Source organism: Pseudomonas weihenstephanensis (assembly GCF_001043055.1).
GTDB lineage: Bacteria > Pseudomonadota > Gammaproteobacteria > Pseudomonadales > Pseudomonadaceae > Aquipseudomonas > Aquipseudomonas weihenstephanensis.
Window position 1 is genome coordinate 287,980 of sequence record NZ_JYLF01000004.1, and the last position, 115,343, is coordinate 403,322.

Genomic DNA, 115,343 nt, shown 5'->3' on the forward strand with positions numbered 1-115,343 from the left:
TTTGTGATATCCAGCGGAAAAAAGCCCATATGCTGCCAAATACCAGGTACGGCAAGGATTTAAGGCCATTGAAGCCACTGACGGCGCCTACCTGGATAAGAAAGCAATTCCACAGGGTCGGTTCGGTGCAGGTATACAAATGCAACGGTGGAAACGGTAAAGCGGCGGGCGATTCTTCCATGTAACGACGGATCATTTCCCAGTGCTGCAAGATTTCAGCTCGGTATGAACTTTCCCCGCCGACGGAGAATGTGTGCCGAATGAGGCCGTCATTGTCCAGAATATGGCAGCGCAGGTCGTAGCTTGAGTGCCATCCATCACGTATTTTTCCAACAATCCAGTAAGACTTTTTCCCAGTCAATATCTATGACTCCACCAGGGCCGTTATGTTGAAAGATATAAACCTTGCGCGTTTTTCGATTGAAACGGATTGGATAATGGGTATAGCAAAAGAAATCTTTTCTTCCAAGGCAAAAAAAAACCCCGGAACACATTAAGCCGAAAATCATAGTGAAAATCCAGCTTGCCACCACAAATTTAAGTGGCGCCACCGACTCATTAATAGGTGGAGTATATATACTAAGCGCAAGCCGTGAAGTCATATATAAAAAAACCCCACCCAAAACAACTCCACCTGCTGCTGCCCAGCCACGCCAAACAAAGTAACGATCAACATATTCTATGAAAACGCCATTCAACTTAACTGCACCCTTGTCCGCTGGAGGCAGCTTGATAGCATCAAGCACTTTTAGACGATTGGAAAGCTCATATTTATTTAATGGGCGATTGACTTTGTAACGTGTCAGCCATCCATCAAATATGCGGGAGTACTCGCTCATTGGATTCCCCCGACTTTTTTACCTAACAGCTTTTCCCACGCTTCATTCTGGGCGGAAAGCGATATGAACCGCTCGGACTGCTCTGTGCCAAAGGCAGTTTTCCCCAACCAAACTTCTATCTTATTATCGCGCACTCGATTAATGATCCATTCGCCTAGTAACGACAACCCGCCAAGCACTAGAAAAACGACAAACCCAATACCTGCGGTCATAAAACCCAACAACATAGCCAATGCGGCCAGCCCGCCTAAAACAGCCACAGATGCGCGCACAATAAACACAGGGAAATCACCTTCATCTTTCGCTTCTAACGCACTTATAAAATCGACCACCGCAGTCAACATCCCACCAAGAGCACCTAACAACTTGCCTATAAATGCAAGTTTTCCCAATGTCACACCACGCTTTTCAAGCATCCGCCTAATCCCCCGCCCCAACCGCATCTGCTCCACCGGATATTTACTCCACACCCGATGCACAATATCCGCCCCCGCCCCCGCTAAACTCGACACCGCCGCAACCATGTTCACCCCGGACTTGGCTGTCCAGCCCTGTTCATCCACTTGCCGAGCCGCCATGACGGCGTTCCAGCCATCCAGAATGCTACCCACAACGCCCACACCCACATCCAGTTGCGCCGCCCGCGGCCATTGCGTGGCTTGATCGGAGATCACCCGGCGCAGTTTGTCGTGGCTGACCAGCAGGCTGGCGTCGCCTTTGATCCGACCGTGTTCATCCAGACCCAGGTGGTTGATGGCGCTCTGGTCGAGCATCAGGCTCCAGGTGAAGACTTTTTTGCGCCGTGCATTTTTTTCCCCACTGGAGGCGCGCACGCCCGGCTCTTTGGCCAGCCGTTCCAGCTCTTGGGTGATGCGTTTGCGCAGCCTGCCCCGGTCGACATCCGGCTGTAGCAAGGCGACCTTTTCGCTGATGATGTGGGCCATCTGCGCTTCGGAGGCTTGAGTGCTCAGGCTAAGGATTTGCTTGCCGGACAAGGCGCCCAGCAAGCCCATCATCCGGTACCGGATGCTCAAGTCCAGAACCTTGGCACTTGCGCTTTTCAGAGGGTTGCCCAGGCTGCTCACAATCGCTCCGGAGAGCTGGTGCGCCAACCCTGCGGCCCGGGTCCGTCCGTTTTTGAATGGACCTTCGCCGTATTTCTCCAGCACGTGATCGAAGGCGTTGAGTACGTTGCGCCAGGCAAACGGGTTACCCAGTGCCAACTCGGCAGTGGCCGATTCTTCCAGATGACGGGCGGCTTGCTCGTCATTGAGCACCAGCGCACGCAGGGTGATGTTGTTGAGGTCGTTGTAGTGTCCGCGCAGGTCTTGCAGCAGCAGGTCGATGATTAACTGATGGCCCGTCAAACCGCTCAAGCAGGCGCCCACGATGGCGGTGTAGCACTGGCCGCTGTCCCACTCTTTGGGGTCGTGGTTGCACACCATCGCCTGGCGGAACCGATCACTCCAGTACCAACCGATAAAACTTTTGACCAGTGGCGTTACGACAACCTGCATAAAGCGGGCAAGGTCGGCTTCCAGCTGTTGCTCAAACGCGAGACGCTCGGATTCGCTGTAGTTGTCGACATAACGTGCCCAGGCGTCGGCGCGCGCTTTTTGTTCCTGTGCCACGGGCAACGATGAAAACATCAACTCGTTGCGCTCGCGCATCTCCTCGTTCCACTCGGGGTACAACGGTATGCCGTCCAGGGTGGCGTAGCGCTCGTTCTGGTGCGCAAACAAGGCCTGGGCAACGGCGTCTTCTTCCATCATCTGGCGCAGACCGGCTATCGCCATAGAGGTGGTTTTTTTCCAGTCCCGGTCTTCATCCGACTCGAATTTCTCGACCTCGCCAAGGATCAGGCTGTTGATTTCCAGCGTGATCCCGACCGGGTCTTGCAAGGCAACCATGGCGGGGGCCAGTCCTTTGCCGGACTTTTTCGCGCTGTGCAAAAAGGCGTCGAACGCCCCATGGGCCGGGGTGAATGCTTGCGGCGAGTGTTGATACGCGAGGTGGGCGTTTGCTGCGTTGGCAGCGTCCACCGGCGAGTATTCAGCGACATGCTCTGGCGCCTTGCTCATCGCCTGTAAATGCGGTTGCGTTGCCTGGCCATGACCTTTAGCCCAAGCGCCCATGTCGATACAGCGCATGTGCTGATCGCGATAAGCCTGCTGGCGATTGCGTTCAAGCACATTGGCCGTCCAGGCGACATCGCTGAAACCCAGCCAGATCCGACCGGCGCGGTCGGCATCAGGGATCATCACGCAACGTGACGAGGCGGACTGCGCCATGCGACTACAAGGCTTGGCGCCTTCAAGGTTGGGCGGCGTCTTGTTATGGATGTCGTATTCAAGCAAATAGGCATCCGCCGTCACGACATACGCTTTCCAGTCCCCACGCACTTCATTGAATACATACAGATAACCGCCGCGCAGTTGGCGCAAGGTATAGAGCCCGGTGCTTTCAGGCAGCGGCACCTGCTCAAGGCCATCGCCAAACGGCGCCTGGATGGCGGGGGCGCCAAGGATGGCTGGCTGGGCGACGGCATAACGCAACGGTAAAAGCGCCAAGCCGTTCTGATCGCAGACCGAACAGATTTTTGAGGGGTCACATTGGCTCATCGGGTTTCCTTGAAAGCGGAGAACATCTGTGCGTACCCAGGCTTGCAGCTCATCGCTATTCACATTCAGGCAGGCACTGATGCAAGTGCCGTGACACGCGCGTACATCGTTCAGGCACGACAGCAACGGCGGATGTTGATGGATGTCGGGGTGGATGCTAATGGCCAGACGTGCGAACAACTGAACGTGCGCTATTCGCTCAAGCCCTCTTGGTGGTAGGCACTCTCCAGCAACGCATCCAGATGACGCAAAAAATAAATGTTGCAAATAATGTTCGGGTTGACTCGTCGCAGCGGGTTGAGTGTGCGATTGAAGACACCGATACGCCCCAGTGTTTCCACTTGCTTACCTGACGCCATCATTGGCGCCTTTTCCAACGGTCGCTCACCACCACGCCTTTTAAACGCAGCAGCACCGGATGGTTTGAAACCAGCGCCTGCAAGCAGACTCCGGGAGGCCATCGCAATTAAAAGCCCCAGTACGGCCATGCCTCCCGATATCAACGTGCTGTAAAAGAAACTGATAATTAAGTAGGCAGGAAACTAGATGACACTGAAGATCAGCAATAACTTACCTGATTGAACCAAGTACTAATCTATCTTGGTTAAGGCGGCTTGACCCGCCGTACCCACTTCAACAATTGACTGACAACAGGTACAACCCATTGCATCACCGCCCGTCAACGTTGATACCTCTTCGACCGTTAGAGATAGAGAAGTATTGCAGTGGCCACATTGAAATTCTGCGTACGTATACACCGATGCCATATAACTTACGTCATTCATTATTCCCCCTGCGCGACGATTCATCCGTGACAACAGCCAGCCCCCTGTTACTGGGCGACAGGGACTCTCGGATTATTTAACGTCAAAAATAGTGAGCAAAAAACAACCTGCTCAAAGCCATCAGCCAACAACCGATGACGGCGTCCCCCTCTAAAAGCCAGCAGAATAGAGCGTTGAATTTGACGCCAATATCAGATCAACCCAAAACTTCACGCGAGAGAACTCTTTCAATTCAAGAGATAAATCTTTTCTCTCCCGATAAATGCCCTGCAACTGACAGCTCACCCCCTTCACAGAGCAGTGGCAGTTTGAGCATTCATCTGCTGAACTTGCACGCCACTGACCTGTGGCCACTGACGAGCAGCGACCACAAAAACTGACAAAGCCTATTTTTACGGAGTGCCCCATGACCGAACCGCTACTGATCCCCTGCCCTCACTGCAATGGCCTGAACCGCATCCCCGCAGCACGTGTGGGCGAGCACCCTAAATGCGGTCGCTGCAAAAACGAAGTGTTGCTGGGCAAGCCATTCGATTTGAAACAAATTGACTACACCAACCAGATCAAGGGCGATCTGCCGCTGTTGCTGGATGTGTGGGCGCAGTGGTGCGGGCCGTGCAAGTCATTCGCGCCGGTGTTTGAGCAGGCGGCGAGCGAACTGGTTGGTAAGTGCCGTTTGGCCAAGCTCGACAGTGAAGCCAATCAGCAATTGGCCGGGCAACTGGGCATTCGTTCGATCCCCAGCCTGATCCTGTTCAAAAATGGACGGGAAGTAGCTCGCCAAAGCGGCGCCTTCCCGTTGCCACAGCTCAAGGCATGGCTGCGCAGCCACGGCATTAGCGCTTAAGCGTTCTGATCCAAGTAGTCGTGCAGTTCAATGAATTGCCGGGTGAGTTTGTGCTTGGGGTCGTAATGCACTAACGGTTGGCTGGCCTGGTGCGATTCGCGCATGCGCACCGAGCTGCTGAGGTACACCGGCAGCACCGGTAAGCCTTCGGCAATCAGCTCGTCGAGCATTTGCTGCGGCAAACTGGCTCGGGCCTGAAACTGGTTAACCACGATGCCTTCGACTTGCAGCGCGTCGTTGTGGTCTTCTTTGAGCTCTTCGATTTCGGCCAGCAGGCCGTACAACGCCTGACGCGAGAAGCTGTCGCAATCGAAGGGGATCAATACACGATCGCTGGCAATCAGCGCCGACACGGCATAAAAGTTCAGCGCTGGCGGGGTGTCGATGTAAATGCGGTCGTAATCTTCAGCCAACTCATCGAGCAACTTACGCAGCTTGTTGATCTTGTGCTTGGACTCAAGCTTGGGCTGGAGGTCTGCCAACTCCGCAGTGGCGGTGATGACGTGTAAATTCTCGAAGGGCGTTTCGTAAATATCAACCCGATTTTTCTTGCCCCCCACTCCGGCTGACAGGCTCTGTTTAAAGAACTCGGCAATCCCCATCGGGATATCGTCACCGGTCAACCCGGTGAGGTATTGAGTGGAGTTGGCCTGAGCGTCGAGATCGACCAACAAGGTTCTGTAACCCTCGCTGGCGCTGACCGCAGCCAGGTTGCACGCGATGCTGGACTTGCCCACACCGCCTTTTTGATTGAACACCACGCGACGCATTTCATGACCTCCGTGTATCAATGAATGCCCGAGTGTAGATGCCCTTGGCGCGGCTTCGCTACCTCGCGGCGAAATCAACTACAGCTCTGCGCCGCTTATCTTAGAGGGCCGACGAATATCTCTTATTCCTTCAACGAATCTGACCTACCCATAGACCAATACTGGCAAAAAGACAGCGGCTTTTTTATAGATCGTGAAAAAACCATACTAAATCTGTAAGCAATATTTGCTACCAGCCAACTGCACCGGGATAATGCCGCCACTCTGTTACAGGTGTGGCGTCGGTCGATGCCCACTTTCGCATCAAGGAAGCCTGCAAAGGCGGGATGATTCTCCAGTGATCAATTTCAATATCGCCGCGTGGCGAGCCTGGGCACCGGGCCTCGACAGCGTGGCCGATTGGCAGGCCTGGAGCCAGCAACCCGGCGTATTTGCCGCCAGCGGTGCAGCCCCCGACGTCTCGTTTTTACCCGCCATGCAACGGCGTCGCCTCAGCCGCCTGGCACGTATGGCGTTCAGCGTGGGCTGGCCATTGGCTGAAGGCCATCAGGCGCTGCCGCTGGTGTTTGCCTCGCGCCACGGCGAAACCCCACGCACCTTCGACATCCTCAGCGACCTGGCTGCCGAACAACCGCTGTCGCCCACTCAATTCAGCCTGTCGGTGCATAACGCGGTGATTGGCCTGTGGTCGATCCTGCGCGGCGAAACCTGCGAAATGACAGCACTGGCCGCCGCCGGTGACGGGTTGGAACACGGCCTGATTGAAGCCTGCGCGCTGCTCAATGAAGGCGCGCCAGCCGTATTGCTGGTTATTACCGAAGAACAGCCCCCTGAAGCTTACGCGTGCTGGATCGACGACGTGCCCTTCCCCTATGCCGTGGGCCTTTTGCTGACACCGGGTTCACAGTGGCAGGTCACGCTGACCAACGGCCCGGCCGACGCCGAAAAAGCGCCGTGGCCGCACGCCCTGAACCTGCTGCGCCAACTGCTCGATGGGCAGGTTTCATTCCAACACGCCTGGAAAACCCGTGTATGGAACTGGCAACGCAACCTGTGAGTACGCGACAGCACGCGTGGTACTGGCGCCTGATCGCGACGGCGATCAGTTTCGGCCTGTTCGGGCTGGGCTGCCTGGGCCTGCGTTTAATCATCTTTCCGGTGTTGAGCTGCCTGCCGGGCAATACCGTTCGTCGTCGCGAACGCGCCCGCGCAACGGTCAGCCGGTTGTTCTGGCTCTTTATCCGCACGATGGCCCGTATGGGCGTGCTCACCTATGACGTGCAAGGCGCCGAGCGGCTTGGCCGACCAGGGCAAATGATCATCGCTAACCACCCGTCGCTGATCGACGTGGTTTTTTTGATTGGCCTGGTGAGAAACGCCAATTGCGTGGTCAAACAAAGCCTTTGGCAAAATCCGTTTACTCGAAGCCCCGTGCGCGCCACCCAGTACATCAGCAATGATGGCAGCGTCGACATGCTCGACAACGCCGCCCGGGCACTGCAAGAAGGCCAGACGCTGATTATTTTCCCGGAGGGTACACGCACGCAGCCGGGGCAATCGCCCGCCTTTCATCGTGGCGCAGCCTCCATTGCGTTGCGAGGTGCCAAGCTCCTTACCCCGGTGATTATCAAAGTCAGCCCCACCACGCTGACCAAAGCCGAACCCTGGTACCGCATACCCGATCGGCGCGTGCACTTCAGTTTTCGCGTGGGGGCCGATATAGACCCACACACCTTTACTGCGCTGGGCCCGCCACCTAAAGCCTCGCGCCTGCTCAATGACTTCGTGCATGACTACTTTATTAAGGAGCTCGCCACAGATGAGCGATCTGAACACCCACATTAAACAACTGATCATCGACGCCCTGGGCCTCGAAGACATCAGCACCGACGACATCGGCGACGAGCAAACCCTGTTTGGCGAAGGCCTGGGACTGGATTCGGTCGACGCACTCGAACTGGGCCTGGCGATTCAAAAAACCTACGGCATCAAAATCGACGCCGACGCCAAAGACACCCGCAATCACTTTTCCAACGTGGCCAGCCTTGCGGCTTTTGTCACGGCCAAACAGGCAGCCTGAGACCGAACCATGCAAACCCGTGACGACATTTTCAACACCCTGCGCGACGCGTTGGTCGAACTCTTTGAGCTTGAACCCGAGCGCGTGACCCTGGACGCCAACCTGTACCAGGACCTTGAAATCGACAGCATCGACGCCGTCGACCTGATTGACCACATCAAGCGTAAAACCGGCAAAAAAATCGCGGCCGAGGAGTTTAAATCGGTACGCACCGTCAATGACGTGGTCGAGGCGGTTTACCGTCTGGTTCACGCTGACGCATGAGTCGCCTGATTGGCCTTGGCCTGTTGCTGGCCGGTCTGCTGTACCCCTTCGCGGTGTATTTCGGCATGGCCCATTTCGCCCCGTGGCAGTTTGCACTGCTGCTCGGCGGCCTGTGGCTGGCCCGCGCGCTGACCGGCCAGCGGCGCCCTGGCAGCCTGTGGATGGCCGTTGTGGCACTGGCGTTTTGCGCACTGCTGGCGCTGTTCAACAGCCCCGCGCTACTGCGCTGGTACCCGGTGCTGATCAGCGGTTTCATGCTCAGCCTGTTCGGTTTGAGCCTGAAGTTCGGGCCACCGATGATCGAGCGTCTGGCGCGCCTGCGCGAGCCGGTACTGCCCGACATTGCGATTCATTACACGCGACAGGTGACCAAGGTCTGGTGCCTGTTTTTTCTGCTCAACGGGTTAGTCGCAGCCGGTTTGACGCTGTGGGCGCCGTTAAGCTGGTGGACGTTGTACAACGGCCTGATCGCCTACGGGCTGATGGGGCTGCTGTTTGCCATTGAGTGGCTGATACGACAACAGGTAAGAGGCCGGGCATGAATTGGATAAAGCTTGAGCAGTTGTTGCTCAAGGGGCACGCCGGGCGAGCGGTCACGGTTGACCCGACGCTGGACCACGCCACCCTGTGTGAGCACGCATTGCGTCTGGCTGGCGGCTTGCAACAGCGCAACGTGCAGCGCATTGCCGTACACCTTGAAGACGCCGCCGAGTTGGCCGTCGCTTTGCTTGGCGCCTGGCGCGCCGGGGTCAGCGTGTTGTTGCCTGCCGACCTGCAAGCACAAACCCGTCAGCGTTGGGATTCGCAGGTTGACCTGTGGATAACTCAAGGCAGCGAGCTTGAGGCGTTATACGCCGAGCCGCTGGCGGCCGCGCAACTGGATCTGGACGCCTGCCAGCTCAGCCTGTGCACCTCCGGCTCCAGCGGCGAGCCCAAACGCATCGACAAAAGCCTGCGCCAGATCGCCAACGAAGTTCAGGCTCTGGAGCACTTGTGGGGCGCCGAGCTGGGCGAGGCGTGCATCATCGCCAGCGTGGCGGCGCAGCACATTTATGGGTTGCTGTTCCGCGTGTTGTGGCCGTTGTGTGCAGGCCGGCGCTTTGTGCGCAAGCAACTGGCGTTCCCTGAAGACATGCAGCGCGCCAGCCGCGAGCACGCATCGTTCGCATGGGTTGCCAGCCCGGCACTGCTCAAGCGCACCAGTGACAACCTCGACTGGCTCGCGTTGAGCCAGGTGCGCCGAGTGTTTTCCTCGGGCGGCGCTTTGCCTGACGAGGCCGCGCAGAGCCTGCATGAACGCTTGGGGCAGTGGCCCACCGAAATCCTCGGCAGCTCCGAAACCGGTGGCATCGCCTGGCGCCAAGGCCCCGGCCTGTGGCAGCCATTTGCCGATGTGCAACTGAGCCAGAATGAAGAAGGCGCCCTGCTCATCGCCTCGGCGTACTTGCCCCACGGCCACCTCGAACACACTGCCGACGCCGCACGCATCGAAGCTGACGGACGATTTGAGTTGCTGGGGCGGCTGGATCGTATCGTCAAACTCGAAGAAAAACGTATCTCCCTGCCGATGCTGGAGCAGGCGCTGGTCAACCACGACTGGGTGGCCGAAGCCCGCTTGGGCGTGATCCATGAAAACCGCGCCTCGCTGGGCGCCCTGCTGGTGCTCAGCGACAGCGGTCTGTATGCCCTGCGCGAACACGGCCGCCGTGCCCTGACCCACAGTCTGCGCCAGCACCTGAGCCAACACTGCGAAGCACTGGCCTTGCCACGCCGCTGGCGGTTGCTGCGCCAATTGCCGCTCACCAGCCAGGGCAAATTGCCTCAGGCACAGGTGGAGGCACTCCTGTTGGCGCCACGCCCGAAACTGCCGCAAGTGCTGAGCCAAACCGAGACCGACGGGCAATGGACGCTTAACCTGTCGATCCCGCCAGACCTGGCGTTTTTCAGCGGTCACTTTCCCAAAACCCCGGTACTGCCGGGCGTGGTGCAAGTGGATTGGGCGTTGGCCTTGGGCCAGCAACTCCTCGACCTGCCGCCGCGCTTTGCCGGGATGGAAGTGCTCAAGTTTCAGCAATTGGTGCGCCCCGGCGACGCCATTGAATTAACCCTGCGTTTTGACCGTGAGCGCGGCAAATTGCACTTCGCCTACCGCAACGCCACAGCGCCGTGCGCCAGCGGTCGCATTCTGCTGGAGGCGGCCTGTGGATAAGTTATGTGACGTAACGCTCTCTGTCGCCGCTGCCGCAGCCGGCGTGCGGGGGCCAAGCGCAACCTTGTGCCTGGAGGTGACTGACCATGCATAACCCTTGCGCCGTGATCCCGGTTTACAACCATGAAACCGCCGTACCTGCGGTGGTCGACGCCCTGCTCGCAGCCCGGTTGCCTTGCGTGCTGGTCGATGACGCCAGCAGCCCGGCCTGCCGCGATGTGCTCCAACAGCTGTCGCTGCGTGAACACGTCTTCCTGATCCGCCTGGCGGTCAATGAGGGCAAGGGCGGCGCGGTGATGGCCGGTTTGCGTGAGGCGGCGCGGCTGGGGTTCACCCATGCCCTGCAAGTGGACGCCGACGGCCAGCACGACCTGCGCGACGTCGCCACCTTCCTGCAAGTTTCGCAACACAACCCCGACGCGCTGATCTGCGGTTACCCACAGTACGACGCCAGCGTGCCCAAAGGCCGTTTGTATGCGCGCTACCTGACCCACGTCTGGGTGTGGATCAACAGCCTGTCGTTGCAGATTCCCGATTCGATGTGCGGTTTTCGGGTGTACCCGCTGGTGCCGACGCTGGCCCTGATCAACTCGGTCAAGCTGGGTAAACGCATGGACTTCGACCCCGAAATCCTCGTGCGTCTGTCCTGGCGCAACCAACCCATGCGCTGGCTGCCAACCCAGGTGCATTACCCGCAAGACGGCCTGTCGCACTTTCGCCTGTTCCACGACAACGCGCTGATTTCCAGCATGCACACCAAGCTCTTTTTCGGCATGTTGCTGCGCTTGCCGAGCATTCTCTGGAGACGCTGTAAAGCATGAGCGACCCTCAACAGCATTGGGCTGACCACAAGGAGCGCGGCAGTTTCCGGCTGATGAAGCTCACCGCCTTTGGCGTCAAACTCCTCGGCCGCCGCGTCCTCGCACCGGTGCTGTACGCCATCGTGTTGTACTTCTTTTTGTTCGGCACCCGCGCGCGGCGCAGCATTTGGCAGTACCAGCAACGCTTGGCCGACTGGAGCGGACAAAGCGCGCTGCGCCCCACACGCCGCCGTGTGTTCCGACAGTTCATGGCCTTTGCCGACGCCCTGCTCGACAAGCTCGACGTGTGGAACGGGCGCTTGAAGATTGAAGACATCGAAATCGTCGACCCCGCTCGCCTGCGCGACCAATTGCGTGGCGAGCGCGGGCAACTGCTGGTGGGCGCACATTTGGGCAACCTTGAAGTGTGCCGCGCCCTCGCCGAGCTGGGTGAGCAAGTCACCATGAACGTGCTGGTGCACACCAAGCACGCCGAACAGTTCAATCGCCTGCTGGGCGAGGCGGGCGCCAGCAACCTGCGCCTGATTCAGGTCAGCGAACTCAACCCTGCGGTGATGCTGCAATTGAGCCAGCGTCTGGAAAACGGCGAATGGCTGGCGATTGCCGGTGACCGCGTGCCGCTGCATGGCGGGCGTAATGTGCAGGTGGATTTCCTCGGCCACACGGCGGCCTTCCCTCAAGGCCCGTGGTTGCTGGCCGGATTGCTCAAATGCCCGGTCAATCTGATGTTTTGCCTCAAACACCAAGGCCGCTATCAGGTGATCCTCGAACCGTTCGCCGAGGCCGTGCAGTGGCGGCGCAGCGACCGCGAACAGGTGATTGCCGACTGGACCACCCGCTACGCAGAGCGCCTGGGGCATTACTGCCTTCAGGCGCCGCACCAATGGTTTAACTTTTACCCATTCTGGAAGACCGATGACGACGCATCCGCATGAGCCAGTAACCTTCGGCCAAACCCCTTTGCGCATTGAAGACGTGCTGGCCCTGGCCAATCGTCAGGTGCCGACCCAACTGCAAGCCGACGCCCAATACCGTGAACGCATCGCCAAAGGCGCACGTTTTCTGGATTCGTTGCTCGACAAAGAAGGCGTGATCTACGGCGTCACCACCGGTTACGGCGATTCGTGCGTGGTGGCGGTGCCATTGGAGCATGTCGAAGCGTTGCCGCGCCACCTCTACACCTTCCACGGCTGCGGGCTGGGCAAACTGCTCGACGCTCAAGCCACCCGCGCCGTGCTGGCCGCGCGCTTGCAGTCGTTGTGCCACGGCGTGTCCGGGGTGCGCATCGAGCTGCTGGAGCGTCTGCACGCCTTCATCGCCCACGACATCCTGCCGCTAATCCCCGAAGAAGGCTCGGTGGGCGCCAGCGGCGACCTGACGCCGCTGTCGTACGTGGCCGCGACCTTGTCCGGCGAGCGCGAAGTGCTGTTCAACGGCGAGCGCCGCTTCTCGGCTGACGTACACCGCGAGCTGGGCTGGACCCCGCTGGTGCTGCGCCCCAAAGAAGCGTTGGCGCTGATGAACGGCACCGCGGTCATGACCGGCCTTGCCTGCCTGGCTTACGCACGCGCCGATTACCTGCTCAAACTCGCCACGCGCATCACCGCGCTCAACGTGGTGGCGCTGCAAGGCAACCCGGAACACTTCGACGAACGCCTGTTCGCCGCCAAGCCGCATCCTGGGCAAATGCAAGTGGCCGCATGGCTGCGCCAAGACCTGGCCATCGACGCCCCGACCGCGCCGCTGCATCGCCTGCAAGACCGTTACTCACTGCGTTGCGCCCCGCATGTGCTCGGCGTGCTGGCCGACAGCCTGGGCTGGCTGCGCGGGTTCATCGAAACCGAACTCAACAGTGCCAACGACAACCCCATCATCGACGCCGAAGAAGAACGCGTGCTGCACGGTGGGCACTTCTACGGCGGGCACATCGCCTTTGCCATGGACAGCCTCAAAACCTTGGTGGCCAACGTCGCCGACCTGCTGGACCGTCAACTCGCGCTGCTGGTGGACGTGCGTTACAACCACGGTTTGCCGAGCAACCTGTCGGGCGCAACGGCCGAGCGCGCCATGCTCAACCACGGTTTCAAAGCGGTGCAAATCGGCACCAGCGCCTGGACCGCCGAAGCGCTGAAAAATACCATGCCGGCCAGCGTGTTCTCGCGCTCTACCGAATGCCATAACCAGGACAAAGTCAGCATGGGCACCATCGCCGCCCGCGATGCGATCCGCGTACTGGAACTGACCGAACAAGTGGCCGCCGCGGCCTTGCTCGCGGCCAATCAGGGCGTGTGGCTGCGCAGCCGCGCCGAAGACGCCCGTGCACTGCCGCCCGCTCTGGCGGTGATGCACGCCGAGCTGGCCAAAGACTTTGCACCGGTGATTGAAGACCGCGCCCTCGAAGCTGAACTGCGCCTGTGCCTGAGCCGTATTGCCCAACAACACTGGAGGCTGCATGCGTAGCAAAGGCGTGTTGCACGTTGATACCGAAGTGTTGGTGCCGTTTTTCGACATCGACACCATGCACGTGGTGTGGCACGGGCATTACGTCAAATACCTCGAAGTGGCGCGGTGTGCGCTGCTCGACCATGTGGGCCACAACTACACGCAGATGCTCCAAGCGGGCTATGCGTGGCCGGTGATCGACCTGCAACTGCGTTACGTGCGCGGCGCCACGTTTGGTCAGCGCATCAACGTGCGGGCCAACCTGGTGGAATGGGAGAACCGTTTGAAGATCAGCTACCTGATCACCGATCTGGCCAGCGGCGAGCGTTTGACCCGGGCTTGTAGCGTGCAAGTGGCGGTTGAGATTGCCAGCCGTGAAATGCAACTGGCGTCGCCCCAGTGCTTTATCGATGCAGTTGAGCGGGTGTTGTCATGAGTGTCTGTTTAACGGCAAAAGCCCCGCATCCCACCCCTCTCCCGCAGGCTTGGGATGAGGGCAAAAAACGCTCCCGAATCTGCAGGGTGTTCGCCGCTTTATTGGCCTTTTCACCGCTGGCCCACGCCTTCGACCTGCAACAACTGAGCGAGCAACTGGCCAAACCCCACGTGATCCACGGCGACTTCATTCAAGAAAAACACCTGCGCGCCCTGCCCAAGCCCCTGACCAGCACCGGCACGTTTGTACTGGCCAAAGATCACGGCCTGCTCTGGCAGTTGAAAACCCCGCTGCAACAGGATTACCGCATCACAGCCCTTGGCATCGCACGGCGTAACGCCAGCGCGTGGCAAATGCTCCCAGGCAAAAGCGCAGGCGCTGAACAAAACCGTTTGTTCCTCGCCGTGCTGCAAGGTGACAGCAGCGGTTTGCAACGCGATTTCGACCTGCAACTGCAAGGCGAATCCGCGCACTGGACGCTGACCCTGACCCCGCGCTCGCTGCTGCTCAAGCAAGTGTTCAAGCAGATCAACATCGACGGCGGCGAACTGGTGCAGCGCATCGAGCTGCAAGAAACCCAAGGCGACAGCACGCTGCTAAAGATGCAAAACAACGTCAGCAACCAGCCGTTGAGCGACGCGGAGCAACTCGACTTTGCGCAGTGAATATTGGCTGCCCCGAGGGTTTGTGATCTTGCTGCTGGTCGTGCTCGCGCTCGCCGGGTGGCAGTGGCGTCACGGCGCACCGCTGTCGGCCAACTTGATGGAGCTGGTGCCCGGCGACGCGCCCGACGCGCTGCAACTGCGCGCCGAACAGCGCATGCAAGAACCACTGAACCGCGAAATGCTGGTACTGGTGGGCAGCACGGATCGGCAACAGGCCGTCGCCGCCGCGCAGCAATTGGGCGAGCAATGGCAGGCCAGCGGTCTGTTTGAAAGCGTGCAATGGAACCTGCAAGCCGACCTTCCCGCGCTGCGCGAGCAACTGCTGCGCGGGCGTTTGGCGATGTTGTCCAGTGCCGACCGCGAACAACTGATCGACCACCCGCAGGCGTTTATCGAGCAACGGGTGCAAGCGCTGTTCGACCCGTTCACCGGGTTCAGCCTGGTGCCCAGCCAGGACGATTGGTTGGGCCTCACCGGGCGCATTCAGAACAGCCAGCCGCAACGGGGCGCGGTGCAACTGGACATTGGCAGCGGCGCCCTGATCGCCGATGCCGATGGCAAAAGCTGGGTGCTACTGCGCGCCCGCACCCAAGGCAACGCGTTTGACATGACCCTGCCACTGCACGTCGCCGCGCTGCTGGAGCGCAGCCGTGAGCACGTGGCCAGCCAACACGTCGAGCTGCTGGCGGCCAGTGGCTTGCTCTACGCCGCCAGCGGTCAGCAGCAAGCCACCCGCGAAATCACCTGGGTCGGCGGTGGCGCGACCGTTGGCATCCTCTTGTTGCTGCTGCTGGCGTTCCGCCGCTGGCGGGTGCTGTTGGCGTTCGTGCCGGTGTTGGTGGGCATGCTGTTCGGCGCCGTCGCGTGCGTTGCCTTTTTCGGCAGCATGCACGTCATGACGCTGGTGCTGGGGTCCAGCCTAATCGGCGTGGCGGTGGATTACCCGCTGCATTACCTGTCCAAAAGCTGGAGCCTGAAACCCTGGCGCAGTTGGCCCGCCTTGCGCCTGACCCTGCCCGGCCTGAGCCTGAGCCTGGCCACCAGTTGCATCGGCTATCTGGCATTGGCCTTTACCCCGTTTCCGGCGTTGACCCAAATCGCCATCTTCTCTGCCGCCGGCTTGATCGGCGCCTATCTGAGTGCGGTGTGTTTGCTGCCGGCGTTACTCAACACAGTGGAACTGCGCCCCGCGCAATGGCCACTCACGGTCGCGCAAGGCTTGCTCAACGTGCGCGACGCGTTGCTGAGTAAAGTCCCGACGCCCGCGCTGCTGGCCTTGCTGGTGGCGTTTTGTGCCGCCGGCTTGTGGCAACTGACCAGTAAAAACGACATCCGCCAGTGGGTCGGTGCGCCGCCGCAGTTGATGGCTGAAGCGCAAGCGATTGCACGCATCACCGGGTATCAGCCCACCAGCCAGTTTTTTCTGGTGCGGGCCGAGAATGAACAACAACTGCTGGAGCGCCAAACCGCCCTCAGCGAGCGACTGGATCAGTTGATCAACATGGGCAAATTGCAGGGTTATCTGGCGCTGAACCAGTTGGTCAGCCTGCCCCGCGAGCAACAGCAATTGCGCGCTGCGCTCAACGCCCTGCCCCAGCACTGGCAGCCGCTCCTGGCGCTGGGCGTGCCGCAAGCGGCGCTGCAACACGAGTTGAGCCAACTGCAAACCTTGCCCGAGCAAGGTATCGACGACGCACTCAACGGCCCGCTGGCTGAACCGTGGCGCCTGCTGTGGCTGGGCAAACAAACCGAAGGCGTGGCCGCGATGGTCAGCTTGCAAGGGCTGAACAACGCCAGCCTGCTGCGGGTGCAAGCGCACGATTTACCCGGCGTCGAGTTGGTGGATCGTTTGGGCGACTTGAACAACGTGTTTGCCGCCACACAAATCAGTGCCGCCGAATTGAAGCTGTTGTCCTGCGCCCTGATCGTGCTGTTGCTGATCGCCCCATTCGGCTTTGGCGGTGCGCTGCGCATCGTCGCCCTGCCGCTGCTGGCCGCGCTGTGCAGCCTGGCCAGCCTCGGTTGGCTGGGTCAGCCACTGACACTGTTCAGCCTGTTCGGCTTGCTGCTGGTGACGGCGATCAGCGTCGACTACGCGATTTTGATGCGTGAACAAATAGGCGGCGCCGCCGTCAGCCTGCTAGGCACACTGCTGGCGGCGCTGACGACGTGGTTGTCGTTCGGCTTGCTGGCCGTCTCCAGCACGCCTGCGGTGAGCAACTTCGGCCTGTCGGTGAGCCTGGGCCTGGCGTTCAGCTTTATCCTCGCGCCGTGGGCCGGCAAGCAGGAGCATCGCGCGTGATGACGCTTGTGTTCTGGCTGCTGGCCTTGGCCTTGTTTGCGCTGGCGACCCGTGCGGGCCGCCATTTTGGGCTGATCCCGATTGTCAGCCAGTTACTGCTGGCGTCCATCGGTTTGCCGCTGTTGATGCTGCTGTGGATCGAACCGCACTGGCAACTGACTGGCGCGCAACTGGTCTCGCCGACGTGGCTTAAAAGCCTCTACAGCCTCAGCTTCGCGCTGTTGCTGGGGCATATTTTGAGTGACGTGATTGACCTGCGACTCGACCGCCAAAGCGTGAAAATCGCCCTGCCCAGTTTTCTTGTGCCCTTTGCCTGCGGGCTGGCTTGCGCCGTGTGGTTGCTACCGCCACAGCCGTGGCTGAGTTCGCTGGCGGTCGGGCTGGTGTTTGCCATCACCGCCATTCCGGTGTTGTACCTGTACCTGCGCCACATCGGTTACCCGCCCGCCGCCACCCGGCGGTTGGTGCAAAGCGCAATCCTCATCGACCTGACCTGCTGGAGCCTGTTCGGGCTGGCGCAGGGCAGCCTGGACCTCAACAGCCTGTTGCTGCCCATCGCCGCAGCCTTGCTGCCGTTGTTGCTGCGCGCCCTGCGCATCCGCCAGCCGCTGTGTTACAGCCTGAGCTTTTTTGCCTTGCTGGTGGTGGCCGAGCATTACCGCCTTAATGCGCTGATTTTTGGCGTGGGTTATTTGCTGTGTATGGCGTGGCTCAAGGTGGCGCTGGTGATGCCGTTAAAGGCTGTCTGGCTTGAGCGTTTGCAAACCTTTGTAGCGATTCCGCTGATCCTCACGTTCGGCATTGTGCAGATCAATGTGCACAGCGCCTTGAGCGCCATCAGCCCGCTGCAACTGTGCGCGCTGTTGATACTGCCGGTGCTGAGCAAAGTGTTGGGCAACTGGCTGGGCCTGAGCTGGGCCACGCCCTCGTTTGCCGGTGCCAGCCGCTGGCGTGAAAGCCTGTTACTGAATATTCGCGGGTTGAGTGAAATCGTGTTCCTCAACCTGCTGTTGCAACAACAGCTCATCAGCCCCGCGCTGTACTTCGCGCTGATGCTGATGGGCCTGGCCGCCACGCTGTTACCGGCGTTGGCGGGCATGAATAAAACCCCTTTGAAGTCTGCCGTAGTCCCCGGCAAGGAGCCCTTGTGTCAGTAGTAGAAATGGAACGTCGTCAGGTAGTAGTGATCGGTGCCGGGCCGTCTGGTGCGATTGCCTCGGCCTTGCTCAAGCGCAAAGGTCACGATGTGTTGATCATCGAGCGCCAGCACTTTCCGCGTTTCTCGATTGGCGAAAGCCTGCTGTCGCATTGCATCGATTTCCTCGAAGAAGCCGGCATGCTGGAGGCCGTGCAAGCCGCCGGTTTTCAGGTCAAAAACGGTGCTGCATTCGCCTGGGGCGAGCAGTACAGCGCGTTCGATTTTGGCGACACGTTCAGCAACGGCAAACCCACCACCTTTCAGGTACAGCGGGGCGACTTCGACAAGTTGCTGGCCGATCAGGCAGCGCTGCAAGGCGTTGAAATCCGTTACGGCCAAACCGTCATCGCCACCGACATTGAACGGGCCAAACCGCAGTTGCAGGTCGAACGCGAAGACGGCAGCCGCTACACGGTTGAAACCGACTTCATCCTCGACGCCAGTGGTTATGGGCGCGTGCTTCCACGCTTGCTCGACCTTGAAGCACCCTCCAACTTCCCGGTGCGCCAAGCGGTGTTCACCCACGTAGAAGACCGCATTGATTGCCCAGGTTTTGAGCGCAACAAAATCCTCGTCACCACTCACCCAAGCCACCGCGACATTTGGTTCTGGAGCATTCCGTTCAGCAATGGCCGCTGTTCGGTGGGCGTGGTCGCGGCGGCGGAACATTTTGCAGGGCGCAGCGAAAACCTCGATGAGCGCCTGCGCAGCTTCATTGACGAAACCCCGAGCCTGCAACGGGTGCTGGCCAACGCGGTATGGGACACCCCGGCACGCACCATTGGCGGCTACTCGGCCAATGTCAAAACCCTGCACGGCCGGGGTTTTGCCTTGCTGGGCAACGCGGCTGAGTTCCTCGACCCGGTGTTTTCTTCGGGCGTGACCATTGCCATGCGTTCGGCGAGCATGGCCGCAGGCGTGCTGCACCGTCAGTTGCAAGGCGAGGCCGTCGATTGGCAAACCGAGTTTGCCGACCCGCTCAAACGTGGGGTCGACACCTTCCGCTGCTACGTCGAAGGCTGGTACGCCGGGACCTTTCAAGACGTGATTTTCCACCCCGGCAGCTCGCCCCAGATTCGCCGCATGATCAGCTCGATTCTGGCGGGTTATGCCTGGGATGAACGCAACCCATTCGTCAGCGAACCCAAGCGCCGTTTACGCATGCTGTCAGATATCTGCGCCACGGAGCCTGCATGAAACCTCTGAGCGACACCTATGTTGAAGAAACCCGTTTCGGCTTTTGGTTTTTGCGCAGCCACACTTGGCAGCACCACGTATTGCGCGTGGCGATCAACGATCTGCACGGCCTGTTCAGTGACCCGCTGCCCTGCGCACCGGTGATCCTGGATGCTGGGTGCGGTCAGGGGAAATCGTTCCAGTACCTGCACAAAACCTTCGCCCCGCAGCGTTTGATCGGCCTCGATGCCGACCCGCTGAGCCTTGAGATGAGCCGTGCAGAAGCCGCGCGTCAGGGCATCGACATCGAATTGATCGGCAGCGACTGCGCTGAACTCGACCTGCCTGACGACAGCGTCGACATCCTGTTCTGCCACCAGACGTTTCATCATCTGGTGCAGCAGGATCGGGCGCTGGCCGAGTTTTACCGAGTGCTCAAACCGGGCGGTTACTTGCTGTTTGCCGAGTCCACCGAAGCCTACATCGACACCTGGGTGATTCGCTGGTTGTTCCGCCACCCGATGCACGTCCAGAAAAGCGCCGCGCAATACCTCGACATGATCCGCGATCAGGGCTTTGAGTTTGAGGCGCAGAACGTGTCCTACCCGTACCTGTGGTGGAGCCGTTCCAAAGACTTCGGCCTGTTGGAACGCTTTGGCCTGCACCGCCCCAAACCGGTGGGCCAGCGCGAGGAGACGCTGGTTAACGTCGTGGCCCGCAAACCCCTGCCAGGCACACCCACATGCTAAACACACGCCCCGCAGGCGGCCAAACGTTGCGGTGTAAAGGGCCTGCGGCGCTTATCGCCGCCGTTGCCAGCCGCTACAGGCTCTGCGCTGCGTTGTGTGTGGCGCTGCTCCTGAGCGCTTGCAGCACTCAGCCGTTGCCGCGTCAGACCCCGACTCTCGCGCTGCCGATGCAACTGCATGTACAGCGCCAGCAAGCCGATCAGCGCCAAGACTGGTTGCTGGTCATTCAGCAGGAAGACGGTGGCCTGCGCTGGTCACTGATGGACCCGCTGGGGATTCCGCTGGCGCGCCAGTTGCTCACGCACAACCGCTGGCACGCCGACGGCTTGTTGCCGCCCAACCCTGAGGCCCGTGAGTTGTTCGCCGCACTGCTGTTTGCGCTGACCCCGGCCCATGAGTTGAAGCGTAATTATCCACAGGCCAAGTCCGTGTCCAATGTGCGCGTGATCAGCCAGCGCTGGCAGATCCAGTACGACCAGCCGCAGGTGTTTCGCATCGATACCCAAGGCGATGTGTATTACGACATCAGCCCACTTAACGCCGAGGCGGCTCAATGACTGCGTACCTGAATGCGGTGGGCGTGATCTGTGCGCTGGGCCGTGGCCCCGACGAGGTCGCGCGCAACCTGTTTGCCGGTGATTGCACCGGCATGCAGCGCGAAAACGGCTGGGTGCCAGCGCGCTCGCTCACCGTGGGCGCAGTGCACGACGCGTTACCGGTCATCCCGCCCGAGCTGCGCCAGCAAAGCAGCCGTAACAACCAGCTGTTGCTTGACGCCGCGTTGCAGATTCACGGCCAAATCCAACAGGCGATCAGCACCTATGGCCCTGCGCGTGTAGCCATTGTATTGGGCACCAGCACCTCGGGCATTGATGAGGCCAGTCGCGGCATCGCCCACTACTTGCAGGCGCAGCTTTTCCCCGACGATTACGACTACCGGCAACAAGAGTTGAGCGCCCCGGCTACCTTCCTCGCCGACTGGCTGAAAATCACCGGCCCCGCCTATGTGATTTCCACGGCCTGCACCTCCAGCGCCCGTGCCCTGATGAGCGCCCAGCGCTTACTGGACATGAACCTGTGCGACGTGGTGCTGTGCGGTGGCGTCGACAGTTTGTGCAGGCTGACCCTCAACGGTTTTAGCGCGCTGGAAGCGGTGGCGGATGAGCGCTGCAACCCGTTCTCGGCCAACCGGCGCGGTATCAATATCGGCGAAGCGGCCGTGCTGTTTGTGATGAGCAAACAACCGGCCGCTACACATGCCATCGCACTGCTGGGCACCGGCGCCAGTTCAGATGCCCACCACATTTCAGCCCCGGAGCCGTCCGGGCGCGGCGCGGCGCAAGCCATGCGCAAAGCCTTGAGCCGTGCGGGCCTGCAACCCGGTGACATCGGCTACCTGAACCTGCACGGCACCGCGACCCATCACAACGATGCGATGGAAAGCCACGCCGTGGCGCAGGTGTTCCCGCACGGCGTGCCGTGCTCCTCGACCAAACCCATGACCGGCCACACCCTCGGCGCGGCCGGTGCCCTTGAAGCCGCGTTTTGCTGGCTGAGCCTGACCCACGCCAACGCCCTCGCGCCGCATGTGTGGGACGGCCAGCCCGACCCGACGCTGCCCGCGCTGGATTGGGTGACGTCAGGCCGCACGCTGGCTTCTAACGCACAGCGCTGCCTGATGAGCAATTCGTTTGCCTTCGGCGGCAACAACGTCAGCCTGATTATCGGAGACGCCCCATGATTGATTGGCCTCTCGCCCAATTGCTGCCCCACGCTGGCGACATGATCCTGATCGATCAGGTGCTGGCGTTCGATCAAGAGCAGATCCACACCCGCCTTACCGTGCGCGCAGGTGGCTTGTTCAACCGCGAAGACGGCAGCCTGCCCGCCTGGGTCGGCGTCGAGTTGATGGCACAAAGCGTGGCCGCCTACGCCGGTTGCCGCGCCCGCGTGCAAGGCGATCCGGTCGAGCTGGGCTTTTTGCTCGGCACGCGCAAATTTGAATGCAACGTCGACCACTTCCCGCTGGGCTGCGAGTTGCATATCCATGCGCTGCGCTCGCTGGAAGACGACAACGGCATGGGCGTGTTCGAGTGCCACCTCACCGGCCCCGATATCCATGCAACCGCCCGCCTGAACGTGTTCCGTCCGCCTCAGGCCGATAACTACCTTGCTCAAGCATCTCAGGAGACCCGTCATGACTGAGTCTATTTTGGTCACCGGCTCCAGCCGTGGCATCGGTCGCGCCATCGCCTTGCGCCTGGCGCAGGCCGGTTTTGACCTGGTGCTGCATTGCCGCAGCGGCCGCAGCGAGGCCGACGCCGTGATGGCCGAGGTGCACGCCTTGGGTCGTAGCGCACGCGTGCTGCAATTTGACGTGTCAGAGCGCGCCGAATGCAAAGCCATTCTGGAGGCCGACGTCGAAGCGCATGGCGCTTATTACGGCGTCGTCCTCAACGCTGGCCTGACCCGCGACGGCGCCTTCCCCGCGCTCAGCGAAGACGACTGGGACGTGGTGATGCGCACCAACCTCGACGGTTTTTACAACGTGCTGCACCCGGTGATGATGCCCATGATCCGCCGCCGCAAGGCCGGACGCATCGTGTGCATCACCTCGGTGTCGGGCCTGATCGGCAACCGTGGGCAAGTCAATTACAGCGCCTCCAAAGCCGGGCTGATCGGCGCCGCCAAGGCGCTGGCCATCGAGCTGGGCAAGCGCAAGATCACCGTCAACTGCGTAGCGCCGGGGTTGATCGACACCGCCATGCTCGATGAAAACGTCCCTGTAGAAGAACTGATGAAAATGATCCCGGCACAACGCATGGGCACCCCGGAAGAAGTCGCAGGCGCGGTTAACTTTTTGATGTCGGCCGAAGCCGGTTACATCACCCGCCAAGTGCTGGCCGTCAACGGGGGCCTGTGCTGATGAAACGCGTTGTCGTCACCGGCATGGCCGGCATCACCTCGCTGGGCAGTGACTGGGCCAGTATTGAAGCCCGCTTTGTGGCCGGGCGCAGTGGCATCCGGCGCATGGATGAATGGGACCGCTTCACCGAACTCAACACGCGCCTGGCCGGGCCGATTGATGACTTTGCGGCGCCCAAACACTGGACCCGCAAACAACTGCGCAGCATGGGCCGCGTGTCCCGGTTGGCGGTGGGTGCGGCCGAGCAGGCGCTGCAAGATGCGGGCTTGCTGGGCAACCCGATCATTCGTGACGGGCGCATGGGCGTGGCCTGCGGCTCGTCCACCGGCAGCACCGACGAAATCAAAGCCTTCGGCAACATGTTGCTCAACTCCGTGGCCGAAGGCCTGAACGCCAACAGCTACGTGCGCATGATGCCGCACACCACAGCGGCCAATATCAGCATCTTTTTTGGCCTCACCGGGCGTTTGATTCCCACCTCCAGTGCCTGCACCAGCGGCAGTCAGGGCATCGGCTACGCCTACGAAGCCATCAAGTTCGGGCGTTTACCGCTGATGCTCGCCGGTGGCGCCGAAGAGTTGTGCCCCACCGAAGCCATGGTATTTGACGCGCTGTACGCCACCAGCCTGAAAAACGACGCCCCTCACACCAGCCCACGGCCGTACGACAACGGCCGCGACGGTCTGGTGATCGGTGAGGGTGGCGGCATGCTGGTGCTCGAAGAACTGGAACACGCACTGGCCCGTGGCGCTCACATTCACGCTGAAATCGTCGGTTTTGGTAGCAATGCCGATGGCCAACACACCACGCGCCCGGAAGTCAGCACCATGCGCCGGGCGATGGAGCTGGCGCTGGAAGACGCAGGTATCGAGGCCAGCGCCATCGGTTACGTCAACGGTCACGGCACCGCCACCGAACAGGGCGACATCGCCGAAACCCTGGCCACCAGCGCACTGTTCGGCCCGAGCATGCCGATCAGTTCACAGAAGAGCTTTTTGGGCCACACCCTTGGCGCCTGTGGCGCGCTGGAATCCTGGTTCTGCATCGAAATGATGAACCGCAACCGCTACGTGCCGACCCTCAACCTGGACGTCATCGACCCGCGCTGCGGCGAGTTGGACTACCTGCGCGGCGAGTTGCGCACGATGCACAACGATTACGTGATGAACAACAACTTTGCCTTCGGCGGGGTCAACACGTCGTTGATCTTCCGTCGCTGGTCGTGACCTTCTGGAGTCAATGGAATGCCTTATCTGTTACGCGCAACCCTGATCGCCCTGGCGCTGCTGAGCACAGTGTCGTGCAGCAGCAAACGCCTGCTCACCCCCGACCGCAGCGTGCCGGTGTCGATCCAGACCGACCGGGCGAGTATGCAGCACGCCATCGTCAAAACCCTGGTCGCGCGCCAATGGACGGTACAGAAAATCACCCCGCAGTTGGTGCAGGCGCACATTACCGTACGCGGCCAATACCACGCCGAAATTGACATCCCGTACAGCGCCGACCACTACCGTATCCAGTACCGCGACAGCAGCGGCCTGGACTACAAGGACGGCAAGATTCACAAGAATTACATCCGTTGGGTGCGCCTGTTGGACAAGGGCATCCTGCGTGAGTTGAAAGACCACCAGAACGAACAGACCGCTCAACAGCTGTCGCAATCGGCTTTGGCAAAACCGCAATAACACACCTTTTTGACGTCAAGGAGACTTCAATGCAATTCAAAACTCTGGCCGCTGCCACCACCCTGCTGCTGTGCACCCTGCCAGCCGTGAGTCAGGCGCGTGATACCGCGCTGTACCTGCCATTTGACCAGGTGGTGACCGAAGCCATCAGCAGCGGCAAAATCGACGGCAGCGTCAAGTTCTACCTGGCAGGCAACACGCCACGCGGCAAAGTCACCGTGGTCAGCCCGGGCGCTGTGACCAACAAAAAGACCAACGCCTTCAACAAAAGCGACGAACAAGCCTGTTCTTGGGCCCTGCAATCGGCGCTGATCACAATGCACGAAGCGGCAAAAAAAGTCGGGGCCAACGCCGTGACCAACATCGCCAGCTTCTACAAACGCAACGAACGCAAAGACCCTAAAACCTACGAATGCCATGCGGGCGCGGTCATCGCGGGCGTGGCGTTGAAGGGTGATCTGGCGAAGGTGAACTAAGACCTCGTAGATACGTTGTACTCTCACGGCCTTGCCGTGCCTCCCGGAGGCGCTGGTGCAGGCTGCGATCTTTTGACCTTAAGAAAGATCGCAGCCTGCACCAGCGCCTACGGGATGTTGGGGACGGTTTTGCGTGTCAGCAGGTCGGCAAACGCATGGGCCATCGGTGAGTGCTGACCTTTGCGTTGCACCAGCCACACGGCGGTGTTGGCATCCGGGTCGAGCAGCGCTCGGTACACCACGCCTTTGATACGCATGTGCTGGAACGACGCAGGTAAAACCGACACGCCCAACCCCGCCGACACCAGCCCGATGATGGTCATGGCCTCGCCGGCTTCCTGTGAAAAATGCGGGCTGAACCCGGCTTGCCGGGCCAGGCTCAGCAACTGCGCGTACAAGCCGCTGCCATAACTGCGCGGGAAGAATACAAACGGCTCTTCGGCCAGCGCCGCCAGGTGCAAGCCGTCTTCACTGCCTTCGGCCAACGGGTGGTCAGCGCGAATCACGGCGACCAACGGCTCGCGGAACAGTTCCACAGCATGCAGCGAATCGGGCAATACCAGCGGGCGCATCATGCCCACTTCGATGGACTCATCCACCAGCCCTTCGGCGACTTCGCGGCTGCTCATTTCTTTGAGGTTCAAGTGCACGGCGGGGAATGCCTGACGAAAGGCAAAGATCGCCTGCGGGATGCTGGAGCTGAACGGGGCCGATGAGGTGAAGCCGATCTTTAATTCACCCAGTTCACCCAACTGCGCGCGCCGCGCCACATCGGCGGCTTTGTCGACCTGCGCCAACACCACACGCGCCTCTTCCAAAAACAATCGTCCCGCTTCGCTGAGTGCAACGCGCCGGTTGGTGCGCTCGAACAATCGCGCACCCAACTCCTGCTCCAGCGCCTGTATTTGCTGGCTCAGTGGCGGTTGGGAGATGCCCAGTAACTGAGCCGCACGGCCAAAGTGCAGCTCTTCGGCGACGGCGATGAAGTAGCGCAAATGACGCAGTTCCATACAGGCTCCATTGAGTCGTAAAACCTATCAAACAGGTCGAACAATATATTGGAAAGAATCGTTAGCCGCCTATATTCTTTTGCCATTGCCGCCCGGCTTTACGTTTTTTTGAGGTCCCCCGTGAAAACTGCTGTTGCCCCGCTCGCCCACGAAGTCCCGCCTTCTGCGCTGGATGATGTTGTCGCTGAACTCAATGACGTGTTTATCGAAAAAGGCACACCGATGTTTATGCGCACGGTGCTGGCGTTGTTCTCGGGCGGGTTTGCGACCTTTGCACTGCTGTATTGCGTGCAGCCGATGATGCCGGTGCTGTCCCATGAATACGGGATCAATGCGGCGCAAAGCAGCCTGATCCTGTCGGTCGCCACCGCGATGCTGGCCATTGGTCTGCTGGTGACCGGCCCTATTTCTGACGCCTTTGGGCGTAAACCGGTGATGGTGTTTGCGCTGTTTTCAGCCGCCGCTTTTACCGTACTCAGTGCCTTGATGCCGACGTGGGAAGGCGTACTGATCACCCGGGCGCTGGTGGGTTTATCGCTCAGTGGGCTGGCCGCAGTGGCGATGACCTATTTGAGTGAAGAAATTCACCCGCAGCACATCGGGCTGGCGATGGGGTTGTACATCGGCGGCAACGCGATTGGCGGCATGAGCGGGCGTTTGATCAGCGGCGTATTGATCGACTTTGTGAGCTGGCACACGGCGATGCTGGTGATCGGCGGGCTGGCACTGGCGGCGGCGCTGGTGTTCGTAAAAATCCTTCCCGAGTCGCGCAACTTCCGCCCACGGGCCATGAACCCACGCAGCCTGCTTGACGGCTTCACCATGCACTTTCGCGACGCCGGGTTGCCGTGGCTGTTTCTCGAAGCGTTCCTGCTGATGGGCAGCTTCGTGACGCTGTTCAACTACATCGGCTATCGCCTGCTGGCCGACCCGTACAACATGAACCAGGCCGTGGTGGGCTTGCTGTCCATCGTGTACCTGTCGGGCATCTACAGCTCGGCGCAAATTGGCGCGCTGGCGGACAAACTGGGGCGCCGCAAAGTGCTGTGGGCGGTCATCGTGCTGATGCTGGCCGGGATTGCCCTGACCCTGCTTGAACCGATCGCGTTCGTGGTCATCGGCATGCTGCTGTTCACGTTTGGTTTCTTTGGCGCGCACTCGGTGGCCAGCAGCTGGATTGGCCGGCGCGCCACCAAGGCCAAGGGCCAAGCGTCGTCGCTGTACCTGTTCAGCTACTACGCAGGCTCGAGCGTGGCCGGAACCTTGGGCGGGGTGTTTTGGCACCTCGCGGGGTGGAACGGCATTGGCCTGTTTATCGGCGGTTTGTTGGTGATTGCCCTGCTAGTGGCACTGCACCTGGCCAAACTGCCCGCGTTGCCGGGAAATATGAAGAACGCCTGAGCGTTCAATCCGCCATAAAAAAGGCCCGGGTCTCAAGCGAGAACCGGGCCTTTTGCGTACCGCTACTTACTGATGGTATTGCCCCGAGAACTCATGCACGGCGCTGATGAAGGCCCCTGCGTGTTCCGGTTTAACTTCCGGGGTGATGCCATGCCCCAAGTTGAACACGTGGCCCGAACCGTTGCCGTAGCTGGCCAGAATGCGTTTAACCTCGGTGCGGATGGCTTCGGGGTTGGCGTAGAGCACGGTGGGGTCCATGTTGCCTTGCAGCGCAACTTTGTTACCCACGCGACGGCGGGCTTCGCCCAGGTCGCAGGTCCAGTCCAGGCCCAGCGCGTCGGCGCCTGCATCGGCGATGCTTTCGAGCCACAAGCCACCGTTTTTGGTGAACAGGATGACCGGTACTTTGCGGCCTTCGTGCTCGCGGATCAGGCCGCTGACGATTTTGCGCATGTAAGCCAGGGAGAACTCCTGATACGCCGCCGACGACAGGTTACCGCCCCAGGTGTCGAAGATTTGCACCGCTTGCGCACCGGCCAGAATCTGCCCGTTGAGGTACGAAGTCACCGACTGCGCCAGCTTGTCGAGCAGCAAGTGCATGGCCTGCGGGGTGTCGTAGAGCATGGCTTTGGTTTTGCGGAAGTCTTTGGACGAGCCGCCTTCAACCATGTAAGTGGCCAGCGTCCACGGGCTGCCGGAGAAGCCGATCAGCGGCACGCGACCGTTGAGTTCTTTGCGGATGGTACTGACCGCGTTCATCACGTAGCCGAGGTCTTTTTGCGGATCAGGGATTGGCAGCGCTTCGATGTCGGCCAGGGTGCTGACCACTTTTTTGAAGCGCGGGCCTTCGCCGGTCTCGAAGTACAGGCCTTGGCCCATGGCGTCGGGGATGGTCAGGATGTCGGAAAACAGAATCGCGGCATCGAGCTGCGGGAAACGGTCCAGAGGCTGCATGGTGACTTCGCAGGCGAACTCGGCGTTCTTGCACAAGCTCATGAAATCACCGGCCTTGGCGCGGCTGGCGCGGTATTCCGGCAAGTAGCGACCGGCCTGACGCATCATCCAGACAGGCGTTACGTCTACGGGTTGCTTGAGCAAAGCGCGAAGGAAACGGTCATTCTTGAGATCAGTCATGTCAGCATCCGGAAAAAAAGTGGGGGCATTTTCTCAGAGACGGACGCAAAAGGCACGGCAAGAGCCGTGCCTTTTATCTATCGGGGCGATTTGCCGCGTTTAGGGTGACGCTTTGCCCTCACCCCAACCCTCTCCCGGAGGGAGAGGGAGCTGTTTTATAGCGTTACATAAATCTCTGGCACACACCCAATTGATCCCCTCTCCTGTTGAGAGAGGGGGCTTTTTTATGGTGGTACATAAATCTGCGGTACACACCCCATCAGTCCCCTCTCCCTTTGGGAGAGGGTTAGGGTGAGGGTTTTTAGACCCCCAAATAATCCATGATCCCTTCGGCCGCCGTACGGCCTTCGAAGATCGCGGTCACCACCAGGTCAGAGCCACGCACCATGTCGCCACCGGCAAAAATCTTCGGGTGGCTCGTCTGGTGCTTGAACTGCGACTGTTCAGGCGCAATCACGCGGCCCTGGCTGTCGGTCTGGATCTCAAACTGTTCAAACCACAGCGCAGGGCTTGGGCGAAAACCGAACGCGATGATCACCGCATCCGCCGGAATGATTTCTTCGGACCCCGGAATCGGCTCCGGGCTACGGCGGCCACGCGCATCCGGCTCGCCCAGACGGGTCTCAACCACCTTCACGCCTTCGACGCGACCTTCACCCACAATGGCAATCGGCTGACGGTTATAGAGGAACTTGACGCCTTCTTCCTTGGCGTTTTTCACCTCTTTGCGCGAGCCGGGCATGTTGGCTTCGTCACGACGATAGGCACAGGTCACGGACTTGGCGCCCTGGCGGATGGAGGTGCGGTTGCAGTCCATCGCCGTGTCGCCCCCCCCCAGTACCACAATCTTTTTGCCTTTCATGTCGACGAAATCGTCCGGCGACTTTTCGAAGCCCAGGTTGCGGTTGACGTTGGCGATCAGGAAATCCAGCGCATCATGCACGCCCGGCAGGTCTTCACCGGCAAACCCCCCTTTCATGTAGGTGTAGGTGCCCATGCCCATGAAGACCGCGTCGTACTCTTCCAGCAGCTGTTCCATGCTGATGTCTTTGCCGATTTCGGTGTTGAGGCGGAACTCGATCCCCATCCCGGTAAAGACTTCACGCCGATGGCTGAGCACGGTTTTTTCGAGCTTGAACTCGGGAATACCGAAGGTCAGCAGGCCACCGATTTCCGGGTTTTTGTCGAACACCACCGGGGTCACGCCACCGCGCACCAGCACGTCAGCGCAACCCAGGCCCGCAGGCCCGGCACCAATGATGGCCACTCGCTTGCCGGTCGGTACGACCTTGGACATGTCCGGGCGCCAGCCCATAGCGAAAGCGGTGTCGGTGATGTACTTCTCGACCGAGCCGATGGTCACGGCGCCAAAGCCGTCATTGAGGGTGCAGGCACCCTCGCACAGGCGGTCTTGCGGGCACACCCGGCCGCACACCTCGGGCAGGGTGTTGGTCTGGTGCGACAGCTCGGCGGCGGCGAGGATGTTGCCCTCGGCCACCAGCTTGAGCCAGTTGGGAATGAAGTTATGCACAGGGCATTTCCATTCGCAGTACGGGTTGCCGCAGCCCAGGCAGCGGTGGGCCTGCTCGGCCGACTGCTGGGGTTTGAACGGTTCGTAGATCTCCACGAACTCTTTTTTGCGTTGACGTAACAGTTTCTTCTTCGGATCTTTGCGCCCGACATCGATGAACTGGAAGTCGTTACTCAGACGTTCAGCCATGGTTAAAACCTCATCACACTATTCAGGCGCATATCACTGCGGGTTGGCACGGATGCTGGAAAGCAGCGATTTCAAGCTGGCAGCCTTGGGCTTGACCATCCAGAAACGACGCAGGTAATCATCGAGGTTTTCCGAGAGATTACGGCCCCACTCGCTGTGGGTTTCCTCGACGTATTCGTCCAGCACGTGTTGCAGATGGTTGCGGTACGCCTCCATCGCTTCGCCGCTGATGCGCTGAATTTCAACCAGTTCGTGGTTAACGCGGTCGACGAAGGTGTTGTCCTGATCCAGCACGTAGGCGAAACCGCCAGTCATGCCTGAGCCGAAGTTGTAACCGGTTTTGCCCAACACGCAGACAAAGCCGCCCGTCATGTATTCGCAGCAGTGATCGCCCGTGCCTTCAACCACGGTGTGAGCACCGGAGTTACGCACGGCGAAGCGCTCGCCCGCGGTGCCCGCCGCAAACAGTTTGCCGCCAGTGGCGCCGTACAGGCAGGTGTTGCCGATAATCGCACTGTCCTGGGTTTTGTACACGCTGCCGGTCGGCGGCACGATCACCAGCTTGCCGCCTGTCATGCCTTTGCCTACGTAGTCGTTGGCATCGCCTTGCAGGTAGAGGTTCAAACCACCGGCGTTCCACACACCAAAGCTCTGACCCGCAGTGCCTTTGAAGCGGAACGTGACCGGCGCCTTGGCCATGCCCTGGTTGCCGTGGGCACGGGCGATTTCACCCGAGATGCGGGCACCGATGGAACGGTCGCAGTTGCAGATGTCGAGGTCGAACTCGGCACCGCTCAGGTCGTTGATGGCCGAACGTGCCATGTCGAGCATTTGCTCGGCCAGCAGGCCTTTATCGAACGGCGGGTTGCGCTCCACTTGGCAGAACTGCGGTTTGTCCGCCGGGATATGGTCGCTGCCCAACAGCGGCGTCAGGTCCAGATGCTGCTGCTTGGCCGTTTCGCCCGGCAGGAGGTTCAGCAGGTCGGTGCGCCCGATCAGTTCTTCGAGGCTGCGCACGCCGAGCCTGGCCAGCCACTCGCGGGTTTCTTCGGCCACGTAGGTGAAGAAGTTGACCACCATGTCGACCGTACCGATGTAGTGGTTTTTGCGCAGTGATTCGTTCTGCGTGGCCACGCCGGTGGCGCAGTTGTTGAGGTGGCAGATACGCAGGTATTTGCAGCCCAGTGCGATCATCGGCGCCGTACCGAAGCCGAAGCTTTCGGCACCCAGAATCGCCGCTTTGATCACATCGAGGCCGGTTTTCAGGCCGCCGTCGGTCTGCACCCGCACTTTGCCGCGCAGGTCGTTGCCGCGCAGGGTCTGGTGGGTTTCAGCCAGACCCAGCTCCCACGGTGCGCCCGCGTACTTGATGGAGGTCAGCGGCGAAGCGCCGGTGCCACCGTCATAACCGGAGATGGTGATGAGATCGGCATAGGCCTTGGCCACGCCTGCGGCGATGGTGCCCACGCCCGCTTCTGCCACCAGCTTCACCGAGACCAGCGCTTTGGGGTTGACCTGTTTCAAGTCAAAAATCAGCTGCGACAAGTCTTCAATTGAGTAGATGTCGTGGTGCGGCGGTGGCGAAATCAGGGTCACGCCCGGTACGGCATAACGCAATTTGGCAATCAGGCCGTTGACCTTGCCGCCCGGCAGTTGCCCGCCCTCGCCCGGCTTGGCGCCTTGCGCAACTTTGATTTGCAACACTTCAGCGTTGACCAGGTATTCGGGGGTTACGCCGAAACGGCCGGTGGCCACTTGCTTGATTTTTGAGCTTTTGATGGTGCCGTAGCGCGCCGGGTCTTCGCCGCCTTCACCGGAGTTGGAGCGTGCGCCCAAGCGGTTCATGGCTTCGGCCAGGGCTTCATGGGCCTCGGGCGACAATGCTCCGAGCGAGATACCGGCCGAGTCGAAACGCTTGAGGATCGATTCCAGCGGCTCAATCTGGTCGATGGCCAGCGGCGTGTCGAGGGTTTTGACCTGCAACAGGTCGCGGATCATCGACACCGGGCGCTTGTCGACCAGAGCGGTGTATTCCTTGAACTTGCTGTAGTCGCTTTGTTGCACAGCCGCTTGCAGGGTGGCGACCACGTCCGGGTTGTAGGCGTGGTATTCGCCACCGTGCACGTATTTGAGCAGTCCGCCTTGCTGGATCGGCTTGCGCGCGCTCCAGGCTTCGGCCGCCAACAGTTTCTGCTCGGCTTCAAGGTCGACAAACCGGGCGCCCTTGAGACGACTTGGTACGCCGCGAAAGCTCATGTCGCAGATTTCTTCAGACAAACCAATGGCTTCAAACAACTGCGCGCCACGGTACGAGGCGATGGTCGAAATGCCCATCTTCGACAGAATTTTCAGCAGGCCCTTGGTGATGCCTTTGCGGTAGTTTTTGAACACCTCGTAGAGGTCGCCCAGCACTTCACCGGTGCGGATCAGGTCACCCAGCACTTCGTAGGCCAGGAACGGGTACACCGCCGAAGCGCCGAAACCGATCAGCACGGCAAAGTGGTGCGGGTCACGGGCGGTGGCGGTTTCGGCCAGGATGTTGCTGTCGCAACGCAGGCCTTTTTCAGTCAGGCGGTGATGCACCGCCCCCACAGCCAGCGACGCGTGAACCGGCAATTTGCCCGGCGCGATATGACGGTCGCTCAGCACGATCTGGGTACGGCCCGCGCGGGCCGCTGCTTCGGCCTGGTCCGCAATGTTGCGCACCGCGGCTTCTAGCCCAAGGCTCTCGTCGTAGTTGAGGTCGATGATCTGACGCTCGAAACCCGGCAGGTCGAGGTTCATCAGCGAGCGCCACTTGGCAGGCGAGATGACCGGCGAGCTGAGGATCACGCGCGAAGCGTGCTCAGGGGATTCCTGGAAAATGTTGCGCTCGGCACCGAGGCAGATTTCCAGCGACATGACGATGGCTTCGCGCAACGGGTCGATCGGCGGATTGGTGACCTGCGCGAACTGCTGGCGGAAGTAGTCATACGGGGTGCGCACACGCTGGGACAACACCGCCATTGGCGTGTCGTCGCCCATCGAGCCGACGGCTTCGTAGCCTTGCTCGCCGAGCGGGCGCAGCACTTGGTCGCGCTCCTCGAACGTGACCTGATACATCTTCATGTACTGCTTGAGCTGGTCGACGTCATAAAACGCCGAACCGTGGTCGTGGTCATCAATGGTGGCCTGAATGCGCAGGGCATTCTTGCGCAGCCATTGCTTGTACGGATGGCGCGACTTCAAGCGGTTGTCGATGGAATCGGTGTCGAGCACCTGACCGGTTTCGGTATCCACCGCCAGAATTTGGCCGGGGCCGACACGGCCTTTGGCGATCACGTCTTCTGGCTGGTAGTTCCACACGCCGATTTCCGAGGCGATGGTGATGTAGCCGTTGGTGGTGGTCACCCAACGCGCCGGGCGCAGGCCGTTACGGTCGAGCAGGCAAACGGCATAGCGACCGTCGGTCATGACCACGCCCGCCGGGCCGTCCCACGGCTCCATGTGCATGGAGTTGTACTCATAGAACGCCCGCAGGTCGGGGTCCATGGTTTCAACGTTTTGCCACGCAGGGGGTATCAGCATGCGCACGCCACGGAACAGGTCGATGCCGCCGGTGACCATCAACTCCAGCATGTTGTCCATGCTGGAGGAGTCAGAACCCACACGGTTGACCAGCGGGCCGAGTTCGTCCAAATCGCCGATCAGGTCGTTGGCGAACTTGGTGCGACGGGCCAGCGCCCAGTTGCGGTTGCCAGTGATGGTGTTGATTTCGCCGTTGTGGGCAAGAAAGCGAAAGGGCTGGGCCAGCGGCCATTTCGGCAAGGTGTTGGTGGAGAAGCGCTGGTGGAACACGCAGATCGCGGTTTGCAGGCGCTCATCGCTCAGGTCCGGATAGAAGGCGGTGAGGTCCGCCGGCATCATCAGGCCTTTATAAATGATGGTCTTGTGGGAAAAGCTGCAAATGTAGTGATCGGTGTCGGCAGCATTGGCCACGGACGAACGACGGCGAGCGCTGAACAGCTTGATCGCCATGTCCTGATCGCTCAAGCCATCGCCTGCGATGAACACTTGCTCGATCTGCGGCAAACGCTCCAGCGCCAGACGACCCAGCACGCGGGTGTCGATCGGTACTTTGCGCCAGCCCACCAGATGCAGGCCGGCCGCGAGAATTTCGCGGTTCATGTTGTCGCGGGCCGCTTGGGCCTTGATCGGGTCTTGGTTGAAAAACACCATGCCGACCGCGTATTGCTTGGGTAAATCGGCACCAAACTGTTCTTTGGCGACTGCACGCAAGAACAGATCAGGCTTTTGAATCAGCAGGCCACAACCGTCGCCGGTTTTGCCGTCTGCGTTGATCCCACCGCGGTGGGTCATGCAGGTCAGTGCCTCAATGGCTGTTTGTAAAAGGGTATGACTGGGTTCGCCCTGCATATGGGCAATCAGGCCGAAACCACAGTTATCCTTGAATTCGTCGGGGTGGTACAGACCTGCTTTCATAGACACTTTCTCACCAGGCTGCCCCAAAAAGGGGCAAATTTCTTTTTAATTCAACCACTTGCTTCCCGCGCTGAACGTACGCCAGCTTGGCAGGGGCAAAAGGGTGGTCATTCTACACACCGCCAGAAACACCCACAAATTAAGCGGCGATTAACCGTACATTCGTGTCGCATTTATGAAAGGTTTAAAGAGATTACTTGTGCTAGTCAAAACATTTTTGATGTTGACTGCCACAAGGCGCAGACACCACAAGGCACACGGCTTGAAAAGCCGCATGCGCAAGCAGGAATGTTAGGTGTGAAGCACGGCGACCTGGGTAAGGTCGCCGGGGCATCAACGAGCGGCTGCCAGTTCTTGTTGGACGCTGGCGACAGTGCGAGGCCAAGGTTTACCAGCCTGAATCTTCGCTGGCAAGCTCTTGATAGCGGCGGTGGCCGCGGCATGGCTTGAGAAATTGCCGTAAGTCACGACATACAACGGTTTGCCGTTAAGCATTTTTTTGAAGTAACGGGAGTCGCCGCCTACTTCTTTGACGACGTTTTGCGCAGACGCTTCGGAGCTGGTGCCCACGATCTGGACTACATAATTGCCCGCTGGCTGGCTGCTGTACCAGCTACCACCCGGTGCTGCTTTGGCCAGCGTCACCGGTTTTTCGGCTGGTTTGGCTACAGGCTTGGCCGCTGGCGCAGGTGCTGGCTTGGCTGCCGGAGCAGGTGCTGGCGTCGGCTTGGCGGCGACAACCGGCGCGGGGGCCGGACGTGGCGCAGGAGCAGGCGTTGGCACGGGCTCAGGGCCTGCTGGCACACCCACAGGCGGTGCAGTGGTGGTCACGGTCGGCGGCACATTGGCACCACCTTCGACCGCAGGCACGCCGCCGTCATCGCCTTCAGAAATTCCGCCTGCGGCTTCAGCCAAAGGACCACGCATCACTGGCTGCGACTGACCCACCAGCGGCAGCGGCATAGGCTGCGAAGAGCCGGCGAAGTCAACCGACGGGTTAGCGCCGTTAGGTGAGGCCTGGCCCAGTGGCAATTGGGCTTGCTCGGCATTGGGCGCCGTCGGTGTTTTGCCGCGACCCGGAATCAGAATGGCGGCGGCGACGGCCACTACCACTACGGCACCAATGGCCAATACGTGTTTTTTCGGCATGTTGAACCCCATACTTGGACGCTTGACCGCTGTGCGGCTGGCAATCATGGCTTCGATCATTGCATCGCGGGCGACCTGATTGATGTTGCCAGGCCAGCCATCGGAGCTTTCGTGTATCTCTGAGATCTGTTGCGCGCTTAAGAGTTCGATTCCGGCGCCCGCCCCTTCAAGGCGCTGCGCCAGATATTCGCGGGTTTCTTCTTCGGTGTAAGGCTGCAATTCGATGACGTGAAAGCGTTCTTCGTCCGCGCTCAGTTGCTCAAGCCCGGCAATCATCGACGGCTCGCCAAACAGGAACACATGCGGACGGCCTTCGGGCGTGCCGCCTGCCAGCGCCAGCAGGGCTTCCAGTGCAGAGTCATCGAGCTGCTCGGCATCGTCGATCAGCAAGTAGACTTCTTGGCCGGTGAGGGCCAATTGCACCACTTGCGCCAGAATCGAGCCGACATCGGCATGGGCTACGTTGAGGGTTTGGGCAATCTGGCGCAACACGCCTGCCGCATCCCCGGCGCCACGGGCCGACACCACCACACTTTGCACCGACTGTTTGTTGGTACTGGCGACCAACGCCTGACGCAGCAACGTTTTACCGCTGCCCTCAGGGCCGGTGACGACCAGCAGCAACTGGCTGTAGCGGGCAAGGTGATGCAGTTGACCCAACACCGGTTTGCGCTGGGCCGGGAAAAACTTGAACCCAGGCACCCGGGGGGCAAAAGGGTCGTGGTTGAGCTGGAAGTGACCGAGAAACGCCTCGTCGGCATGCAAACTAGTCATCGGGATCTTATTAACCTTTAAGCTGAGCCAGCGCGCGGTAATCCGCACCCAGCGTGGCCTGTAGAACCTCTTGTGGATAATCGTCGGTCACTGTGGCTTCGCCCATCCGGCGCAACAGCACCAGGCGCAAGCGGCCGTCGATCACTTTTTTATCAATTGCCATGTGTTCCATGAAATCGGCGGGGGTCATTTCGGCCGGTGGCACCACTGGCAAACCCGCACGTTCAAACAAGCGAATACCGCGGTCACGTTCGGCGTGGGTGATCCAGCCCAAACGTGCGGACATTTCCAGCGCCATCACGGTGCCTGCCGCCACGGCTTCACCGTGCAACCACACGCCGTAGCCCATATGGGTTTCGATGGCATGGCCAAAGGTGTGGCCCAGGTTGAGGGTGGCGCGCACGCCTGCCTCGCGTTCATCCGCACCTACCACTTCAGCCTTGGCCGCGCACGAGCGCTGAATGGCGGTCGTCAGGGCCACCTGATCGAGCGCGCGCAGCGCGTCGACGTGCTCTTCAAGCCAGGTCAAAAACGGTTCGTCGCAGATCAGGCCGTACTTGATGACCTCCGCCAGACCTGCGGACAATTCGCGGGCCGGGAGCGTGTTCAGGCTGGTGGTATCGATCAGCACCAGGTTGGGCTGATAGAACGCACCGACCATGTTTTTGCCCAGCGGATGGTTGATGCCGGTTTTGCCGCCTACCGATGAGTCCACCTGAGACAGCAACGTGGTGGGCACCTGAATGAAATCAACGCCGCGCTGATAGCACGCCGCTGCAAAGCCGGCCATGTCACCAATCACGCCGCCGCCCAAGGCGATCACCGTGGTGCGACGGTCATGGCGTGCGGTGAGCAGGCCATCGAAAATCAGTTGCAGGGTTTCCCAGTTTTTAAACGATTCGCCGTCGGGCAGGATAATCGGCAGTACCGAATAGGCCGCCAGGCTGCGGGTCAGACGCTCAAGATAGAGAGGCGCTACGGTTTCGTTGGTCACAATCGCCACTTGGCGACCGGCGATGTGTGGGGCCAGCAACTGCGGCTGATCCAACAGGCCTTCGCCAATATGAATCGGGTAGCTGCGCTCGCCTAGATCAACCTTCAGTGTCTGCATGAATCCCCGCATTGAAAAGGACGACGGGCGCCCTGTCTCGCAATTATCAAGTGTTGGCCGCGCCGGGTAATGACGCAGCCCAGTAGCCTTTGGCCATACCGCTGAACGGGCAAGGCCGGCGCCGAGGATAGCGCATTTTGTGACAAGCTTTAACGGGGAGGAAGCTGGGCCAGACGCTCCAGAATGTCCAAAACCACCATTCGCGGTGGCCGCTCATCGGTTTCGACCACTACATCGGCGATTTCGCGATAAAGCGGATCACGGATCGCCAGCAAATCGCGAAGGATTTTCTCGGGGTTGGCATTGCGCAGCAGCGGCCGATTACGGTCACGCGAGGTGCGCGCGACCTGTTGCTCAATCGAGGCATGCAAATACACCACACGGCCACCGGCATACAGCAACGCACGGTTCTCGGGGCGCATGACGGCGCCACCGCCAGTCGCAAGCACAATGCCATCTTCTTTGCACAGGCACTCAATCATGGCGGTTTCGCGATCACGAAAACCCGCCTCGCCTTCTTTATCGAAGATCCACGGGATATTGGTGCCGGTGCGCAGTTCGATTTCCTTGTCGGAATCTTTGAACGGCAGCCGCAGCTCCTTTGCCAGCAAACGTCCAATGGTGCTTTTACCGGCGCCCATTGGCCCAACAAGAATCAAATTTCGCACAGAATCAATGACTCGCAGCAATCGCCTGATTGTTCATGATACGCGGAGTCAAGAACACCAGCAGCTCGGATTTTTTTTCGAGGACCAGGTCCCGGCGGAAAAGTCGGCCAACATACGGTAGATCGCCTAAAAATGGCACTTTATCTACCACATTGCTTTGCGTATTTGAGAACACGCCTCCAATCACGATGGTTTCGCCATCTTTGACCAGCACCTTGGCCTGCACTTCGTTTTTCTTGATGGGGGGCACGTTGTTGACCATGTTCAGGTAGTCAGGCTCATCTTTGGTGACGACGACTTGCATGATGACGCTGTTATCAGCAGTGATCTGCGGGGTCACTTCCAGCGACAGGGACGCCTCTTTGAACGACACCGAGGTTGCACCACTGGACGTGGACTCCTGATAAGGGATTTCAGTGCCCTTCAAGATGCGGGCGGTTTCCTTGTCTGCCGTGACGACCTTAGGCTGAGAAATAATCTCGCCATTCCCGGTTTTTTCCATGGCGCTGAGTTCAAGGTCCAGCAACACATTGTTGGTGATGAATGCGATACCCAACCCCGAGGTATGGCCTGCAATGCCCATGTCCACAAACGGCGCACTCACCTCCCCTGCCCCCTGCACAACCGGTTTGGCGATGCCGCTCGCCGTCCACTGGCTTGCCTGGCGTAATGCCCCGCCCCAACGCACGCCCAGGCTTTTTTCGAAATCGACACCGGCCTCCACAATTCGCGCCTCGATCATGACCTGACGCACCGGCACATCCAGTTGAGCCACGATGCGCCGCAACTCGTCCAGCCGCTCGGGTGACTGAAACGCGATGATGTGGTTGGTGCGCTCATCCACCGTGATCGACCCGCGCCCTGGCTCGCCTGTTTGCCCACTGATCACCGACTGAAAGAGCGCGGCAATATCCGCCGCCCTGGCGTGATTGACCTGCACCAATTCACGGCGCAAAGGCGCCAGATCGGCCAGCGGGTTGCGCTCAGCCAGGTCCTGATGCGCGTAGCTCGCGATTTCGTCCTTGGGCGCAATCAATAACACATTGCCCTGCACGCGCTTATCCAACCCTTTGCTTTTGAGCACCACATCCAGTGCCTGATCCCACGGTACGTCTTGCAAGCTGAGCGTGACATTGCCTTGCACCGTATCGCTGACCACCAAGTTGAGCCGGGTGAAATCGGCCAGTACTTGCAGCACCGTGCGCACTTCGATGTCTTGAAAGTTGAGGGACAGCACGTCCCCTGAGTAAACCGGGGGCGTGTTCGGCACAGGCGATTCGAGCCAGGGTGAGGCGTGGTCAGGCAACATCGCGGGCACATTGGCCAGCACTGCCTGTGAATTCAGCGCACTCCATAGCGCCAGTCCACAGACCGGGAAAATCCTTTTCATGGTGTATTTCCGTTAAGACTGCTGTTTCAGAGAGATCGTCAGGGTTCGCTCAAGCCATCCGCCCCGACCATCGGAAATCACTTCAAACACTTCAACGTGTTGCGGGGTAATGGCGGCAATCTGGCCGTTGTTGCGGCCAAGGTAATCACCTGGCTGCACACGGTGAACGACGCCCTTGGCGCGCAGCAAGGCGTTGGCCTGCTGGTGATTGGACAACGTGCCCACCAGTTCGAACTGCGCCAGTTCGGTGCCTTCCAACAGGCCTCTGCTGCGCGCCTCATGCTGCGGGTAATCCAGCAGACTGGCTTGCCAATGGCTGCCTTGATCTTCGTGCAACCCGTGAAAAGGGCTTCGCAATAAGGTGGCCTCGTAGACAAACGGCTGGCGTTGCACCCGCGCAGGCAGGGGGTCAATCACACTGCCAACGTGCGCGTGGGCCGTGTGCAAGTCGCGCGCTAACTGCGCGATGCTTTGCGGGCTGTCACACCCCATCAAACTGACCAGCGCCGCCGCGACAAGGCAGTGGGCATGCACACTCATGGGATCGATCCTTGATCATTGGCGCGATAGGTTTTGGCCAGCAATGTCATGCGCAGCGGGCCGTTGGCGCCATCCGTGGCGGCCGTGAGGGTGAAGTCGTGGAGCGTGACGATACGCGGCAAAGTGGCGATGTCACCGAGGAAAAGCCCCAGGTCGTGGTAGCCACCCACCAGCAGCAGTTGCAAGGGGAGTTCGGTGTAAAAAGGTTGCAGGGTTTGGGGCAGCCATTGCATGTGCTCGATGACCAGGCCACGGCTGAGGCTGATCCGTGACACTTCTTCCAGCAGGCCAGGCACTTGAGCCTGGCTGGGGAGCTGGCTGTGCACGTCGTCGAAGGTGGTTTGCAGCGATTGAAGGTGTTGGCGATAGCGCTCAAGCGTCGCAACCTCCCGCACTCTGGCCTCCCATTGCGCTTTCAATTGCGGTTCAACACTGCGCTGCTGCTGAAGGTGTGCCAACCCGGGCTGCACTAAAAGCACGTACCCCAGCGCCAGGACTGCGGCCATCACTAGCACCGCCGTCGCTGCTTGACGCCCTGTTGTCCAGGCGCCTGCCTGCTTCAAACTTAACGTTTGCACGTCAAAAGTACGCAGGCTCTCCAGCCATTGCGTACCCATCAAAACTGACTGCCATCATGGGCGTTTTGCGACTGATGCACGGTCATCTGAAACAATCGGGTATGGCTACCATCTTTTTCGATGCCCGCCTTCACTTCTATCAGTGCTGGCGCTTCGAGCCAGTGCGAGGCATCCAGGTTACGCATTAGTTCTGCAACCAGCGCGTTGGACTGCGCTACGCCCGTTATCGCGATTGTGCGCTCGGCCATTTTCACGTCGGTGAAATACACCCCGCCGGGCAAACTGCGCGCCAACTGATCGAACACAATGCTGCTGCCGGACCGATTACCTTGCAGGGTCTCGATGGTTTGCATGCGCTCGAGCAATTGCTCGCGCCGCACTTTCAACTGATCAATTTGTTGCGCCCGACCATCGAGCTGCACCATCGCGCTGCGTATCAGATCATTGCGCGCCAGCTGGCGCTCTACCGCCCGGTCAACGAAATGATCCAGCGCATACAGCCCTGCGGCCGCAACGGCCAACAGTGCAACTAACACCATCACATAGCGTTTGCGACGCTTTTCGCGCAGCCACTCGCGCCAGGGCAGTAAATTGATTCCTGCCATTAATCGAACCCCCTCAAGGCCAGACCACAGGCTGTTAATAGCTGCGCAGCATCGCAGAACACAGCGTCGGGTGCGAGTCGGGGGTTACGCTTGATGCCCGCTAAAGGTTCGCTCACCTCATAGCCGGGCAAACGACTTAACCCTTCAAGCCCGCGGGCCAAGGCATGGCTTTGAACCTCAATGACACGCGGGTTCAAGCCTGCGCCCAGCAAGACAGCTTGATGCCAATCGAGGGTCTCTTGCCGGCACACGACCAGCAAAACATCCAGTTGTTGAGGGTCCACGTCTGATACCCCCAACACATCGAAATCCAGTGCCGCTTCGTCGAGGCTGTACGGGACGTATTGCTCGGCCTCCAGCCGCACATGCAGCTCAAGATCGCTGGTGCTCAGGCCCGCTTCCACACGAATGACTTTACTGATGACCTGTGTATCGGGCATCGACATCACGGCATCCCGCGCCTGCACCCCAGCGTCGCCGAGTGCCTTTAGTAACGCCTGCGCGACACTTTTTGCCGGGATGCCGGTCAGATCGTGCACAGGCATGGCTGGCAGGGGTTCTATGGCATAGGCTTCAAGCTGAATGCCACTGCGCGAGCGGCTCAGTTCGACCATATTGATCGACTGCGCACCGACTTCGATGCCCACATACCGCTGGGGCTTTGTCGTGAAAAATCCGGACACTGCTGTTTTCCCTAATGCAATCCGTGACTTACGGAGGGTTAAAAATGAGATCCGTTCATATCCCGTTCCGACATGAGGCCCATGACGCTCATGCACGAAAAATGCTTATAATGCCGGGCGTTTTTTCCGCATTGTCGACCCGGCGCTCCTGCGCACTGCCCTGACGTGCAACCCATTTCTTAATCTGGAAATTCAAAAGCCTTGATTCGTCTGCTGAAGTTTTTCGGGTGGTCATTCGTTGCTGTGATCTGCGGGCTCGTGCTCGGGTTGAGCGGTGCGTTTCTCTATCTTAGTCCTGGCTTGCCGTCTGTAGAGTCGTTGAGAAGCATCCAGTTGCAGATTCCTTTACGGGTCTACACCAGCGACGGCAAATTGATCGCAGAGTTTGGCGAAATGCGCCGCTCACCGATCAAGTTCGCCGACATTCCGCCCAACTTCATTAATGCGCTGCTGTCGGCAGAAGATGACAACTTCGCCAATCATTACGGGGTCGACCCCAGCAGCCTGATGCGTGCCGCCACCCAGTTGGTAAAAAGCGGACACATACAATCGGGCGGCAGCACGATCACCATGCAGGTGGCGAAGAACTATTTCCTCTCCAGTGAGCGGAGCTTTTCGCGCAAAACCAACGAAATTCTGCTGGCCCTGCAAATCGAGCGCGAACTGACCAAGGACGAAATCCTTGAGCTGTACGTGAACAAGATTTACCTGGGCAACCGCGCCTATGGCATCGAGTCAGCCGCACAGGTCTATTACGGCAAATCGATCCGGGACTTGAGCCTGGCGCAGATGGCAATGATCGCCGGTCTGCCAAAAGCCCCGTCGCGCTTCAACCCGCTGGCCAACCCGGTGCGCAGCAAAGAGCGCCGCGACTGGATTCTGGGCCGCATGTACAAGCTGGGCAAAATCGATCAGGCCAGCTACCAGGCCGCCATTGCCGAACCGGTAAACGCCAGCTATCACGTGCCAACGCCCGAGGTGAACGCGCCTTACATTGCTGAAATGGCCCGCGCCGAAATGGTCGGCCGTTATGGCAGCGAGGCCTACACCGAGGGCTACCGTGTCACCACCACCGTACCGAGCGATCTTCAGGAGCTGGCGAACAAGTCTGTCGAAGAAGGGCTGATCACCTACGATCAACGCCACGGTTATCGCGGACCAGAATCCCGCTTCCCTGGCAAGACCCTGGCCGCGTGGACGCAAGAGCTGGCCAAACAACGTGCAATCACCGGCCTTGAGCCTGCGATCGTGACCGAGGTCGACAAAGACGGCCTGCAAGTGCTGACCCGCACCGGTGAAGGCCGTGTGCCGTGGGACAGCATGAAATGGGCGCGGCGCTTTCTGAATACCAACAGCATGGGCCCGATGCCCAAGCAGCCTTCGGATGTGGCGCAAGTAGGCGATTTGATTCGTGTGCAGCCGCAAGCCGACGCCAGCCTCAAGTTCAGCCAGGTGCCCACCGTGCAAGGCGCACTGGTGTCTCTGGACCCGAACAACGGCGCCATTCGCGCACTGGTGGGTGGCTTCGCGTTCGAGCAAAGCAATTACAACCGCGCGATGCAGGCCAAGCGCCAACCGGGTTCAAGTTTCAAACCCTTCGTTTACAGCGCGGCGCTGGATAACGGCTACACCGCCGCCACGCTGGTGAACGATGCACCGATCGTGTTTGTCGACGAGTACCAGGACAAAGTCTGGCGCCCGAAAAACGACAACAACACCTTCCTCGGCCCGATCCGCGTGCGCGAAGCGCTGTACAAGTCGCGCAACCTGGTGTCGATTCGCCTGCTGCAAAGCCTGGGCGTCGACAAGACGGTCGACTACATCAGCCGTTTTGGCTTCAACAAGCAGGACCTGCCGCGCAACCTGTCGCTGGCACTCGGTACCGCGACGTTAACGCCGATGGAAATCGCCACCGGCTGGAGTACGTTTGCCAACGGCGGTTACAAAATCACGCCGTATCTGATCGACAAAATTGAAAGCCGCAACGGCGAAACGCTGTTCGTGGCCAACCCGCCAAGCGTGCCGAAAACCGACAGCAAAGACGTACCGCCGCAGGCCGAAGCGCTGACCATCGACACGATCAATGCCGCACCGGGCCTGCCAACCGTTGAAACCCAGGCGGTTGCGGAGCGCATTATCGACGGGCGCACCGCCTACATCCTGACCAGCATGTTGCAGGACGTGATCAAGCTGGGCACCGGTCGCCGCGCACTGGCCTTGGGCCGCACCGATTTGGCGGGCAAAACCGGTACCACCAACGAATCCAAGGATGCGTGGTTCTCGGGCTATAACGCCGATTACGTGACCACGGTCTGGACCGGTTTCGACCAGCCTGAAAGCCTGGGTCGTCGCGAATACGGCGGTACGGTGGCGCTACCGATCTGGATCCACTACATGGGCGGCGCGCTCAAGGGCAAGCCCGCGCATACTCAGGCAGAACCCGAAGGCATCCTCAGCCTGCGGATCGACCCGATCAGCGGTCGCGTCGCCTCACCGGGCACACCGGGTGCGTACTTTGAGTTGTTCAAAAGTGAAGACACGCCGCCGTCCAACAGCGAGTTGAGCAATGGCGTCGCACCGGGCAGCCCGTTGCCAGCGGATGAAGGCGCACCGATCGACCTGTTCTAATCCCCGACGACACGCTGCCATGCATGGGCAGCGTGTCGTTAGGCCCCTTTCAGAAGGTCATCAATATCAAACGGCGCACCGATTACAGGCTCTCTGAAGCCGGTGATCGAGGCCGTTAACTCCCGCATCGACAGCCCTGTCGGCGCCATCGCCACTTGCTCTTGGCGCTTATTTTCAGCGTGGACCAGCCAGCGCTCGATGTTCACAGCCAGCGCCTCAGGCTGGGCAGCGTGATGGCCATACACTTCGCCCGCTCCAGCAGGGTTTCGACCCACTCCAGCTCTAGATCGGTCATCCGCGCACGGTTAAGATCCAAGGCTTCCTGCCAGCGTTACCTCAAGAGCCAGAGAGCAGGCCGCGTGCTGCGCCAAGGTTTCGCAGGCCCAATTGATCATCCGGTGATGCACCGGCGATAAACGCCTCATCACCCGCACGGGGGGCGCCATAGGTGTAAAGGACGATGGTGTAGCCTTCAGGTCGGCGACGCAGGAAGAGATGAACGCTAACGGATAGCACCAGACTCCCCGTGTAGGCGTTTTCCTAAAATTTCATAAGATGCCGATAAATGACTATGCGTTAATTCACCGAGCACAAAAAAGCCCCGACTCTCACGAGCCGGGGCTTGGGTAAAACGCTATCGCGGCTTAGCCGTTGAACACGTCATCCACGCTTTTGAGCGGGTAGTTTTTCGGGTACGGCAGGGTCGCAACGCCGGTCTCGATGGCAGCCTTGGCCACAGCATCGGAGATCACGGTGATCAGGCGGGCATCCATTGGTTTGGGAATGATGTACTCACGACCAAATTCCAGCTTGATACCGCCGTAGGCGTCACAAACCTCTTGTGGTACTGGCAGTTTGGCCAGTTCACGCAAGGCGTTGGCCGCTGCGATTTTCATCTCTTCGTTGATGCGTTTGGCGCGAACGTCCAATGCACCGCGGAAGATGAACGGGAAGCCCAGCACGTTGTTGACCTGGTTCGGGTAGTCCGAACGGCCAGTGGCCATGATCACGTCGTTACGCGTGGCGTGTGCCAGCTCTGGCGCGATTTCCGGGTCCGGGTTCGAGCACGCGAACACGATCGGGTTCGGCGCCATGCGCAGCAGGTTTTCAGCGCTCAGCAAGTTTGGACCCGACAGGCCAACAAACACGTCTGCGCCGTCCAAGGCATCTGCCAGGGTGCGTTTTTCAGTCGCGTGAGCAAACACTGCTTTGTACTGGTTAAGGTCGTCGCGGCCGGAGTGGATCACACCGGTACGGTCAACCATGAAAATGTTTTCGAGGGTCGCGCCCATGCTCACCAGCAACTTCATGCAGGAGATGGCCGCAGCGCCAGCGCCCAGGCAGACGATTTTGGCGTCAGACAGGGTTTTGCCTGCGATTTCCAGGGCATTGATCATGCCGGCCGCCGTCACAATCGCGGTGCCGTGCTGGTCATCGTGGAATACCGGAATATCGCACTGCTCGATCAGAGCACGTTCGATCTCAAAGCACTCAGGGGCTTTGATGTCTTCGAGGTTGATGCCGCCGAAGGTGATGGAAATGCGTTTAACGGTGTCGATGAAAGCCTGTGGGCTCTCGGAATCAACTTCGATATCGAATACGTCGATACCGGCAAAGCGCTTGAACAGTACGCCTTTGCCTTCCATCACAGGCTTGGAAGCCAATGGGCCAAGGTTACCCAGGCCCAGAATGGCGGTGCCGTCAGAAATCACTGCGACCAGGTTGCCCTTGCCGGTGTACTTGTAGGCCAGTTCAGGATCGCGGGCGATTTCACGCACTGGTTCGGCTACACCCGGGCTGTAGGCCAGCGCGAGATCGCGGGCGGTAGCGGTAGGTTTGGTGAGCTCGACACTCAGTTTCCCTGGACGTGGCTGGGCATGATATTCGAGAGCGGCGGTTTTCAAATCAGACATAGGGGCATTCCGCTTTTTTGCTGTTGGACAGACGGATCGCCGAGCATACGCGTGTCGTAAAGTCCCGACAAGACTGACCAGTCAGCAGTGTCAAGGGCTTTACCCTACGACTTTGGACCAAGAGCCGCGGCCCGTAAGGGCTAGAGTGTTCACAATCCACATTAAAAATTGTCTACAATTTTTAGCGAGCGACGACTTTAAACATCTCCGGATGCGTCAATGGCAGCATCCAGCGCGCCTGACCCGGCTTCAACCCGCCACGCCGTGAACGGTCCAGCACCCAGCCACGCGCCTCAAGCTGCGTGCCCTTCAAGTTAGCGAGACGTTTTTGATCGAAATGGGTCAGTTGATTGGGTGCAATGTGCAACACCAGTCCGCCTTCAAGGTCGATCCAAAAGCCACCACGATTGCGCTGAACCCGGCTCACTTTTGCACCCACTAGCGCGAAACCGGAGCGGGTGATGTGCTGCGGAGCCTGCACCGGCGATTGGCGCCACATCCCGGCCCTGGCGGAGCGTGCGCGCTGTTCTGCCGCCTGTTGGCAGCCCAGCAGTTCGGTATTGGGTGCAATGGCCACCTGATAAGCCAGACCGTCTGCCAGCAGTTGAGCTTCAAGGTTGCTGCCGTCTGCCCCGAACACATGGGCCAGGGTGCGCCCATAGCGGTCCTGCGCCTGCTTGCCTGTCAGCAACCCCACGCGGCCATCACTGCGCGCCACCAGCGCTTGCAGCCGTTGGCGCGCCGCCTCCGCAAAAGGTTCGGCGGTTTGGCCTTTTTTGCCGGTTTCTGGCGCATTGAGACCGATCATGCGCACGCTGCGCCCGTCTTTGAGGCGCAAGGTGTCGCCATCGACCACGCGCTCGACTTGCGCGGGTGTGGGCGCTTTTGGCGCAGGGCACAGTACCTGGGCCTGTACGCTGGAAAGCCAAATCGCAGGCACAAAAAAGGCGCCCGCAAGGGACGCCTTTTTCAATAACCCGGCCAGCCTCAAAAGGTTGCCCAAGGTCATGCGCCTTACTCGGCGGCTTTTTCTGCTTCTGCTGCTGGAGCGGCTGCTTTAGCGCCGAAAGCACCAAAACGAGTCTTGAAGCGATCAACACGACCGCCAATGTCCAGAGTTTTTTGCTTACCGGTGTAGAACGGGTGGCACTCGTTGCATACGTCAGTGCCCAGAGGCTTGCACAGGTTCGAACGAGTTTCGAACTTGTTGCCGCAGCTGCAAGTTACCAGGATTGTTTCGTACGCTGGATGGATATCGGCTTTCATGGGTATTCCTCAGGCTAGCGTGCCGCCACTCAACACCATTGTTGAATACCGCACGTAAATTTAGGGCGCCGATAATACCAGACCTATGCATTGACGCAAGCAGCCAATCATGCTCCCGCTAAAATCATTCGCCTTTCAGTGCCCTGCCTTTTAGTCGCGCAGCGCTTTGTCTGCTAGGCTCCGGGCCATCTTTGCCGTTCATCACTTGAGAGCCCCGCGTGCCCGACGCCATTTTGCGCCTTGCCCTGCCTTCCCCCCTGCGCCGCCTGTTTGACTATCGGGCGCCTGCGGGCGTGCGACGCGATCAATTGCAGCCGGGCATGCGCTTGCGGGTACCGTTCGGGCGGCGCGAGATGATCGGCATTCTGGTTGAGGTGGTCGATCACAGTGAGGTCCCGGCCGACAAGCTCAAACCGGCGATTGCATTGCTCGATACCACCGCGCCGCTGCCCGCCTCGCTGCTCAAACTGTGTTTATGGACCTCGCAGTACTACCAGCACAGTCTGGGCGACACCCTGAGCTGGGCCTTGCCCGTACTGCTGCGTCAGGGGGAGCTGGCTGAAACCCGACAAGAGCGGTTTTGGCAGATGGCGCCCGGCGCCCGTCTCGACGACCCGCGCATTGCCCGCGCACCCCGTCAGCGTGAAGCACTGGCCACTCTGGCCCAGCACCCGCATGGCGTCGCACATACGCTGCTTAGCAAGTTAATGCTGAGTAAAGACAGCCTCGACCTGCTGCTGGCTAAAGAGTTGGTCAGCGTAGAAATCCGCCGCCACGCACCCCTTGAGCGTCACGACCACTGGCTGGCGCAGCCTGAACTGCCGCTCAACAGCGAACAGCAGGCGGCCTATGAAGCCATCCACGCAGGACTTGGCAGCTTCCATGCATTTCTATTGGCCGGGGTAACCGGCAGCGGCAAGACCGAAGTGTATTTGCAGCTGATCCGCGAAACCCTTCAAGCTGGCAAACAGGCGCTGGTCCTGATCCCGGAGATCAACCTCGGCCCGCAGACCCTGGCCCGCTTCGAACAGCGTTTCAATGCGCGTATTGCGCTGGTGCACTCGGCGGTTAACGACCGCGAGCGCCTGGAAAGCTGGTTGGCCGCTCGCGATGGCGAAGCCGACATTATTATTGGCACCCGTTCAGCACTGTTCACCCCGATGAAAAACCCGGGGCTGATCATCATCGACGAAGAACACGACGGCTCTTATAAGCAGCAAGAAGGTTTGCGCTATCACGCCCGCGATTTGGCGCTGGTGCGCGCACGCCAGGAAAACATCCCCATCGTGCTCGGCTCTGCCACGCCATCTCTCGAAAGCCTGCATAACGCCTACACCGGTCGCTATGGTTTGCTGCGCCTTAATGAACGCGCAGGGGGCGCCAGGCAGCCACGTTTCCTGCGCCTGGATGTGAAAAGTCGCCCGCTGGACAGCGGCATATCCGGGCCAATGCAACAAGCCATTGGTCAGACCCTGGCGGCAGGCCAGCAAGTGCTGGTCTTCCTCAACCGCCGTGGCTTTGCCCCTACGTTGCTGTGCCATGACTGCGGCTGGATGTCGGAATGCCAACGCTGCGATGCGCGCATGACCGTGCACCAGCGCTCGGGCGAGTTGCGCTGCCATCACTGCGGCCATGTAGAGCGTGTGCCGCGCAATTGCCCGCAATGCGGCAAAGTTGACTTGCGCCCGGTCGGTGCAGGTACGGAGCGTGCTGAAGAGCGGCTGGGGATTTTATTTCCCGACTACCCGGTTTTACGGGTCGACCGCGACAGCACTTCGCGCAAAGATGCGATGAACCAGCTGTTTGCCACCATCCAGAAAGGCAAGCCGTGCATTTTGATCGGCACACAAATGCTCGCCAAGGGTCATCACTTCCCACGGGTGACGCTGGTGTCGATTCTGGACGCCGATGGTGGCCTGTTCTCCGGCGACTTTCGCGCCAGCGAACGCATGGCCCAATTGATTGTGCAGGTGGCCGGGCGCGCTGGGCGGGCGCAAGAACCGGGCAAAGTGATTATCCAGACCCACTTGGCTGACCACCCGCTGCTGATTCAACTCACCGAACAAGGCTACTTTGCCTTCGCTGAACAAGCATTGAGCGAGCGGCGAGCGGCGGGCCTGCCGCCTTTTGCGCACTTGGCCCTGCTCCGGGCCGAAGCCCACAAACCGGGGCAAGCCGAAGGCTTTTTGGACCAGGCATGCAGCGAGGCCGAACGCCTGCTGGGCGAACTGAACCTGACCGGCGTCGAACTGCTCGGCCCGGTGCCTGCGCCCATGGAGCGCCGTGCCGGACGCTACCGCGCGCAATTATTGTTACAAGCCAACGCGCGCGCGCCGCTGCACCGCTTGCTCAACCAATGGCTGCTGCTGCTCGAACAAATGCCCAGCGCGCGACAAGTGCGCTGGTCCCTGGACGTTGATCCGGTCGACCTGTATTGACCGCCAAACTGTTGATCGCGAGCAAGCTCACGCCGCAAAATTTATGCACCCTGATAAAAGCGAAGTGATCCGGGACAACCGCGTGATCATCACCGCAGATCCATTACCCAACTGCCAAGGTTGGCAAGGCCGACCCGGCAACGGATAATGCCCAGTTTTTCCACCTGCGCACTGAAGCGCTACCGCGCTTGCGGTCGAAAGAGAAGACCATGAAAGACACCATTCGCCAGCTGATTCAACAAGCCCTAGCTCAACTCGTCACAGAAGGTGTGTTGCCTGAAGGCCTGACGCCAGCGATTCAGGTGGAAAACGCCCGTGACAAGACACACGGCGACTTTGCCAGCAACATCGCCATGATGCTGGCAAAGCCGGCCGGCATGAAGCCGCGCGATCTGGCTGAAAAAATCATCGCCGCCCTGCCGGCCGATGAACAAATCAGCAAAACCGAAATCGCCGGTCCCGGCTTCCTGAACTTCTTCCAAAACACCCAGGCACTGGCCTCACGCCTGGACGCAGCCCTGGCTGACGAGAAAATCGGCGTACGCAAGGCTACCCCCGCCATGCGCACCGTGATCGACATGTCCGCGCCCAACCTGGCCAAAGAAATGCACGTCGGCCACTTGCGCTCCACCATCATTGGCGACGGCGTAGCCCGGGTACTTGAGTTCCTCGGTGACGACGTGATTCGTCAAAACCACGTGGGCGACTGGGGCACTCAGTTCGGCATGTTGATGGCCTACCTGGAAGAAAACCCGATCACCAGCGACGAGCTGTCTGACCTCGAAAACTTCTACCGTGCGGCCAAGCAGCGTTTCGACGAGTCGCCAGAGTTCGCCGACCGCGCCCGTAGCCTGGTGGTCAAGCTGCAAGCCGGCGACCCGGACTGCCTGGCACTGTGGGCCAAGTTCAAAGACATCTCGCTGTCGCATTGCCAGAAAATCTACGAACTGCTGAACGTCAAACTGACCATGGCCGATGTGATGGGCGAAAGCGCCTACAACGACGACCTGATCAACGTCGTCAACGACCTCAAGGCCAAAGGCATGCTGGTCGAGAGCAATGGCGCACAATGCGTGTTCCTCGACGAGTTCAAAAACGCTGACGGCGAGCCGTTGCCGGTGATCATCGTCAAGGCCGACGGCGGCTACCTGTATGCCACCACCGACCTGGCAGCCATCCGCTATCGCAGCGGCGTATTGAAAGCAGACCGCGCCCTGTACTTTGTCGACCAGCGTCAGGCGCTGCACTTCCAGCAAGTGTTTGCCGTTGCGCGCAAAGCCGGTTTCGTGACCCACCCGATGGAAATGGAACACATGGGCTTCGGCACCATGAACGGCGCAGACGGCCGCCCATTCAAAACCCGCGACGGTGGCACGGTTAAACTGATCGACCTGCTCAATGAAGCCAAAGAGCGCGCCTACACCCTGGTCAAAGAGAAAAACCCTGAGCTGCCAGAAGACGAACTGCGTGCCATCGCCAAAGTGGTCGGCATCGACGCGGTGAAATACGCCGACTTGTCCAAGCACCGCACCAGCGATTACAGCTTCAACTTCGACCTGATGTTGAACTTCGAAGGCAATACCGCGCCTTACTTGCTGTACGCCTACACCCGTGTGGCGGGCGTGTTCCGCAAACTGGGCAAAAACTTCACCGAAGTTGAAGGCCAGATCGTGCTGCAAGCGCCACAAGAGCAAGAGCTTGCCGCCAAGCTGGCGCAGTTCGGTGAAGTGCTCAATAACGTGGCTGAAAAAGGCACGCCGCACACTTTGTGCACCTACCTGTACGAAGTGGCAGGCCTGTTCTCCAGCTTCTATGAGAACTGCCCGATCCTGAACGCCGAAGACGAAGCACAAAAACAAAGCCGCCTGCGCCTGGCAGCCCTGGCGGGCCGTACCCTCAAGCAAGGTCTGGAATTGCTGGGCCTGGAAACTCTGGAGCGCATGTAAGTTGGCCGCCAAGAAAAAACCTGCACCCAAGCGTGGCGCCAGCCGGTATCAGGCGCCCGCCAAACAACCGATTCCAGGTTGGCTGTGGATGGCCATCGGCCTGACCGTGGGCGCATTTATCGTGTTTTTGATGAAACTCGAACCCGGCAAGGGCGACGACGTCAAGCGCGTCAAGCAAGAGCAGCAAAAGGCGTCGCAAACGGCCCAGGCAAATAAAACGCCGCCAAGCCCTGCGCAACCGATCAAGCCCAAGTACGACTTCTACACCTTGTTGCCCGAGTCTGAAGTGATCGTGCCGCCAGAAGCCGTACCGGAAAAAACCCCACCAACGCCGCAAACTGCGCCACTGGCACCGGTAACCCCGGCCGAAGCGGCAAAAATTGACACGGCCCGCGCTCAGGCTGCCTTGAGCGGTGTGACCCCGCCACCTGCACCGCCCGTGGTGAAAGCGGCGCCGGTAACCAAGTTCTTCTTGCAGGCGGGCTCGTTCCGCAAACAAGCCGACGCGGAAAAAGTGCGTGCGCAAATCATCTTGCTCGGCCAAACCGCAACGGTTGAAGCCGGCACCGTGAAAGACGAAACCTGGTACCGCGTGCTGGTTGGCCCCTTCAGCAACCGTGACCAGCTGACTGTTGCGCAGAAGCAACTGGCGGGCAGCGGCTTTAGTAACTTGTTGCTACAGCAGCGCCGGTAATACCTGGCACGCCACCGGGCAAGTGCTTGACCTGTAGCAGCCATCGATCCTCGACAGCTGCTACAGGATTTGTCCGTTCTCCGTTCATCCGCATTGCCTTCCCACTGTTGAAATATTCGCTACAACCCCCATATGTATCTCCATCAGGCATTTTCGCCCCGCTGCGTGGAGACTCTCCCTTGACCACCATCGTTTCAGTACGCCGTCACGGCAAAGTTGTCATGGCTGGCGACGGCCAGGTTTCACTTGGCAACACCGTCATGAAAGGCAACGCGAAAAAAGTCCGTCGTCTCTATCACGGTCAGGTCATAGCCGGTTTCGCCGGTGCCACCGCTGATGCATTCACCCTGTTCGAACGCTTTGAAGGCCAGCTTGAAAAACATCAAGGCCATCTGGTTCGCGCAGCCGTCGAGTTAGCCAAAGAATGGCGTACCGACCGCTCGCTGAGCCGCCTTGAAGCCATGCTGGCCGTGGCCAACAAAGACGCTTCTTTGATCATCACCGGCAACGGGGACGTGGTTGAGCCAGAAGACGGCTTGATCGCCATGGGGTCGGGGGGTGCATTCGCCCAGGCCGCAGCCCGCGCGTTGCTGATGAAAACCGATCTGTCGGCCCGCGAAATTGCCGAAACTGCGCTGGGCATTGCCGGCGACATCTGTGTATTCACTAACCACAACATCACTCTTGAGGAGCAGGACCTCGCCGAATAAGCCGCTGGCCGGGTCAATTCACCGACCCGTTTGTGCCCCTTCATTCTGCTAGAGGAACGCCAACTACTATGTCCATGACTCCCCGCGAAATCGTCCACGAACTCAATCGCCATATCATCGGCCAGGACGATGCCAAACGCGCCGTCGCCATCGCGTTGCGTAACCGCTGGCGCCGCATGCAGCTGCCTGAAGAGCTGCGTGTTGAAGTGACCCCCAAAAACATCTTGATGATCGGCCCGACCGGTGTCGGTAAAACCGAAATCGCCCGTCGTCTGGCCAAACTGGCCAACGCACCGTTCATCAAAGTCGAAGCCACCAAGTTCACCGAAGTGGGCTATGTCGGCCGCGACGTAGAGTCGATCATTCGTGACCTGGCCGATGCAGCCATCAAACTGCTGCGCGAGCAAGAGATCGTCAAAGTTCGCCATCGTGCAGAAGACGCCGCAGAAGAGCGCATCCTTGACGCACTGCTGCCACCGGCTCGCACCTTCGGCGAAGAAGCGGCCACCCCGCAGGATTCCAACACCCGCCAACTGTTCCGCAAGCGTCTGCGCGAAGGTCAGCTGGACGATAAAGAAATCGAAATCGAAGTCGCCGATGCCGTGGGCGTCGATATTTCCGCGCCGCCTGGCATGGAAGAAATGACCAACCAATTGCAGAGCCTGTTTGCCAACATGGGCAAAGGCAAGCGCAAGAGCCGCAAGCTGAAAGTCAAAGAAGCCCTGAAAATGGTGCGTGACGAAGAAGCGGGCCGCCTGGTCAACGACGAAGAACTCAAAGCCAAGGCGCTGGAAGCGGTTGAGCAGCACGGCATTGTGTTCATCGACGAAATCGACAAAGTGGCCAAGCGTGGCAACGTGGGCGGTGCTGATGTATCGCGTGAAGGCGTACAGCGCGACCTGCTGCCGCTGATCGAAGGTTGCACCGTCAACACCAAACTGGGCATGGTCAAAACTGACCACATCCTGTTTATTGCTTCGGGCGCCTTCCACCTCAGCAAACCTAGCGACCTGGTACCTGAGCTGCAAGGCCGTTTGCCGATTCGGGTTGAGCTCAAAGCGTTGTCGCCGGAAGACTTCGAACGTATCCTCAGCGAACCGCATGCCTCCCTGACCGAGCAATACCGCGAGCTGCTGAAAACTGAAGGCCTGAACATCGAGTTCATGCCTGAAGGCATCAAGCGCCTGGCTGAAATTGCCTGGAAAGTGAACGAGAAAACCGAGAACATCGGTGCGCGTCGCTTGCACACGTTGCTTGAGCGCTTGCTCGAAGAGGTGTCTTTCAGTGCCGGTGATATCGCCAGTGCTCATCAAGACGAACCGATTCGTATCGACGCCGAGTACGTGAACAGCCATTTGGGCGAATTGGCAGAAAACGAAGACCTGTCGCGCTACATCTTGTAAAAGCGCTTGCACCTCCTGTAGCCGCTGATGCGGGCTGCGATAAGGCCACCGGCCTTCAGTGATCTTAGTATCCTGCGCCAACGTCGTTGGCGATTGCAGTCTGCGCCAGCGGCTTTATTGTTTGTGTGAAACCAAAGGTTATGACCATGAACCCGAGCGCCATCAACCTGCACAAAGCCTCGAAAGCACTGACGCTGAAATACCCCTCAGGCGAGGAGTTTTATCTGCCTGCCGAGCTTTTACGCGTGCACTCCCCCTCCGCCGAGGTGCAAGGCCACGGTAATCCGATCTTGCAACACGGCAAGATCAATGTGGGCATCAACAACATTGAGCCCGCAGGCCAATACGCCTTAAAGATCAGCTTCGATGACGGCCACGACAGCGGGCTGTTTACCTGGCAATACCTGTATCAATTGGGCCAGCGTCAAGACGCGCTGTGGGCAGACTATCTGGAAGAATTGAAAAAAGCCGGCAAGTCACGCGACCCGTCCGAGTCCATCGTCAAATTGATGCTGTAACGCCTGCTTGCTCTGTGGGTGCGCGGTTACCGCCCCCCCACGAAGTGCTGGTTTTTTGTAGTCGCTGACGAGTAATGCGAGGCTGCGATCGAGTGCGCAGCGCTCGCAAACCCGAGCGCTGCAGTGTGGCTCAAGTATCGCGTTAAATGACTCTACGGCCGCTGCGCGCCCGATCGCAGCCTCGTACCTCGACAGCGACAACAGGAGGCGCTGACGAGGCTGCGATCAAGCAGCGGGCGAATCAGGTTTCGGAGCCACCGGTTTTTTGCTCACCGCCGGCTTCTTCACAACAGGTTTGGCCGCCGCAGGTTTACCGGAAGCCACAGGTGCTTTTTTGACTGCTGGTTTTACAGCAGGCTTTGCAGGCGCAGATTTGCTGGCAACAGGCGCTTTGGTCGCCGTGACTTTGGCAGCCGCTGCCGTCAGCTTTTCAATGTGTTTGGTCAGGGTTTCTACTTTGGCGTGCAGCACTTTCACTTCATCACGACTCGGCACACCTAGCCGGGAAATAGCGCTGCTCAGGCGTTTATCGAAGGCTTCTTCCAACTCGCCCCATTTACCTAGCGCCAACTCTTTAACATCGTCAACTTTAGAGCGCGTAGACGATTTGGTCATTTTAGGTTCAGTGGTCTTGGTCAATTTTTCGGCCTTTTCACCGTCCTTGACCAAGCTGTCAAACAACTTGCTGCCATCCGTATCAATTTTCGAGTACGCGCCCAAGCCCGCGAGCCAGATTTTGCGCGAGTACTCTTCAACTTTGCCAACCCAAGAGTGGTTGTCTTTTGCAGGTGTCACCGGTTTTTTAGCCGCCATCGTGTTCCCCTCAATGTTCAATTGCGACGTCCATCCGCAGACTGTCGACTCATCAAGGTGAACAACCTGTTCACCTGCACTAGGTTTAGACCTTAATCAGGGCCGTTTCAAGGCATGCTTGTACGGATTGGCGGCACACGCAAAAACAGGGCCAGCGAATAGATGATTCATTCTGTACAGGGGGAAATAAACACTCGATAGCCGTCATAAATTTTCTGCGGCACTGGCTGTCGGAAATGCATGATCCATAAGATCAACCATGTCGCCTTCCATATTCCATGCCTCTTCAGCTGCTGCGGTGCCGAAGATGAAAAACAACACACTATTGATCAAAACAAACAACTGGCCCACCACAATGCTTTCATTATTTTTAATTATAAATTCTGTCACCTCTTCGCTCGCGACATGTTCCGTAAAAGTAAATCCCTTGCGCTGCTCAATGAATAGTTCAGCAACAACTCTGGATTTGTCTCGTGCAACTTCATGGGTACCCACAGACTGGCGAACAACTTGAAATCGATAATCTGACATTTAACAGCTCCTTGTGTGTATTTGAACTTCCTGAGAAAAACAGTAGTTCAACTCAGCCACACAGGACTTACCCCGACTTCGCTGTCATTAATCAACCACACGCTCTAGATCAATACCGAGAGCACTTTCATATATGTCATTCGCTCTGTTCGGCGCTTTAAAGTCACACTGCCTACACTCTAAAGCGCTCTCACCCGTCACACTTCTTCTACTGAACAGTCCGCGTGCATGTCGCCATCACTTCTTACGCCAAGGCTTTATCCAGCGAGCGTTCAATTTCGGACTGGATCATGCCACTCATCGGTGACATCAGCATCCCGAGCTTCACGTCGACCTTGACCGTGCGCTCACCGATTTCCAGCAAGCCGTCTACTCCCGACCGCTTCAATTGGACCTTGTCACCTGACCAGGTAGGTTGCAGGCCGTACTGCGCCGCCAGCTTCTCAACCACTTGCTGAGCTTTTACCCGTGCAGCCTCAATGCCCAGGGCATGGGTGCGTTCAACGCTGATGCGAGCCATGGCTTCACTCCTCATAAATAAGCCGACCACTATACTTACATTGACCCTCGCCAAGACAAAGTCGGCCTCCGGGATTAGAATGGCCAGCATTCTCTTTTGGTGACAGCGATATGACTGATCAGCGCAAAGGCAGCGATGCCGAACCCACCACGCACTTCGGCTTCAAAAACGTTCCAGAAAGCCAAAAAGCGGAAAAAGTCGCGGAGGTGTTTCACTCCGTCGCAGGCAAATATGACCTGATGAACGACGTTCTGTCGGGCGGTATGCACCGTCTGTGGAAGCGCTTCACCATCGAGCTGTCTGGTGTTCGCCAAGGCAACAAGGTGCTCGACATCGCAGGCGGCACGGGCGATCTGGCGCGCAAGTTTTCGCATCTGGTCGGCCCCACCGGTCAAGTCGTGCTGGCGGATATCAACGCTTCCATGCTCAAGGTTGGCCGTGACCGCCTGCTGGACAAAGGTGTGGCGGGCAATATCGAGTTCGTTCAGGCCGACGCTGAAAAGCTGCCGTTCCCGGACAACTACTTCGATTGCGTGACCATCGCCTTTGGCCTGCGCAACGTGACCCACAAAGAAGACGCCCTGCGCTCGATGCTGCGTGTGCTCAAGCCGGGCGGCCGTTTGCTGGTGCTGGAATTCTCCAAGCCCACCAACGCGTTGATGTCCAAGGTCTACGATGCCTACTCGTTCGCCTTTATGCCGATGGTCGGCAAACTGATCCTCAACGACCCGGAAAGCTATCGCTATCTGGCTGAGTCGATCCGTATGCACCCGAATCAGGAAACCCTGAAGTCGATGATGGTCGAGGCCGGTTTTGACCGCGTGACTTATCACAACATGACCTCTGGCATCGTTGCACTGCACCGCGGCATCAAACCCTGATGTTGCTCAGGGGCCTTCTCGCCAGCGTTGAGAGCGGTGTTAACCGCGTCTTGCGCCTGGACAGCACAGCACGTGCGCGCATGCAGCCATTGACCGGCAAAGTGATTGCGGTTGAATGCGCCAGCCCTGCGCTGCATCTGTTCATTTTGCCCAGCGATGAAGGCCTGCTGTTAGCCACCCAATGGGCCGCCGACGCCGATTGCACACTGCGTGCACCGGCAACCAGCCTATTGCGCTTGGCCTTGAGCAAAGACAAAACCGCTGTGTTGCATGGCCCTGAAGTCGACATCGAAGGCGACAGTCATGTGCTGATGACGCTGGCGGCGATCCTGCAAGATCTGGAACTGGACTGGGAGTACGAACTCTCACGCTGGATTGGCCCGGTGCCTACCGCACTGATCGGCGGCCACTTGCGTAGCCGCGCTAACTGGTACCAGCAAGGCTTCGCCAGCCTCAATCAGAACTTGGCCGAATACCTGAGCGAAGAAGCCCGCACATTGGTCGGAGAAAGTGAAGCGCAAGCGCGCTTTGACGAACTTGACCATCTCAAACTCGACCTGGACCGACTGGAAGCGCGCATTGAGCGCCTCTCTCGCTCCCTCAATTCCAGCGATGTCGCATGAAGCTGCTTGCCATTCGTCGTTTGTTTCGCATCCAGCGCGTGGTCATCCGCTACCGACTGGATGACCTGCTGTTCGCCCTGCCTTTGCCGTGGTGGATGCTATCGCTGCGCTATGCGTTGCCGTGGCGCTGGTTCCCGCGCAAAAAGCTGGAATTGAGCCGCGGAGCGGCCTTGCGTCTGGCGCTACAGGACTTGGGGCCGATCTTCATCAAGTTCGGGCAGATCCTGTCTACCCGTCGCGACCTGCTGCCGCCCGATATCGCCGATGAATTGATGCTGCTGCAAGACCGCGTGCCGCCATTCGACCCGCAGTTGGCCGTCAAGCTGATCGAAGAGCAATTGGGCGCAACCATCAGCGAAGTGTTCAGCCGGTTTGATATCGAACCGCTGGCATCGGCGTCGGTGGCGCAAGTGCATAGCGCCAAGCTCAAGACCGGCGAAGAAGTGGTGGTCAAGGTGGTGCGTCCCGGCCTCAAACCGATCATCGGTTCTGATTTGGCGTGGCTGTTCATCCTGGCCAAAACCGCTGAGCGCCTGAGCGCCGATGCCCGTCTGCTGCACCCGGTAGACGTGGTCAGTGATTACGAAAAAACCATCTACGACGAACTCGACCTGCTACGCGAAGCGGCCAACGCCAGCCAGCTCAAACGCAACTTCGAAGGTTCGCCGCTGCTTTACGTGCCGCAGATTTACTGGGACTGGTGCCGCCCCAAAGTGCTGGTGATGGAGCGTATTTACGGGCTTCAAGTCACGGACCTGCCCGCCCTGGCCGACCAGCGCACCGACATGAAAATGCTCGCCGAGCGCGGGGTCGAAATTTTCTTCACCCAAGTGTTTCGCGACAGTTTCTTTCATGCGGACATGCACCCCGGCAATATTTTCGTCAGCACAGTCAGCCCCTGGAGCCCGCAATACATCGCGATCGACTGCGGCATCGTCGGCAGCCTGACCCCCGAAGATCAGGACTATCTGGCCCGCAACCTGTTTGCTTTTTTCAAGCGTGACTACCGCCGCGTGGCGCAGTTGCACATTGATTCGGGCTGGGTGCCGGCGCACACCAAACTCAACGAATTCGAAGCCGCCATACGTACCGTGTGCGAACCGATCTTCGAAAAACCGCTGAAAGAAATTTCCTTTGGTCAGGTGCTGATGCGTCTGTTCCAGACGGCTCGACGTTTCAACATGGAAGTCCAGCCGCAGCTGGTGTTGCTGCAAAAAACCTTGCTCAATATCGAAGGCCTGGGCCGTCAGCTTTACCCCGATCTCGACCTGTGGAGCACCGCCCAGCCGTTCCTTGAGCGCTGGATGCGTGAACGCGTCAGCCCCAAAACCCTGCTGCGCAACCTGCACAGTCAAGTCGAGCAACTCCCGCATCTGGCGGGCATGACCCGCGATTTGCTGGAACGCCTGTCGCAGCCCCATGCAAAAAACCAGAAGTTGGTGGTAACAGAACCCCGAGACAGCTGGTTCTTGCGCTTGCTGGGAGCGGGACATTTGGCCGCAGGTGCCTTACTGGCCACCGTCGGTCCACTGCACACCCTGGGCTATTGGCCGGCCGGCATCATGCTGGCCGTGGGCTTGTATCTGATCGTGCGCCGATAGCCAGCCCCCGAGCAGGCTGGCAAACTGTGCATTCGCCGGTCCGGGCCTTTAGCCCCGGACCCGTTGTCGGAGTCGAACATGAAACACTGGCTGGACGAGATCAAATGGGACAGCGACGGCCTGGTGCCGGCGATTGCCCAAGACCACAAAACCGGGCGCGTCTTGATGATGGCCTGGATGAACCGCGAAGCGTTGAGCCTGACCGCTGCCGAGAACCGTGCCATTTACTGGTCACGTTCGCGCGGCAGACTGTGGCGCAAGGGCGAAGAGTCGGGCCATGTACAAAAGCTGCATGAAATGCGCCTGGACTGCGACGCTGACGTCATCATTTTGATGGTTGAACAGATCGGTGACATCGCCTGCCATACCGGCCGTCAGAGCTGCTTCTATCGCGTGTACGAAAACACCGAGTGGAAGACCGTAGACCCGGTTCTGAAAGACCCGCACGTCATTTACCAAGCAGGGCACTCCCATGACTGACACCTTGAGCCGCGTTGCCCAAGTGATCGAAGAACGCAAAAATGCCGAACCGGGCAGCTCTTACGTTGCCAGCCTGTACCACAAGGGCCTGAACAAGATTCTGGAAAAGGTCGGTGAAGAATCGGTCGAGACCATCATTGCTGCCAAGGACGCCGCCATCAGCGGTGATTGCAGCGATGTGATCTACGAAACCGCCGACCTGTGGTTTCACAGCATGATCATGCTCGCCCAGCTGGGGCAGCATCCGCAGGCTGTACTGGATGAACTGGAGCGTCGCATCGGCACCTCCGGCCACGTGGAAAAAGCCTCGCGGCCGTCCGCCTAACCCTCTTTTGCAAAGGAACCGATCATGGGCATTTTTGACTGGAAACACTGGATCGTCATTCTGGTAGTCGTGGTACTGGTCTTCGGCACCAAAAAACTGAAAAACCTCGGCACTGACGTCGGCGAATCGATCAAGGGCTTTCGCAAAGCCATGAACGACGACGAAAAACCGGCTGAACCGGTGGTGCCACCTGCGCAGCCGACTGCCGCGCCACAACCCCACACCACTTCGACCTTGAACGAGCCGCACACCATCGACGTGCAGGCACAAAAAGTCGAAGAGCCGACCCGCAAAGACGTGTGAGCCAAAACTAATGTTCGGTATCAGCTTCAGTGAACTGCTGCTCGTCGGCCTGGTGGCTCTGCTCGTGCTCGGGCCAGAACGCCTGCCGGGGGCGGCACGCACGGCGGGCCTGTGGGTCGGGCGCTTGAAACGCAGTTTCAATGCGATCAAACAGGAAGTTGAACGTGAGATCGGTGCCGATGAGATCCGGCGCCAGCTGCACAACGAACACATCACGTCGATGGAAGAAGAGGCCAAGAAGATCCTGGCCCCGCTGCAAGACGCCGTGAAACCCCTCACGCCTGTTGAGCCGCCCGCGACACCGGTGGCCGCTGCGCCTGTCGAACCCGCCAGCCCCGCGCCTGTGAGCCTGAGCAAAACCGCGTCCGTGCCTGCGCCTCAAACGCCAGCGCCACACGACCCAACCCTGCCACCGCGAGCCCCTTAAGCGCATGAGCGACATTCCTGAAAATGACCAGCCAATGCCGCTGGTTTCGCACCTGACTGAGCTGCGCACCCGCCTGTTGCGCTGCATCGCGGCGATTTTCATCATCTTCGCGGGCTTGTTTGCCTTCACGCAGCAGATCTACACGCTAGTCTCCACGCCCCTGCGTGAGTACTTGCCAGTGGGCGCCACGATGATTGCCACGGACGTGGCCTCGCCGTTCCTCACGCCGCTCAAGCTGACCATGATGGTGTCGCTGTTTATTGCCATCCCGGTGATCCTGCACCAGATCTGGGGCTTTATCGCGCCGGGCCTGTACAAGCATGAAAAGCGCATCGCCGTGCCGTTGCTGGTGTCGAGCATCTTTCTGTTCTATGCAGGCATGGCGTTTGCCTACTTCCTGGTGTTCCCGCTGGTGTTCAAGTTCTTCGCCGCCGCCACCCCCGAAGGCGTCGCGATGATGACCGACATCAGCAGCTACCTTGATTTCGTCATGACCCTGTTCTTCGCCTTTGGCGTGGCCTTTGAAATCCCGGTGGCCGTGGTGCTGCTGGTGTGGATTGGCATTGTCGACGTCAAATACCTGCGCAAGATCCGCCCGTACGTGATCATCGGCTGCTTCGTGGTCGGCATGATCCTGACCCCGCCGGATATCTTCTCGCAAACCTTGCTGGCGATTCCGATGTGGATGCTGTTTGAAATCGGCATTCTGTTTGGCAGCCTGGTGAGCAAGAACAAACGCGGTGACGATACCGACGATCAACCGGCTGACCAGAACGCCCAACCGCCAGCGCCTCAAGCGTGAACCTGCTGCTCCTCGAAGAGGCCGATTTCATTGCTGCCGACCGCGTGATCCTGCGCGACCGGCGCTTGACGCACATGCAGGAAGTTCACCGCGCTGTTGTAGGCGACAGCCTGCGAGTAGGCCGGATAGGTGGCTTGATGGGCAGCGCCGAACTGGTGCGCCTTGAAGCCAAAGAAGCCGAGCTGGTGATCCACAGCCTCGACCAGCCGCCCCCGGCCAAACTGCCCCTGACCTTACTGCTGGCCCTGCCACGCCCGAAAATGCTGCGCCGGGTGCTACAAACCGTGGCCGCCATGGGTGTACCCAACGTCGTGTTGGTGAACAGTTACCGGGTCGAGAAAAGTTTTTGGCAAACCCCGTTTCTGGAACCTGAAGCCATTCGCGAGCAGTTGATCCTGGGGCTTGAGCAAGCCCGTGACAGCGTGCTGCCGAACATCACCCTTGAAAAGCGCTTCAAGCCGTTTGTTGAAGACCGCCTGCCAGCCTTGGTTGATGGCACATTGGGGCTAGTGGGCCATCCCGGTGATTACCCTGAATGCCCGCGCGGGCTGGACCAAGCCGTGACGCTGGCCATTGGCCCGGAAGGTGGCTGGATCCCTTACGAAATCGACCTGCTGGCCAAGGCCGGGTTGCAACCGGTGCAACTGGGGCCACGCATTTTGCGGGTTGAAACCGCCGTCACCGCCCTTCTCGCCCGCTTGTTTTAAGATGCCCCCCTGCAATCGGGTTTACGGCTGCTTCGCCCCCGATAGCAGCCGCGTGCCTCGTCAACGCCTATTGGTATTTTAAATACAATTTGTATAAACCCCTCAAGTGCGGCCTTTTGCGGCCGATAATCTGACGCTTCAAAAACATACTCAGTGGCCATGGATGGCGTGCATCGATGTGAATCGATCAGATAAGGAGCATCACCATGAACCATTGGTTGACCACCACGCTGGGCAATATCAGCGTCAATCGCAAACTCAGTCTCGGCTTTGGCCTGGTACTGATCATGACGCTGTTGATTACCGCCACCGGCTGGAGCGGACTGACGTCGATCATTGATCGCAGCAAAAAGCTCAGCACCATTTCCGACACCGTGGCGCTGGTCAAAGACCTGCGCATTGCCCGCGTGTCCTACGACCGGGATAACGGTGAGAATGGCCCCGGTGAAGTCAATGACCTGCTCAACGATATCGATAACAATCTGACGCTCGCCAGCAAACTATTGGGGATCTCCGAAGACTTGGCCATGATCAACCAAGAGTTGCAGGCGGTCGCGCAATACAAAAACATCTTCAGCCAAATCGACAAGGCCACCCAGGCCCGCGAGCTAAATCGGGCGCGCCTGGGCAGCAGCGCGCAAAGCGCTGCCGACACTATCGACGGCATCGAAAAGGACGTGCTCAAGGGCAATGACCTGGCCATGCTCAACCGGGTCAACGAACTCAGCCGCCAACTGCAACACGCGCGCTATCAAGTGCGTGGTTATACCCACAGTGGCGATGCCGATGCCGCGCAACCCGCACTGGATGCCATCCTTTTCGCTCAAAACGAACTCACCCGCCTCTCGGCGCAATTGCCCGGCGAATACAGCCCGCAGTTGCAACAAGCTGCCCACTCGCTGAAAAACTACGGCGAAACGTTCGTGCAGTTTCGCGACTCGCAACTGCTCAGCGACCAACAACAGAACAGCCTGCAAGCCTTGGGCGACAGCCTGGTGAGCCTGAGCCACGAACTGGCGACCTCGCAAACCACCAAGCGCGACAACGATGCACAACAGGCCAAAACTGCCCTGACTCTTTGCGCCGTATTGGCCCTCGCGCTCGGCACACTGGCTGCCTGGCTGATTACCCGACAGATCGTCACCCCGCTGCAACACACCCTGCGCATCGTAGAAGCCGTAGCCGCAGGCGATCTCAGTCAAGATCACCCTACTCAGCGTCGCGACGAACTGGGCCGAGTGCAACAGGCCATTGCCCGCATGACCGGCGAACTGCGCGACCTGATCGGCGGTATCAGCGACGGAGTGACCCAAATCGCCAGCGCGGCCGAGCAGTTATCAGCCGTGACTGAGCAGACCAGCGCCGGGGTCAACAGCCAAAAGGTTGAGACCGATCAAGTGGCCACCGCCATGCACGAAATGGCCGCCACCGTGCATGAGGTCGCGCGTAACGCAGAAGAAGCCTCTGAGGCTGCCGTCGCCGCCGATCAACAAGCGCGTGAAGGTGACACGGTGGTCGCGCAGGCCATTGAGCAGATTGAGCACTTGGCCGCCGAGGTGCTGAAGTCCACCGACGCCATGACGCACCTGCAACAAGAAAGCGGCAAGATTGGCAGCGTGCTGGACGTGATCAAATCAGTGTCGCAACAGACCAATCTGCTGGCGCTCAACGCGGCGATTGAGGCGGCACGGGCGGGCGAGGCAGGCCGCGGGTTTGCCGTAGTGGCCGATGAAGTGCGCAGCCTGGCGCAACGCACCCAAGTCTCTACCGAAGAAATAGAAGAGCTGATTGTTGGCTTGCAAAGCGGTACGCAGCGGGTGTCCACCAGCATGGACAACAGCCGCGTGTTGACCGACAGCAGCGTCGAGCTGACCCGTCGCGCCGGGGCCTCGCTGAGCACCATCACCCGTACCGTCTCGACCATCCAGGGTATGAACCAGCAGATTGCAGCTGCCGCCGAGCAGCAAAGCTCGGTCGCCGAAGAGATCAACCGCAGCGTGCTCAACGTGCGCGATGTGTCTGAGCAAACCGCTGCGGCCAGCGAAGAAACCGCGGCTTCCAGCGTGGAACTGGCCCGACTGGGCACTCACCTGCAAACCTTGGTGGGCCGTTTCAAGGTCTAACCCCTGTAGCCATTGGCGAGCAGCCCGATCACCGCCTCGCGCTGCTCGACAACGGCTACACTGCGTGATGGCACTAAGCCTGCGACGTCCATCACACTCTGAGCGACCGGGTTTTAGTTATGTTGGCTCGCGCCGATGGCCTGATCACTAATAAAAAGACCGCGAAGCACGGGACTGTTTGTCATGGAGTCGGTTCGGTCAAAAAAGGAGCACCGCCATGTACCGTTGGTTGGCCCACACGCTAGGCAATATCAGCGTTATTCGTAAACTCAGCCTGGGCTTTGGCCTGGTCTTGATCCTGACCTTACTGATCACCGCCACCGGCTGGAACGGCCTGGCGTCCGTGATTGACCGCGGCGACAAGCTGGCGAATATTTCAAAAATCATTGCCCTGACCAAAGACCTGCGCATCGCGCGTCTTGATTATGAAAGGGAGCGGGGCGACCACGGCCCGGGCGAATTGAACGGGCGCCTGAGCGAACTGGACGAGGCGCTGGAAACCTCGCGCCGTCAACTGACTACGCCTGAAGACATTGAGTTGGTGCAACAACAGCTGGCCGTTGTGGCCGATTACCGGCGCGCCGTGGCTGATATAACGCTCGCCACTCAAGCCCGCGAAACCAGCCGCACACAACTCGGCGCCACGGCTGACGCGGCTGTTGCCAACGTCACGGCCATTGAAAAAGCCTTGTCGCAAGGCGATAGCGTGACCCAGTTCAACAGCGTGATTGAACTGAGCAAATTGCTGCAACAAGCGCGCTTTCAGGTCCGCGGCTACACCTACAGCGGTAAACCTGAGGCCGAACAACCGGCGCTGGACGCCATCGACAACGCCCTCCAAGCACTCAACAGTTTGCCGACCAAACTCCCCGACGAGCACATCGCCAACCTGCAACAGGCTGCACAATCGCTGCAAAACTACCGTGCCGCCGTGACCACGTTTCGTGACGCCCAAGTCGCCAATACCCACGCGCTTGAGCGCATGCAGGCACTGGGCAACAACCTGATCGACTTGAGCAAGCAACTGTCAGGTATGCAAACCGCCAAGCGTGACCTGGACAGCCAGCGGGCCAAAACGCTGCTGATCGGCTGCACCCTGCTCGCCCTGCTACTGGGCGTGATTGGCGCCTGGAGCATCACGCGCCAGATCGTCATCCCGCTGCGTCAAACCCTTAAAACCGTTGAGCGCGTGGCCGCAGGCGATCTGACGCACGACTACGACACTGCCCGGCGCGATGAGTTGGGGCAACTGCAACGCGCCGTACAGCGCATGACCGTGGGCCTGCGCGAGTTGATCAGTGGGATCACCGATGGCGTGACGCAAATCGCCAGTGCCGCCGAAGAACTCTCCGCCGTTACCGAACAGACCAGCGCGGGGGTCAACAGCCAAAAGGTTGAGACCGATCAGGTGGCCACCGCCATGCACGAAATGGCCGCTACCGTGCAGGAAGTGGCGCGTAATGCCGAAGAAGCGTGCGAAGCCGCCGTGGCCGCCGACCAGCAAGCCCGTGAAGGTGACAACGTGGTCGCCCAAGCGATTGCACAGATCGAGAAGCTGGCGATTGAAGTCGGTCATTCCACCGAAGCGATGGACCATTTGAAGCGCGAAAGCGACAAAATTGGCAGCGTGCTGGACGTGATCAAGTCCGTGGCCCAGCAAACCAACTTGCTGGCCCTTAACGCGGCGATTGAGGCTGCCCGGGCCGGAGAAGCAGGACGCGGCTTTGCGGTCGTGGCCGATGAAGTGCGCAGCCTGGCACAACGCACTCAGCAATCGACCGAAGAGATTGAAGAACTGATTGCCGGCCTGCAAAGTGGCACGCTGCAAGTGTCCAGCAGCATGGACAGCAGCCGCAGCCTGACCGACAGCAGTGTTGAACTGACACGCCGCGCAGGCGAGTCACTGGGCAACATCACCCGCACCGTGTCGGCCATTCAAGGGATGAACCAGCAGATTGCCGCAGCGGCAGAGCAGCAAAGCGCGGTGGCAGAAGAGATCAACCGCAGCGTATTGAACGTGCGCGATGTGTCTGAGCAGACCTCGGCCGCCAGTGAAGAGACTGCCGCGTCGAGCATGGAACTGGCGCGCCTGGGCACGCATCTGCAAGGGTTGGTGGGACGGTTTAAGGTGTAACTCGCGCACCGTTGACGAGTAATACGAGGCTGCGGCCGGGCGCGAAGCGGTCGTAAAACCATCCAGCGCGGTGTCTCAGAGGCACCGCAGTCATCGGGTTTACGATCGCTTCGCAACCGAACGTCGCCTACGGCAATTGCTACCCCAACCTCGGCCATTTTCTTGTGAGCAAGGGTTTACAGTACCTGGCGCAAAAACGCCTGTGCACGCAGGTCTTTGGGCGAGTTGAAGAAGTCTTGCGGGGCGCTGTCCTCCAGCAATTTGCCGTGATCAAAGAACAACACGCGGTTCGCCACTTCACGGGCAAAACCCATTTCGTGGGTCACGCACACCATGGTCATGCCTTCGCGCGCCAGTGTTTTCATCACGTCGAGCACTTCGCCGACCATCTCCGGGTCAAGCGCCGAGGTCGGCTCATCGAACAACATCACCTTGGGTTCCATCGCCAGCGCCCGGGCAATCGCCACGCGCTGCTGCTGGCCACCCGACAGGCGCGAGGGGTATTCATTGGCTTTCTGGCCGATGCCGACCTTTTCCAGCAGCGCACGGGCCTTGGCCTCGCGCTCGGCCTTGCCACGTTTGCGCACGACTTTCTGCGCCAGGCACAGATTTTCGAGCACGGTCATGTGCGGGAACAGGTTGAAATGCTGGAACACCATACCGACTTCGCGGCGATAGGCGTTGACGTCGGTTTTAGGGTTGGCCAGGTCGACACCGTCGATGCTGACCGAGCCTGAGTCGAAGTCTTCCAGCCCATTGAGGCAGCGCAGAAAGGTCGATTTCCCCGAGCCCGAAGGGCCGATCACCACCAGCACTTCACCCTTGGCGACGGTGGTGCTGACGTTATCCACGGCGCGGACGAGGTGCCCACGCGTGTCAAAAACTTTTACCAGTTCGCGGACTTCAATCACTTTGCGCGAGCCTCCGCTCAAGCCGGCTGGCCAAATGCGACAGCGGCAGGTTGATCAACAGGTACAGGCCCGCCACGCAGAACAGAATCTCGAACGGCGAAAACGAGGTGGTAATGACTTCGCGGCCGCTTTTGAGCAGCTCGGTGATAGCAATCACCGACACCAGCGAGGTGTCTTTGACCAGGCTGATAAATTGCCCGGCCAACGGCGGCAGTACGCGCTTGAACGCTTGCGGTAGCACCACGTAACGCATCGACTGGCTGGCGTTAAGGCCCAAGGAGCGCGCCGCTTCGTTTTGCCCGCGGGCGATGGACTGCACACCCGAACGCACAATCTCGGCCACGTATGCCCCGGTAAACAGCGACAACGCGGCAATACCGGCGAACTCGCGAGACAGATTCAGCACGGTGCCAATAAAGAAGTAAAAAATGAAGATCTGCACCAGCAGCGGTGTACCGCGCACCAGTTCGACATAGAGCGTCGACAGGTCACGCAGGGTCGGGTTATTCGACAGACGGCACAACCCGGTGGCCAGGCCGATGATCAACCCCAATACCCCCGACACCAGCGACAGCCAAACGGTGGTCCACAACCCCAGCAACAACGGGCCAGCAGCCCAATGGCGGGTCACGCCCACGATGTCACCTTCAGCCACATCGTCGCCTTCAGCCAATTGCACGCTGTTGTCAGCCACGCTCAGGCGTTGTTCAGTGCCATCTTCGGCACGCAGTACGACGTCGGCTTGATCGCCTTTGCGCACCAACTCAATCACGGTGGAAGTTTCAGTGGCCCGCTGGGCTTCTTCGGCCTGATAGACGAAGTATTGCGGGACTCGGTTCCAGCGCCATTCGTAGGACATCAGCGAGGTGGCGTAATACAACGCGCCCGCCAGACCGATGAGCACCAGCACGGTTAACACGTGCCAGGGCCACTGGGCTTTTTTTTGTTTGATCACGTTCAGGTTCCATCAGGAGTAAAGCCGGGCCCGTAGCAGTTGCCGAAGGCTACGTGCGAGGGCGAAGCGCTCGTATTTGGAGCGCCCCGGTGTTTCATCTGAATCGCATTACGCTTTTTTACGGTTGCTGCACAACCGTGCACAGTCTTCGGCAACTGCTACAAAGCATCGCGCTTATTCCATGTCCTTGAGCCAAGTGGTGTCTTTGAACCACTTGTCATGGATGCGATCGTAGGTGCCGTCTTCATGGATCTGGTGCAGGAAGTTGTTGATGAAGTTAAGGCTGTCGTAGTCGCCTTTCTTCAGGCCAAAGGCCAACGGCTCGTAGGTAAACGGCTGATCGAGGTACACCAGTTTGCCGTCACCGAACTTGTTGACCGCCACTACGTTGTAAGGCGCATCGTAAACAAAGGCATCTGCCTTGCCGTTCACAACGTCCAGCACCGCTTCGGGTTCGTTGTCGTAGCCGTGGTACTGAGCTTTGGACATCAGTTTTTTGGCGATCATTTCACCGGTGGTGCCCAGCTTGGAGGTCAGGCGGTATTGCGGGTCGTTGAGGTCTTTGTAGGTTTTAACCTTGTCAGCCAGTTCCTTGCGGATCAGCAGGGTCTGGCCCACAACGATGAAGGGTTCGCTGAAGTTCAGGCGCAGGTTACGTTCCTGAGTCAGGGTCATGCCGCTGCCGATCATGTCGAATTTGTTGGTCATCAAGGCCGGGATGATGCCGTCGTAGCCCGTGGACACCAGCTCCAGCTTGACCCCCATCGCCTTGGCCATGGCTTTGAGCAGGTCGACTTCGAAGCCAATGATCTGGCCGCGTTTGTTGGTCATTTCGAATGGCATGTACGTCGGGTCCATGCCCACCTTCAACGTGCCACGCTTGACCGCGTCATCAATTGCGCCTGCATGGGCTGCGCTAACCGCCAGTAGTGCAGTGACACCGAACATCAGTTTCGACAGAAACTTCTTCATCATCAACTCCCCGGAACCTACTCAATAAAGGTGTTGGCCTACGGTCGGCTCGAGACTCAAAGCCAATACCGCCGGGCACTCACCTATTCGCAGATGGATGCTAACTCAGAGCAGAGGGAGGACAAAGACTTTGCATCACAAAAGCGTGACAGATCATCCATAGCCGCTGGCGCAGGTTGCGAAGCAAGCCCGGACGTCGCCTTGGGCAGCGACCACAAAAAAGCCCGTCCGCTCAGGTGAGGGGACGGGCTTGGGGTCAAGCGGCTGGCTGTAACGGTAACAGCGGCGCGTGGGCGTCGGCTGTGACCGACTCACGCCAGGCGTTGAGCCAGTCTTGATGACCTTCGCTCCACACCAGCGCGTGCAAACGTGCCAATGCCACCGGATCGCTCAGCAGCGCCATGCGCTCGTTGTTGTTTAGCCCCGCAGGGCCCACTTTCAAGGCATGTCGCACGCGCTCGGTACGCAGCCATTCAATCGGCTCGGCCTCACGGTGACGCGAAGTCGCCAAAGCACACGCCAAAGCGTTCTGCTGTGGATCAACCACCGAACGGATGAAGCCGTCGTGCAGCGCGTGGTAACGATTCTCGTGGGTGTATTCAGCCGTAGCCGACAACTCACGGGGCGGCGCGTATTCCTCAGGAATCAGGAACAAGCTGGCGTCACGGGACTTGAGGCCCAACTTCACACGGCTGGAAATCACGGACACCGGGATCGACAGCATGAGCGAACCGACAATCGGCACCAACCACCACAGAAAGCTTGGGTTCAACCACAGCACCAACGCAGCCCAGGCCGCACCCAACAGGGTTTGCGGGCCATGACGGCGCACGGCTTCGCTCCACGGCGTGGAATCATCGTCACGTTGTGGCGAGTTCCAGGTCGCCGCCCAGCCCAGGAAAGCAGCCAGTACAAAGCGGGTGTGGAAGATCATGCGCACCGGCGCCAGCAGCATGGAGAACAGCATCTCCAGCAGCATCGACAACGTGACCTTGAACTTGCCACCGAACTGTTTCGCGCCTTTGGCCCAGATCAAAATGATGCTCAGCAGTTTAGGCAGAAACAGCAACACGATGGTGGTCGAGAACAACGCTACGGCTTTTTCCGGGTGCCATTGAGGCCACAGCGGATACAGCTGACGCGGCTCCATGAAGTACTGCGGCTCCATCAGCGTGTTGACTGCCAGCAACGCCGTCGACAGCAGCAAGAAGAAGAACCACAACGGCGCCGACAGGTACGACATCACGCCTGTGAGGAACACGGCCCGGTGAACCGGGTGCATGCCTTTGACCAAAAACAGGCGGAAGTTCATCAAGTTGCCGTGGCACCAGCGACGGTCACGCTTGAGTTCGTCCAGCAAGTTAGGCGGCAGTTCTTCATAGCTGCCCGGCAAGTCATAGGCAATCCACACCCCCCAACCGGCACGGCGCATCAATGCCGCTTCAACGAAGTCATGGGACAGAATCGCGCCCGCAAACGCCCCTTTACCCGGCAATGGCGCGAGGGCGCAGTGCTCGATAAAAGGCTTCATGCGGATGATGGCGTTGTGACCCCAGTAGTGGGATTCACCCAATTGCCAGAAGTGCAGACCCGCGGTAAACAACGGGCCGTATACCCGCGTAGCAAACTGCTGCATACGCGCATACAGCGTGTCCATGCCCGAAGCGCGTGGCGCGGTCTGGATGATGCCCGCGTCTGGCGTGGCTTCCATCAAGCGCACCAGGCTGGTCAAGCATTCGCCGCTCATCACGCTGTCTGCGTCGAGCACCACCATGTACTTGTAATCACCGCCCCAGCGACGGCAGAAGTCGTCGAGGTTGCCGCTTTTGCGTTTCACACGACGGCGACGACGGCGATAGAAAATCCGCCCGAAGCCTTCGGTCTCGCGGCACACGTCCAGCCACGCCTGCTGTTCAGCCACGCAGATGTCCGGGTCGTTACTGTCGCTGAGGACGAAAAAGTCAAAACGGTCGAGGTCACCGGTCGCTGCCACCGATTCATAAGTCGCACGCAAGCCTGCAAATACGCGGGTTACGTCTTCATTACAGATCGGCATCACCAACGCGGTACGGGCGTCTTGGGGGATCGGCTCATTACCCGCGCTGGCGCCTGAAATGCGGTATTTGTCGTGACCGGTCAACAATTCCAGAAAGCCCATCAAGGCCGTCCAGAAACCCGCCGACACCCAGCAAAACAGAATCCCGAACAGAATCAGGATGCTGGTTTGCAGCGCATAAGGCAGCACTTGTTGCGCCGTTTGCAGCAACGGCTGATGAACCACTTCATCAAGATCAACGAACGACCAGCCCTGGTACGGCATGATGCCCTTCATGTACCAGCCCGCGACGATGGTTTGGCCCAGCATCAAAACCAACAGAATGTAACGACGAATCGAACCCACGGTGCGCCAGCGCGCCTTGGGCAGAACGCGTTCATCTTTAGGCGGAGCCGGCGGGTTGCTGCGCCCGGTCAGGCGCCGCCAGCCGCGTACCAGAATGTTGGTACGCCACGGTTCAGGCACCACCTTGGTGCGGCGAATCGGCGGCGTGGCCTTGAGCATGACCCGGCCACTGGCGTCGACGGCCAGCATTTCTGCGTCCTCCAACGCTTCGGCCGAGCCGAGTGTCAGCCGTGTGCCCACCGACGCCTGAGCGGCCTCGGCGGTGTTCACGTCGGCGCGGGCCGAAAGGCGCTCGTGCAGCTGCTCAAACGAGGTGCAGCTCGCCAGTTCGGCGCGCTGCTCGTCGCTCAGCGGCAGATGCGCCAGATACTCGCTGAGCGAGACTGGCTGTGCGTGAGCATTACTCATCGGCTGGCAACTGGTAGCTCCAGGTCTCGGTCAGGACTTTTTCAGTCTTGACTGGCGCTGGGGTGGCTGGAGCCGCCTCGGCCGCAGGCGCTTTGACGTCCTTGGCTTTGTGCTGCTCTTTCTTTTCCTGCGCCTTGGCCGCTGCTTTTTCAGCCTTGGTCAACGGAGCAACAGGCGCCGGGTCTTCATCTTTGACCAGTGCTGCACGCAGCTCGGTCGACTTGCTTGGGTCTTTGACCTTCAAGCGCAGGGTCAAGCGCCAGCCCTTCGTTTCCGGGTTGTGGCGCAGGTTGTTTTCTACCAGCTCGGCGTTATCACCCACGCTGACCTGGCTGCGAATGTCAGCGTCTGCTGGCAACTTCTCAAGGGACGGGCCCTCGAAGTCGATCAGGTAAGCCACGCTGCCGTCCGGTTGACGGATCAGGTTGGATTGCTTGACGTCGCCGGTCGAACGCAGTGTTTGCTGAGCCCAGGCGCTGTCTTTAGGGTGCAAAGCGGCTTCGTCCATCGTCCAGTGCAGGCGATACGCGAAGTCGAAAGGCTTGAGCGGCTCAGGCTGAGTGTCCGGGCTCCAGAAGGCAACGATGTTGTCGTTGGTTTCATCGGCGGTCGGAATCTCTACCAGATCAACCGTACCTTTGCCCCAGTCACCTTGTGGCTCGATCCACGCACTTGGGCGCTTGTGGTAGTTGTCATCGAGGTCTTCGTAGTGGCTGAAGTCACGGCCGCGTTGCAACAGGCCAAAGCCCAGCGGGTTTTCAACCGAGAAGTTGCTCACCGACAAATGCTTCGGATTGTTCAGCGGACGCCAAATCCACTCACCGTTACCCGCATGGATCGCCAGACCCGACGAATCGTGCAGTTCGCGACGGTAGTTGAGCACTTTGGACGGCTGATTGGCGCCGAACAGGTACATGCTGGTCAGCGGAGCGATGCCCAACTTGCCGACTTTGTCGCGCAGGAACATTTGCGCTTTGACGTCGACCACGGTGTCGACACCTGGGCGCAGCGTAAAGCGGTAAGCGCCCGTGGCACGCGGCGAATCCAGCAGCGCGAAAATAACCAGGTGCTTGTCCCCGGCTTTCGGACGCTCGATCCAAAACTCGGTGAAACGCGGGAATTCTTCGCCAGAAGGCAGGGCTGTATCGATGGCCAAACCACGCGCCGACAGACCGTACGCTTGATCCTTACCGACAACGCGGAAATAACTCGCGCCCAGCATAGTCATGACTTCGTCCTGCTTATCTGCTTTGTTCAGCGGATACAGCACGCGGAAACCCGCCCAACCGAGGTTTTCGGTGGCTTTAGGGTCAAATTTAACGTCGCCGAAATCGAAACGACTGGCGTCGTACTTGATCTCTTCCACCTTGGTGGCTGTGACTTCGTTGATCTTCACGGGCGTGTCGAAGTGCATGCCCTGGTGATAGAACGACAGTTTGAAGGGGGTTTTGTCGTCAGCCCACTGCACTTTCTCGTTGCGGAAACGAATTTTTTGATAGTCCGCAAACTTCATGTCGCGAAATTCGTTAGGCAAATTGCTGCGCGGTGCTTGGTACTTATGCTCGGCGAGGGTTTTAGCCTCTGCCGCCACGTCATCCAGACTGAATGCCCACAGTTGACCCGCACCGAACAAGCAAAAGAGCGCAGAGCCCGTCACCAGTGCGTTGCGTAACCGCTTGGCAGACTTTTTTGGTGCATTAAATGGACTAACAATCACGAGCAAACCTCGCCGAATACAGATGATGAAACCAACCGCCAGCGCTTAAATGCCGGGTTGGCGAGCACTGTTCCGACCGTCAAAGGAATGAATGATTCCCCAGGCGCGTCGGATTAGTCTCTGTGTAGCGCGGGATTATCTAGTAGCCCGCGTGACAACGCATCTACTGTCAGCAAGTATTTATGCTTAAAACCCCCTGTTTTCTGACGAAAACACCGATTTTCGGGGTTTTAGGTTTGTAACAAAAATGTAACGGGGCCATCGTTGACCAAATGCACCTGCATATCGGCACCAAATCGCCCTGACGCGACCTGTGGATGCAGCCGATTGGCCTCTTTCAACAGGTGGTTGAACAAAGCGTGGGCGACCTCGGGCGGGGCGGCGGTGGAGAAGCTTGGGCGCAGGCCACTTTTGGTGTCGGCGGCCAGGGTGAACTGCGATACCAACAGCAAACCGCCGTCAATGTCGGCCAGCGAGAGGTTCATTTTGCCTTCCGGATCGCTGAACACACGGTAGTTGAGCAGTTTATGCAGCAACTTCGCGGCGCTGGCTTCGGTGTCACCGGGTTCGACGGCCACCAGCACCATCAAACCCTGATCGATTGAACCGACGATCTCCCCCGCCACCTCAACCCGCGCACGGCTCACCCGTTGTAAAAGCCCCTTCATGCTTCATCCGGTTGCAGATTGAGCAGGCGCCGGGCCATTTGCTCGGTGGCGCGCACCAGGGCGTCGGTGATACCGGGTTCGGAAGCCACATGCCCGGCCTCGCGAATGATTTGCAGCTCACTGCCAGGCCATGCCTGATGAAGCGCCCAGGCGTTATCCAGCGGGCAAATCATGTCGTAGCGACCATGCACGATCACCGCTGGCAGGTGAGCGATCTTGTGCATGTCACGCAGCAACTGGTCAGGCTCCAGGAAAGCGTTGTTCATAAAGTAGTGGCATTCGATCCGGGCAATCGACAATGCCCGGTGCGGGTCACAGAAACGCTCGACCACCTGCGGGTTGGGCCGCAGGGTGGCGGCACGCCCTTCCCAGGTCGACCACGCTTTGGCCACGTGCATTTGCGCAATCTGGTCATTGCCCGTCAGGCGTTTGTAAAAGGCACCCATCAGGTCGTGGCGTTCTTCGGGTGGAATCGGCGCTACGTAGTCCTGCCAATAATCCGGGAAGATCCGGCTGGCACCCGCCTGATAGAACCATTCGATTTCTTGCGGGCGAGCTAGAAATATCCCACGCAAAATTAGGCCAAGCACCTGCGCTGGATGACTTTGTGCGTACGCCAATGACAGGGTCGAGCCCCACGAACCGCCAAACAACAGCCACTTGTCGATGCCCAGATACCGACGAATCCGCTCCATGTCAGCGACCAGATCCCATGTGGTGTTGCTTTCCAGACTGGCGTGCGGGGTCGAGCGCCCGCAGCCGCGCTGATCAAACGTGATGATGCGATACAGCCCCGGATCGAAATAGCACCGGCTGTTGGCATCGCAGCCTGACCCCGGCCCACCGTGTACGAACACCACGGGCAGGCCGTCGGGCGAACCGCTTTCGTCAACATAAAGAACATGCGGCCCATCAACCGCCAGCTCATGCCGGGCGTAGGGTTTGATCTGCGGGAACAAGGTCTGCATGACGCACTCCATCGGGGGTTGAGGTCATCCCTGCGGGGACTTCAAAAATGTTGCCGTCTGGCATCATAAACCCGATTAGCGGGAATGAGCAGGTGCTTATAACGGTGAATGCGGGGTGTGCCTTATACCCTCACCCCAACCCTCTCCCAAAGGGAGAGGGGGCTAGATTGAGGTGTGATTGAGATCGCACGCATTCAGTAACCTCTCCCTGAGCAAGCTGATGGGCAATGCGTTTGAGAATGCACACATTCAGTCCCCTCTCCCTCTGGGAGAGGGTTAGGGTGAGGGGCTTTTGATTTCAGGCCTTTGCGTAATGCCCCTCTCCCCACCCAATAATCCGCGCCAGCAATTGTTTGAGCACAATCTGCGTCGGCCCGGCCAGGTCTTGGCGGTAATTGAACGGCTCAACCTCTTCCATATAAGTGCTCTGCGCCAACTCCAGTTGCACCGCATGGATATGCTCCGCCGGGCTGCCGTAATGGCGGGTGATATGGCCACCCTTGAAACGTCCGTTCAGCACATGGCGGTACTGCGGATGCTGTGCGCAGATCGTTTCCAGATCACAGGCCAATTGCGGGTCGCAGCTAGCGCCGTTGAACGTACCAAGGTTGAAGTCCGGCAGCTTGCCGTCAAACAAATGTGGGATGTGCGAACGAATCGAGTGCGCATCAAACAGCAATGCATAACCAAACTCAGCCTTTAACCGGGCCAGCTCCTGCTGCAAGGTCTGGTGATAAGGCTTCCAGATCTGTTCAAGGTAAGTCGCCCGCTCAGCCTTCGACGGCGCAAGCCCTTCGCGAAACAGCGGCACACCGTCAAACAACACGTCCGGGAACAGCCCCGTGGTCGCGCCCACGTACATCGGTGCATCGTTCTCTGGGCGGTTGAGGTCAATCACGAATCGCGAATACTCCCCCGCCAACGTACTGGCCCCCAGTTCAGCGGCAAATTCGTAAAGACGCGGAATGTGCCAGTCGGTGTCCGGCAGGCTTTGTGCCTCGGGGATCAAGCCGTCCTTGACCGCAGGGGTCAGGCGCAAACCCGCGTGGGGCATGCTGATGAGCAAGGGCACGCGGCCTTGTTTGAATGTCAGAACCTTGTCCACACACGTTTCTCCTAAAGCACTACGTCTACGCCATTGCGCACGACGCGTTTGTCCAGATCGCCGCCCAGCCAGTAAGCCAGATCCGCCGGGCGATCAATGTTCCAGGCCACGAAGTCCGCCACTTTTCCCGGTTCCAGCGAACCGTGGGTGTCGCCCATGCCCAGCGCAGTCGCCGCATGCAAGGTGACGCCCGCCAGCGCTTCTTCGGGGGTCATGCGAAACAACGTACACGCCATGTTCAGCATCAAGCGCAACGACAACCCAGGCGAGGTGCCCGGATTGAGGTCGCTGGCGATGGCAATTTTGACCCCGTGCTTGCGCAAGGCGTCCATCGGCGGCAATTGGGTTTCGCGCAAAAAATAAAACGCACCGGGCAGTAACACCGCGACCGTGCCAGACGCGGCCATGGCGATAGCGTCTTCCTCGGTCATGAACTCCAGATGATCCGCCGACAGCGCCTGATAACGCGCCGCCAGGCTGGAGCCATGCAGCGATGACAACTGCTCGGCATGCAGCTTGACCGGCAGCCCTAGCGTTTGCGCCACCTTGAACACACGCTCCACCTGCGCCGCAGAAAACGCCAGGTACTCGCAAAACGCATCCACTGCGTCCACCAACCCTTCGGCCGCCAAGGTGGGCAGCATCTCGTTGCAAATGAGGTCGATGTAGTCGTCTGGGCGATCTTTGAATTCCGGCGGCAAAGCATGCGCGGCCAGGCACGTACTGCGCACCGTAACGGGCAACTCTTCGCCCAGGCGGCGAATCACGCGCAAGATTTTGCGCTCGCTTTCGAGGCTCAAGCCGTAGCCGGATTTGATTTCAACGCTGGTGACGCCATCACGCAGTAAACAGGTCAAACGCTCACGCGCACTGGTGAACAATTCTTCTTCGCTGGCTGCGCGAGTCGCACGTACGGTGCTGGCAATTCCGCCCCCGGCCGCTGCAATGTCGGCATAGCTCACACCTTGCAGGCGCTGCTCGAATTCGCCACTGCGGTTGCCGCCAAACACCGTGTGCGTATGGCAGTCGATCAACCCCGGCGTCACCCACGCCCCTTCCAGACCGTGAGTCTGGCTGTACTCGCCTTGAGGCAAGTGCAGCCGCGGGCCAATCCACTCAATGAAGCCTTCATAGGTCACGATGGCCGCGTCTTCGATGATCGAATACGTACCCTCGGTCATGGTTGCGACATTGCAGTGTTGCCAAAGCGTTTTCATTCACTTACTCCGCCGTTAAACGTTGGGATCAGGACAATTCAACCTGCGGTTTGACCGCCAGTTTGGCCACCGGCTTTACCCACAACCGGTAAGCCACAACCAAGCATGCAATCCAGACTACGCCGACAATCAAGGCCGCACGGGTGTCAGGGAAATAACCCAGCACGCCAAAGATAAACACCATGAAGACTGTGGCTGCAATCGGAGCATACGGCCAGAACGGCACCGGAAACTTGAGCTGCGCCACTTCTTCAGCGCTCATCGAACGGCGCATGGCCATTTGCGTGACCAGAATCATCAACCATACCCAGACGGTCGCAAAAGTCGCAATCGAGGCGATGATCAGGAAGATGTCTTGCGGGATCAGGTAATTGAGCACCACGCCTGCCAGCAGCGTCACGCCCATGACCAACACCGTCATCCAGGGCACACCGTGGCGTGAGATCTGCGCGAAGCCTTTAGGCGCCTGCCCTTGTTGAGCCAGGCCAAACATCATGCGACCCGCGCCGAAGATATCGCTGTTGATGGCAGACACTGCGGCTGAAATCACCACGATGTTGAGGATCGTCGCCGCCGAGCTGATGCCCAGGCTGTCAAAAATCTGCACAAACGGGCTGCCTTGCGTGCCGATCTGCGTCCACGGGTAAATGGCCATCAGTACAAACAGGGTCAACACGTAGAACAGCAAAATACGCAATGGCACTGCGTTGATGGCTTTCGGGATCACGCGTTGTGGGTCTTTGGCTTCACCGGCTGTAATACCAATGATCTCGATGCCGCCAAAAGCAAACATCACCACGGCAAACGAAGCGATCAAACCGCCGACGCCGTTGGGCATGAACCCGCCAAAGGACCACAGGTTGCTGATCCCGGTGGCGGATGCGTGCGAACTGCCCGCGCTGCCGATCCCAAACAGCATGATGCCGAAACCGGCCAAAATCATCGCCACGATGGCCGCGACCTTGAGCAGCGACAACCAGAACTCCATTTCACCAAAGACTTTGACGCTGCACAGGTTCAGGCCGCCAATCAGCAGCACAATGCCCAGTACCCAAATCCAGCGCGCGACGTCAGGGAACCAGAACCCCATGTAAATACCGAACGCGGTGATATCGGCCAAACACACGATGATCATCTCGAAGGCGTAGGTCCACCCGAGGATGAAACCCGACATCGGCCCTAGATAAGTGCTGGCGTAATGCCCAAACGACCCGGAAACCGGATCACGCACGGCCATTTCGCCCAGTGCGCGCATCACCATGAACACTGCCGCGCCACCGATCAGGTACGCCAGCAATACCGCAGGCCCGGCCATTTGGATGGCCGCGGCAGAACCGTAGAACAGTCCCGTCCCAATCGCTGAACCCAGCGCCATGAAACGGATGTGGCGAGCCGATAGCCCGCGCTTCAAACCTTGAGCTTGCTTGTGCATTTCGCGCGTCCTTAATTATTTTTGTCGGCGAACACAGCCGCACAGAGGGCCAAAGCCCTCTGCGACGTTGTGATTACAGGCTGGGCAGAATTTGCGCAGGCACCAGCGCATTCAGGCAGCGCGACGCCAGCAGCTGCATGGCCGCCTCAATGTCCGGGGCGAAGAAACGGTCCTTCTCATAGAACGCGACCTTGTCGCGCAACGTGGTGCGGGCGATTTCGAGCTTGGGTGAGGTTTTCAGGCCATCGCGCAAATCCAGGCCCTGACACGCCGCCAGCCACTCGACCGCCAGTACGCCGCGCACGTTTTCAGCCATTTCCCACAGACGCTTGCCCGCAGCAGGTGCCATAGACACGTGGTCTTCTTGGTTCGCCGACGTAGGAATGCTATCCACACTGTGCGGATGCGACAACGCCTTGTTCTCGCTGGCCAGCGCTGCGGCAGTCACTTGGGCAATCATAAAGCCGGAGTTGACCCCGCCATTGCCCACCAAAAAGGGCGGCAATTGCGACATGTGTTTGTCCATCATCAGCGAAATACGGCGCTCGCTCAGCGAGCCGATCTCAGCAATGGCCAAGGCCATGTTATCGGCGGCCATTGCCACCGGCTCGGCGTGGAAGTTACCGCCTGAAATCACATCGCCCTGCTCGGCGAACACCAACGGGTTATCCGACACGGCGTTGGCTTCAATGCCCAACACTTCGGCGGCCTGACGGAACTGAGTCAGGCACGCGCCCATGACTTGCGGCTGGCAACGCAGGGAATACGGGTCTTGAACTTTGTCGCAGTGCTTGTGGGACAACGACACTTCACTGCTTTCACCCAGCAAGTCGCGGTAAATCGCGGCGGCGTCGATTTGCCCCCGCTGACCACGCGCCGCATGAATGCGCGGGTCAAACGGGGAGCGCGAACCCAGCACCGCTTCAACGGTCAAACCTCCGCACGCCATCGCGGCGGCAAACAGGTCTTCACCTTCAAATAACCCGCGCAGAGCAAATGCGGTGGACACCTGCGTGCCGTTGAGCAGCGCCAGACCTTCTTTCGCGGCCAAGGTCAGCGGCTCAAGACCGGCCTGTTTCAACGCAGTGCGTGCGTCCAGCCATTCACCTTTGTAGCGCGCCTTGCCTTCGCCCAGCAGCACCAGCGACATGTGCGCCAAGGGCGCCAAATCACCTGATGCGCCCACTGAACCTTTGAGCGGAATGTGCGGATAAACCTGGGCATTGATCAGCGCGATCAATGCATTGATCACCACGCGACGAATACCGGAGAAACCACGGCTCAAGCTGTTGACCTTGAGCACCATGATCAGGCGCACCAGATCATCGCTGATCGGTTCGCCAATGCCTGCCGCGTGAGACAACACCAGCGAACGCTGTAGGTTTTCGAGGTCCGCGCTGGCGATTTTGGTCGACGCCAGCAGACCGAAACCGGTGTTGATACCGTAGGTGGTGCGATTTTCAGCCAAAATTTGTTCAACACACGCCACGCTGGCGTCAATCTGCGCCGAGGCGCTTTCGTCCAGCGTGAGGGCCACAGGCTGCTGATAAATGTCACGCAGCTGGGCAAGGCTCAGTTGGCCGGGGATCAGGTTTAGCTCAAGCACGTTAATACTCCTTCACGTGTGTTGATAAATAGTAGAAGCCGTTTGAAACGATCTTGTTTTAGGTAGGCGCGAGCCGTGCTCACGCCTACCGAGTGTCGTGGTTTAACCGTTGATCATCGGCAGGTTCAGGCCCTGTTCGTTGGCGCACTCGATGGCGATGTCGTAGCCCGCATCGGCATGGCGCATCACACCGGTAGCCGGGTCGTTGTGCAACACACGGGCGATACGTTCGGCCGCTTCGTCGGTGCCATCACAGACGATGACCATCCCCGAATGCTGCGAGAAGCCCATGCCCACTCCGCCACCGTGGTGCAAGGAGACCCAGGTCGCACCGCTCGCGGTGTTGAGCAAGGCGTTGAGCAAGGGCCAATCGGAGACTGCATCCGAACCGTCCTGCATGGCTTCGGTTTCGCGGTTGGGGCTGGCCACCGAGCCGGAGTCGAGGTGGTCGCGGCCAATCACGATCGGCGCTTTCAGTTCGCCGCTGCGCACCATTTCGTTGAAGGCCAGGCCCAACTTGGCGCGTTGGCCCAGGCCGACCCAGCAAATACGCGCGGGTAAGCCCTGGAAGCTGATGCGCTCGCGGGCCATGTCCAGCCAGTTATGCAGGTGCGCATCATCGGCGATCAGTTCTTTGACCTTGGCGTCGGTTTTGTAGATGTCCTCCGGGTCCCCCGAGAGCGCGACCCAGCGGAATGGACCTACGCCGCGGCAGAACAGGGGGCGGATATAAGCAGGTACAAATCCAGGGAAGTCGAAGGCGTTTTCGACACCGACTTCTTTGGCCATCTGACGAATGTTGTTGCCGTAGTCGAAAGTCGGAATGCCTTGCTTCTGAAACGCCAGCATCGCTTCGACATGTTCACCCATCGAGGCTTTAGCCGCTTTGACCACCGCTGCCGGATCGGTCACGGCACGGTCGCGGTATTGCTCCCAAGTCCAGCCTTTGGGCAGATAGCCATTGAGCGGATCGTGAGCGCTGGTCTGATCGGTGACCATGTCCGGGCGTACACCACGGCGCACCATTTCTGGCAGCAGTTCAGCAGCGTTCCCACACAGGGCAATAGAAATAGCTTTGCCTGCTGCGGTGTATTTCGCGATACGTGCCAGCGCGTCATCCAGATCAGTCGCTTGCTCATCGACATAGCGCGTGGCCAGACGGAAATCGATGCGGCTTTGCTGGCACTCGATGTTCAGCGAGCACGCGCCTGCCAACGTAGCGGCCAACGGCTGCGCACCGCCCATGCCGCCCAAGCCGGCGGTGAGTACCCACTTGCCTTGGAGGCTGCCGTTGTAATGCTGACGACCGGCTTCAACGAAGGTTTCGTACGTTCCTTGCACAATCCCCTGACTACCGATGTAAATCCAGCTACCAGCCGTCATCTGCCCGTACATGGCCAGACCCTTGGCGTCGAGTTCGTTGAAGTGCTCCCACGTAGCCCAATGCGGCACCAGGTTGGAGTTGGCAATCAGCACACGCGGTGCGTTGCTGTGGGTTTTGAACACGCCGACCGGTTTGCCGGATTGCACCAGCAGGGTTTCGTCGTCATTGAGGTGAGTCAGGCTTTCGACGATTTTGTCGTAGCACTCCCAGTTGCGCGCCGCACGCCCAATGCCGCCGTACACCACCAACTCGGTCGGGTTCTCGGCCACTTGCGGGTCGAGGTTGTTCATCAACATCCGCAACGGGGCTTCGGTCATCCAGCTTTTAGCCGTGAGTTGGGTGCCTCGGGCAGCGCGGATTTCACCGTCACGGTGGCGGGTGAACTCGGCAGGCGATTGGGGTGTAGTTGAAGTCACGGGTAACTCCTCAGCAATGGGCAGACGCATACTTATGTACTTGTACATACAAGCATATGCAAGTAAGCGGCCAACGTGAGGATTCGCAGCATGAAACTCTTGGAGGCCCCGAAAATAGAGGGCTGAGCAACGGAGGGGGATTGCACAGACAACGGAGGGGCAAGCGATGGGATGTTACGGAAACGGGTTTTTGCGCTGTTTTGGGGCGTTCGGTAACAAATTGCGTAGGCGCTACCGAAGGCTGCGATTTTTTAGACGATCAAAAGCTCGCAGCCTTCGGCAACGCCAACGCGGGGGATTTCAGGTGGGGCTTAATTCGATCACGCAGCAGCGGCCCGTCACGGTGATTTCCAGCAACGCACCGTCATTGCTCAGTCGCAGGCAATCGTAACGGCCCAGGTGTTGGTGCTGAGTGTTACCGATACCCACGTGCACTTGCTCGCTGGCGCTGAACACCAGCACCGTGTGCGCCGCGCTGAAAAAACGCTGCGGTGTAACACTATCCAGCCATTGCAGGCGCGCGCTGTAACGGTTGGGGGCATAGATCAAATTGAAGTCGCGGATCGGGCCATCTATTAACGTGCAGCTCACCGCACTTTCACCCCTAAAGGCGAAGGCATCGAACGGTAACAAGGCACGCGTGTGTAGCCCGTCCACTTGCAGGTTCATGCCTGCGCCTTGCAGCACGCTAATGATTCGCTGATAGCCTTCAAAGCGCGAAAACCCGCCCGACTCGCCAATGTCGGCAATCGACAGGCGCCAGCCAAAACCCTCAAGACCTTCGCCTGCGTCACGGGTGATTTCTTCGGTGCTCCCGCCGCCGTTTTTCCACGGCATGCGCGGGTAATCAGCGGCGCGTAAGACAGTCAATTCGTTCATTTACTGAAACGTCCTTCAAGGCGATGGCGGGAGCCGGGATGAATCAAACGGGCCACTGTGACCGGCTGGCGCCCCGACCAGGTACGACGGCGAATCAGCAGGCAAGGCTCGCCCGGCTCAATTTGCAGCAACTTGCACTCTTTGGGGTCAGCCAGAATCGCCTCGACCACGTGCTCGCCTTCCGTCAACGGTGCGACTTGAGACAAGTAGGCGTAAGGCGTTTGCTGAGTGAAATCCTGCTTGAGGTAGTCCGGCGCCACTTGCGCGTTGACGAAACGGTCCTCTATTTGCACGGCAATGCCGTTCTCGTAATGCACGATCAACGAATGGAAGACTTTTTGCCCTTCACGCATGTCCAGCACCGCTGCACGTTCAGAGCCTGCCGCTTCTTCGCCCAGGCTGATGACTTTGCAACTGTGCTGATGGCCGCGGGCGGCGATCTCATCGGCGATGTTGTTGACTTCAAACAGTGCGGATTGGGACTTGGGTTCGGCCACAAAGGTGCCCACACCTTGCATACGCACCAGCAGGCCGTCGGCGGTCATTTCACGCAGGGCGCGGTTGATGGTCATACGGCTGAAGCCCAATTGGCTGACCAGCTCACTCTCGGAAGGGACGCGGTGGTGCGGCGGCCAGTTACCACTCTTGATTTGCTGAGTGATCATCTGTTTCACACGGGCGTACAGGGGCGCCGGACTGTCGCCCATCTGGGCAGCCAGCGGGTTCACGGCAGGCGGAGTCGGCACAGGCAATCCTTGTTGAAGAGTAAAGAGGCGTAGCTTGCCGGAGTTTACCGAGCAGGCAAACGTCTGTATATGTATATACAAATAACAAACAATGGGGTACCCAACCGATGTCCGTCTTCTTTGCCGAGCGTGCGCTGTTACCCACAGGCTGGGCGACCAATGTCCGAATCGAGGTCGGCAAGGATGGCCTCCTCTTGAGCCTTGAAGCCAATACCGACGCCTCTGGCGCCGAACGCGTGCACGGCCCGCTGCTGCCGGGCATGCCAAACCTGCATTCTCACGCCTTTCAACGCGCGATGGCCGGCTTGGCCGAAGTGGCTGGCAACCCCAATGACAGTTTTTGGACCTGGCGCGATTTGATGTATCGCCTTGTCGGAAAAATCAGCCCTGAACAGCTAGGCGTCATCGCGCGCCAGCTGTACATCGAGATGCTCAAGGCGGGTTACACCTCGGTGGCCGAGTTTCATTATGTGCATCACGATGTTTCTGGGCGGCCTTACGCCAACCCCGCCGAGCTGGCGCTGCACATCAGCGAAGCCGCCCGCTGCGCAGGCATTGGTCTGACCCTGCTGCCGGTGCTGTACAGCCACGCCGGTTTTGGTGGCCAAGCGCCAAGTGAGGGCCAGCGGCGCTTCATCAACAGCACCGAGCACTACCTGCAACTTCACCAACAGTTACAACCGCTGATAGCCCAACAACCGGCCCAAGCGCTGGGGCTGTGTTTTCACTCCTTACGCGCGGTCACTGCGCAGCAAATCCACGACGTGCTGAGCGCCAGCAATAGCACCTGCCCGGTGCATATCCACATCGCCGAGCAACAAAAGGAAGTCGACGACTGCCTAAGCTGGAGCGGCAAACGTCCGATTGAGTGGCTGTATGACAACGTTGACGTCGACTCACGCTGGTGCCTGGTGCACGCCACCCATGCCAATGCGGCGGAAGTAGCGCGGATGGCTAACAGCCAGGCCGTAGCCGGGTTGTGCCTGACCACGGAAGCCAATCTGGGGGATGGACTTTTCCCGGCGGTAGATTATCTGGCCCAAGGCGGCCGCCTGGGCATCGGCTCGGACAGTCATGTGTCGTTGAGCGTGGTTGAAGAGCTGCGCTGGCTGGAATACGGCCAGCGCCTGCGCGACCAGCGCCGCAACCGCGTGTATCGCGCCGACCAACCTATGGTCGGCCGAACGCTGTTTGACGCGGCACTGGCCGGAGGCGCGCAGGCAATGGGCCAGCCGGTCCGCGGGCTGGCAGTGGGTCAGCGCGCCGATTGGCTGGTACTCGACGGTAACGATCCCTACCTGGCCACAGCCCAGGGTGACGCCATTCTCAATCGCTGGCTGTTTGCCGGTAGCGACCGTCAGGTGCGTGATGTGCTGGTTAATGGCCAGTGGGTGATACGCGATGGCCATCACGCTGACGAAGTCGACAGCTGCCGCGACTTTACTCGTGTGCTCAAGGAGCTGGTGGGGTAGCAGTTCCTGAAGGCGACGTCCGATTGCGAACCGACCGTAAATCCGATGAATGCGGGATGTCTGCGGCACCGCGTTGAATGACCTTACGACCGCTTCGCGCCCGATCGCAGCCTCGTGTTACTCGTCAGCGACTACACGCAAATTGGGGTAGTAGTTGCCGAAGGCGACGTCTGAGTGCGCTGTGATCATAAACCCGATGAATGCGGTTGAATGACCTTACGACCGCTTCGCGCCCGGACGCAGCCTCGTGTTACTCGTCAGCGACTACAGGCCTCATTGGAATCGCTTCCTATCGCGGTAATTTCTCCTTCTGATACGCGATTTTGCCGACAGTTACCTTGTGTTCTCTCCAATGAACGCAAGGATTTATCGTGACTACAGTAACTGTTTACTTCTGCGGCACCGGTTCCACCAAGTTCGATGCCACCCATGAAAACTATTGGAATGGCGAGCTGATTTCGACACTGGCCGCCCACAGCAAAGGCCGTGAATTTGCCGAATGGATCGTCGTCGACGGTCCAGGCAGCGGCAACTTGCAAGCCGATGAGATGTTCGTGCAGAACAAGGAATACGGCATGACCGGCAGCCTGTTCGGCAAAGGCTGGGAAGAGAACGTCAAGCACGCGCTGAGCATTCTCAAAGGCAAGTGTGAATGGCAGCGCGAGAAACTCACCGAAGCCGAATACAACCGCCTCAAAGCGGCCGGCATTCCCATCGAAGATGTGACCGTGACCGGTTCGTGGATGTGGCGCAAATACGATTACGGCAACCGCGCCGTGACCCAGCAACAGTTGCAAGAGCAACTGATCAAAACCTTCCGCAAGGACGGCGTGATTCCGACCCAGGTCAACCTGGTGGGCTGGAGCCGTGGCGCGGTGAGCTGCCATATGCTGGCCAACGCCATGCTCAACGACAATGAGCTGAAAAACGTCCCGGTCAATATCTTCGCCGTGGACCCGGTGCCAGGCCCAATGAACTTCCAGAATGCACGGGTTGAACTGGGTAAAAACGTTCAGGAGTACGTAGGCTTTTTTGCTCGTGATGAACGCTCTAAAGGGTTTTCTTGCGTCGTTCCAGAAACGGCCTCCAACACTCGCGTACACATCTACCCAATGGCCGGGCGTCACGCCACTTTGGTGGGCAACGCAGCGGCTGATGGTGATAAAGGCGCGAAAGTGCTGGCTGAGCCGGGAGTGGTGGTGCGTCACTTCGCAGAAATGTGCCTGACCCGTTGGGGCGTGCCACTGGACAAGCGCTTGAGCCTGTCAGCGGCAGATCTGGAAACCCAGCACAAAGCCATCGTGAGCGACGACGCGAAATACGCAGCGATGCACAAGTACTCCTACACAAAGATCACCGAGTCGGAGAAAAACGAACGTTACGCCTCGCTGGGCAGTAAAGGCATCGCCTTTAGCGCCATCAAAGGCGCTCCGTATGTGCCGCCAGCCGGTCTGTCACAGAGCCTGGCCTACAACCCGGCAACCTACAAAGACATCGTTTGATGTAACGCGCTAACGCCAGCCCCCCACCAAGGGGGCTGGCTTTTTTGTGCGTAATTGCTGGGTTTACATGGCCTGCAAATGCACCGCCGCCCAGTCACGCACCGCTGCGTAGGGATAGTTTTCCAGCACGGCGAAACCGGGAATCGCCCGGGCTTTCATCTTGGTGAACATCGGCACACTGATGCCACACAAGAATCGGGTCACCCGTTCAGCCGGGGGATAACTTCCCGCGTACGCCTGGTGCCTGTGGATAAACGCGTCGCACAAAGCTTCGAAGTTTTTATCCACAAGCGGCGCCAGCGCGGGAGGCTCAGGCAATTGCGCCACGTGGCCTGCGCACACCGAACAATGCCCGCACTGTTGCGGTGCCTGCACGTCGCCAAAGTAATGCGCCAGGCGATAGCTCAGGCAGGTCTCACTGGCAAACAAGGCCAACATCGCGTGAATCCGCTCGATCTCGCCCTGCTCATGGGCCGTGAAGTAGCGGTGCAACTCAACGCTCAAGGCGTCCACGTCAACGTCGCTCACCAGCAGGCTGTAGACCTCTGTCATCTGCTTGCTTTCAAGCTCGATCCAGCCTTTCTCCTGGAAATAATCCAGGGCTTTGACCACCCGATTACGCTCTGCCTGATGCTGTGCATAAAGCGCGTCGAAATTGACCGTCGCCCACGTACGGGCACGGCTGGACGTCTGGATAATGGCGCTCACGAAATCCCGGCGTTCGCCCTCAAACCTGGCCAACAGCGCGTCTGGCTCGATCAGGTATTTGAAACGGTACTCGGCAAAATAGGCGTAACGCGGCGCAATCAGGCCACGCAGTTCCAGTTGCACCAACAAGGTTTTGAGCGGTAGCTGACGAATATTGCTCTGATCGGCCAAAGGCAAGAGCATGAATTCCCACTCCCCTTGGGCAATGGCCGCCTTCAATTCTTCCAATACACAGCGAATGCCTTGCAGCTCCGGTGTGTCGCCATACACAAAGTTCTCCAGCACGTTCAGGCTGTCGCGATTGGCCAGCACCAGGCAGTCCGAAGGCTGGCCGTCACGCCCGGCCCGACCGATCTCCTGACTGTAGTTTTCGACCGATTTGGGCAAGTCAAAATGCACCACGTTGCGAATGTCGCTCTTATCGATCCCCATGCCAAAGGCGATGGTGGCGACGATGCAGTTCAGTTGCCCGCCCATGAACTGGCGCTGAATGCTTTCGCGTTGATCGTGGGGCAAACCTGCGTGGTAGGCATTGGCACTGATGCCGTGCTGGTTGAGGTGTTGCGCGATCTGTTCGGCGGTCTTTTGCAGCGTGACGTAAACAATGCTCGGCTGGCCGCTGCGCTCGCCCATCCACTGCACCAGACGCTGGCGCTTGGCGGTACCGGTCACGGGTTCAACCCACAGATTGAGGTTGGCGCGGTAAAAACCGGTGGTGATGACATCCGTCTCGGCAATGGCGAATTTGGCCTGCATGTCAGCGATCACATTCGGCGTCGCCGTGGCCGTTAGCAGTAAGGCTTGTGGGATGTTGAACTGGCGCTGGTAGTCCGGCAGCTTCAAATAGTCCGGACGGAAGTTATGGCCCCATTCGGAAATGCAATGCGCTTCATCCACCACCAACAGAGACAGGGGTACTTGCTGCAAAAAATGTCGGAAACGCTCGTTTTTCAGGCGTTCGACCGAAATCATCAGAATCTTCAACTCTCCCGCCTTGGCACGGGCCATGACCGAATTGGCCTCGTCGCGGCTCTGCGCCGAATCAATACTGGCGGCGGCAATGCCGTGGCGCTGCAAAAACGCCAGTTGATCCTGCATCAGCGCCAGCAGTGGCGACACCACCAGCGTCAGGTGGGGCAGCAATAAAGCAGGCAGTTGATAGCACAACGACTTGCCTGAGCCGGTGGGGAAAATCGCCGCCGCCGAACGCCCGGCCAGCACAGCGCTGATCGCCGCTTCCTGGCCCGCTCTGAACTGTGGATAACCGAATACCTGTTCCAGGGTGTTGTACATGACTGTCACTCCATTGACCGTTGCACAGCGCAAAAGGCTAGCGCGCAGATCGAGAAAAGGTCGCGGGTAAATTGAGAGGGGATGATACAGCGTCGGCTGCCATTGTTCGGGCATTGAGACCGGTGTAGCTGCGCGAGGCTGCGGCCCTCCCCGTGCTCAGGTTTACGGCCGCTTCGCGCCCGATAGCAGCCTCGTACCTCGACAGCGACTACGCGACTGCGCTGTACTGGGCGCATTCTGTTAAGGACTCGTGCCCATGAAACTCGCCTCTGACCTCCCGGACTCTCACACCCTGCGCGAATTGATGCAGGTGCTGCACGAAGAAATCGGCCTGCCAGAACACAAGACCGTCAGCCTGAAGACCTCGATCAACATCGACCTGGCGTGCAACGGCAGCGATGCCCAGCACTTGATGGAAACCCTGGAGCAGCACTTCAGCCTGGAATTGGCCGACTACGATGCCTACCGCTATTTTCAACCGGCCGGCAACGACCCGCACCTCAAGCGCAATGCCAAAGGCCGGGAACGCAAAGTGCCATTGACGATTGGCATGCTGTACGAGGCGATCAAGGCCGGGCATTGGGATACACAAACACTGGAAGCCTGAATACCCGCGCAAGAGCTGCGTCAATCTTCAGGTACAAAAAAGCCGCCCTTTCAGGCGGCTTTTTCATGGATCAGCTCACTGATCGAAGGCTTATGCCTTCGGGCCAGCCGCTTTGATCGCGTCGCTCACGTCGAACTTCTTGAAGTTCTCGGTGAACAGGCCAGCCAATGCTTTGGCGGCTTCATCGTAGGCAGCTTGGTCAGCCCAAGTGTTGCGCGGGTTGAGCAGAACAGTGTCCACGCCCGGTACGGTTTTTGGCACGTCCAGGTTGATGATGTCCAGGTGCTCGGTTTCTGCGCCGATCAGCGCACCGCTCTGGATGGCAGCGATCACAGCACGGGTGGTCGGGATGTTGAAACGCTTGCCAACGCCGTAGCCACCGCCGGTCCAGCCGGTGTTAACCAGGTAAACCTTGGAGCCGAAACCACGGATGCGCTTGATCAGCAGCTCTGCATATTCGCCCGCCGGACGCGGGAAGAATGGCGCGCCGAAGCAGGTGGAGAAGGTCGACTTGATGCCGCTGCCCGAACCCATTTCAGTCGAACCCACCAGTGCGGTGTAGCCAGACAGGAAGTGGTAAGCCGCTTGTTCTTCGCTGAGGATCGACACCGGTGGCAGTACGCCGGTCAGGTCGCAGGTCAGGAAGATCACAGCGTTTGGCTCGCCGCCCAGGTTCAGCGGGGCGCGTTTTTCGATCAGCTCACGCGGGTAAGCGGCGCGGCTGTTCTGCGTCAGGCTGTCATCGGTGTAATCAGGTTTTTTGTTGGCGTCGAGTACGACGTTTTCCAGCACGGCGCCGTGCTGGATGGCTTTCCAGATAACCGGCTCGTTTTTCTCGGACAGGTCGATGCACTTGGCATAGCAACCGCCTTCGATGTTGAACACGACGCCCACGCCCCAGCCGTGTTCGTCGTCACCGATCAGGTAACGGCTTTCATCCGCCGACAGGGTGGTTTTACCGGTGCCCGACAGGCCGAAGAACAGGGTCACGTCGCCCTCTTCGCCCATGTTGGCCGCACAGTGCATCGGCAGAACGTCAACCGCTGGCAGCAGGAAGTTCTGAACCGAGAACAGGGCTTTTTTCATTTCGCCGGCATAACGCATGCCCGCGATCAGGACTTTTTTGGCTGCAAAGTTGATGATCACGCAACCGTCGGAGTGGGTGCCATCACGCTCAGGCTCGCACACGAAGTTCGGTGCGTTGATCACTTGCCACTCGTCTTTGCCGGCCGGGTTGTACTGCTCCGGGTTGATGAACAGGCAACGGCCAAACAGGTTGTGCCACGCGGTTTCGGTGGTCATTTTGACGGGCAGGTAGTGCGCCGGATCAGAACCTACATGAACGTGGGACACGAAACGCTCACGCTCGCCCAGATAGGCAGAAACGCGGTCCCACAGGGCATCGAACTTGTCAGCCGGGAACTTGCGGTTGATCGGGCCCCAGGCAATGGCGTCCTGAGTGCTCGGCTCTTCAACGATAAAGCGATCAGCTGGCGAACGGCCTGTGCGATGGCCCGTTGTAACAACCAGTGCGCCATTGTCGGCAAGCTCACCTTCACCACGGTTCAGGGCTTCTTTGACCAGATCGTCGATGCTCAGATCGGTGTACACGGCGTTATTAGCTTGCGTCATGAGGTTCCCCGTCGGCCATTGGCCGATTGCGCCAAACATTTTGTAGTAGAAATTTTTGCACTACTACCGCGAAAAAAGTGGGCCGGATTATGCCAGAAACGCCCAAAAAAAGTAGGGTCCACCTGTCAGAACCGCGTTGTACGGGGCTTTGACAGGGGTTTTACCTGCGCTGAAACGTTTTAGTGCTGAGTGCCGGAAGGCGACTCAACCCCTGCACCGGCAAACAATTGATCAACATCGGCCGCGTCAAACAGATAGCGCTCGTTGCAAAACTGGCAGTCGATTTCGATATGGCCGCCGTGTTCCTTGACCAGATTGAGCGCGTCGTCATGGCCCAAACTGGTCAGCGCATTGCCCGAACGCTCGCGCGAGCAACTGCACTGGAATTCAATGCGCTCGTCAGCGAATACGCGCAACTCTTCCTCGTGAAACAAACGCATCAGGATGTTTTCGTTGTCCAGCCCCAACAGTTCTTCGACTTTCAGGGTGTCGCCCAGCATATTCAGGCGCTGCCAGCTGTCGTCGCGCTCCTCTTCATCGTTGATCACCTCGGCAGGCAGTTGCTGCAAGAGCATGCCGCGCGCGCGCTTACCGTCAGCCGCCAGCCAAAAACGCGTTGGCACCTGATGCGACATCACAAAATAGTGGGTGAAACAGGCTGACAAGTCTGCACGGTCAAGATCGACGATGCCTTGATAGCGTTTACCACCCGCAGGGTCGATGGTCAGGGCCAACACGCCGTTGGGCATCAGGTCGGCCAAGGTGGCATCCGCCTTGATCTGGTCGGCTTTAAAACGGGCCAGACCGCGAATTTCACGCTCGCTGGTGATTTCGATCATCAGCAAGGGAACCGGGCCTTCGGAGCGCGCCTGAAGACTCATTAACCCCTCAAATTTCAAGCTGCCCACTAACAATGCAGCGGCGGCCATCAACTCACCCAGCAACTGTTGAACCGGCTGCGGATACGTGTGCTTGGCCAGTACTTCGGCGTAGCTGTGATCCAGCGAAGCCAACTCGCCACGGGTGTCGGAGTTGTCGAAGATGAAGCGCTGAGTGACGTCGGTTTTAGGTAGATCAGACATAGGAATAGGGTTCTAAATTGGTGACAAAATGTGTTCGAGTCTTTATAAAGGCGCGTTTTTAGCACCGGTATGGTGCAAAAACCAGCCAAGGGGGCACGTCATGAATAATCCCACTCTGTTCCAAACAAGGTGGAACCTCGGAGCCCTAGCGGGATGTAATTTACTCGCTCTGGGACTTCTGTGTTTCTGGTTATGGCCGTTCGGCCAAATTCTGTGCCTGACTTTCGACGACTGGTTGTTCCATCTGCTCAATCGCCCATTGGCTGATAACCCTATATGGCTCCACATGTGGGCTGTTGCAAGTCTGCGACCCTTTGACGCAGTCGTCGGCATCATCATGTTGTCGCTGCTGATCAAGGGCAACTGGGTATTTGAAGCCACCCAGGTGCGTCGCGCCTTATTTGGCTTTTTGGCGATTCTGTTGCTGTTGGTGGTGATTCGCGCGGTATTTTCCAAGCTCACAGCCGCTATGGGCTGGCAGCACAACAGCCCCTCGATGGTGTTTGAAGACGCTATTCACTTGAGCGATTACTTCCCCGGCCTGGAAAAGACCTGGGAACTCAAAGACCGCTCCAGCCAGAGCTTTCCCGGCGACCATGCGTCTGTGTTGCTGATCTGGGGCATGTTCATGAGTGTGTTCAGCCGCACCCTAGGTCAGAAGGTCGTGATTTGGGGCCTGACGCTGCTGTTTATGATGCCGCGCCTGGTGGCGGGCGCCCATTGGGGCCAGGACGACTACATCGGCGGGCTGCTGCTGGCTTTCCTCGCCTTGGGCTGGGGCTATTACACCCCGTTTGCAGCCAAGGTTTCTGACGCACTGATGCGCGTTACAGCACCGATTTTCTCGCTGTTGCAACGCCTGCCGCTGGTGTCGCGCATGAGCGTGATCCGCGGCTAGGCAACCCGCTTCAGTTGCCTGAATCCGTCACCGTCAGGCGGATTTACTCGGCGCCACTGGCATCATGAAATTGATGCAGTTGGCGCCGTTGTTTTTTGGTCGGTTTACCTTCGGTGCTGATACCCATCGCACCCGCCTTGCGCAATGCGGCTGCCTGTTCGCGCTTGGCGATGCTCTGCTCGGTTTCGGCATACAGCAGTTGCGCTTCGGGGGCACCACGGCGCACCACAGACAGCGCCTTGACTTGCACGGTACGCTCTTCAAGGCCGACACGGATTTGCAGCTCATCGCCAACTCGCGGCTCTTTGCTCGGCTTGCAGCGCTCACCCCGGCAATGCACCTTGCCGCTTTCAATCGCCGCCTTGGCCAACGCACGGGTCTTGTAAAAACGCGCCGCCCATAGCCATTTATCCAGACGGATCTTGTCGTCGTCCTCTTGCTTGTGCGCCATTGGAATTCCTCTACATAGACAGAGTCAGAACTGTACTACCGTTTCAGGTAAATAGATGAACCTGGCATCGCACACGACAGGCCGAGGGATGAAACACTTGAACGCGAGATAACAGTCGCCATTTGGAGCAGTTTCTGCGTGAATACCGCACATTCGGCGTTTAAACGACCCGTGATGATGCCCGCGACCAGCACATGTTCGCGGGCTTGTCATGGCGGGTTCTAAATTGATCGTTAGAGTGCTTGTCGAAAGTATCAAACGCGTCGGTAAAAGGGATGTTCTGGGCGAGTGTAGAAAGTTTCTGATGCAGGCTCTTGGGTTCGCCAGCCCTGCATAGAAAGCATTGGCCCCAGCGCCTGCTGCGGCCTGGTCACGTTAATCGCTGGTTATTCATATTGAAGACATTTGATCATCTGACCGTTGTCGGTCTTCGCGAGTGGGTGGCGCTCCCTGATTTGGGCGTCGCGGGCTTGCGCGCCAAAATCGACACCGGTGCCAGTACCTCCAGCCTGCACGCCACTGAAATCGAGCCGTTTGAGCGCGACGGTGTCGAGTGGGTGCGGTTCAATGCCCACCTGGGCACGCGGGTGCAACTGCGTCACCGCCGTTGCGAGGCCCCGTTGGTGGCGATAAAAACCATTAAAAGCTCCAACGGCCATACCCAGGTACGGTATGTGATCCGCACCAGCCTCGCGCTGGGGGATCGGGTCTGGCAGGTTGAGTTCACCCTGGCCTGCCGCAAGTCCATGCGTTATCGCCTTTTGTTGGGTTCCAAAGCACTGATCGATGGCCAACTGGTCGTCAATCCGGGGCTCAAATACGTTCAAGACAAGCCGGTATTCCCGGTCACTACTACCTTTACCACAGGTGTTGCATGAAGATCGCTGTGCTGTCGCGTAACCCGCGTCTGTATTCCACTCGTCGTCTGGTTGAAGCCGGGACTGAACGAGGCCATGAAATGGTAGTGATCGATACCCTGCGCGCCTATATGAACATCGCCAGTCATAAGCCGCAGATCCACTATCGCGGCAAGCCGCTGGAAGGTTTCGACGCAGTTATCCCGCGTATTGGCGCTTCGGTGACGTTTTACGGCTGCGCGGTGCTGCGCCAGTTCGAAATGATGGGGGTGTTCCCGCTTAACGAATCCGTCGCCATCGCCCGTTCGCGGGACAAGCTGCGCTCCCTGCAATTGTTGTCCCGTCGCGGCCTGGGCTTGCCGGTGACCGGGTTCGCGCACTCCCCGGATGACATTCCCGACTTGATCGAAATGGTCAATGGCGCGCCACTGGTGATCAAAGTGCTGGAAGGCACGCAAGGCATTGGGGTGGTGCTGTGTGAAACCGCCACGGCCGCAGAATCCGTGATCGAGGCCTTCATGGGCCTCAAGCAAAACATCATGGTGCAGGAGTACATCAAGGAAGCCGGAGGCGCCGATATTCGCTGCTTCGTGGTGGGTGACAAGGTGATTGCCGCGATGAAGCGTCAGGCCAAGCCGGGGGAGTTTCGCTCCAACCTGCATCGGGGTGGCAGCGCCAGCCTGATCAAAATCACCCCGGAAGAACGCATGACCGCCATTCGTGCGGCCAAGGTCATGGGGTTGAGTGTGGCGGGGGTGGATATTTTGCGTTCCAACCACGGCCCGCTGGTGCTGGAGGTCAACTCCTCACCGGGCCTTGAGGGCATCGAAACGACCACGGGTAAAAACGTGGCCGGAATCATCATCGAGCATCTGGAGAAGAACAGCGGCCCGAACATGACGCGCACCAAAGGCAAAGGCTAAACAAGCCCGTAGGCACTGACGAGTAATGCGAGGCTGTGATCGGCGCCAGAGCCGTCGTAAACCCTACGATCACGGATCACGGTATTTCACAAACACCGCCGTGATCCGATTTGCGACCGATCGCAGCCTCGCGCCTCGCCAGCGCCTACCTTGCAGCCTCCATGCGCAATCTTTACACCGCTCCGCGCGGCAGCATCAGGCCCAACGGCAGGCGAACCCTGGCTTCAAGGCCGCCGCCCGAGCGGTTACGCAACTCAACATTGCCACCGTGCATGGAGGCAATTCGCTTCACGATTGCCAAGCCCAGCCCCGTCCCTTTACCGCCTCGTGCCCGATCCCCGCGGATAAACGGATTGAAGATGTCTTCAAGCTCTGAAGGATCAATACCGGCACCACGGTCCATCACGCTCAGCACCACATACGGCGCGCTGACGTCACCCGACACATAGGCGGCCACTTCAACGTCTTCACCCGCATGGTGCAGGGCATTGCCAATGAGGTTGTTGAGCAGGCGCTTCATTGATACCCGACGCAGCGGAAACGGCTGAATCGGCTGCAAACGAAGACGCACACGCTCCTCGTTCTGGTTGTAGGGCGCCACCACTTCGCGCACCAGCTCACACAGGTCCACCTCTTCGACCAGCTCGTCACGGCCATCGCGGATAAAAGCCAGGAACTGATCAAGGATCGCGTCCATGTCTTCAATGTCTCGCACCATGTCGTCCGTCAGGTCGCTGTGGTTGCCCATCAGCTCCAGCGACAAACGTAAACGCGTCAGCGGCGTACGCAGGTCGTGGGACACGCCTGCCAGCATCAGCTCACGCTCGCGGCCTGCCTGCTCCACGTCTTCAGCCATTTGGTTAAAGGCGCTGTACACCTCGGTCATTTCGCTGGGAGTGTCACTGATCGGCAAGCGCACACTGCGCCCCTGACCTAACTGGCGGGCCGCGTAAACCAGTCGTTTGAGCGGTTGATTGAGCTGACTGACGAAGATCCATGCCGACGCTGTGGACAACAACCCAATGGCCAAAAACCAGCCCAGCACACTCCATATTTTTTGCCCGCGTAGCGGGTGCGGATACAAAGGGACTTTCAGCCAGCCATCACCCAGGCTCGGCGCTCGTACCCACAGCGCCGGAGGAGAATGCACACGCAAGCGAACCTCGGTATCAGCTCCCAGCTCTGCCTGCATCTGACGCTGATAAACACCACTGTAGGGCCAATGTTGTTCACCCTCGGGTACACCGCCGCCCACTACACGGATCAGCCCGGCCGCATCGGCAATTTTGTCGCGATCTTCTTCATCTGCCGCCCAATAGGCACGCAAGGTGAGTGCAACACCGTGGCTGTACTGACGATCAACCAACACGTCTTCGTTCATCAGCAGGTACACCAGCGTCAGAGCCTTGGAAAACAAGACAACGATCAATACCAGCCAGAGGGTGCGAGAGAAAAAACTTTGGGGAAACCAGAGAGGGGTTTTCATAGATTGCTGCTTTTGCAGTTTGCAGGAGCGAGTTCAGGTACTCGCACAAAGGGGATTGCGAGCCACTCAGGTGTTGATAACCCGCGTGGCCCGCTCCTACAAATGGTTCATCACTTGGTCGGTTTACCATCCGGTACGAACACATAACCTACGCCCCAGACCGTCTGGATATAGCGCGGCTTGGAAGGATCAGGCTCGATCATGCGGCGCAGACGGGAAATTTGAACGTCGATTGAACGCTCCAGCGCATCCCACTCACGGCCACGGGCCAGGTTCATCAGCTTGTCGCGCGTCAACGGTTCGCGGGCATGCATGACCAAGGCTTTGAGTACCGCGAACTCACCGGTGGTGAGCATGTGCACTTCATCGCCACGCTTGAGTTCGCGGGTGGCCAGCGACAACTCGTAATCACCGAACGTGACGCTCTCGTCTTCGCTGCCCGGGGCGCCCGGCACAGGGGCTGCCTGACGCCGCAAGACGGCTTTGACACGCGCCACCAGCTCATCCGGGTTGAACGGCTTGGCCAGATAATCGTCAGAGCCCAATTCAAGGCCCTTGATACGGCTCAGTTCGTCGCCCTTGGCAGTCAGCATGATGATCGGGACGCTATTGCCGGCAGCGCGCAAACGTCGACACGCAGACAAGCCGTCTTCGCCAGGCAGCATCAAGTCCAGTACCACAAGGTTGAACACCTCACGGGCCAACAGGCGATCCATTTGCTCGACGTTCGGCACCGCGCGGGCACGATAGCCCTTACTGGTGAAAAAACGTTCGAGCAGGCTGCTTAGGCCCGGGTCGTCGTCAACGATGAGAATTTTTTCGCCTTCAGCAGTTTGTGCAGTGCTGCTCATTAGATGCTCCTGTGATCTCGGCGCGCATTATGGCTTAGCTGTTGTTATACGCATCGTGTGCATTGTTAGCAGATTTTTCCTTCACAGCCAGTACACAGATCATAGCGGGCGCAGCTTGCAGTCCCCTGAATCCGGGAACGCTGGTTATAATGCGCCGCCTTTTGTGTCAGGCAACCTCATATTTTCAAAGTTTGCGGCCGAATTTATTTTTTCAATACGTGCCGTAATTTGCTGACTTCACGGGTCAACAGGCTGCCCTTTTGGCCCAGGCAGCGGCGTTTAACGAGCCGCTCAACCAGCCTCGCAAGCCTTCAAGCCCGGGCCTGCGAGCCTGCATCACAATTTGTCAGGTGGTTTTATGGACAGCATCAACAGCCGCATCGCCGAAGAACTTGGCGTGCGCCCGCAGCAGGTCGAAGCGGCCGTCGCTCTTCTGGATGAAGGTTCCACCGTTCCCTTCATCTCCCGTTACCGTAAAGAAGTGACCGGCAGCCTGGATGACACCCAACTTCGTCATCTGGAAGAACGCCTGCGCTACCTGCGTGAACTCGACGAACGGCGCATCAGCATCCTCGCCAGCATCGAAGAACAAGGCAAGTTGACGCCAGAACTGGCCCGTGACATCAAGCTGGCCGACACCAAAACCCGCCTTGAAGACTTGTACCTGCCCTACAAGCAAAAACGCCGCACCAAGGGCCAAATCGCCCTGGAAGCGGGCCTAGGCGAATTGGCTGACGGCCTGTTCAATAATCCAGACCTGAGCCCCGAGGCCGAAGCTGCCCGTTTCATCGATGCCGAAAAAGGCGTGGCAGACGTCAAGGCCGCCCTCGATGGCGCCAAATACATCCTCATGGAGCGCTTCGCAGAAGACGCCACCCTGCTGGACAAACTGCGCAGCTTTCTCAAACAAGAAGCCACCCTCAGTGCCCGCGTCATTGCCGGCAAAGAAGAGGAAGGCGCCAAGTTCCGCGATTATTTCGAACACGACGAACCGCTCAAAAGCATGCCGTCGCACCGTGCGCTGGCGATTTTTCGCGGTCGCAACGAAGGCATTCTCAGCTCTTCGCTTAAAGTCGGCGAAGAACTGCCGGGCAGCATGCACCCCGGCGAAATGATGATTGCCGAACGTTTCGGCCTGCAAAACCAGAACCGCCCGGCAGACAAATGGTTGAGCGAAGTGGTGCGCTGGACGTGGAAGGTCAAGCTTTACACCCACCTCGAAACCGACCTGCTGGGTGAGCTGCGAGACGGCGCCGAAACCGAAGCCATCAACGTGTTTGCGCACAACCTGCACGATTTGCTCCTGGCCGCACCGGCTGGCCCGCGTGCCACGCTGGGGCTGGACCCGGGCCTGCGCACCGGTTGCAAAATTGCCGTGGTCGATGCCACCGGCAAGTTGCTGGAATACGCCACCGTGTACCCGCATGTGCCGCACAACAAGTGGGACCAGACGATTTCGATCCTCGCGGCTCTGTGCGCCAAGCATTCGGTGGAACTGATCGCCATCGGTAACGGCACGGCCAGCCGCGAAAGCGACAAACTGATCATCGACCTGATCAAAAAATACCCGGCGCTGAAAGTCACCAAAGTCATGGTGTCCGAGGCTGGCGCATCGGTGTACTCGGCGTCCGAGCTGGCCGCCAAGGAATTCCCGGACCTGGACGTGTCGATCCGTGGCGCCGTGTCGATTGCTCGTCGCCTGCAAGACCCGCTGGCTGAACTGGTGAAAATCGACCCGAAATCCATTGGCGTAGGCCAATACCAGCACGACGTGTCCCAGCTCAAGCTGGCGCGCGGCCTGGATGCTGTGGTCGAAGACTGCGTAAACGCCGTGGGCGTGGACGTAAACACCGCTTCGGTGGCCCTGCTGGCCCGTATTTCCGGCTTAAACGCCACGTTGGCACAAAACATCGTGAATCACCGCGATGAAAATGGCGCGTTTAAAACCCGTGCAGCACTGAAAAAAGTCAGCCGTCTGGGCGAAAAAACTTTCGAACAAGCTGCTGGTTTCTTACGTGTAATGAACGGTGACAACCCGTTGGACAGCTCGGCGGTTCACCCCGAAGCGTATCCACTGGTCAAACGTATCGCCTCCGACACAGAACGCGATATTCGCTCGCTGATCGGCGACGCAGGCTTTCTCAAGCGTCTTGATCCAAAAAAATTCACTGACGAAACCTTTGGTTTGCCAACGGTCACCGACATCCTGCAAGAGCTGGAAAAACCGGGCCGCGATCCGCGTCCTGAGTTCAAGACCGCCGAGTTCCAGGAAGGCGTCGAAGACCTCAAGGACTTGCAGCTGGGCATGATGCTGGAAGGCGTGGTCACCAACGTGACCAACTTCGGTGCCTTCGTCGACATCGGCGTGCATCAGGACGGTTTGGTGCACATTTCGGCGCTGTCCGAGAAGTTCATCAAAGACCCGCGTGAAGCAGTGAAAGCCGGTGACGTGGTCAAGGTCAAAGTGATGGAAATCGACATCCCGCGCAAACGCGTGGGCCTGTCGATGCGCATGAGCGACACCCCCGGCGAGAAAATCGACGGCGCACGCGGCGCACGTCCGGGTTCCTCCGGGCGTCAGCCAAATACCGCGCCGCGTAAAGAAACCGTGGCTGCAGCCCCTTCCAATAACGCGATGGCCTCGCTGTTCGCCAACGCCAAGCCGTTGAAGAAACGCTGATGCAGATCCCGACCGGGCTGACCCAAAGCGCTTTCAGTGAACTGATCGGCTGTCGCGTGGTGCAACTGGATGAAGGGCTGGCGCATGTCGCCCTGAGTCTGGAACCGCACCTGCGCAATCGTGGCGGCAAGCTGCATGGCGGGGTGATATTCAGCCTGGTCGACATCAGCATGGGGCTGGCCTGCTCCAGCGCCCATGGTGACCAACAAAGCGTCACCCTGGAGTGCAAAATCAACTACATCCGGGCGGTGTCCGACGGCGAAGTGCTGTGTATCGCCAAGGTCATCCACCCCGGTCGTCGCACGCTGGTCGTCGAAGCTGACGTGCTGCAAGGCGACAAGCTGGTCGCAAAAGCACTAGGCACATTCGCTGTCCTGTAGCGGTTACCGGTCGATTTGAGTTAATTTCGGCACTGCATACGCGGTGCCGAAATGCGCCTGGAGCGCCTGGGGCCGAAACACGGACGGGGCTGAGCACTACTTTTTAAAGCCAGGCGACCACGCCGGCTTCAACTTCACCCTTGTAGACCGTCCTGACCACCCCCATATTGGGGCGACTGACGCGTGAAGGAATCCAACTTGAGCCAACTTCTCAACCGCCGCCTGGCTCTGCTCAGCGAGCGCGCTAACCTCACTCTGCTGGAGCAGTGTCTGCACGGGATCGAGCGCGAATGCTTGCGCGTCACCGGCGATGCCCGCCTGGCACAGACGCCGCACCCCGAAGAACTGGGTTCGGCCCTGACCAACGATCAAATCACCACCGACTATTCCGAGTCGCTGCTGGAGTTCATCACCCCCGCCCTGCCTGACCCGGCAGACACGCTGGCCAGCCTCGACAAGATTCACCGCTTTGCCTACAGCAAGCTCGGCAACGAGTTCCTGTGGAGCCCTTCGATGCCGTGCCCATTGCCGGCCGAAGCGGATATTCCGATTGCCTACTACGGCACCTCCAACATCGGACAGCTCAAGTACGTTTATCGCAAGGGCTTGGCCCTGCGTTACGGCAAAACCATGCAATGCATTGCCGGGATTCACTACAACTTCTCGCTGCCCGAGGCGTTGTGGCCGGTGCTCAAAGAGGCTGATGGCTTTGTGGGCACCGACCGCGATTACCAGTCCAGCGCTTACATCGCGCTAATTCGTAACTTTCGTCGTTACAACTGGTTGCTGATGTACCTGTTCGGCGCGTCACCGGCGCTGGACGCAGGCTTCTTGCGCGGCCGTGCGCACCAGTTGGAACAACTGGATGCCGACACGCTTTACCTGCCCTATGCCACCAGCCTGCGCATGAGCGACCTGGGTTACCAGAGCAATGCCCAAGCGGGCCTGACGCCCTGCTACAACGATCTCAACAGCTACACCGACAGCCTGCGTAAAGCTGTGGCCACGCCCTACGCACCGTACGTCGAAATCGGCACGCATCAGGATGGCGAGTGGGTGCAGCTGAACACCAACATCCTGCAAATTGAAAACGAGTACTACTCCAACATCCGCCCAAAACGCGTGACCTACAGCGGCGAGCGCCCGATTCAAGCGCTGGTAGCCCGTGGTGTTCAATACGTTGAAGTGCGATTGCTGGACATCAACCCGTTCCTGCCGGTAGGCATTGATCTGCCCGAGGCACGCTTTCTGGACGCCTTCTTGCTGTACTGCGCGCTGCAAGAAAGCCCGCAGTTCAACAGCCAGGAATGCAGCAGTTGCACGTCCAACTTCATGAGTGTGGTCAAAGAAGGTCGCCGCCCGGGCCTGCAACTGCAGCGCGACGGCGAGGCGGTCGACATGAAGGCATGGGCTGGTGAATTGCTGGAGCAGATCGCGCCATTGGCCGCGTTGCTGGATCAACGTCATGGTGGCGATGCGCACAGCAAAGCTCTGGACGAGCAATTGGCCAAAATCAAAGACGTGTCCCTGACCCCGTCGGCCAAAGTATTGGCCAGCATGGTTGAGCGCAAAGAAAGCTTTGCCCAATTCTCCATGCGCCAAAGCCAGACTCACGCCGAGTATTTCCGCAGTGAAGCACTGAGCCCTGAAGACCAGGCGGCATTCGAAGAAAAAGTCCGCACATCACTGCTCGAGCAAACTGAAATTGAGCAGACTGAAGAAGGCGATTTCGACCTATTCGTGGCTTCCTACCAAGCCAGTATTTTGGCGATCAGTAACTAAGCCGGCGTGGCGGCCACAGGGGTTCCATCCGGGACGCTCTGTAGCCGCCGAAGGCTTGCGTCGATCCGGCGCTTTACAGCGCCTTTTCAAAGATCTTGGAGTTGCGCTGGAAGTTATAGAGCGATGCTCGCGCCGCCGGTAAACGCTCGACGCTGCTCGGCTCGAAACCACGTTCGCGAAACCAGTGGGCCGTGCGCGTGGTTAATACGAACAGGGTTTTGAGGCCCTGTGCCCGCGCCCGTTGTTCGATGCGCTCAAGCAGTTCATCCCCCCGGCGACCATGTCGGTATTCCGGGTTCACCGCCAGGCACGCCAGTTCGCCCGCATCCGAGTCGGCAATCTGATACAGCGCCGCGCAGGCGATGATCATGCCTTCGCGCTCAACCACGCTGAACTGCTCAATCTCACGCTCCAGCACTTCGCGCGAACGACGCACCAGAATCCCCTGCTCTTCCAGCGGGCTGATCAGGTCGAGCAAGCCACCGACGTCTTCAATCGCCGCTTCGCGGATCTTTTCGAATTGCTCCTGCGCAACCAGCGTGCCACCACCGTTGCGGGTGAACAGTTCGGTCAGCAATGCGCCGTCTTCGGCGTAGCTGACGATGTGGCTGCGGGCTACCCCGCCACGGCAGGCTTCCGCGGCGGCTTCCAGCAGTTCGGCCTGGTAATCGCTGCCCAGGCGCAGCATGTGTGCAGGCACTTGTTGCGGGCGCAGCTCACGCACCAGGTGACCGTCTTCGTCGAGCAAGCCCGGTTCGGCGCCGAACAACAGCAATTTGTCCGCACTCAAATCGATGGCCGCGCGCGTGGCCACGTCTTCGCAGGCTAAATTGAAAATCTCGCCGGTCGGCGAATACCCCAGGGGTGACAGCAGTACGATTGAGCGCTCGTCGAGCAGGCGATTAATGCCCTTGCGGTCCACCCGCCGCACTTCGCCGGTGTGGTGATAGTCCACGCCGTCAAGCACGCCAATCGGGCGCGCGGTCACCAAGTTGCCACTGGCCACCCGCAGCCGCGAGCCTTGCATCGGCGAGGAGGCCATGTCCATCGACAGGCGCGCTTCGATGGCAATGCGTAAATGGCCTACGGCGTCGATCACACATTCCAGCGTCGGCGCATCCGTAATGCGCATGCCTTCGTGGTAATGCGGTGTCAGGCCGCGGGCTTGCAGGCGGTGTTCGATTTGCGGGCGCGAGCCGTGAACCAGCACCAGCCGCACGCCCAGGCTGTGCAGCAGCACCAGGTCGTGGACGATGTTGCCGAAATTGGGGTGTTCAACGCCATCGCCAGGCAGCATGACGACAAAGGTGCAATCGCGGTGGGCATTGATGTAAGGGGACGCGTGACGTAGCCAGTTAACGTAATCGGGCATAACCGAAGCCTGTAGAAAAGTGAGTCGCCTAAAAAGGGCTGAACAGCAAACGCACAACGGGCTGGTAGTTATCGTCGAAACAGTGGCGACACGCGTGCTCTCCTTGTGTACGGGTTGGGCCTGCGGCGATTTACTGCGCCGGGGTCAGGCAATAGTGTTTGATCAACTGACTCAGTAGACGCACGGTCGGCTGCAAACGTGACATTTCAAGGTGTTCACCCGGCTGATGCGCGCAGGTGATGTCACCGGGGCCCAGCACGATGGTTTCACAGCCAAGGCGCTGAAGATAAGGCGCTTCGGTGCCAAACGCTACCGCTTGCGCGCGATGCCCGGTAAGGCGCTCGGCCACCCGCACCAGTTCGCAGTCTGCGTCTTGCTCGAACGGCGCAACACCCGCCGCAATCGGCGCGAAGTCAATGCTCACCTGATGCCGGTCGGCCAAAGGGTCAAGCTTGCTGCGGATAATCGCACGCAGGCTCTGCGGGTCCATCCCCGGCAAAGGTCGCAGGTCGAACTCCAGCGAGCACTGGCCGCAAATACGGTTGGGGTTGTCGCCGCCGTGAATACAGCCAAAGTTGAGGGTCGGTTGCGGCACGCTGAACTGCGGGTTGCGGTATTCGTGCAGCCATTGCTGGCGCAGACTTTTAAGCTCGGTGATTGCATCGTGCATGGCGTCCAGTGCGCTGTGGCCCAGGCTGGGGTCGGAGGAGTGGCCGCTGCGCCCCAAAATGTCGATGCGCTCCATCATCACGCCTTTGTGCAGGCGGATCGGCTTGAGCCCCGTCGGCTCGCCAATCACCGCCGCCCGGCCCAGTGGCCGCCCCGCTTCGGCCAGTGCGCGGGCGCCGGCCATCGAGGTTTCTTCGTCGCAAGTGGCCAAAATCAGCAAAGGCTGCTTGAACGGCTGGTCGAGCAACGGACGCACGGCTTCGATAATCAGCGCAAAGAAGCCTTTCATGTCGCAACTGCCCAAGCCAACCCAGCGGTTATCGACTTCGGTGAGCTTGAGGGGATCGGTCTGCCACAGGGCGTCATCGTATGGCACCGTGTCGCTGTGACCCGCCAGCACCAGACCGCCGGGGCCGCTTCCATAACTGGCGAGCAGGTTAAATTTGCCGGGGCTGACTGGCTGGATGTCGCACTTGAACCCCAAATCGCCCAGCCATGCCGCCAGTAAATCGATGACCGGGCGATTGCTCTGATCCAGATGAGCCTGGGTGCAACTGACGGACGGCGTGCTGATCAAGGCCGCAAATTGCTCTTTCATGGAAGGTATAGGCATGCGCTGACTTCCTGTTGGCGGGACGAGGCCCATCATAGAGCCATCTGCTTTGCAGAATAAACCCATGCGGGGCACCCGGGCGGCGAGTCCTGTACACTGCACGGCCTTGGCAGCCACACCTTTCCCCGGCTGCGCACCGTTCCTGGATTTTCCGGCCATGCAAAAAGAAACCGAAATCAAACTCCGCGTCAGCCGCGAAACCCTCGCCGCCTTGCGCGAGCACCCCTTGCTGAAAAAGCGCAACAAAAGTGGCTGGGAAAGCCGTGAGTTGCTCAATCAGTACTTCGACACCCCAGAGCGCGACCTGGCCAAGGCCAAGGTTGCCCTGCGCCTGCGCCGTGATGGCGAAGACGTCATTCAAACCCTCAAGACCCGCGGCGAAAGCGTTGCCGGGCTGTCGGTGCGCAATGAATACGACTGGCACTTGCCCAAAGCCAAACTCGACGTCAAAAAGCTCGACGGCGAATGCTGGCCCGAAGCGTTGGCCGAGCTGGACAAAAAGACCCTTAAACCGATTTTCACCACTGATTTCGTGCGCGAGCGCGCTGAAATCTCGTGGGGCCGCGGCAAAGCCAAAGTGGTGATCGAAGCCGCACTGGACTTGGGCCATGTGATTGCTGGCAAGCACAAAGAAGAAATCTGCGAACTGGAACTCGAACTGCGCGAAGGCGAGCCAGCTGCCCTGCTGGAACTGGCCGCCGAGCTGGCTGAAAAACTGGCGTTGATGCCGTGTGACATCAGCAAGGCTGAGCGCGGCTATCGCCTGTTCGATGCCAACAGCTACTCAGTCAACCTGCCAGCCCCTGAGCTGACACCCGAAACGCCACTGGACGACGCCTTTGCCGCCCTGGCCTGGCACTTGCTGGCCAGCAGCCAGCGTCTGGCCGAGCAATACCGTTTCAATGGCCACTGGCGTCTGCTGCAAGATTGGGTGCAACAGTTGATCGACCTGCGCGCCCTGGTCAGCAGCCTCGGCCAAGCCGCGCCACGCCAATCCACCAACGCGTTGCGCGCCTCCCTCGACGCACTGCTGGAAGACTGGCGCCCACTGGTGCAAATCGGTCAGGACGACGAAGACGTGCGCAAAGCCGCACCGGAGCAGTTCCTTGAAGAACTCGAAGACCCGCGCTGGGGCCAGTTCTCGCTCAACACGTCGCGCTGGTTGATGGACCGCAGCTGGACCGTGGACCGTGGCACCACCCGTGGCAATCGTCAGGGTGCTGCACAACTGAGCAGCTGGTTGCCGCGCTTGCTGTCGGATGAAGCCATCGCATTGCGTCTGAACCGCTACCAACAGCAGCCGGAAGACTTGGCCGAGCAACTGCCACGCATCGAGCGAATTCAGGCATGGCTGCGTCTGGCGCGTGGGGTGTTGGACATCGCCGAAGTTGACCGTCTGTACGGTGAGATGAACAAGTTGCAAGACTTGGCCAATCAACCCATCACAGAAGACGCTGAGGCCAACGATGCCTTGCTCGATGCCCGTAAGCACCAAGCCATCGCGGTCTACCAGAACCGCGCCTGGAAGACCTTGCTGCGCGGTTAAGGCTGCAACGTCGGGTTTTTGAGCATGCCAAAGTTGGCGACGGCGACGTCCGAGGGCGAAGCCGTCGCCATGCCTTAAAACGCGGTATGGCCGGTAAAACACCTACATCGACTTACGACGGCTGCGCCGCCGGACGTAGCCTGCGGCACCTGCTACATGGGTGCCGCTGGTAGCGACTAGGGTTTTACTCCTGCCCCCGCCAGATCAAGCGCGTTGTGTCATAGCCCTGCTGCTGAGCCTTGCTGAGCAGTTCGTCGCGGGTTTGCTGGTCAATGGTCGGCTTGCGCGACAACAGCCACAGGTAGCGGCGATCGGGATTGCCCACCAGCGCCGTGCTGTAGTTATCGCCCAGGTACAACACCCAGTAATCGCCCTTGGTCACGCCCGGCAATAGCGTCGACACCCAGTTATCAAACTCAACCCACAACTTGTCGGTCTTGCCCGGTACTTGTGGCGTCGCTGTGCCTTTGGCCTCCTCCCACTTGCCCTCTGCCGTGAGGCAACGGTTCAACACTGCCACGTTGCCATCGGGCTTGAGGGTGTAATGCGCTTGTGATTGCACACAGTTGCGCTGGAAGAACATCGGCAACCGTGCCTGCTCGTACCAGGTGCCCTGGTAACGCTTGAGATCAACGTTGTCGACCGTTTTGGGCGCCAGTGTGTCATTGCCAGAGCTGGCGCAACCGGCCAACACCAGCGAAGCGCCTAGACACGCTAAAAGACGTTTCATGGTGAACGCTCCTGCGATGGCTTATTTCAAGCCCTGGCCCGAGAACATCAACACTTTGTCACCGGCATATTGCACGCTGATAAAGCTGTTTTTATCGCCCCACGTGCAGCTCGACATGCCCAGCGCGCCAGAGCAATCGGTCGGGCTGCCCAGCAACTTTTCAACCTCGGCCTTGGGCATGCCCGCCGAAAGTTTTGAATAGTTTTCCTGGTTGACCTTGCTGCAAGCTGCCAGCAACACACAAAACGACAACAACGCCAAAGAACGCAACTTCATGGACAAGCTCCTGAACGGGAAAGTCGGCATCGCTGCCTCAATGAGAGCTTAGAAGAGAAAAGCGTGACGGGGTTCCCGAAGGGAGGGGGAGATTTGTTGAATGCAGATACGACGAGGGGATGGTGGCCCCCTGACGCTGCCAAAGGCTGCGAGGAGAATAGCGGAGGCATTTGAGAAAAGGGGGCCTTGGCCCCCTTCGCAGCCGGCGCCAGCGACGGCGCGTTTGAAGCAGGGCTTACGCTTTGTGGTAAGCGGTGATGCGTGCCACTTCTTCTTTCGACCCCAGGAACACCGCTACACGCTGGTGCAGGCCTTCAGGCTGAATGTCGAGAATGCGCTGGTGGCCGTCAGTTGAAGCGCCGCCGGCCTGTTCAACCAGGAACGACATCGGGTTGGCTTCGTACATCAAACGCAATTTGCCCGGCTTGGACGGCTCGCGGCTGTCGCGCGGGTACATGAACAGACCGCCACGGGTCAGGATGCGGTGCACGTCAGCGACCATCGCGGCCACCCAGCGCATGTTGTAGTTCTTTTTCAGCGGGCCGTCTTCACCGGCCAGCAGCTCGCTGACGTAGCGCTGTACCGGGGCTTCCCAGTGACGCTGGTTGGACATGTTGATGGCGAATTCCTGCGTGCTTTCAGGAATGGTGATGTTTTCGTGGGTCAGCACGAAGCTGCCCATTTCGCGGTCCAGCGTGAAACCTTTAACGCCATCGCCCAAGGTCAGTACCAGCATGGTCTGAGGGCCATAGATGGCATAACCGGCAGCCACTTGGGTGGCGCCCGGTTGCAGGAAGGCTTTCTCGCCCAGGTCGCCGTTTTCAGCCAGGTGGCCTTCCGGGCAACGCAACACGGAGAAAATCGTGCCGACCGGCGCGTTGATGTCGATGTTGGACGAGCCGTCCAGCGGGTCGAATACCAACAGGTACGCGCCTTTAGGGTATTTGCCAGGGATCTGGTAGGCGTTGTCCATTTCTTCGGACGCCATGCCGGCCAGGTGACCGCCCCATTCGTTGGCTTCGAGCAGGATTTCGTTGGAAATCACGTCGAGTTTTTTCTGCACCTCACCTTGCACGTTTTCGGTGCCCATGCTGCCCAGAACACCACCCAGGGCGCCTTTGGACACGGCGTGGTTGATCTCTTTACAAGCACGCGCCACCACTTCGATGAGGAAACGCAAATCAGCAGGCGTGTTGTTGCTGCGGGTCTGCTCGATCAAATAGCGACTCAGGGTAACGCGGGACATGTAAGGCTCCGAACAAGGGGGAGGGGGCAAAAAACCCGCGCAGTTTAACGCGTGTTGCCGTGCAAATCTTCTAATCAGACTGATAACCGGCCGGGCGGGTTCAGTTGAGGCGTAAAAACGGGCGCTGGCGCCCCGTAGCAGCGGGCGCCGCGTCCGATTGCGAAGCGATCGTAAATTCAGCGCCTGCGTTTAGCCAGACAAATACAAAGCGCTTTTATACAACGGCTACGCCTGCGGCGGCTGCTACAGGGCGGTTATAGCGCCTTCCAAATGTCTGTGGCGTATTCACGAATGGTGCGGTCTGAGGAGAACCAGCCCATGCGCGCCGTGTTGAGCACTGCGGTACGCCACCACGCGTCTTTGTCGTGCCACAGCTGTTCGACGCGCATTTGCGCCTCCCAATAGGCATCGAAGTCTGCGCACACCAAAAAACGGTCGTAATCAATCAGCGAGTCAATCAGACCGGTGTAGCGCGCCGGGTCATCGTAGGAAAACACGCCACCTCGTATGGCCTGTAACACATCATTGAGGCGGTGCGACGCCGCAATTTCAGCACTGGCGTTAAATTCGCCATTGCGCTTGCGTGCTTCGACTTGCTGCGCGCTAAGGCCGAAAATAAACATGTTTTCGGCCCCTACCCGCTCGCACATTTCAACGTTTGCGCCATCCATCGTGCCGATGGTCAACGCACCGTTAAGCCCGAACTTCATGTTGCTGGTGCCGGACGCTTCATAACCGGCGGTGGAGATTTGCTCAGACAAGTCGGCCGCCGGGATGATGTTTTCGGCCAGACTGACGTTGTAGTTGGGGATAAATACCACTTTGAGCAACCCGCGCACGGTGGGGTCGTTGTTCACTGTGCGGGCGATGTCGTTGGTCAGTTTGATGATCAATTTGGCCTGTTGATAACTGGCCGCGGCCTTGCCCGCGAAAATTTTCACCCGTGGCACCCAGCGGTTGCCCGGCTCGGCCCGAATCGCCTGATACAGCGCCACGGTGTGCAGCAAATTGAGCAATTGGCGCTTGTACTCATGGATGCGCTTGACCTGCACGTCGAACATGGCCTCAGGGTTGACCACGATGGCGAGGCGCTCGTAAATCAAAGCGGCCAGGGTGCATTTGCTTTGCAGCCGTTGCTCTGCGAACTGCTGGCGAAAGTCGGCGCGCTCGGCAAATGGCTCCAGTTCAATCAGGTTGTGCTCCGGATCGTCCTGAATCTGCGGGCCCAGGGCCTCAACCAGCATCGCCGTCAGTGGCGGGTTGGACTGATACAGCCAGCGGCGAAAGGTGACGCCGTTGGTTTTGTTGTTGATGCGATCGGGGTACAGCTTGTGCATTTCAGAGAACACAGTACTGCGCATCAGTTGCGTGTGCAGCCCCGACACGCCGTTGACGCTGTGGCAGCCCAGGAACGCCAGGTTGCCCATGCGTACGCGACGGCCGTTGTCTTCTTCGATCAAAGACACGGCGCGCAGCACATCAAAATCATGCACGTCCTTCTCGCGCAGCGAATCAATGTGCAACCCGTTGATCAGGTAGATGATTTGCATGTGGCGCGGCAGCAAACGCTCCATCAGTCCTACCGGCCAGGTTTCCAGCGCCTCTGGCAACAAGGTGTGATTGGTGTACGCCAGGGTTTGCACCGTGACATCCCAGGCCACGCTCCACTCCATGTCGTGCTCGTCGACCAGAATACGCATCAGCTCGGCCACGGCGATGGAGGGGTGAGTGTCGTTGAGCTGGATGGCGACATGCTCACCCAGGCTGAGCAACGTGAAGCCTTGATCGAGGTGGCGGCGGATCAAGTCTTTTAAAGAGGCTGCCACAAAGAAGTATTCCTGACGCAGGCGCAACTCCTGGCCCGCCTCAGTGCTGTCGGCCGGGTACAGAACCCGCGAAATGCTTTCGGCGCGCACCACTTCGGCCACCGCGCCCAAATGATCGCCAGCGTTGAAGCGTTCGAGGTGCAATTCATGCACCGCCCTCGCCCGCCACAACCGCAAGGTGTTCACACTGGAACCGCGCCATCCCACAACGGGGGTGTCATAGGCAATGGCGCGTACGGTTTCGCCGGGCCACCAGATTTGCCGCGAGTGCCCTTGCTCGTCGATTTTGGTTTCGACCGCCCCGCCAAAACCGATGGGGTAGACCACTTCGGCGCGCTCGAACTCCCACGGGTTGCCGAAATCCAGCCAGTTCTCGGTTTGCTCCTGCTGCCAGCCATCGACAATGCTTTGGCGGAACAGCCCGTGTTCATAACGGATGCCATAACCGTGGGCCGCGACGCCCAAGGTTGCCATGCTTTCCATGAAACACGCCGCCAAACGCCCCAGCCCGCCATTGCCCAGCGCAGCGTCGGGTTCAAGCAGGCGGATCTGCTCAAGGTCGACACCCAGCTCGGTCAACGCTTCACGGGCGATGTCCAGCAGCCCGAGGTTGCTCAGGCTGTCGTAGAGCAACCGACCGATCAAAAACTCCAGAGACAGGTAGTACACCCGCTTCTGACCCTTGCGATAAATCTGCCGCGTGTGGTCCATCCAGTGCTCGACCATGTGGTCGCGGGCGGCCAGCGCAATGGCTTCAAACCAGTCGTGGTCAAACGCGTGTTCAGGGTCCTTACCCACCGCGTACGTCAGTTTAGCCAGTACAGCAGCACGAAATGCCGCCACTTGTGCATCACAAACAAGCGGTTCCTGGGACATCGATACAACCTCAAGCGAGATGGAGCGATTTGGAGAACGAATGGAGTCAGCCTAGACGTTCTGACAAAAGGCGGCGGCTCAGGTTCGAGGTTTTTGCAGGTTTTTATGGCGCCCGCAGCGCGCAAACACGCCCTGAAAAGAGGCAGAACCCCCTGGCGAGCAAAAAACCGGCAAATGGTTGTTCAAATATTCATCAACCCCGGTATGATCGCGCGCCCTGTTACACGCTGGAATATAAGCCTGATGAAGTCCAACCTGATCGCCGCCGCGGAAATCGACCGTCTCGATACGTGGGCCAAGTACACCGCGCCCATGTGCGGCTCCTGCATTTCCAGCTGCTGCACCCTGCCGGTTGAGGTCAAGGTCAAAGACTTGATCCGCATCGGTCTGGTTGATGAGTTCGAACTCGGCGATCCACCGAAGAACATCGCCAAGCGCCTGCAAAAAGAAGGGATTGTGGAACGTTTCAACCAGAAGTCGGGCATTTTCACGTTGCAGCGCATGAGCAACAACGATTGCCTGTACCTGGACCGCAAGTCGCGCATGTGCACCATCTACGACAAGCGCCCGGACACGTGCCGCAACCACCCGCGCATCGGTCCGCGTCCGGGGTACTGCGCGTATATTCCAAAGGCTGTCGAGCGCAAAAACAGCAGCGTTAAATTAATGGATTTTTGATTCAGTACAGACCCTCACCCCAACCCTCTCCCATAGGGAGAGGGCGCTCTACCGAGCTGTATGCACAATCACTGACAACCTGAAATAACGCCCTCACCCAGAGAGACAGGTGGTTCTACCGAGCTGCTTGCGCAATCACTGACAACCTCAACTACTTGAAACACCACGCATCGGCTCCCTCGGGAGAGGGCTGGGGTGAGGGTCTGCCTGCTGCAAACACAAATCCCGGACATAAAAAAACGCCCCCGACCGCAAGGTCGGGGGCGTTTTTGTAACCGCTAACTAAGTGACTTAGTTTTTGGCTTTTTTAGCAGCGCGGGTGCGCTCGCCTTCGTCCAGGATCTTCTTACGAAGACGGATGGACTTAGGCGTCACTTCACACAGCTCGTCGTCCTGGATGAATTCCAGAGCCTGTTCCAGAGTGAAGCGAACAGGTGGAACCAGAGCGATGGTTTCGTCTTTACCCGAAGCACGCATGTTGTCGAGCTTCTTGCCCTTGGTAGGGTTAACGCCCATGTCGGTGTCACGGCTGTTCAGACCAACGATCTGACCGTTGTAGATCTCTTGACCGTGCTCAACGAACAGCTTGCCACGCGCCTGGAGAGTTTCCAGGGAGTAGGTCAGCGCCTTGCCCGTTTCAACCGATACCAGAACACCGTTCTGACGGCCGGACATGTGGCCCGACTTCATGGTGTCGTAGCGATCGAAGATCGAGGTCAGGATGCCAGCACCGTTGGTCAGGGTCAGGAACTGGTTACGGAAACCGATCAGACCACGAGCAGGGATGTTGTATTCCAGAC

Annotated in this window: 103 protein-coding genes and 4 pseudogenes (2 of these 107 only partly in view); 55 read left to right on the forward strand and 52 right to left on the reverse strand. The window is 59.1% G+C overall.

Annotated features, from left to right (window positions below; genetic code table 11):
• From TU86_RS11935 to TU86_RS22890, 4 genes are all read right to left on the reverse strand, one after another.
• On the reverse strand, nucleotides 1–361 hold the 5' portion of the coding sequence (locus tag TU86_RS11935) for a DUF6708 domain-containing protein (RefSeq protein WP_157395898.1). It extends 212 nt beyond the left edge of the window; 361 of the gene's 573 nt are visible here — the first part of the coding sequence; it begins with the start codon at nucleotides 359–361; the stop codon falls past the left edge of the window.
• Nucleotides 318–839, reverse strand: coding sequence for a DUF6708 domain-containing protein (locus TU86_RS22885; RefSeq protein ID WP_157395899.1), 522 nt, complete (start codon nucleotides 837–839; stop codon nucleotides 318–320). Before TU86_RS22885 ends, TU86_RS11935 begins: the two co-directional genes overlap by 44 nt.
• The gene (locus tag TU86_RS11940) at nucleotides 836–3,460 is read right to left on the reverse strand and encodes a T6SS effector BTH_I2691 family protein (protein WP_048364516.1); all 2,625 of its coding nucleotides are present in this window, start codon (nucleotides 3,458–3,460) and stop codon (nucleotides 836–838) included. Before TU86_RS11940 ends, TU86_RS22885 begins: the two co-directional genes overlap by 4 nt.
• A 191-nt stretch (nucleotides 3,461–3,651) precedes the next feature.
• Nucleotides 3,652–3,819, reverse strand: coding sequence for a hypothetical protein (locus TU86_RS22890; RefSeq protein WP_157395900.1), 168 nt, complete (start codon nucleotides 3,817–3,819; stop codon nucleotides 3,652–3,654).
• An 832-nt stretch (nucleotides 3,820–4,651) separates the two neighbouring features.
• On the opposite strand from TU86_RS22890, the gene trxC reads away from it, so the two are divergent.
• Entirely contained in the window at nucleotides 4,652–5,092 is a 441-nt protein-coding gene (trxC, locus tag TU86_RS11945) for a thioredoxin TrxC (protein WP_048364517.1), read from the forward strand.
• On the opposite strand, the gene TU86_RS11950 is transcribed toward trxC, so the two are convergent.
• Complete coding sequence (locus tag TU86_RS11950; protein ID WP_048364518.1) at nucleotides 5,089–5,862, reverse strand: ParA family protein; 774 nt, start codon at nucleotides 5,860–5,862, stop codon at nucleotides 5,089–5,091. The genes trxC and TU86_RS11950 overlap by 4 nt on opposite strands.
• A gap of 337 nt (nucleotides 5,863–6,199) precedes the next feature.
• Here TU86_RS11950 and TU86_RS11955 point away from each other — a divergent pair, with 337 nt between their 5' ends.
• From TU86_RS11955 to TU86_RS12060, 22 genes are all read left to right on the forward strand, one after another.
• Nucleotides 6,200–6,919: a beta-ketoacyl synthase chain length factor gene (locus TU86_RS11955; RefSeq protein ID WP_048364519.1), complete on the forward strand. Its 720-nt coding sequence runs from the start codon at nucleotides 6,200–6,202 to the stop codon at nucleotides 6,917–6,919.
• Nucleotides 6,895–7,707, forward strand: coding sequence for a lysophospholipid acyltransferase family protein (locus TU86_RS11960; protein WP_048364520.1), 813 nt, complete (start codon nucleotides 6,895–6,897; stop codon nucleotides 7,705–7,707). Before TU86_RS11955 ends, TU86_RS11960 begins: the two co-directional genes overlap by 25 nt.
• A complete protein-coding gene (locus tag TU86_RS11965; RefSeq protein ID WP_048364521.1) occupies nucleotides 7,682–7,942 on the forward strand; it encodes a phosphopantetheine-binding protein in 261 nt (86 codons plus the stop codon). The genes TU86_RS11960 and TU86_RS11965 overlap by 26 nt, the downstream gene beginning before the upstream one ends.
• A 9-nt stretch (nucleotides 7,943–7,951) precedes the next feature.
• The gene (locus TU86_RS11970) at nucleotides 7,952–8,206 is read left to right on the forward strand and encodes an acyl carrier protein (protein WP_048364522.1); all 255 of its coding nucleotides are present in this window, start codon (nucleotides 7,952–7,954) and stop codon (nucleotides 8,204–8,206) included.
• On the forward strand, nucleotides 8,203–8,748 hold the full coding sequence (locus TU86_RS11975) for a COG4648 family protein (RefSeq protein ID WP_048364523.1): 546 nt from the start codon (nucleotides 8,203–8,205) through the stop codon (nucleotides 8,746–8,748). The genes TU86_RS11970 and TU86_RS11975 overlap by 4 nt, the downstream gene beginning before the upstream one ends.
• Complete coding sequence (locus TU86_RS11980; protein WP_048364524.1) at nucleotides 8,745–10,415, forward strand: acyl-CoA synthetase family protein; 1,671 nt, start codon at nucleotides 8,745–8,747, stop codon at nucleotides 10,413–10,415. The genes TU86_RS11975 and TU86_RS11980 overlap by 4 nt, the downstream gene beginning before the upstream one ends.
• Nucleotides 10,416–10,501: 86 nt before the next feature.
• Nucleotides 10,502–11,236 carry a glycosyltransferase family 2 protein gene (locus TU86_RS11985; RefSeq protein ID WP_048364525.1) on the forward strand — a complete coding sequence of 245 codons (735 nt, stop codon included), beginning with the start codon at nucleotides 10,502–10,504 and terminating at the stop codon, nucleotides 11,234–11,236.
• Nucleotides 11,233–12,171: an LpxL/LpxP family acyltransferase gene (locus TU86_RS11990; protein ID WP_048364526.1), complete on the forward strand. Its 939-nt coding sequence runs from the start codon at nucleotides 11,233–11,235 to the stop codon at nucleotides 12,169–12,171. The genes TU86_RS11985 and TU86_RS11990 overlap by 4 nt, the downstream gene beginning before the upstream one ends.
• Entirely contained in the window at nucleotides 12,152–13,696 is a 1,545-nt protein-coding gene (locus TU86_RS11995; protein ID WP_048364527.1) for an HAL/PAL/TAL family ammonia-lyase, read from the forward strand. Before TU86_RS11990 ends, TU86_RS11995 begins: the two co-directional genes overlap by 20 nt.
• Nucleotides 13,689–14,114 carry an acyl-CoA thioesterase gene (locus TU86_RS12000; protein WP_048364528.1) on the forward strand — a complete coding sequence of 142 codons (426 nt, stop codon included), beginning with the start codon at nucleotides 13,689–13,691 and terminating at the stop codon, nucleotides 14,112–14,114. Before TU86_RS11995 ends, TU86_RS12000 begins: the two co-directional genes overlap by 8 nt.
• Nucleotides 14,111–14,779: an outer membrane lipoprotein carrier protein LolA gene (locus tag TU86_RS12005; RefSeq protein ID WP_239658784.1), complete on the forward strand. Its 669-nt coding sequence runs from the start codon at nucleotides 14,111–14,113 to the stop codon at nucleotides 14,777–14,779. Before TU86_RS12000 ends, TU86_RS12005 begins: the two co-directional genes overlap by 4 nt.
• Entirely contained in the window at nucleotides 14,769–17,081 is a 2,313-nt protein-coding gene (locus TU86_RS12010) for an MMPL family transporter (protein WP_048364529.1), read from the forward strand. Before TU86_RS12005 ends, TU86_RS12010 begins: the two co-directional genes overlap by 11 nt.
• A complete protein-coding gene (locus TU86_RS12015) occupies nucleotides 17,078–18,238 on the forward strand; it encodes a cation:proton antiporter (RefSeq protein WP_048364530.1) in 1,161 nt (386 codons plus the stop codon). The genes TU86_RS12010 and TU86_RS12015 overlap by 4 nt, the downstream gene beginning before the upstream one ends.
• Nucleotides 18,229–19,476 carry an NAD(P)/FAD-dependent oxidoreductase gene (locus TU86_RS12020; RefSeq protein ID WP_082152883.1) on the forward strand — a complete coding sequence of 416 codons (1,248 nt, stop codon included), beginning with the start codon at nucleotides 18,229–18,231 and terminating at the stop codon, nucleotides 19,474–19,476. The genes TU86_RS12015 and TU86_RS12020 overlap by 10 nt, the downstream gene beginning before the upstream one ends.
• Entirely contained in the window at nucleotides 19,473–20,204 is a 732-nt protein-coding gene (locus TU86_RS12025) for a class I SAM-dependent methyltransferase (RefSeq protein ID WP_048364532.1), read from the forward strand. The genes TU86_RS12020 and TU86_RS12025 overlap by 4 nt, the downstream gene beginning before the upstream one ends.
• The gene (locus tag TU86_RS12030) at nucleotides 20,198–20,761 is read left to right on the forward strand and encodes a DUF3261 domain-containing protein (protein ID WP_162207804.1); all 564 of its coding nucleotides are present in this window, start codon (nucleotides 20,198–20,200) and stop codon (nucleotides 20,759–20,761) included. The genes TU86_RS12025 and TU86_RS12030 overlap by 7 nt, the downstream gene beginning before the upstream one ends.
• Nucleotides 20,758–21,945, forward strand: a complete 1,188-nt coding sequence (locus tag TU86_RS12035; protein WP_048364533.1) for a beta-ketoacyl-[acyl-carrier-protein] synthase family protein — start codon at nucleotides 20,758–20,760, stop codon at nucleotides 21,943–21,945. Before TU86_RS12030 ends, TU86_RS12035 begins: the two co-directional genes overlap by 4 nt.
• Complete coding sequence (locus TU86_RS12040; protein ID WP_048364534.1) at nucleotides 21,942–22,409, forward strand: hotdog family protein; 468 nt, start codon at nucleotides 21,942–21,944, stop codon at nucleotides 22,407–22,409. The genes TU86_RS12035 and TU86_RS12040 overlap by 4 nt, the downstream gene beginning before the upstream one ends.
• A complete protein-coding gene (gene fabG / locus TU86_RS12045; protein WP_048364535.1) occupies nucleotides 22,402–23,130 on the forward strand; it encodes a 3-oxoacyl-ACP reductase FabG in 729 nt (242 codons plus the stop codon). The genes TU86_RS12040 and fabG overlap by 8 nt, the downstream gene beginning before the upstream one ends.
• A complete protein-coding gene (locus TU86_RS12050) occupies nucleotides 23,130–24,356 on the forward strand; it encodes a beta-ketoacyl-ACP synthase (RefSeq protein ID WP_048364536.1) in 1,227 nt (408 codons plus the stop codon). The genes fabG and TU86_RS12050 overlap by 1 nt, the downstream gene beginning before the upstream one ends.
• Before the next feature lie 18 nt (nucleotides 24,357–24,374).
• Nucleotides 24,375–24,815 carry a hypothetical protein gene (locus TU86_RS12055; RefSeq protein ID WP_048364537.1) on the forward strand — a complete coding sequence of 147 codons (441 nt, stop codon included), beginning with the start codon at nucleotides 24,375–24,377 and terminating at the stop codon, nucleotides 24,813–24,815.
• A 29-nt stretch (nucleotides 24,816–24,844) separates the two neighbouring features.
• Nucleotides 24,845–25,291 carry a hypothetical protein gene (locus TU86_RS12060; protein WP_048364538.1) on the forward strand — a complete coding sequence of 149 codons (447 nt, stop codon included), beginning with the start codon at nucleotides 24,845–24,847 and terminating at the stop codon, nucleotides 25,289–25,291.
• Between the two features lie 107 nt (nucleotides 25,292–25,398).
• Here the strand turns inward: TU86_RS12060 and TU86_RS12065 are convergent, their stop codons facing one another.
• Nucleotides 25,399–26,301 carry a LysR family transcriptional regulator gene (locus TU86_RS12065; protein WP_048364539.1) on the reverse strand — a complete coding sequence of 301 codons (903 nt, stop codon included), beginning with the start codon at nucleotides 26,299–26,301 and terminating at the stop codon, nucleotides 25,399–25,401.
• A gap of 168 nt (nucleotides 26,302–26,469) precedes the next feature.
• Here TU86_RS12065 and TU86_RS12070 point away from each other — a divergent pair, with 168 nt between their 5' ends.
• The gene (locus TU86_RS12070; RefSeq protein WP_420850438.1) at nucleotides 26,470–27,702 is read left to right on the forward strand and encodes an MFS transporter; all 1,233 of its coding nucleotides are present in this window, start codon (nucleotides 26,470–26,472) and stop codon (nucleotides 27,700–27,702) included.
• A gap of 66 nt (nucleotides 27,703–27,768) precedes the next feature.
• Here TU86_RS12070 and hemE read toward each other — a convergent pair whose 3' ends face one another.
• From hemE to pilM, 11 genes and pseudogenes are all read right to left on the reverse strand, one after another.
• Nucleotides 27,769–28,836: a uroporphyrinogen decarboxylase gene (gene hemE, locus TU86_RS12075; RefSeq protein ID WP_048364541.1), complete on the reverse strand. Its 1,068-nt coding sequence runs from the start codon at nucleotides 28,834–28,836 to the stop codon at nucleotides 27,769–27,771.
• Between the two features lie 301 nt (nucleotides 28,837–29,137).
• Nucleotides 29,138–30,556, reverse strand: coding sequence for an FAD-dependent oxidoreductase (locus TU86_RS12080; RefSeq protein ID WP_048364542.1), 1,419 nt, complete (start codon nucleotides 30,554–30,556; stop codon nucleotides 29,138–29,140).
• Nucleotides 30,557–30,589: 33 nt separating this feature from the next.
• Entirely contained in the window at nucleotides 30,590–35,038 is a 4,449-nt protein-coding gene (gltB, locus tag TU86_RS12085) for a glutamate synthase large subunit (protein ID WP_048364543.1), read from the reverse strand.
• A gap of 333 nt (nucleotides 35,039–35,371) precedes the next feature.
• Nucleotides 35,372–36,961: an AAA family ATPase gene (locus TU86_RS12090; protein ID WP_048364544.1), complete on the reverse strand. Its 1,590-nt coding sequence runs from the start codon at nucleotides 36,959–36,961 to the stop codon at nucleotides 35,372–35,374.
• Between the two features lie 10 nt (nucleotides 36,962–36,971).
• Nucleotides 36,972–38,072, reverse strand: coding sequence for a 3-dehydroquinate synthase (gene aroB, locus TU86_RS12095; RefSeq protein ID WP_048364545.1), 1,101 nt, complete (start codon nucleotides 38,070–38,072; stop codon nucleotides 36,972–36,974).
• A 149-nt stretch (nucleotides 38,073–38,221) separates the two neighbouring features.
• Nucleotides 38,222–38,740, reverse strand: a complete 519-nt coding sequence (gene aroK / locus TU86_RS12100) for a shikimate kinase AroK (RefSeq protein WP_048364758.1) — start codon at nucleotides 38,738–38,740, stop codon at nucleotides 38,222–38,224.
• 4 nt (nucleotides 38,741–38,744) lie between these two features.
• Nucleotides 38,745–39,989: pseudogene (locus tag TU86_RS12105) on the reverse strand (type IV pilus secretin PilQ); the annotation flags it as partial.
• A 153-nt stretch (nucleotides 39,990–40,142) separates the two neighbouring features.
• Entirely contained in the window at nucleotides 40,143–40,670 is a 528-nt protein-coding gene (locus tag TU86_RS12110) for a pilus assembly protein PilP (protein WP_048364547.1), read from the reverse strand.
• On the reverse strand, nucleotides 40,667–41,287 hold the full coding sequence (locus TU86_RS12115; RefSeq protein ID WP_048364548.1) for a type IV pilus inner membrane component PilO: 621 nt from the start codon (nucleotides 41,285–41,287) through the stop codon (nucleotides 40,667–40,669). Before TU86_RS12115 ends, TU86_RS12110 begins: the two co-directional genes overlap by 4 nt.
• Nucleotides 41,287–41,853 carry a PilN domain-containing protein gene (locus TU86_RS12120; protein WP_048364549.1) on the reverse strand — a complete coding sequence of 189 codons (567 nt, stop codon included), beginning with the start codon at nucleotides 41,851–41,853 and terminating at the stop codon, nucleotides 41,287–41,289. Before TU86_RS12120 ends, TU86_RS12115 begins: the two co-directional genes overlap by 1 nt.
• Nucleotides 41,853–42,536, reverse strand: coding sequence for a type IV pilus biogenesis protein PilM (gene pilM, locus TU86_RS12125; protein WP_048364550.1), 684 nt, complete (start codon nucleotides 42,534–42,536; stop codon nucleotides 41,853–41,855). Before pilM ends, TU86_RS12120 begins: the two co-directional genes overlap by 1 nt.
• Before the next feature lie 204 nt (nucleotides 42,537–42,740).
• On the opposite strand from pilM, the gene TU86_RS12130 reads away from it, so the two are divergent.
• Nucleotides 42,741–45,164, forward strand: coding sequence for a penicillin-binding protein 1A (locus TU86_RS12130; RefSeq protein ID WP_420876367.1), 2,424 nt, complete (start codon nucleotides 42,741–42,743; stop codon nucleotides 45,162–45,164).
• Between the two features lie 38 nt (nucleotides 45,165–45,202).
• On the opposite strand, the gene TU86_RS12135 is transcribed toward TU86_RS12130, so the two are convergent.
• The 5 genes from TU86_RS12135 to rpmE all read right to left on the reverse strand — a co-directional run bounded on the left by TU86_RS12135 (nucleotide 45,203) and on the right by rpmE (nucleotide 48,343).
• A complete protein-coding gene (locus TU86_RS12135; RefSeq protein ID WP_157395901.1) occupies nucleotides 45,203–45,370 on the reverse strand; it encodes a hypothetical protein in 168 nt (55 codons plus the stop codon).
• Nucleotides 45,371–45,500: 130 nt separating this feature from the next.
• Nucleotides 45,501–45,680 (reverse strand): hypothetical protein, encoded by a 180-nt coding sequence (locus TU86_RS22895; RefSeq protein ID WP_157395902.1) that lies wholly within the window; start codon nucleotides 45,678–45,680, stop codon nucleotides 45,501–45,503.
• Between the two features lie 128 nt (nucleotides 45,681–45,808).
• Complete coding sequence (locus tag TU86_RS12140; RefSeq protein WP_048364553.1) at nucleotides 45,809–47,077, reverse strand: malic enzyme-like NAD(P)-binding protein; 1,269 nt, start codon at nucleotides 47,075–47,077, stop codon at nucleotides 45,809–45,811.
• A gap of 181 nt (nucleotides 47,078–47,258) precedes the next feature.
• Nucleotides 47,259–48,086 carry a thermonuclease family protein gene (locus TU86_RS12145; protein ID WP_048364554.1) on the reverse strand — a complete coding sequence of 276 codons (828 nt, stop codon included), beginning with the start codon at nucleotides 48,084–48,086 and terminating at the stop codon, nucleotides 47,259–47,261.
• A 5-nt stretch (nucleotides 48,087–48,091) separates the two neighbouring features.
• A complete protein-coding gene (gene rpmE / locus TU86_RS12150) occupies nucleotides 48,092–48,343 on the reverse strand; it encodes a 50S ribosomal protein L31 (RefSeq protein WP_019825265.1) in 252 nt (83 codons plus the stop codon).
• 218 nt (nucleotides 48,344–48,561) lie between these two features.
• Between rpmE and TU86_RS12155 the strand changes: the two genes are divergently transcribed.
• The 6 genes from TU86_RS12155 to TU86_RS12180 all read left to right on the forward strand — a co-directional run bounded on the left by TU86_RS12155 (nucleotide 48,562) and on the right by TU86_RS12180 (nucleotide 56,052).
• Complete coding sequence (locus TU86_RS12155; RefSeq protein ID WP_048364555.1) at nucleotides 48,562–50,781, forward strand: primosomal protein N'; 2,220 nt, start codon at nucleotides 48,562–48,564, stop codon at nucleotides 50,779–50,781.
• Nucleotides 50,782–50,990: 209 nt separating this feature from the next.
• Complete coding sequence (argS, locus tag TU86_RS12160) at nucleotides 50,991–52,727, forward strand: arginine--tRNA ligase (protein ID WP_048364556.1); 1,737 nt, start codon at nucleotides 50,991–50,993, stop codon at nucleotides 52,725–52,727.
• 1 nt (nucleotide 52,728) lies between these two features.
• Nucleotides 52,729–53,421: an SPOR domain-containing protein gene (locus TU86_RS12165; protein WP_048364557.1), complete on the forward strand. Its 693-nt coding sequence runs from the start codon at nucleotides 52,729–52,731 to the stop codon at nucleotides 53,419–53,421.
• Nucleotides 53,422–53,600: 179 nt separating this feature from the next.
• Nucleotides 53,601–54,131 (forward strand): ATP-dependent protease subunit HslV, encoded by a 531-nt coding sequence (hslV, locus tag TU86_RS12170; RefSeq protein WP_048364558.1) that lies wholly within the window; start codon nucleotides 53,601–53,603, stop codon nucleotides 54,129–54,131.
• A gap of 68 nt (nucleotides 54,132–54,199) precedes the next feature.
• Nucleotides 54,200–55,534 (forward strand): ATP-dependent protease ATPase subunit HslU, encoded by a 1,335-nt coding sequence (gene hslU, locus TU86_RS12175; RefSeq protein ID WP_048364559.1) that lies wholly within the window; start codon nucleotides 54,200–54,202, stop codon nucleotides 55,532–55,534.
• A 146-nt stretch (nucleotides 55,535–55,680) separates the two neighbouring features.
• The gene (locus tag TU86_RS12180; RefSeq protein WP_048364560.1) at nucleotides 55,681–56,052 is read left to right on the forward strand and encodes a gamma-butyrobetaine hydroxylase family protein; all 372 of its coding nucleotides are present in this window, start codon (nucleotides 55,681–55,683) and stop codon (nucleotides 56,050–56,052) included.
• A gap of 228 nt (nucleotides 56,053–56,280) precedes the next feature.
• Here the strand turns inward: TU86_RS12180 and TU86_RS12185 are convergent.
• The 3 genes and pseudogenes from TU86_RS12185 to TU86_RS12195 form a co-directional block, all read right to left on the reverse strand.
• Nucleotides 56,281–56,865 (reverse strand): annotated as a pseudogene (locus TU86_RS12185) (phasin family protein); the annotation flags it as partial.
• A 204-nt stretch (nucleotides 56,866–57,069) separates the two neighbouring features.
• Complete coding sequence (locus TU86_RS12190; protein WP_048364562.1) at nucleotides 57,070–57,396, reverse strand: hypothetical protein; 327 nt, start codon at nucleotides 57,394–57,396, stop codon at nucleotides 57,070–57,072.
• 244 nt (nucleotides 57,397–57,640) lie between these two features.
• A complete protein-coding gene (locus TU86_RS12195) occupies nucleotides 57,641–57,916 on the reverse strand; it encodes a polyhydroxyalkanoic acid system family protein (protein ID WP_048364563.1) in 276 nt (91 codons plus the stop codon).
• A gap of 110 nt (nucleotides 57,917–58,026) precedes the next feature.
• Between TU86_RS12195 and ubiE the strand changes: the two genes are divergently transcribed.
• From ubiE to TU86_RS23705, 13 genes and pseudogenes are all read left to right on the forward strand, one after another.
• Entirely contained in the window at nucleotides 58,027–58,797 is a 771-nt protein-coding gene (gene ubiE, locus TU86_RS12200; RefSeq protein ID WP_048364564.1) for a bifunctional demethylmenaquinone methyltransferase/2-methoxy-6-polyprenyl-1,4-benzoquinol methylase UbiE, read from the forward strand.
• On the forward strand, nucleotides 58,797–59,420 hold the full coding sequence (locus TU86_RS12205; protein WP_048364565.1) for a ubiquinone biosynthesis accessory factor UbiJ: 624 nt from the start codon (nucleotides 58,797–58,799) through the stop codon (nucleotides 59,418–59,420). Before ubiE ends, TU86_RS12205 begins: the two co-directional genes overlap by 1 nt.
• Nucleotides 59,417–61,021 carry a ubiquinone biosynthesis regulatory protein kinase UbiB gene (gene ubiB / locus TU86_RS12210; protein WP_048364566.1) on the forward strand — a complete coding sequence of 535 codons (1,605 nt, stop codon included), beginning with the start codon at nucleotides 59,417–59,419 and terminating at the stop codon, nucleotides 61,019–61,021. Before TU86_RS12205 ends, ubiB begins: the two co-directional genes overlap by 4 nt.
• Nucleotides 61,022–61,099: 78 nt before the next feature.
• A complete protein-coding gene (gene hisI, locus TU86_RS12215; protein WP_048364567.1) occupies nucleotides 61,100–61,501 on the forward strand; it encodes a phosphoribosyl-AMP cyclohydrolase in 402 nt (133 codons plus the stop codon).
• The gene (locus TU86_RS12220; protein ID WP_048364568.1) at nucleotides 61,494–61,826 is read left to right on the forward strand and encodes a phosphoribosyl-ATP diphosphatase; all 333 of its coding nucleotides are present in this window, start codon (nucleotides 61,494–61,496) and stop codon (nucleotides 61,824–61,826) included. The genes hisI and TU86_RS12220 overlap by 8 nt, the downstream gene beginning before the upstream one ends.
• Nucleotides 61,827–61,850: 24 nt before the next feature.
• Complete coding sequence (locus tag TU86_RS12225; protein WP_019825245.1) at nucleotides 61,851–62,129, forward strand: twin-arginine translocase TatA/TatE family subunit; 279 nt, start codon at nucleotides 61,851–61,853, stop codon at nucleotides 62,127–62,129.
• A 10-nt stretch (nucleotides 62,130–62,139) separates the two neighbouring features.
• Nucleotides 62,140–62,556, forward strand: a complete 417-nt coding sequence (tatB, locus tag TU86_RS12230; protein ID WP_048364569.1) for a Sec-independent protein translocase protein TatB — start codon at nucleotides 62,140–62,142, stop codon at nucleotides 62,554–62,556.
• A gap of 4 nt (nucleotides 62,557–62,560) precedes the next feature.
• Nucleotides 62,561–63,358, forward strand: coding sequence for a twin-arginine translocase subunit TatC (tatC, locus tag TU86_RS12235; RefSeq protein ID WP_048364570.1), 798 nt, complete (start codon nucleotides 62,561–62,563; stop codon nucleotides 63,356–63,358).
• Nucleotides 63,355–64,065 (forward strand): 16S rRNA (uracil(1498)-N(3))-methyltransferase, encoded by a 711-nt coding sequence (locus TU86_RS12240; RefSeq protein ID WP_048364571.1) that lies wholly within the window; start codon nucleotides 63,355–63,357, stop codon nucleotides 64,063–64,065. The genes tatC and TU86_RS12240 overlap by 4 nt, the downstream gene beginning before the upstream one ends.
• A gap of 287 nt (nucleotides 64,066–64,352) precedes the next feature.
• Nucleotides 64,353–65,333: pseudogene (locus TU86_RS23690) on the forward strand (methyl-accepting chemotaxis protein); the annotation flags it as partial.
• The gene (locus TU86_RS23695; RefSeq protein ID WP_420876368.1) at nucleotides 65,325–66,188 is read left to right on the forward strand and encodes a methyl-accepting chemotaxis protein; all 864 of its coding nucleotides are present in this window, start codon (nucleotides 65,325–65,327) and stop codon (nucleotides 66,186–66,188) included. The pseudogene TU86_RS23690 and the gene TU86_RS23695, both read left to right, overlap by 9 nt.
• 217 nt (nucleotides 66,189–66,405) lie before the next feature.
• Nucleotides 66,406–67,464: pseudogene (locus TU86_RS23700) on the forward strand (methyl-accepting chemotaxis protein); the annotation flags it as partial.
• 144 nt (nucleotides 67,465–67,608) lie between these two features.
• A complete protein-coding gene (locus TU86_RS23705; protein WP_420850441.1) occupies nucleotides 67,609–68,322 on the forward strand; it encodes a methyl-accepting chemotaxis protein in 714 nt (237 codons plus the stop codon).
• Between the two features lie 176 nt (nucleotides 68,323–68,498).
• On the opposite strand, the gene TU86_RS12255 is transcribed toward TU86_RS23705, so the two are convergent.
• The 14 genes from TU86_RS12255 to hutC form a co-directional block, all read right to left on the reverse strand.
• Nucleotides 68,499–69,233, reverse strand: coding sequence for an amino acid ABC transporter ATP-binding protein (locus tag TU86_RS12255; RefSeq protein ID WP_048364574.1), 735 nt, complete (start codon nucleotides 69,231–69,233; stop codon nucleotides 68,499–68,501).
• Complete coding sequence (locus tag TU86_RS12260; RefSeq protein WP_048364575.1) at nucleotides 69,226–70,188, reverse strand: amino acid ABC transporter permease; 963 nt, start codon at nucleotides 70,186–70,188, stop codon at nucleotides 69,226–69,228. The genes TU86_RS12255 and TU86_RS12260 overlap by 8 nt, the downstream gene beginning before the upstream one ends.
• 174 nt (nucleotides 70,189–70,362) lie before the next feature.
• Nucleotides 70,363–71,160, reverse strand: a complete 798-nt coding sequence (locus TU86_RS12265) for a transporter substrate-binding domain-containing protein (RefSeq protein ID WP_048364576.1) — start codon at nucleotides 71,158–71,160, stop codon at nucleotides 70,363–70,365.
• A gap of 256 nt (nucleotides 71,161–71,416) precedes the next feature.
• On the reverse strand, nucleotides 71,417–73,969 hold the full coding sequence (gene mdoH / locus TU86_RS12270) for a glucans biosynthesis glucosyltransferase MdoH (RefSeq protein WP_048364577.1): 2,553 nt from the start codon (nucleotides 73,967–73,969) through the stop codon (nucleotides 71,417–71,419).
• Nucleotides 73,962–75,629: a glucan biosynthesis protein G gene (locus TU86_RS12275; protein ID WP_193387780.1), complete on the reverse strand. Its 1,668-nt coding sequence runs from the start codon at nucleotides 75,627–75,629 to the stop codon at nucleotides 73,962–73,964. Before TU86_RS12275 ends, mdoH begins: the two co-directional genes overlap by 8 nt.
• Before the next feature lie 287 nt (nucleotides 75,630–75,916).
• Complete coding sequence (gene dtd / locus TU86_RS12280) at nucleotides 75,917–76,354, reverse strand: D-aminoacyl-tRNA deacylase (RefSeq protein ID WP_048364579.1); 438 nt, start codon at nucleotides 76,352–76,354, stop codon at nucleotides 75,917–75,919.
• Nucleotides 76,351–77,322 carry a prolyl aminopeptidase gene (gene pip, locus TU86_RS12285; protein ID WP_048364580.1) on the reverse strand — a complete coding sequence of 324 codons (972 nt, stop codon included), beginning with the start codon at nucleotides 77,320–77,322 and terminating at the stop codon, nucleotides 76,351–76,353. The genes dtd and pip overlap by 4 nt, the downstream gene beginning before the upstream one ends.
• A 298-nt stretch (nucleotides 77,323–77,620) precedes the next feature.
• Nucleotides 77,621–78,427, reverse strand: a complete 807-nt coding sequence (gene hutG, locus TU86_RS12290) for an N-formylglutamate deformylase (protein ID WP_048364581.1) — start codon at nucleotides 78,425–78,427, stop codon at nucleotides 77,621–77,623.
• An 11-nt stretch (nucleotides 78,428–78,438) separates the two neighbouring features.
• Nucleotides 78,439–79,644, reverse strand: a complete 1,206-nt coding sequence (hutI, locus tag TU86_RS12295) for an imidazolonepropionase (protein WP_048364582.1) — start codon at nucleotides 79,642–79,644, stop codon at nucleotides 78,439–78,441.
• Nucleotides 79,645–79,672: 28 nt separating this feature from the next.
• Nucleotides 79,673–81,076 carry an amino acid permease gene (locus TU86_RS12300; protein WP_048364583.1) on the reverse strand — a complete coding sequence of 468 codons (1,404 nt, stop codon included), beginning with the start codon at nucleotides 81,074–81,076 and terminating at the stop codon, nucleotides 79,673–79,675.
• Between the two features lie 73 nt (nucleotides 81,077–81,149).
• On the reverse strand, nucleotides 81,150–82,682 hold the full coding sequence (hutH, locus tag TU86_RS12305; RefSeq protein WP_048364584.1) for a histidine ammonia-lyase: 1,533 nt from the start codon (nucleotides 82,680–82,682) through the stop codon (nucleotides 81,150–81,152).
• A 102-nt stretch (nucleotides 82,683–82,784) separates the two neighbouring features.
• Nucleotides 82,785–84,512: a urocanate hydratase gene (hutU, locus tag TU86_RS12310; RefSeq protein ID WP_088500062.1), complete on the reverse strand. Its 1,728-nt coding sequence runs from the start codon at nucleotides 84,510–84,512 to the stop codon at nucleotides 82,785–82,787.
• A 270-nt stretch (nucleotides 84,513–84,782) separates the two neighbouring features.
• Nucleotides 84,783–85,361: a HutD/Ves family protein gene (locus TU86_RS12315; protein WP_048364585.1), complete on the reverse strand. Its 579-nt coding sequence runs from the start codon at nucleotides 85,359–85,361 to the stop codon at nucleotides 84,783–84,785.
• Nucleotides 85,358–86,068 (reverse strand): histidine utilization repressor, encoded by a 711-nt coding sequence (hutC, locus tag TU86_RS12320; protein ID WP_173426985.1) that lies wholly within the window; start codon nucleotides 86,066–86,068, stop codon nucleotides 85,358–85,360. Before hutC ends, TU86_RS12315 begins: the two co-directional genes overlap by 4 nt.
• A gap of 146 nt (nucleotides 86,069–86,214) precedes the next feature.
• On the opposite strand from hutC, the gene TU86_RS12325 reads away from it, so the two are divergent.
• Together TU86_RS12325 and TU86_RS12330 are read left to right on the forward strand one after the other, a co-directional pair.
• The gene (locus tag TU86_RS12325; RefSeq protein WP_048364587.1) at nucleotides 86,215–87,579 is read left to right on the forward strand and encodes a formimidoylglutamate deiminase; all 1,365 of its coding nucleotides are present in this window, start codon (nucleotides 86,215–86,217) and stop codon (nucleotides 87,577–87,579) included.
• 371 nt (nucleotides 87,580–87,950) lie between these two features.
• Nucleotides 87,951–89,081, forward strand: a complete 1,131-nt coding sequence (locus TU86_RS12330) for a hypothetical protein (RefSeq protein ID WP_048364588.1) — start codon at nucleotides 87,951–87,953, stop codon at nucleotides 89,079–89,081.
• A 63-nt stretch (nucleotides 89,082–89,144) separates the two neighbouring features.
• On the opposite strand, the gene TU86_RS12335 is transcribed toward TU86_RS12330, so the two are convergent.
• The gene (locus TU86_RS12335; RefSeq protein WP_048364589.1) at nucleotides 89,145–91,082 is read right to left on the reverse strand and encodes a RecQ family ATP-dependent DNA helicase; all 1,938 of its coding nucleotides are present in this window, start codon (nucleotides 91,080–91,082) and stop codon (nucleotides 89,145–89,147) included.
• A 256-nt stretch (nucleotides 91,083–91,338) separates the two neighbouring features.
• Between TU86_RS12335 and TU86_RS12340 the strand changes: the two genes are divergently transcribed.
• Nucleotides 91,339–91,689 carry a DUF1493 family protein gene (locus tag TU86_RS12340; protein WP_048364590.1) on the forward strand — a complete coding sequence of 117 codons (351 nt, stop codon included), beginning with the start codon at nucleotides 91,339–91,341 and terminating at the stop codon, nucleotides 91,687–91,689.
• Between the two features lie 90 nt (nucleotides 91,690–91,779).
• On the opposite strand, the gene TU86_RS12345 is transcribed toward TU86_RS12340, so the two are convergent.
• Nucleotides 91,780–93,321: a phosphoenolpyruvate carboxykinase gene (locus TU86_RS12345; protein ID WP_048364591.1), complete on the reverse strand. Its 1,542-nt coding sequence runs from the start codon at nucleotides 93,319–93,321 to the stop codon at nucleotides 91,780–91,782.
• Nucleotides 93,322–93,500: 179 nt separating this feature from the next.
• Nucleotides 93,501–94,403 (reverse strand): Hsp33 family molecular chaperone HslO, encoded by a 903-nt coding sequence (gene hslO / locus TU86_RS12350; RefSeq protein WP_048364592.1) that lies wholly within the window; start codon nucleotides 94,401–94,403, stop codon nucleotides 93,501–93,503.
• 100 nt (nucleotides 94,404–94,503) lie between these two features.
• Here hslO and TU86_RS12355 point away from each other — a divergent pair, with 100 nt between their 5' ends.
• Nucleotides 94,504–95,301, forward strand: coding sequence for a phosphatase PAP2 family protein (locus TU86_RS12355; protein ID WP_048364593.1), 798 nt, complete (start codon nucleotides 94,504–94,506; stop codon nucleotides 95,299–95,301).
• Nucleotides 95,302–95,344: 43 nt separating this feature from the next.
• On the opposite strand, the gene TU86_RS12360 is transcribed toward TU86_RS12355, so the two are convergent.
• Nucleotides 95,345–95,752 (reverse strand): RNA-binding S4 domain-containing protein, encoded by a 408-nt coding sequence (locus TU86_RS12360; protein ID WP_048364594.1) that lies wholly within the window; start codon nucleotides 95,750–95,752, stop codon nucleotides 95,345–95,347.
• A gap of 395 nt (nucleotides 95,753–96,147) precedes the next feature.
• Here TU86_RS12360 and rimB point away from each other — a divergent pair, with 395 nt between their 5' ends.
• Together rimB and rimK are read left to right on the forward strand one after the other, a co-directional pair.
• Entirely contained in the window at nucleotides 96,148–96,630 is a 483-nt protein-coding gene (gene rimB, locus TU86_RS12365; protein WP_048364595.1) for a retropepsin-like aspartic endopeptidase RimB, read from the forward strand.
• A complete protein-coding gene (gene rimK / locus TU86_RS12370; RefSeq protein ID WP_048364596.1) occupies nucleotides 96,627–97,532 on the forward strand; it encodes a 30S ribosomal protein S6--L-glutamate ligase in 906 nt (301 codons plus the stop codon). The genes rimB and rimK overlap by 4 nt, the downstream gene beginning before the upstream one ends.
• Before the next feature lie 172 nt (nucleotides 97,533–97,704).
• Here rimK and TU86_RS12375 read toward each other — a convergent pair whose 3' ends face one another.
• Entirely contained in the window at nucleotides 97,705–99,018 is a 1,314-nt protein-coding gene (locus TU86_RS12375; protein WP_048364597.1) for an ATP-binding protein, read from the reverse strand.
• A 110-nt stretch (nucleotides 99,019–99,128) separates the two neighbouring features.
• On the reverse strand, nucleotides 99,129–99,869 hold the full coding sequence (gene ompR / locus TU86_RS12380) for an osmolarity response regulator transcription factor OmpR (protein WP_048364598.1): 741 nt from the start codon (nucleotides 99,867–99,869) through the stop codon (nucleotides 99,129–99,131).
• 358 nt (nucleotides 99,870–100,227) lie between these two features.
• On the opposite strand from ompR, the gene TU86_RS12385 reads away from it, so the two are divergent.
• The 3 genes from TU86_RS12385 to gshA all read left to right on the forward strand — a co-directional run bounded on the left by TU86_RS12385 (nucleotide 100,228) and on the right by gshA (nucleotide 104,711).
• Nucleotides 100,228–102,549 (forward strand): Tex family protein, encoded by a 2,322-nt coding sequence (locus TU86_RS12385; RefSeq protein WP_048364599.1) that lies wholly within the window; start codon nucleotides 100,228–100,230, stop codon nucleotides 102,547–102,549.
• Nucleotides 102,549–102,929 carry a PaaI family thioesterase gene (locus TU86_RS12390; RefSeq protein WP_048364600.1) on the forward strand — a complete coding sequence of 127 codons (381 nt, stop codon included), beginning with the start codon at nucleotides 102,549–102,551 and terminating at the stop codon, nucleotides 102,927–102,929. Before TU86_RS12385 ends, TU86_RS12390 begins: the two co-directional genes overlap by 1 nt.
• Before the next feature lie 198 nt (nucleotides 102,930–103,127).
• Nucleotides 103,128–104,711 carry a glutamate--cysteine ligase gene (gene gshA / locus TU86_RS12395; RefSeq protein WP_048364601.1) on the forward strand — a complete coding sequence of 528 codons (1,584 nt, stop codon included), beginning with the start codon at nucleotides 103,128–103,130 and terminating at the stop codon, nucleotides 104,709–104,711.
• Nucleotides 104,712–104,784: 73 nt separating this feature from the next.
• On the opposite strand, the gene argA is transcribed toward gshA, so the two are convergent.
• Nucleotides 104,785–106,083 carry an amino-acid N-acetyltransferase gene (argA, locus tag TU86_RS12400; RefSeq protein ID WP_048364602.1) on the reverse strand — a complete coding sequence of 433 codons (1,299 nt, stop codon included), beginning with the start codon at nucleotides 106,081–106,083 and terminating at the stop codon, nucleotides 104,785–104,787.
• A 130-nt stretch (nucleotides 106,084–106,213) separates the two neighbouring features.
• A complete protein-coding gene (gene argE / locus TU86_RS12405; protein WP_048364603.1) occupies nucleotides 106,214–107,365 on the reverse strand; it encodes an acetylornithine deacetylase in 1,152 nt (383 codons plus the stop codon).
• Between the two features lie 157 nt (nucleotides 107,366–107,522).
• On the opposite strand from argE, the gene TU86_RS12410 reads away from it, so the two are divergent.
• Nucleotides 107,523–108,911 carry a CYTH domain-containing protein gene (locus TU86_RS12410; RefSeq protein ID WP_048364604.1) on the forward strand — a complete coding sequence of 463 codons (1,389 nt, stop codon included), beginning with the start codon at nucleotides 107,523–107,525 and terminating at the stop codon, nucleotides 108,909–108,911.
• Between the two features lie 184 nt (nucleotides 108,912–109,095).
• Here TU86_RS12410 and TU86_RS12415 read toward each other — a convergent pair whose 3' ends face one another.
• The 4 genes from TU86_RS12415 to TU86_RS12430 all read right to left on the reverse strand — a co-directional run bounded on the left by TU86_RS12415 (nucleotide 109,096) and on the right by TU86_RS12430 (nucleotide 113,865).
• Nucleotides 109,096–109,641 (reverse strand): lipocalin family protein, encoded by a 546-nt coding sequence (locus TU86_RS12415; protein ID WP_048364605.1) that lies wholly within the window; start codon nucleotides 109,639–109,641, stop codon nucleotides 109,096–109,098.
• Nucleotides 109,642–109,662: 21 nt separating this feature from the next.
• The gene (locus tag TU86_RS12420) at nucleotides 109,663–109,917 is read right to left on the reverse strand and encodes a lipoprotein (protein WP_047272919.1); all 255 of its coding nucleotides are present in this window, start codon (nucleotides 109,915–109,917) and stop codon (nucleotides 109,663–109,665) included.
• Nucleotides 109,918–110,152: 235 nt separating this feature from the next.
• Complete coding sequence (locus TU86_RS12425) at nucleotides 110,153–111,163, reverse strand: class 1 fructose-bisphosphatase (RefSeq protein ID WP_048364606.1); 1,011 nt, start codon at nucleotides 111,161–111,163, stop codon at nucleotides 110,153–110,155.
• A gap of 254 nt (nucleotides 111,164–111,417) precedes the next feature.
• A complete protein-coding gene (locus TU86_RS12430) occupies nucleotides 111,418–113,865 on the reverse strand; it encodes a glycogen/starch/alpha-glucan phosphorylase (protein ID WP_048364607.1) in 2,448 nt (815 codons plus the stop codon).
• 240 nt (nucleotides 113,866–114,105) lie between these two features.
• Here TU86_RS12430 and TU86_RS12435 point away from each other — a divergent pair, with 240 nt between their 5' ends.
• Nucleotides 114,106–114,543: a YkgJ family cysteine cluster protein gene (locus tag TU86_RS12435; RefSeq protein WP_047281788.1), complete on the forward strand. Its 438-nt coding sequence runs from the start codon at nucleotides 114,106–114,108 to the stop codon at nucleotides 114,541–114,543.
• 291 nt (nucleotides 114,544–114,834) lie between these two features.
• On the opposite strand, the gene typA is transcribed toward TU86_RS12435, so the two are convergent.
• Nucleotides 114,835–115,343: the 3' portion of a translational GTPase TypA gene (gene typA, locus TU86_RS12440; protein ID WP_048364608.1), read on the reverse strand. The gene runs 1,312 nt beyond the window's last position; only the last 509 of its 1,821 coding nucleotides appear in the window; its start codon lies off the right edge, out of view; it ends in the stop codon at nucleotides 114,835–114,837.

Excerpts from the sequence above, each read along its gene's own strand:
- TU86_RS22885 (WP_157395899.1), bottom strand. The coding sequence starts at position 839 with ATGAGCGAGTACTCCCGCATATTTGATGGATGGCTGACACGTTACAAA.
- TU86_RS11940 (WP_048364516.1), bottom strand. The coding sequence starts at position 3,460 with ATGAGCCAATGTGACCCCTCAAAAATCTGTTCGGTCTGCGATCAGAAC.
- TU86_RS22890 (WP_157395900.1), bottom strand. The coding sequence starts at position 3,819 with ATGGCGTCAGGTAAGCAAGTGGAAACACTGGGGCGTATCGGTGTCTTC.
- trxC (WP_048364517.1), top strand. The coding sequence starts at position 4,652 with ATGACCGAACCGCTACTGATCCCCTGCCCTCACTGCAATGGCCTGAAC.
- TU86_RS11950 (WP_048364518.1), bottom strand. The coding sequence starts at position 5,862 with ATGCGTCGCGTGGTGTTCAATCAAAAAGGCGGTGTGGGCAAGTCCAGC.
- TU86_RS11960 (WP_048364520.1), top strand. The coding sequence starts at position 6,895 with ATGGAACTGGCAACGCAACCTGTGAGTACGCGACAGCACGCGTGGTAC.
- TU86_RS11965 (WP_048364521.1), top strand. The coding sequence starts at position 7,682 with ATGAGCGATCTGAACACCCACATTAAACAACTGATCATCGACGCCCTG.
- TU86_RS11970 (WP_048364522.1), top strand. The coding sequence starts at position 7,952 with ATGCAAACCCGTGACGACATTTTCAACACCCTGCGCGACGCGTTGGTC.
- TU86_RS11975 (WP_048364523.1), top strand. The coding sequence starts at position 8,203 with ATGAGTCGCCTGATTGGCCTTGGCCTGTTGCTGGCCGGTCTGCTGTAC.
- TU86_RS11980 (WP_048364524.1), top strand. The coding sequence starts at position 8,745 with ATGAATTGGATAAAGCTTGAGCAGTTGTTGCTCAAGGGGCACGCCGGG.
- TU86_RS11985 (WP_048364525.1), top strand. The coding sequence starts at position 10,502 with ATGCATAACCCTTGCGCCGTGATCCCGGTTTACAACCATGAAACCGCC.
- TU86_RS11990 (WP_048364526.1), top strand. The coding sequence starts at position 11,233 with ATGAGCGACCCTCAACAGCATTGGGCTGACCACAAGGAGCGCGGCAGT.
- TU86_RS11995 (WP_048364527.1), top strand. The coding sequence starts at position 12,152 with ATGACGACGCATCCGCATGAGCCAGTAACCTTCGGCCAAACCCCTTTG.
- TU86_RS12000 (WP_048364528.1), top strand. The coding sequence starts at position 13,689 with ATGCGTAGCAAAGGCGTGTTGCACGTTGATACCGAAGTGTTGGTGCCG.
- TU86_RS12005 (WP_239658784.1), top strand. The coding sequence starts at position 14,111 with ATGAGTGTCTGTTTAACGGCAAAAGCCCCGCATCCCACCCCTCTCCCG.
- TU86_RS12025 (WP_048364532.1), top strand. The coding sequence starts at position 19,473 with ATGAAACCTCTGAGCGACACCTATGTTGAAGAAACCCGTTTCGGCTTT.
- TU86_RS12030 (WP_162207804.1), top strand. The coding sequence starts at position 20,198 with ATGCTAAACACACGCCCCGCAGGCGGCCAAACGTTGCGGTGTAAAGGG.
- TU86_RS12035 (WP_048364533.1), top strand. The coding sequence starts at position 20,758 with ATGACTGCGTACCTGAATGCGGTGGGCGTGATCTGTGCGCTGGGCCGT.
- TU86_RS12040 (WP_048364534.1), top strand. The coding sequence starts at position 21,942 with ATGATTGATTGGCCTCTCGCCCAATTGCTGCCCCACGCTGGCGACATG.
- fabG (WP_048364535.1), top strand. The coding sequence starts at position 22,402 with ATGACTGAGTCTATTTTGGTCACCGGCTCCAGCCGTGGCATCGGTCGC.
- TU86_RS12050 (WP_048364536.1), top strand. The coding sequence starts at position 23,130 with ATGAAACGCGTTGTCGTCACCGGCATGGCCGGCATCACCTCGCTGGGC.
- TU86_RS12055 (WP_048364537.1), top strand. The coding sequence starts at position 24,375 with ATGCCTTATCTGTTACGCGCAACCCTGATCGCCCTGGCGCTGCTGAGC.
- TU86_RS12060 (WP_048364538.1), top strand. The coding sequence starts at position 24,845 with ATGCAATTCAAAACTCTGGCCGCTGCCACCACCCTGCTGCTGTGCACC.
- TU86_RS12065 (WP_048364539.1), bottom strand. The coding sequence starts at position 26,301 with ATGGAACTGCGTCATTTGCGCTACTTCATCGCCGTCGCCGAAGAGCTG.
- hemE (WP_048364541.1), bottom strand. The coding sequence starts at position 28,836 with ATGACTGATCTCAAGAATGACCGTTTCCTTCGCGCTTTGCTCAAGCAA.
- TU86_RS12080 (WP_048364542.1), bottom strand. The coding sequence starts at position 30,556 with ATGGCTGAACGTCTGAGTAACGACTTCCAGTTCATCGATGTCGGGCGC.
- gltB (WP_048364543.1), bottom strand. The coding sequence starts at position 35,038 with ATGAAAGCAGGTCTGTACCACCCCGACGAATTCAAGGATAACTGTGGT.
- TU86_RS12090 (WP_048364544.1), bottom strand. The coding sequence starts at position 36,961 with ATGACTAGTTTGCATGCCGACGAGGCGTTTCTCGGTCACTTCCAGCTC.
- aroB (WP_048364545.1), bottom strand. The coding sequence starts at position 38,072 with ATGCAGACACTGAAGGTTGATCTAGGCGAGCGCAGCTACCCGATTCAT.
- TU86_RS12110 (WP_048364547.1), bottom strand. The coding sequence starts at position 40,670 with ATGAGTGTGCATGCCCACTGCCTTGTCGCGGCGGCGCTGGTCAGTTTG.
- TU86_RS12115 (WP_048364548.1), bottom strand. The coding sequence starts at position 41,287 with ATGGGTACGCAATGGCTGGAGAGCCTGCGTACTTTTGACGTGCAAACG.
- TU86_RS12120 (WP_048364549.1), bottom strand. The coding sequence starts at position 41,853 with ATGGCAGGAATCAATTTACTGCCCTGGCGCGAGTGGCTGCGCGAAAAG.
- TU86_RS12140 (WP_048364553.1), bottom strand. The coding sequence starts at position 47,077 with ATGTCTGATTTGAAAACCGCCGCTCTCGAATATCATGCCCAGCCACGT.
- TU86_RS12145 (WP_048364554.1), bottom strand. The coding sequence starts at position 48,086 with ATGACCTTGGGCAACCTTTTGAGGCTGGCCGGGTTATTGAAAAAGGCG.
- rpmE (WP_019825265.1), bottom strand. The coding sequence starts at position 48,343 with ATGAAAGCCGATATCCATCCAGCGTACGAAACAATCCTGGTAACTTGC.
- argS (WP_048364556.1), top strand. The coding sequence starts at position 50,991 with ATGAAAGACACCATTCGCCAGCTGATTCAACAAGCCCTAGCTCAACTC.
- hslU (WP_048364559.1), top strand. The coding sequence starts at position 54,200 with ATGTCCATGACTCCCCGCGAAATCGTCCACGAACTCAATCGCCATATC.
- TU86_RS12180 (WP_048364560.1), top strand. The coding sequence starts at position 55,681 with ATGAACCCGAGCGCCATCAACCTGCACAAAGCCTCGAAAGCACTGACG.
- TU86_RS12190 (WP_048364562.1), bottom strand. The coding sequence starts at position 57,396 with ATGTCAGATTATCGATTTCAAGTTGTTCGCCAGTCTGTGGGTACCCAT.
- TU86_RS12195 (WP_048364563.1), bottom strand. The coding sequence starts at position 57,916 with ATGGCTCGCATCAGCGTTGAACGCACCCATGCCCTGGGCATTGAGGCT.
- ubiE (WP_048364564.1), top strand. The coding sequence starts at position 58,027 with ATGACTGATCAGCGCAAAGGCAGCGATGCCGAACCCACCACGCACTTC.
- TU86_RS12205 (WP_048364565.1), top strand. The coding sequence starts at position 58,797 with ATGTTGCTCAGGGGCCTTCTCGCCAGCGTTGAGAGCGGTGTTAACCGC.
- ubiB (WP_048364566.1), top strand. The coding sequence starts at position 59,417 with ATGAAGCTGCTTGCCATTCGTCGTTTGTTTCGCATCCAGCGCGTGGTC.
- hisI (WP_048364567.1), top strand. The coding sequence starts at position 61,100 with ATGAAACACTGGCTGGACGAGATCAAATGGGACAGCGACGGCCTGGTG.
- TU86_RS12220 (WP_048364568.1), top strand. The coding sequence starts at position 61,494 with ATGACTGACACCTTGAGCCGCGTTGCCCAAGTGATCGAAGAACGCAAA.
- TU86_RS12225 (WP_019825245.1), top strand. The coding sequence starts at position 61,851 with ATGGGCATTTTTGACTGGAAACACTGGATCGTCATTCTGGTAGTCGTG.
- tatB (WP_048364569.1), top strand. The coding sequence starts at position 62,140 with ATGTTCGGTATCAGCTTCAGTGAACTGCTGCTCGTCGGCCTGGTGGCT.
- tatC (WP_048364570.1), top strand. The coding sequence starts at position 62,561 with ATGAGCGACATTCCTGAAAATGACCAGCCAATGCCGCTGGTTTCGCAC.
- TU86_RS23695 (WP_420876368.1), top strand. The coding sequence starts at position 65,325 with ATGACCGGCGAACTGCGCGACCTGATCGGCGGTATCAGCGACGGAGTG.
- TU86_RS23705 (WP_420850441.1), top strand. The coding sequence starts at position 67,609 with ATGCACGAAATGGCCGCTACCGTGCAGGAAGTGGCGCGTAATGCCGAA.
- TU86_RS12265 (WP_048364576.1), bottom strand. The coding sequence starts at position 71,160 with ATGAAGAAGTTTCTGTCGAAACTGATGTTCGGTGTCACTGCACTACTG.
- mdoH (WP_048364577.1), bottom strand. The coding sequence starts at position 73,969 with ATGAGTAATGCTCACGCACAGCCAGTCTCGCTCAGCGAGTATCTGGCG.
- dtd (WP_048364579.1), bottom strand. The coding sequence starts at position 76,354 with ATGAAGGGGCTTTTACAACGGGTGAGCCGTGCGCGGGTTGAGGTGGCG.
- pip (WP_048364580.1), bottom strand. The coding sequence starts at position 77,322 with ATGCAGACCTTGTTCCCGCAGATCAAACCCTACGCCCGGCATGAGCTG.
- hutI (WP_048364582.1), bottom strand. The coding sequence starts at position 79,644 with ATGAAAACGCTTTGGCAACACTGCAATGTCGCAACCATGACCGAGGGT.
- TU86_RS12300 (WP_048364583.1), bottom strand. The coding sequence starts at position 81,076 with ATGCACAAGCAAGCTCAAGGTTTGAAGCGCGGGCTATCGGCTCGCCAC.
- hutU (WP_088500062.1), bottom strand. The coding sequence starts at position 84,512 with ATGCGTCTGCCCATTGCTGAGGAGTTACCCGTGACTTCAACTACACCC.
- TU86_RS12315 (WP_048364585.1), bottom strand. The coding sequence starts at position 85,361 with ATGAACGAATTGACTGTCTTACGCGCCGCTGATTACCCGCGCATGCCG.
- hutC (WP_173426985.1), bottom strand. The coding sequence starts at position 86,068 with ATGGGCGACAGTCCGGCGCCCCTGTACGCCCGTGTGAAACAGATGATC.
- TU86_RS12325 (WP_048364587.1), top strand. The coding sequence starts at position 86,215 with ATGTCCGTCTTCTTTGCCGAGCGTGCGCTGTTACCCACAGGCTGGGCG.
- TU86_RS12335 (WP_048364589.1), bottom strand. The coding sequence starts at position 91,082 with ATGTACAACACCCTGGAACAGGTATTCGGTTATCCACAGTTCAGAGCG.
- TU86_RS12340 (WP_048364590.1), top strand. The coding sequence starts at position 91,339 with ATGAAACTCGCCTCTGACCTCCCGGACTCTCACACCCTGCGCGAATTG.
- TU86_RS12345 (WP_048364591.1), bottom strand. The coding sequence starts at position 93,321 with ATGACGCAAGCTAATAACGCCGTGTACACCGATCTGAGCATCGACGAT.
- hslO (WP_048364592.1), bottom strand. The coding sequence starts at position 94,403 with ATGTCTGATCTACCTAAAACCGACGTCACTCAGCGCTTCATCTTCGAC.
- TU86_RS12355 (WP_048364593.1), top strand. The coding sequence starts at position 94,504 with ATGAATAATCCCACTCTGTTCCAAACAAGGTGGAACCTCGGAGCCCTA.
- TU86_RS12360 (WP_048364594.1), bottom strand. The coding sequence starts at position 95,752 with ATGGCGCACAAGCAAGAGGACGACGACAAGATCCGTCTGGATAAATGG.
- rimK (WP_048364596.1), top strand. The coding sequence starts at position 96,627 with ATGAAGATCGCTGTGCTGTCGCGTAACCCGCGTCTGTATTCCACTCGT.
- TU86_RS12375 (WP_048364597.1), bottom strand. The coding sequence starts at position 99,018 with ATGAAAACCCCTCTCTGGTTTCCCCAAAGTTTTTTCTCTCGCACCCTC.
- ompR (WP_048364598.1), bottom strand. The coding sequence starts at position 99,869 with ATGAGCAGCACTGCACAAACTGCTGAAGGCGAAAAAATTCTCATCGTT.
- TU86_RS12385 (WP_048364599.1), top strand. The coding sequence starts at position 100,228 with ATGGACAGCATCAACAGCCGCATCGCCGAAGAACTTGGCGTGCGCCCG.
- TU86_RS12390 (WP_048364600.1), top strand. The coding sequence starts at position 102,549 with ATGCAGATCCCGACCGGGCTGACCCAAAGCGCTTTCAGTGAACTGATC.
- argA (WP_048364602.1), bottom strand. The coding sequence starts at position 106,083 with ATGCCCGATTACGTTAACTGGCTACGTCACGCGTCCCCTTACATCAAT.
- argE (WP_048364603.1), bottom strand. The coding sequence starts at position 107,365 with ATGCCTATACCTTCCATGAAAGAGCAATTTGCGGCCTTGATCAGCACG.
- TU86_RS12410 (WP_048364604.1), top strand. The coding sequence starts at position 107,523 with ATGCAAAAAGAAACCGAAATCAAACTCCGCGTCAGCCGCGAAACCCTC.
- TU86_RS12415 (WP_048364605.1), bottom strand. The coding sequence starts at position 109,641 with ATGAAACGTCTTTTAGCGTGTCTAGGCGCTTCGCTGGTGTTGGCCGGT.
- TU86_RS12420 (WP_047272919.1), bottom strand. The coding sequence starts at position 109,917 with ATGAAGTTGCGTTCTTTGGCGTTGTTGTCGTTTTGTGTGTTGCTGGCA.
- TU86_RS12425 (WP_048364606.1), bottom strand. The coding sequence starts at position 111,163 with ATGTCCCGCGTTACCCTGAGTCGCTATTTGATCGAGCAGACCCGCAGC.
- TU86_RS12430 (WP_048364607.1), bottom strand. The coding sequence starts at position 113,865 with ATGTCCCAGGAACCGCTTGTTTGTGATGCACAAGTGGCGGCATTTCGT.